This window comes from Streptomyces sp. NPDC006487, assembly GCF_042870555.1.
Lineage (GTDB): Bacteria > Actinomycetota > Actinomycetes > Streptomycetales > Streptomycetaceae > Streptomyces.
The window spans coordinates 167,309-265,427 of sequence record NZ_JBIAHN010000015.1; the positions used below are offsets into that span (position 1 = coordinate 167,309).

Consider the following 98,119-nt stretch of genomic DNA (forward strand, 5'->3'; position numbering starts at 1 on the left):
GGCGGATTCCGCGGCGCTGGCTGATCCGGGCGCGGACCTGGCCGGGGCCCTGGCCGTCCTGCTGGGAGGGTTCCTGGGGGCGGACCGCGCGCGGGCGGAGCTGGAGTACGAGCTCTACCTGGCCGCCCTGCGCCGCCCCGCGCTGCGCCCCGTGGCGGCGGAATGGTGCGAGGCCGTCTCCGAGGCGCTGTCGGTCCGGACGGATCCGGCGACGGCGCGGGCGCTGGTGGCGGTGATGGACGGGATCAGCCTCCAGGTCCTGCTGACGGGGGCGGAGTACGACGAGGCGTACGCCTGCGAGATCCTGCGGCGGGTGCTGCGGGCCTGACGACAGGCCCTAGGGCCTGTCGTCAAACTCCCGTCTGCCTCGCGACGCCTGGCACGCGCTCTCGCCGCACCGAACGGCAGCCAAGTACGTCCGGTACACGGGCTTCCGCCCGGCACGCCGAGAGCACGCACCAGACGCCGCGAGGCCGCCCTTCGGGCGACGACGGGAGTTTGACGACAGGCCCTAGGCGCCGCGGACCGCCGCGAGGGCGGCGGCCACGCTCGCCTCGATGTCCCGGACCGGGTAGAAGACCTCGCGGACGGTCCGGTCGCGGCCCACGACCAGCGTCAGGCGCTTCAGCCGGCTGATGCCGCCCGCCCGGAACGTCGGCAGCCGCAGCGCCGTCACGAGCCCGAGTTCCGCGTCGGAGAGCAGGGGGAAGCGGAGCCCCTCGGCCTCCGCGAACTCCCGCTGCTCGTCCGGCCGCTGGGTCGACACCCCGTGCACCGTCGCGCCCGCCTCCGTGAACTCCCCGAGCTGGTCCCGGTAGGTGCACGATTCGAGGGTGCACCCCCGCGCCCCGGGGATCCCGGCCCACCCCGGCGGGTAGGACTCGGACCGGGCGAACGCGCCCGGGAAGCAGTACAGGACGGTGAACGGGGTGTCCGCCACCGGGTCGCGGAGCTCGCCGAAACGGTCCGGCAGGGTCAGCTCCGGCAGCCGGGTGCCGCGCAGCGCGTGGACCCGTACCGCCTCGCGCGAGGTCTCGTGTGTCGTCGCCGTCATTTCGCCCTCTCCCAGAATCCAGGTGTCCCCCCAGTCCTGGAGGGCGACCAGCACCGGCAGCAGTCCGCGTCCGCGCGGGGTCAGCCGGTAGGCGTGGCGCACCGGGCGGTCCTGGTACGGCTCGCGGGTCAGTACGCCCGCTTCGACGAGCAGCTTCAGTCGTTCCGTCAGGACCTTGCGGGACATGCCCAGTTCGCGCTGGAACTCGTCGAAGCGGTGCACGCCGCGTGCGGCGTCTCGCACGATCAGCAGCGTCCACCAGTCGCCCACGACGTCGAGGGCCTGGGCGATGGAGCAGTCCGCGTCGTCGAGGTGCGTGCGCTGGGCCATGGGCACTCCTTTGTCCGTTGACCCGAGGCTGTCATGCTGACATGGTTAGTTCCCAAAGGGAACTCACTGGGGGGTCGGCTGGTGCTGCAAGGTTTCAAGGACGTCCCCAGGGCGGTGTGGCTGCTCTCCCCGGGCGTGTTCGTCAACGCCGTGTCCAGCTTCACCTTCGTCTTCGTCTTCGTGTACCTGACCGGAGAGCGCGGGCTCTCGGTCGCCGAGGCCGGCCTCATCACCGGAATCGGCGGCATCGGCCTGATCGCCGGCAACTTCACGGGCGGCGGATTCGGGGACCGTTACGGCCACCGCCGCGTCCTGCTCATCGCCTCCGCCCTCGCCGGCGGCGCCCTGGTCCTCCTGCCGGCGCTGCCCACCGCGGCGCTCTACGCCGCCCTGCCGCCGGCCCAGTACGCCATCGGGGCGATCCGCTCCGCCAACGCCGCCCTCGTCGCGGTGATCGTCCCCGAAGGGACGCGCCGCCAGTCCTTCGCCGTCGTCCGCTGCGTGTCCAACGGCGGCTTCACGCTCGGCGCGCCGCTCGGCGCGCTGATCGCGACGGGCCTCTCCTACGACTGGCTCTTCGTCGCCGACGGCATCGGCACGCTCGTCTTCGCCCTCTGGACCGCCCGGGTCGTTCCCGCGAGCGGCGCCGCGAACACCCCCGCCGCGGCCCCGGACGGGGGTCTGGGCCGCGGCGTGTGGGGGGAGCTCCGGGCCAGGCCCGCCGTCCTCGTCCTGCTGGCCGCGATCCTCGTCGTCGACGTGATCTACCGCCAGCAGTACTCGACCTTCCCGGTCTACCTCGCGGACCACGGCCTGGACACCGGCGTCTACGGGCTGATCATCGCCCTCAACGGAGCCGTGATCCTCCTCCTGGAACTCCCGGCCGCCGTCGCCCTGCGCGCCCGCCCGCCGCTGCGCGTCATCGGCGTCGGGCTGCTGCTCGTCGGCGCGGGGTACGGGGCGCTGCTGCTCGGGACCGGGATACCGGCCGCCGTGGCGATGATGCTGCTGCTGAGCCTCGGGGAGATCCTCTACAAGACTCCGGCCACCGCCTACGTCGCCGACCAGGCGCCCGCACACGCCATCGGGCTGTTCCAGAGCCTGTACGCCGGGGTCTCGGCCAGTGGCGTCGTACTCGGCGGACCGCTCGGCGGTGCCCTGTACTCCGCGGCGCCCGGGCTGCTGTGGCCGCTGTGCGCGGCGCTGGCGGCGGGGGCGGGCGGTGCGGTGCTGTGGATGGCGGTCCGGGTGGCGCGGGGTGCGGGGGATGCACGGGAGTCCGTGCCGGCTGCGCGGGAGCCGCGACCTGCGGGGGAGGGCGCCCGGGTGAGGGAGTCCGTGCCCGATGCCGCGCAGGACCCGGCGCGACACGACCCGCGCCCGGCACATGAGACCGGTTCGCGACCGCGGGCCGTCGCCGGTTAGGTTTCGGGCATGACTGCTACGCGTACCACCGGCGCCGTCGCCGCCGGACTTGCCACCATCACCGCCGACGGCACCGTCCTCGACACCTGGTTCCCCGCCCCCCAGCTGGTCGCCGAGCCCGGCCCGGCCGGCACCGAGCGCCTCACCGCCGAACAGGCCGTGGAACTGCTGGGCGCCACCGCGCCCAAGGCGATCCGCCAGGACGCGGTCCGCGGCGTCGAGGTCGTAGCCGTCCGCACCGTGATCGCCTCCCTGGAGGACAAGCCGCTGGACGCGCACGACGCGTACCTGCGCCTGCACCTGCTCAGCCACCGCCTGGTCAAGCCGCACGGCCAGAACCTGGACGGCGTCTTCGGCCTGCTGGCCAACGTCGCCTGGACCTCGCTGGGCCCGGTCGCGATCGACCAGGTCGAGACGGTCCGCCTGAACGCGCGCGCCGAGGGCCTGCACCTCCAGGTCACCTCGATCGACAAGTTCCCGCGGATGACGGACTACGTCGCCCCCAAGGGCGTGCGCATCGCCGACGCGGACCGGGTCCGCCTCGGCGCGCACCTCGCCGAGGGCACCACCGTCATGCACGAGGGCTTCGTCAACTTCAACGCCGGCACCCTGGGCACCTCCATGGTCGAGGGCCGGATCTCCGCGGGTGTCGTGGTCGGCGACGGCTCCGACATCGGCGGCGGCGCGTCCACCATGGGCACCCTGTCGGGCGGCGGCAAGCAGATCATCTCGATCGGCGAGCGCACCCTGATCGGCGCCGAGGCGGGCGTCGGCATCGCGCTGGGCGACGAGTGCGTCGTCGAGGCGGGCCTGTACGTGACCGCGGGCACCCGGGTCACCCTGCCGGACGGCCAGGTCGTCAAGGCCCTGGAGCTCTCGGGCGCCAACAACATCCTCTTCCGCCGCAACTCGGTCACCGGTGCCGTCGAGGCCCGCCCGTACAAGGCGGCCTGGGGCGGCCTGAACGAGGTCCTCCACAGCCACAACTGACCGACCCCGGTCCCGTCGCAACGCACGGCGCCCTCCCACCCGACGGGGTGGGAGGGCGCCGTGCGTGGTGAGCTCCCTCCCGCCCCGAGCGGGGGAGGGAGCTCTGCCGCGCGGATCCGCGCGGAGGGGTCAGCTCAGGGGGATGGTGCGGACCAGGCCGGCGAAGGCCTGCTGCTCCGCCTCGGTCAGTTCCACCGACTCCATCGGGTGGACGGAGGTGCCGCGCTGGGCCGGGATGACCGCGAGGCCTTCGAAGGCGCCTGGTTCCGGGTGGTGGAAACGGCTGTCCCACAGCATGTGGCCGAGGCCGATCAGCCAGACGGCGGCGGCCACGAGCAGGACGGCGATGCCGATTTCCTGAGCGAGGGAGATGGAGGGGAACACGCGGTCCTCCAAAGGAGTGCTGGAGTGCGGTACAAGATCGGGCGTGGGGACACTCAACACCAGAACCGCCCGAATGGGTAGGGATGTGCTGAGCGTCACGCCAGGGCCAAAGGTCCCTTCCTCGGCTCCCGACCGTCCGGTCCCGGCTCCGCCGCCCGTCCGGCCGCCCGGCCCCGCCGCCCGCCCCGGCTAGCGCAGCGGCAGCTTGAAGCCCTCGTGGCTCCGGGCGTAGCCCAGCCGCTCGTAGAAGCGGTGTGCGGCGGTCCGCCGCTTGTTGCTGGTGAGCTGCATCAGGCCGCAGCCGCGCTCGCGGGCCCGGTCCGCCGCCAGCTCCATCAGGCGGGCCCCGAGTCCCCCGCCCCGCCGGTCCGCGCGGATCCGTACGGCCTCCACGAGGGCCCGCTCCCGCCCGCCCTGGCCGAGACCCGGGACGTACGTCAGCTGCAGGCAGCCGACGAGGTCCCCGTCCTGCTCCAGGACCAGCATCTCGTTGCGCGGGTCCGCCTCGATCGCGGCGAAGGCCCGCTCGTGGGCCCCGGAGACCGGCTCGGGGGCCGGAGTCCCGGTGGTGGCCGCGGCCGCATCCGGGTTCTCGTCCTGGGCCAGCAGGGCAAGTACGGCGGGCAGGTCCTGACGGGTCGCGGTACGGAAGATCATGCCGGGATCATGCCAAAGGGGCCGGGCGGCGGTGCGGCCCGGCCCCTTCGGCGCCGCCGCTACGGGCGGAAGCGCACGACCTGCGGGTCGTGGTCGCTGTTCTGGTCCGAGAACTCGGCGTTGATGTGCACGCTGTCGTAGCTGAACTGCTTGATGCCCGGGCTCGTCAGGATCTGGTCCAGGACTTGTGCGTTGCCCTGGTAGACGTACGAGTAGCGCTCCGGCCTCGGCAGCGACTTGATCGCCGCGTACAGCGCCCCGCCGTCCTCCAGCGCCTTCGTGGTGTCCGAGAACTCGAAGTCGTTGATGTCGCCGACCACGAGGACCGCGGCCTTCTTCTCCACCGCCAGGATGTCCTTGACGAAGCCGTTCACGGCCTGCGCCTGGAGCAGACGCTTGGCCTCGGAGGAGCGCACCGGAGGCTGGGTCGAGGAGGTCAGGCCCTGGTCGCCGCCCTTCGAACCGAAGTGGTTGGCGATCACGAAGACCGTCTTGCCGCGGAAGACGAACTCTCCGGCCAGCGGCTTGCGGCTGTCCACCCACGCCGGGTTCGCGGGGTCGATCCGGCCCGGGGAGTGGGTCAGGGCGGCCTTGCCGTTCTCCTTGACCACACCGGTCGCCGTCACGGCGTCGCCCGGGGCGCGCTCGGTGAAGGAGACCCGCGCCGGGTTGAAGAGGAACACCTGGCGGATGTTGCCGCCGGGCTCGCCGCCGTCCTTCTTGTCCTCCGGGTTGACGGTCCGCCACTGGTAGGCCGGGCCGCCCGCGGCCGCGATGGCCGCGGTGAACTTGGTCAGCGTGGCCTCGGCCGAGACGGTGCCGTCGTTCTTGGCGCCGTTGTCGTCCTGGATCTCCTCCAGGGCGAGGACGTCGGGGGAGGCGAGGTTCTCGACGACGGCCTTCGCCAGGTTGTCGAACTTCTCCTGCGGGTCGGACGGGTCGAGGTTCTCCACGTTGTACGTGGCCACCGCGAGCTCGTTCGAGGCCTGCGCCTTGGTCTTCTCCGGGGCGAGGGTGCCCGCCTTGACCGTGCCGAGGGTGCGGGCCACCAGGGTGTAGCCGCCGAACTGGTTGAAGTCCAGCGGGCCTTCGGTGGGGCCGGTCAGCTTGTCGCCGACGTTGGCCACCGGGAAGGGCTGCTGCGCGAGGGGCGCGAGCTGCTGGACCTGGAGACGGCCGGTGTTCTGGGAGTCGTACGAACCGTAGACCGTGCCGCCGCGCTTGGCGGTGTTCTCCCAGCCCTTCACCGTGACCCACAGCTCGGCGTACGGGTCGGTGGCGCCGACCACGCGCGAGGTGCCGATGGCGATGTTCATGCCCTCGAGGGACTCGTAGTAGTCCAGGGCGTAGCGCGAGGGCTCCAGGGTCAGGCCGTTGATGCTGCCGGCGGCGGCCGGGTCGCCCTCCGGGGCGTACGCGCAGGGGACCGAGTACTCGTTGACGGCGGTGGCCGCGGGCAGCGCGTTGCCGGAGGAGACCACGGTCACGACGGGCTTGGAGATCTGGGTGACCGACTGGTTGCCGGAGGCGACGCCACCGGGGATGTACTCGCCGACCAGGCCGGAGACCGTGACGGCGTCGCCGACCGCGACGGTCGGGACCGAGCTGGTGAAGACGAACACGCCCTCGCTGGTGGCGTCGTCATCGTCCGTGTCCGGGTCCTGGATCCAGAAGCCGCGCGAACCGTACGTACGAACGCCCGTGACGACGCCCGCGACATCGGCGACCTGCTTGCCGGCCAGCGGGGATATCCGGGTGGTGCCCTGGATGTCGTGGATGCGTATCGGATCGGCGGACGCGGCGCCTTCGGCCGCGTCGGCGGTGCCCGCGAGCAGGCCGGTGGCCAGCGCGGTGGCGACGAGGGCCGCGACGGCGGCGGAACGGGGATGCGAGGAGCGCATGGGCGGGAACTCCGGTGTGTGGAGGAGGAAGCAGATATCTACGCGCGTCAATTTCCTTCGTGGCCGGCAAAGTTGTCAAGCCCTACAGGGAATACGGAGACTGACTGTGGGATGAACCAAAGGGGAGAGGCCGCCGGGAGCGCCCGAAATGCGTCTACTCTGGGGCGCCATAGACCCGTACCGAACGACCCGTACCCGAACGATCCGTGCCCGCGAGGAGAACCGCCCCATGTCCGCAGACTCGCACCCCACGCTGCCGCCGGTACGGCTGCTCCCCGACGCGGAACTGGCCCGCGACGCCCTGGCCGCCCCGCTGTTCGCCCGCGCCGTGCGCCTCGCCCGCTGGGCCGGACCGGACACCCGCGTGGACACCGGCGGCGAGCTCGTCCCCGGGCAACTGCCCGAGGCCGTGGCCCTGCTGGGCCTCGACCCCGCCGACGAGGACTCCGCCGCCCACGCGAGCCAGGCCTGGCGGGTGGCCGTCGACACCGGCCTGGTCGACGTCACCGAACCGGAGGAGGACGGCTCCGACTCCGGCGGAGCGGCCGAAGGGGAGCGGGAGTTCGGCACCGCCGAGCCCGGCGAGGACCTGGCGCTGGTGACCGGCGGAGCCCCCGGTGACGTGCTCGACCTGTGGCTGGCCGCCCTGGACACCGTCCTCGCGGACGCCGCGGTGCCTGCCCTGGACGACCTCGTCGACGCCCTCGACGCGGGTGGCGAGATCGACTTCGACCAGCTCGACTGGAACCCGCGCCGCGAGGCCGACTTCCTCGACGGGGTCCTCGCCAACCTCTACCTGCTCGCCGTCGCCGAAGGCGGCACGGCCGACGGCCCGGTCCCCCTTCCGGTGCTCGCCGCCTCGATGGTGGTGCCGGACGACATGGGCGAGCCCACCGACGCCGTACTGGAGCAGGTCTCGGACGCGATGATGCGCCTCGACGACCAGTTCCGGCAGCTGGAGCCGATCGGGCTGGTCGAGTTCCGCCCCGTCGACGAGGAGCTGATGGCGGAGGCCGAGGACGAGGAGTTCCTCGCGAGCGCGGGAGCGAGCGCGGGACCGGGCTCCGGCTCCGGCCCCGGCTCCGCTCCCGACGAGGAGGACGTCTCCCGGTACGGGCTGGTACGCCTGACCCCGCTCGGGCTGTACGGGATCCGGGCGCGCATGCTGGAGGCGGGCGTGGAGGCACCGGCCGTCGGCGAGCTGGCCGGCAAGGGCGCGGACGTACTGCTCGACGTGGTCTCCCACTACTCCGAGGCCGCCGCCCAGGCCGAGATCGAACAGTGGCTGGCCGCCCGCCCCGTACCCGAGGCCGCGGCGGAACTGCTCGCCGCGGCGCGCGGCTCCGACGCGGGCGGCCCGCTGCGCCGGCTGCGCTGCCAGCAGGCCCTCGCGCCGGCCGGAGCGGAGGCCGAACCGGCGGTCCGCGCGGTACTGGACGACGCGGAGCTCGGCGGGCTCGCCCGGGTCTGGCTGGCCGAGCGCGGGGTGGCCGACGTACCGGCGCCGGACGAGGAGATGGTGTTCTGGCTGACGGTCGACACGATCGCGGCGCAGCTCGCCACGGGCGGCGGGAGCGGCGGGGGAGCCGGGGGCGGGGAGGGTGCCGAGGCGGAGCTGCCGCTCCTGATCGAATCGCTGACCGCCCATCACGCCGGGTTCTTCGAGCAGGCCTGGCGGGTCGAGCACCCGGCGACGGCGCACGTGCTGGAGGCGATGGGGCGGCTGCACCCCGACAAGAAGGCCGCCAAAGAGGCCCGGAAGGCCGCGTTCAAGGCGCGTTCCCGGGGCGTGTGAGGCGTGGACAACCAGCCGTTCCCGAACGGGACTCGGCCAACGCGGACGCCGGACAAGGGGTCGATTCGTTTTCCCGGGTAGTTCAGTCGGCGTTCACGTGCGGGCGGGAGCGTGTGCGCCGACGACCGCACGACATGCGCACCACCTCCCCACCCCTGGAGACCCGATGCCGCTCAGCCGCAGAGATTTCACCACCCGCACCGCACTCGCGGGTGCGGGAGTCGCCCTCACCGGGACGGTCGGCGCACTGGCCACCGCCCCCGGGGCCCTCGCCGCGGACGACGGCGCACTGCAGGACGCCGACCGCGAGGGCCAGGGCGGCCACGGCCACGGCCACGGTCCCGGCTACGGCCCGCTCGTGCCCGACCCGGCCGGCATCCTGGCCCTCCCCGCCGGATTCACGTACCGCGTGATCACCCACAGCGGTGTCACGGCACTCGACTCGGGCGAGAGCACCCCGTCCAACCACGACGGCACGGCCGCCTTCGAGGGCCACCGGGGAGTCACCCTCCTCGTCAACAACCACGAGCTGAAGGGCCCGCGCACGAACTGGACGCACCCCGTCCCGCTCACCGAGGGGCTCGTCTACGACCCGGCCGCGGCCGGCGGCTGCACGGTCGTCGAGGTCCGGCGCGGCGGCGAGGTCGCCGAGTGGGTGGGCATCTCCGGCACGTCGACCAACTGTGCGGGCGGCTCCACCCCCTGGGACACCTGGCTGACCTGCGAGGAGAACTCGGACCTCGCCGGCAAGAACGGGATGACCAAGGACCACGGCTACGTCTTCGAGGTCGACCCGCACGACCGCCGCGCCAACCTCGACCCGAAGCCGGTCAAGGCGTTCGGGCGCTACGACCACGAGGCCGTGGTCATCGACCCGCGCCAGGGCCACGCCTACCTCACCGAGGACGCCTCCAACCCCAACGGGCTGCTCTTCCGCTGGACCCCGCCGGCAGGCTTCCGCCACGGGCGCGGCAAGCTCCGGCACCTCGCCGACGACGCCGGTGTGCTGGCGGCCGCCAAGTGCTTCGACAGCGCGGGGCGGTTCGTCGACGACCTCTCGCGGGCGACGAAGATCGGGACCACCTACGGGGTGGACTGGGTGCCGGTCCCGGACCGCGACGCGCGCACCGTGGCGGTGCGCAAGCAGTTCGGCGAGGCGGCCGTGACCCGCGCGCGCAAGCTGGAGGGCATGTGGTGGGCCGACGGCGGCGCGTACTTCGTCTCCTCCTACGCCCGTGAGGAGAGCCCGGGCGCGGCCCACGACGGCCAGGTGTGGTTCTACGACCCCAAGCGCCGCACGGTGCGGCTGCAGGTGCTGCTCGGGGTGAATGCCGACCCGTCGGTGGAAGGCGGGTACGACGGCCCGGACAACATCACGGTCTCCCCGTACGGCGGTCTGGTCATCGCGGAGGACGGCTCGGGGCTGCAGCACCTGTTCGGCGCGACCGACTCGGGGCGCACCTACCCGCTGGCCCGCAACGAGCTGAACATCGGGACGGCCGAGGAGCCGGAGTACTCGGAGTTCACGGGCGTCTGCTTCTCGCCGGACGGGCGGACGCTGTTCGCCAACATCCAGGACCCGGGCATCATGCTGGCCGTCACGGGACCGTGGCGGCGCGGACGCTGACCCGCCGGCCGCGGACATGAGAAGAGCCGCCGGGCCTTGGGGCCGGCGGCTCTTCTCGTTGCCTCATCTGTTCGTCTGTTCGTTTACTGAGCTTCGGCGCGGCTGGCCGCGGCCCACTCTTCGAGGAGGAACTCGTACGCCTCGGAGGGCCACTCGCCGTCCACCCGGCTCTCGACGAGCTGCCGGATCGCCTCGTTCGCCTCAGCGGCGGACGGGCGCGCGGGGCCCGCGGGCTGGAGTGTCTGGTGCATGCTTCCAAGGCTACGGGCGGGCACTGACAGCCACCTCCGTTTTAAAGGTGGAACAGATCACCCGGGGAGGGCGTCCGTCGCTCCATGTGCCCGCCCACCTGCTCAGAGTGCCTGTGCGGCCGGTTTGACCATGCCCCGCACTGTGCGCGACTTCACAAACTCGCCCATGGCCGTCATCTCCCATTCGCCGGAAAACTGCTTGATCAGCTTGGCCATCATCACGCCGGTCTGCGGCTCGGCGCTCGTGAGGTCGAAGCGGACCAGCTCCTCGTTGGTCGCGGCGTCGATGAGGCGGCAGTAGGCCTTGGCCACCTCGGTGAACTTCTGGCCGGAGAAGGAGTTGACCGTGAAGACGAGGCCCGTCGCATCCGCGGGCAGCCGGCCGAGGTCCACGACGATCACCTCGTCGTCGCCCGCGCCCTCGCCGGTGAGGTTGTCGCCCGAGTGCTTGATCGACCCGCCGAGGATGGAGAGCTTGCCGAAGTAGCAGCTGTCGATGTGGTTGCGCTGCGGGCCGTACGCGATGACCGAGGCGTCGAGGTCGATGTCCCGGCCGCGGAACGCGGGCTCCCAGCCGAGGCCCATCTTGACCTGGGAGAGCAGCGGGCGGCCGCCCTTGACCAGGGAAACGGTCTGGTTCTTCTGGAGGCTGACCCGGCCCTTGTCGAGGTTGATCTTCCCGGCGCCGGGTGCGGGGGCGGCGGCGACCGGCGCGGGTGCGACCGGCGCCGGGGCGACCGGGGCGGGTGCCGGGGTCGCCCCGGGCGCGCCGCTGGTGAGCCAGGGCGAGGCCGCGTAGGTGGGCGGCGCCGCCGGGGGGGCCGGGGGAGCGGGCGGTACGGGCGGGGCGACGGGGGCCGGGGCGGCTGCCACCGGAGCCGGCTCCTCGTCCACCGAGACGCCGAAGTCGGTCGCGATGCCGGCGAGGCCGTTCGCGTACCCCTGGCCGACCGCGCGCACCTTCCACACGCCGCCGCGCTGGTAGACCTCGACGACCACCAGGGCGGTCTCCGTGCCGAGCTGCGGCGGGGTGAAGGAGGAGATCACCGCGCTGGTGCCGGCGTCCCGGACGGTGGCGGTGGGCTCGATGCCCTGGAAGGACTGGCCCGCGGCGTCCGGGCTGGCGGTGATGACGATCCGCTCGATGCCGGGCGGGACCGCACCGGTGTCCACGGTGATCGAGTCCGGTGCCGTGCCGCCGCCCGAGCGGTAGGTGACGCCGGGGCCGGACGGCTGGTTGAAGAAGATGAAATCGGCGTCGGAACGCACCTTGCCGTCGGCGCCGAGGAGCAGCGCGGACACGTCGAGCCGCACCGGGGCAGCCACGTCGACCGTCACGCGGACGGCATTGAGCGGCAGGTTGGAACCAGGGGTCATAGCGGTCATGCCGGGAGAACGACCGAGGTGGCTTTGCCGTTCCCTTACTTTCACCCGGTTTCCCGGTTCTTCACTCCCGCCCCATGCCCGCCCCGCTCCCGCCCCACTCTGGTGCCCCCCGTGCCTCAGACGCGCCCCCGGTTTCGGGGGTGGTTCCTGGCGGTCCGCTCGTTGCCGAACTTGTAGGAGCCGGTCCAGCGCGCCATGACGAGCTGGGCGTCACCGGCTTCGACCTCGGCCAGGAAGGCGGCGGCCCGCCCGCCCCGGAGGGTGGCCGCGGACCGGCCCTGGTGGGTGATGACGACGCTCTGGTCGCCCCGCTGTTCGTACGAGAATCCGTGAGGTTTCGGCATGGGCCGAGGGTGCCCTCCCCGGCCGGTGGCCTGCAACGCAATTCCTCGACCCGGCTCACGGTGCGGTGTCAGCCCCGGCGCGTAAGACCCTTTTTTGCGGTGATTTCATGCGCTATCGAAGGGGTTTGTCATGCCTGGTCTCCGGCAGGATGCAGCGGGGCCGGGCCGAGCGCGGCGCGCAGCAGCAGGCGGCGGCGGACGCCGAGCAGCAGGCCCTCGTCAACCAGGCCGCGGCCCGGGCGGCCGCGCAGCAGCAGGCCTGGCAGCAGACTCGGCAGGCCCCGCCGCCGGCCGCCGCGGCTCCCGCGGCCGACCGGGTCGGCCAGCTCACCGCGCTGGCCGAACTGAAGGCCCAGGGCCTGCTCACCGACGAGGAGTTCGCGGCGGAGAAGGCCCGGGTCCTGGGCACCTGACCCCGCCGCGCCCCGCCGATGGTCCCTAGCCTCCCGTGACCCGTCGCGGGAGGTTCAGCGGGTTGGCCTCGCGGAGTTCCGCCGGGAGCAGGGCGTCCGGCACCGACTGGTAGGCCACCGGGCGCAGCCAGCGCTCGATCGCGGTGCCGCCGACCGAGGTGGAGTGGGAGGTCGCCGCCGGGTAGGGGCCGCCGTGGTGCTGGGCCGGGGCCACCGCCACACCGGTCGGCCAGCCGTTGACCACGACCCGGCCCGCCAGCGTCGTGACCTGGGAGATCAGCTCCGCCGCCGGACCCGGGCCGCCGTCCGCCTCGGCGGCCGACAGCTGGAGCGTCGCGGTGAGGTTCCCGGGGAGCCGCCCGAGCACGGCTGCGGCCTCGTCCTGGCCCGCGTATCGGGCCAGCACGGTGACGGGGCCGAAGCACTCCTCCAGGAGCACCTCGTAGGGACCGCCCTCGAGCAGGGTCCGTGCCGCCACGCTCAGGTAGCCCGCGCCGACGGTGTGCTCGCCGCCGGAGCCGGGGGTGACGGGCGCGTCGACCCCGGGCAGCGCCGCGCGCTCGCGGACCCCTGCGACGAAGTTCGCCCGCATCCGGTGGTCCAGGAGCACTCCGGGCTCGGTCTCCCCGATCGCCTTGGTCAGGGCGCCCGCGAGCCGGTCCCCGTCCGCACCCTCGGGTACGAGGACCAGGCCGGGCTTGACGCAGAACTGGCCGACGCCGAGCGTGACCGAGCCGGCCAGCCCGCCGCCGATCTCCTCGGCGCGCTCGGCGGCGGCCGCCGGGGTGACCACGACCGGGTTCAGGGAGCCCAGTTCCCCGTGGAAGGGGATCGGTACGGGCCGCGCCGCGGCGGCGTCGAACAGGGCCCGCCCGCCCCGGATGGACCCGGTGAACCCGGCGGCGCCGACCAGCGGGTGCCGGATCAGCTCCAGGCCCGCGTCGAACCCGTGGACCACGGCGACGACCTCGGCCGGCAGCCCGGCGGCGACGGCGGCCCGGCGCAGCAGCGAGGCGCACAGCTCGGAGGTGGCCGGGTGGTCGGGGTGCGCCTTGACCACGACCGGGCAGCCCGCCGCCAGCGCGCTGGCGGTGTCGCCGCCCGGCACGGAGAAGGCGAGGGGGAAGTTGGAGGCGGCGTACACCGCGACCACGCCCAGTGGCACCTTGTAGCGGCGCAGTTCGGGGCGGGGCGGGGTGGTGGTGGGATCGGCGTGGTCGATGCGGATGTCGAGGTGGGAGCCCTCGTCCACGGCGTCGGCGAAGGCCCGGAACTGGCCCGTGGTGCGGGCGAGCTCGCCGGTGAGCCGGCCGGGGCCGAGCGCCGTCTCGGCGTCGGCGGCCTCGATGACGTGAGGGCCCGCCTCGTCGAGCAGATCGGCGGCGGTCCGCAGGAAGGCGGCGCGCCTCCCGGCGTCGGCCAGCGAGCCGCGGGCGGCGTGGGCCGCGCGCACGGCTTCGTCCACCTCCCGGGGTGTGGCCTCCACCGCAACCTGCTCGCGGTGCTTCCCGGTGCGGGGGTCCACACTCCAGACTGGTGTTGCTGCCATGGCGAACTGCCTCCTGGATCTACGCTGCCCCGCGCGGATGCGTTCAGTATGGTGAACGCTGTTCCGTTGGATGAATGATCACATCCACCGTGGACTCTATTTCCGTGTCTTCCGGGTTGACAAGAGACAGCAAGAGACAGAGGGGCACGAAGGCGGATGACCACCACAGCTGAGTCGGGGGGCTCGGGAGCGCCGGCGGCCGTCAAGTCGGCGGTACGCACGGTCCAGTTGCTGGAACACTTCGCTTCCCGGCCGGGGCTGCACAGCCTGGCCGACATCCAGAGCGATCTCTCCCTTCCCAAATCCAGCCTGTACATGCTGCTGCGCACGCTGGTGAACCTGGGCTGGGTGGAGACGGACGCCACGGGCACGCGGTACGGCATCGGCGTGCGGGCGCTGCTCGTCGGCAGCTCGTACATCGACGGGGACGAGGTGGTCGCGGCGGCGCGGCCCACCCTGGACCGGCTCTCCGACGACACGACGGAGACGATCCACCTGGCCCGTCTGGACGGGACGAGCGTGGTCTACCTGGCGACCCGGCAGTCCCAGCACTACCTGCGGCCCTTCACCCGCGTCGGGCGGCGGCTGCCGGTGCACTCGACGGCGCTCGGCAAGGCGCTGCTGGCCACGCACACGGACGACGAGGTGCGCGCACTGCTGCCGCGGCGGCTCGAAGCCGTCACCGAGCACACCATCACCGACCGCGAGCGGCTCATCGAGGACCTGGCACTGGTACGGGAGCAGGGGTACGCGGTGGACCGGGAGGAGAACACGCTCGGACTGCGCTGCTTCGGGGTGGCGGTGCCGTACCGGACGCCGGCGCGGGACGCGGTGAGCTGTTCGGTGCCGGTGGCGCGGCTGACTCCGGGGCACGAACGGGGCATCAAGGCGGCGCTGTTCGCGGCCCGCGACCGGCTGTCGGTGGTGACGCGGCGGATGTAGCCGCGGGGGTGTGGCGGAGCGCGGGGCCTGGAGGGCGGGGTTCCTCCCCCGGGCGGGGGAGGTGGATCCCCTTCACGGGGGAGGTGGCGGGGGCGCGGACGCGGGACCGTTGATCCATGAGCACACGAGCCGTTCACACGTCGCGATCGACCAGCGGAGCCCGGCCGTCGTCCACCGGGCCGTCGTCCACCCGCCCGTCGTCCACCCGCCCGTCTTCCACCCGGCCGTCGGCCGGGCGCAGGTTCCTGCGGGCGGCGGCCATCGCCGCCACCGTTCCCTATCTGACGCTGAAGACCGCCTGGCTGGCCGGGAGCCACATCGGGATACCGGACGGCAGCGTGCTCCTGGAGCCGGGCAGCGCGTTCTTCACCGTGCTCAACGCCCTGTCGCTGGTCATGGACTCCAGCGTGGTCCTGCTCGTCCTGGTGCTCACCCGGCCCTGGGGGATGCGCGTGCCGTCCTGGCTGCTGATCTCCCCCGTCTTCATCGCCACCGGGCTCCTGACGCCGATCGTCCTCGGCTTCCCCGGTCAGCTCCTCCTGCGCGGCATGGGGCTGGGGCCGGACGAGGCCGCGAGAGCGGCCCAGCCGCCCTTCCTCGATCCATGGGTGTTCAACGTGGTCTACCCCGGCTTCATCATCCAAGCCATAGCCCTGGCAGGGCTGTTCGTGCCCTATGCGCGAGAGCGCTGGGGCGGGTGCTGGCAGGGCGTCCTCGGTCCGGTGGTCCCCCCGGACGGGGTCCGGGGCAGGTTCCCGTCACCCACGGGGGTGGTGGCGGGAGCCGCGGCGGCGGTGGCCTCGGTGGTGGCGACCGCGCACCTGTACTGGGCCTTCGGCGGCACGGCCGGGCACAACGCGGATCAGATCGCGCAGTACTCCTCCGATGCGGGCACGGTGTCCTTCATCCACGCGGTGTGTGCGCTGACGGCCGCGGCGGGGGCGGTGTTGCTGGCCAGGGGCGGGGACCGGCGGGCGTGGTGGCCGCTGGGCATGGCGTGGACCGGGTCGGCCGCGACCCTGTGCTGGGGCATGTGGATGATGACCGCGGTGGTGGGCGGGGACCCCGGCCCGGGCGAACGGACGACCACCGCGACCTATCTGATCTACGCTGGCCAGATGATCATCGGCCTCCTCGCGGCCGGTGTCACGGCGCGGTTCCTCGCCACGCGCCGAGCGGCCTGAAGGGGGCGGCGTGGAGAGGTGGTTGGGGAAGGGGGCCCGGCTGCGCTGGGTTCATCTGATCCTCGGCGGGGCCCTTCTGATGCCGTACTTCCTGCTCGCGGAGGTGGTGGTCGGTGTCCTCGCCGGCGGGACCAACGCACGCGACTCCCTGCCGCTCAGCCTCGCCGCCTACGCCACCGCCCTGCCGCTCGTCGCCGTGACCGGGCTGCTCCGACTGGTCCGGCCGATGTCGGTGGCCGCCGCGCGCGCCCTGTGCGGGGTTCCGGGGGAGCGGTTCGCCGGGGGGCCGGCCCGGAGCTGGGCGGCCCGGGGGCGGGCCTCGGCCTGGTGGACCCTGCACCTGGGGATCGGCGCACTGGTCAGCGGGATGAGCCTGGCGGTGCCGCCCATGGCGGTGGTGCTGCTCGCCCTGCCGTTCGTGAGCGCGCTGCGGGACTTCCCGGTCCGGCTCGGCTCGTTCGACGCACGGGCCGAGCCGTACGTGGCCCCCTTGCTCGGAATCGGGCTGCTGGCCGGGCTCGTGCTCTGCGCCGCCGCGGCGGGGGCGCTGCTGGCGCGGCTGGCGCCCGTACTGCTCGGGCCGACGGGGGCGGACCGGCTGGCGGCCGCCGAGGAGCGTGCCGCGGACCTGGCGGTCCGCAACCGGCTCGCGCGGGAGCTGCACGACGCCGTCGGGCACGCCCTGAGCGCGGTCACCCTCCAGGCGAGCGCCGCCCGGCGGGTGCTCGACAGCGACCCCGGCTTCGTCCGGGAGGCGCTCGCCGCGATCGAGGACACCACCCGGCGCACTGTGGGGGAGCTGGACGCCGTGCTCGGCCTGCTGCGCGAGGGCGAGGGCGAGGGCGGCGGAGCGGGCGCCGGCGGCACCGGGCTGCCCGCCGCTCCGACGCTCGCCGCCGACCTCGACGGGCTGCTGGCCCGCAGCCGGGCCTCCGGGACCCCGATCGCCGCCCGCCAGGACCCGGGACAGGCCGGTGACTGGGGGTGGCTTCCGGCGATCGCCTCCCGCGAGGCCTACCGGATCGTGCAGGAGGGGCTGAGCAACGCACTGCGGCACGGGACGGGCCCGGTCGACCTGCGGATCCGCGTACGGGTACGGGAGGGAGGGGGTGGACAGGGCGGACGGGGCGGACAGGGGGAGCGCGGTGGGCACGGGGAACCCGGTGGATACGGGGAACCCGGTCGATACGAGGAACTGGAGATCACCATGACGAACGATCCGGCGGCGGCGGCCGAGGCCGCTCCGCGGGCCCGGACCACCGGGGGCCGGGGGCTGCACGGCGCAGCCGAGCGTGCCGCGCTGCTCGGCGGGCAGGTCGAGGCCGGTCCGTACGAGGGCCGGTGGCGGCTGCTGGCCGTCCTTCCGCTGGGCGAGGCCGCCCGATGAGGCCGCCTTCGCCGTCCGAGGCCCCGCCCCCGGCTGCGTCGGCGCCCCCGGCCGCGGCCGCGGCCGCGAAGGTGGCCGCTCCCGCGACCCGGGAGACGACTCCGCCCGCGGCCCCGGTGGCATCCTTGCCGCCCCGCCCGCCGCTGCGCCTGGTCGTGGCCGACGACGAGCGGATGGTCCGTACCGCCCTGCGGGTCATCCTCGACGCCGAGCCCGACCTGGAGGTCGTCGGCGAGGCTGCCACCGGAGCCGAGGCCGTGGCCGTGGTCCGGGCGCTCGCCCCCGACGTGGTGCTGATGGACGTGCGGATGCCGGAGATCGACGGCATCCGGGCCACCGAGCGGATCCTCGCCACCATGACGGAGCCGCCCCGGATCGTGGTGGTCACCACCTTCGAGAACGACGCCTACGTGTACGAGGCGCTGCGCGCGGGAGCCGCCGGGTTCCTCCTCAAGCGGGCCGATCCCGATGAGCTGACCGCCGCGGTCCGGCTCGTGGCCCGAGGGGACTCGCTGCTCTTCCCGGCGGCCGTCCGCTCCCTGGCCGCCGCCCACACCGCGCCCGGGGCGGGACCGGCCGCCGCGCCCTGGGTCGCCCGGCTCACGGACCGGGAGGCCGACGTACTGCGGCTGATGGCCACCGGGCTCTCCAACCACGAGGTGAGCGAGCGGCTCGGGGTCGGCCCGCAGACGGTCAAGACGCACGTGGCCGCGGTCCTGGCCAAGACCGGGTCCCGGGACCGCACCCAGGCGGTCATCGCGGCGTACGAGGGGGGCTTCCTCATGAAGAAAGGCTGAGAACTCCGCCACAATCGGGGCAGAGCGGAACGGCTGGGGCGGGCGGGACGTCCTTCTGGGGGATGAACAAGACGATCAGGCGTGCGTCGGTCTTCTGTCTGCTTCTGGTGCTGGCCCTTTTGGTGCGGGTCACCTGGGTGCAGGCATATCAAGGCCAGGCCCTCGCAGACGACACCAACAACCGGCGCAACCTCATCGGGAAGTACGAGAACCCGTTGGGGAACATCATCGTGGGCGGTGAGGCGATCACCGGTTCCAAGGACACCGGCGGCAAGGACTTCCGGTACAAGCGGACCTATACGGACGGACCGCTGTACGCGCCGATCACCGGCTACAGCTCCCAGGCCTTCGGGTCGAGCATGCTGGAGGGCGTCTACAAGAACATCCTCAACGGCACCGACAACCGGCTCAAGACGATCATGGACACGCTCACCAACAAGCGGGCCGCCCCGGGCAACGTCCTCACCACGATCGACAAGGACGTCCAGAAGGCGGGCTACGACGCGCTCCAGGGCAAGCAGGGCTCGGCCGTGGCGATCGACCCGGCGACGGGCGAGATCCTGGCCGTCGTGAACAACCCGTCCTTCGACCCCGGCAGCATCTCCGGCGCCGGAGAGGCGGAGCAGAAGGCGTGGGCGGCGCTCAGTGCCGACCAGGGCAAGGCCATGGAGAACACCGCCCTGCGCAAGCCGCAGGCGCCGGGCTCCACCTTCAAGCTGGTCACCCTCGCCGCGGCCATCGAGAACGACCTGGTCACGAACATCGACACGCCGACCGGTATCCCCGGCGACTACACGATCCCCGGGACGCGGACCAAGCTGCGCAGCGAGGTGGACGACTCGCTCTGCAACAACGTCTCCCCCCGGACCGCGCTGAAGCTGTCCTGCAACAACGTCTTCGCGGAGTTCGCCCACAGGCTCGGCCAGGACAAGATGCGCGCCATGGCGGAGAAGCTCGGCTTCAACGTGGTGCAGAAGACCCCCGTCTGGACCAGCCCGTCCAGCAAGTACCCGACGAAGAAGATGTCGGTCGACCAGGTCGCGCAGACCGGTATCGGCCAGTTCGACGTCCAGGCCACCCCGCTGCAGATGGCGATGGTGACGGCCGCGATCGAGAACGGCGGCAAGCTGGTCTCCCCGCACGAGGTCTCCGAGGTCACCGACTCCGACGGCAACGTGCTCGAGAGCTTCAAGGACCCGAAGTCCGCGCAGGTGATGAGCGGGAAGACCGCCTCGATGCTCCAGGACGCCATGCGGACGGTCGCCACCGAAGGCGGCGGCAAGAACGTCCAGATCCCGGGCGTCGAGTCGGGAGCCAAGACCGGTACCGCTCAGCGCGGCGTGAACAACAGCCTGCCGCCGCTGGCCTGGTACACCACGTACGGAAAGATGAACGGCAAGCAGATCGCGATCACCGTCGTGATCGAGAACTCGGACACGGACCGCTCCGAGATCGGCGGCGGCAAGCTGGCCGCCCCGGTGGCGCAGAAGATGATGAAGGCCTGGCTGAAGAAGTAGCCCGTGGAGTGCGCCGGGAACCGGCAGGATTCCCGGCGCGTTCTCCTTCCCGTGATCAGGACCGCGCAGCCGGAAGACCTCGACGCCATCGCCGCCCTCCACACCCGGGCCCGGGCCACCTACTACCGGGGCCGGGTACCCGAGGAGACCTACGGCGGCACCGCCGAACTGGCGCGCACCCGTGAGGGCTGGTCCCGTGCGGTGGCCCGGTCCGCGGCCGACGGCGGGGTGCTCTGCGCCGAGAGCGGCGGCGAACTCACCGGGGTGGCGGCCTTCCGCACCGCCGACGGCGAGACCACCCTCACCCAGCTGCACGTGGACCCCGTCCACTGGCGCCGCGGCACCGGGGCGGCCCTGCACGCCGCCTGCCTCGACACCTGGCGCCGGGCGGGCGTCCGCAGGGTCCGCCTGGAGGTCTACGAGCACAACCTCCGCGCCCAGGCCTTCTACGCCACCCACGGCTGGCTCCCGGATCCCGTCGGCGCCCGGGCCGCGGGCTCCCACCGCATCCTGTGGCTCACGGTGGGGGACCCGTCCGGGGAATGAGACACGGGGGCAGATGGTTGAACACGGAACAGTTGATTCCGTGGAGGGAAGAAGGAACATGCGCGTCGAGATCTGGAGCGACATCGCCTGCCCGTGGTGCTACATCGGCAAGGCCCGGTTCGCCAAGGGGCTGGCCGGCTTCGCACACCGCGAGGAGGTCGAGGTGGTCTACCGCTCCTTCGAGCTCGACCCGAACGGCCCCAAGGGTCAGGTGGCGCCGGTCGTGGAGATGCTGGCCAAGAAGTACGGCCGCACCCTCGACGAGGCCCGCGGCATGGAGGAGCACGTCGCCGCGAGCGCCCGTGCCGAGGGGCTGACGTACCGCACCGAGGGCCGTGACCACGGCAACACCTTCGACATCCACCGCCTGCTGCACCTGGCCGCCGACCGCGGCCGCCAGGAGGAGCTGCTCGACCTCGCCTACCGCGCCAACTTCGGCGAGGAGCGCTCCGTCTTCGACCCCGAGGTGCTGGTCGCCCTCGCGGTGGAGGCCGGACTGGGCGAGGCCGAGGCCCGCTCGGTGCTGGCCGACGAGTCCGCGTACGCCGCCGAGGTGCGGGCCGACGAGCGCGAGGCGTCCGAGCTGGGCGCGAACGCCGTACCGTTCTTCGTGCTCGACCGCCGCTTCGGGATCTCCGGGGGTCAGCCCGCCGAGGTGTTCACGCAGGCGCTGGAGCAGGCCTGGGCCGGCCGCGAGGTCCTCGCGCCCGCCGCCCCCGAGGGCGAGGCGTGCGAGCCCGACGGCGCGTGCGCGGTACCGCGCCCGTAAGGGATCTTCATAAGTAATCCTTTGGTGTGGCACGCTGAACTCGTCAATAGACTTTGTGATGGTCCTGGCGCAGAGTGAAGGGCATGGATCTATCTGCGCCCGGGGCCGTCCGCGACGAGTTCGCGCACTCCGTCACCTACCTCAACACCGCCACCTGCGGGATCCTCCCGCGAGCCGCCGTCGCCGAGGTGCGGCGGCTCGCGGAGGCGGCAGGGGCCGGACTCCCGGAAGGCTTCGGTGACTTCGGCCGCGTCGAACGGGTCCGCGGGTCGTTCGCCCGCCTCGTCGGGGTCCGTGCGGACCGCGTGGCCGTCGGCTCGGCCGTCTCCACCCACGTCGGCCTGGTCTCCGCCTCCCTCCCGGCCGGATCCGAAGTCCTTTGCCCCGAGGGGGAGTTCGCCTCGGTCATCAACCCCTTCGTGGTCCGCGACGACCTCAAGGTCCGCTTCGCCCCGCTGGAGTCCCTCGCCGAAGCCGTCGGCCCGGACACCGCACTGGTGGCGCTGAGCGCCGTACAGTCCGCCGACGGGCGTACGGCGGACCTGGCGGCCGTCCGCGCGGCGACCGCCGGGCACGGGGCGCGGATGCTGGTCGACGCCTCCCAGGCGGCGGGCTGGCTGCCCTTCGACGCGAGCCCCTACGACTACACGGTCACCGCGGGGTACAAGTGGCTGCTCGCCTCGCGCGGTGTCTCCTACCTCACGGTCTCGGAGGAGGCCCAGGACTCCCTGACCCCGCTGCACGCCGGCTGGGTGGCGCTCGCCGACATGTGGGACGCCATCTACGGCCCGCTGCGGGAACTGGCGCACGGAGCCCGGCGCTTCGACGAGTCCCCGGCCTTCTTGGCCTACCACGCCGCCGAGCCCTCACTGGCCCTGCTGGAGCGGATCGGCATCGACGCCGTCCACGCCCACGACACCGCCCTGGCCGCCCGCTACCGCGACGGCCTCGCCCGCCTCGGCCACGAGCCCGTCCCGGGCCGGTCCCCGATCGTCTCGGTACCGGGCCTGGCCGGCCGTCAGAGCGCCCTGCTGGCCGCGGGCATCTCCACGTCCGCCCGCGCGGGAAGCCTGCGGGCCTCCTTCCACCTCTACAACACCGAGGCGGACGTGGACCGGCTGCTGAACCTCCTGGACGGCTGATCCCGGACGGCTGATCCCTGGCGGCTGATCCCGGGCGGACGGGCGGACGGGCGGTTGGGGGCGGACGGGCGGTTGGGCGGCGCGGCGGCGGGCCGGCCGTCCGGCTCAGGCCGAGGGCAGGGCCGCCGACCAGGCCGAGCCCGCCGCGGCGAGGGCCCCAGTCGGGTCCAGCGACAGTGCCGCGGCCAGGGCCGTCAGGCCGGCGCCGACGGCGTCCGGGGAGGCCGCCGTGCCGTAGTGGTTGACCCGGACCATTTCCCCGGCCAGCGCGCCGCCGCCCGCCGCGAGGGGGGCCGACGGATCCGCCGCCAGGGCCTTCGCCACCACCAGGGAGGCCTCCGGGACCCGCAGGGTGGTCGCCACCGGGGCTGCCGCCGCCTCGCGGCCGACGTACGGGGCGATGCCCAGCGCCACCGCGCCCGCGCGGGTCGCCGCGGCCGCGGCCGCGTGACGGGCCGTCACCGCCGGCAGGCCCTCGGCCGCGATGCGGTCCAGGCAGGCCTCCAGCGCCAGCATCTCCAGCTGCGCCGGCGCGTGCGGCAGGGCCTTGCGCCCGCCGTCGATCCAGCGCTCCTTCCAGTCCAGCAGGGAGAGGTAGGAGCGGCGCGGCGCCGAGGGGTTGTCCGCGAAGCGGGCCCAGGCACGGTCGGAGACCGAAACCGCGGAGACGCCCGCCGGTCCGCCCATCGCCTTCTGCGCGCCGATCACGCACAGGTCCACGCCCCACGCGTCCGGCAGCAGCGGCTCCGCGCCCACCGAGGCCACCGCGTCCAGCATGAACAGCGCCCCGTGGGCCCGTACGGCCTCGCCGATCTCCGCCACCGGGTTGGTGTTCCCGGTGGCCGCCTCCGCGTGGATCAGGGAGACGAAGTCGATCTCCGGGTGCTCCGACAGGGCCCGGTCCACCTGGGAGGCGGACACGGCCGTGTCGAAGGGGACCTCCAGGTCCACGACGCTCGCCCCGCAGTCGCGCAGCCAGTTGCCGAAGGTGGTCCCGTAAGGGCCGGTCACCACGTTCAGCGCGGTCGAACCGGGCCGGGCGCCCGACCGGATGCACCCCTCCAGCGGCAGCAGGGCCTCGCCCTGGGTGATCACCACGTCGGCCCGGGTCCCGAGCAGCTCCGCGACCCCCCGCTCGATCGACGCGAAGCGCGCGGCGGTCAGGGGCGGAAGGTCCAGGAGGGGGTGGTTCACGGCGCCGCTCTCTTCGTTCTCTCGGTCTGGGATCGTGCTCCCGGGCGGACCGCCCATGCGGTCCCGGGGCGTTCGTCCGGAAAAGTCCGGACCGACCTGGAGAGCCTACCGAGCCCGCGCATAGAGTGCCGCCATGAGCGACGAGGTCAAGGGTGACAGCGCGAGTTCGGGGCCGCTGCACGTCAAGGGGCGGGTGCTGGTCGGACCCGAGGAGGTCCGCGACGAGCTCTGGGTGGTGGGCGGCCGGATCTCCTACGAGCGTCCGCGCGGCGCCCGGGAGGTCACCGAGGTCACCGGGTGGGTGCTGCCCGGACTGGTCGACGCGCACTGCCACGTGGGGCTCGACGCCCACGGGCCGGTGGACGCGGACACCGCCGAACGGCAGGCCCTGACGGACCGGGACGCCGGCACCCTGCTCATCCGCGATGCCGGATCCCCGTCCGACACCCGCTGGATCGACGGCCGCGAGGACCTGCCGAAGATCATCAGAGCGGGCCGGCACATCGCCCGCACCCGCCGCTACATCCGCAACTTCGCCCACGAGATCGAGCCCGCCGATCTCGTCGAGTACGTCGGCCGCGAGGCCCGGCGCGGCGACGGCTGGGTCAAGCTGGTCGGCGACTGGATCGACCGCGAGGCCGGGGACCTGGCTGCCTGCTGGCCGCGCGCCGAGGTCGAGGCCGCCATCGCCGAGGCCCACCGGCTCGGGGCGCGGGTCACCGCGCACTGCTTCGCCGAGGACTCCCTGCGCGATCTCGTCGAGGCGGGCATCGACTGCATCGAGCACGCCACGGGGCTGACCGAGGACACCATCCCGCTGTTCGCGGAGCGCGGGGTGGCCATCGTCCCGACCCTCGTGAACATCGCGACCTTCCCGAAGATGGCCGCGGGCGGCGAGGCCAAGTTCCCGCGGTGGTCGGCGCACATGCGCAGGCTGCACGAGCGCCGCTACGACACCGTCCGCTCCGCCTACGACGCGGGCATCGGGGTCTACGTCGGCACGGACGCGGGGGGTTCCCTGCCGCACGGCCTGGTCGCGGCCGAGGTCGGCGAGCTCGTCAAGGCCGGGATCCCGCCGCTGGAGGCCCTCTCGGCGACGGCCTGGGGTGCGCGCGAGTGGCTCGGCAGGCCCGGCCTGACCGAGGGCGCGCCGGCCGACCTCGTGGTCTACGAGGCCGATCCGCGGGCCGACGTACGGGCGCTGGCGCAGCCGCTGCGGGTGGTGGTGAACGGCAGGGTGGTGGCCTGAGGGCTGTAGGCGTCCGGGAGTTGACGCGGCGTGACGTCGGTGGCCGCACGGTCGTTGTGTACGCCCGGTGCGGATCCCGGCGGCCGGGATCCCCGGGGCGGGAGGGAACTCCCGTTCCGGATGGGGCGTGTTTATTCGAACCTATGCCTGGAAACCACCCTTTGGGGTGAACTCACGCCGGGTTCACCCCCGTTCACTCTCAGTGCGTAAAGATTCCGGGGTCGAGGCCGTCGGCGCGCGCAATGTCCCCCATTGGCGGCGCGGCGGCTCCCATCTCCCTGGGGGTTCCACCACCTTGAACAGCAACACCTTCCGCATGCCCGCGGCCGCGCTCGTCGCCACGGGAGCGGTTGCCCTGCTCACCGCCCCGCCCGCCCTCGCCACCGGCTCCCACCCGGCCCAAGGCAAGGCGAGCGCCGTCGTCCTGCGCACGACGCTGGACGTGGGCCTGCTCAACAAGACCGTGCACGTCCCGCTGAAGGCGACCCTCAACGAGGTCAGCGCCCCGGCGGACGCCGAGAAGACGGCGCTGACCGTCACCCTCGACGGGGTCGAGGGCGGGAGGCCGGTGAGCATCCTGCGCGCCGACGTCGCCACCTCCAAGGCCACCGCCGACTCCGGCCGCGCCGTGGCGGAGGCCAACCTCGCCAAGGCCCGGGTCCACGTACCGGGCCTGCCCCTCCTGTCCCTGATCCAGGTCGAGAAGGTCAGCTCCAAGGCCGTCTGCGAGGCGGGCGAGAAGCCGGTCGCCACCTCCAACGTCCTGGGCACCGTGACCGTCCTGGGCAAGAAGGTCACCCTCTCGGCGGGCGGCCCCACCAAGGTCGAGGTCCCCAAGGTCGGTCTGGTGAGCCTGGAGCTCTCCGCCGCCGAGACCACCTCCACCACGGCCGCCGCGGCCGCGCTGCGGCTCAAGGTGTCGGTGAACCCGCTCGATCTGAACGTCGCCCAGGTCGAGGGCGAGATCGTGCTCGCCGAGGCCCGCTGCCAGTCCCCGGCCGCCCCCGCCCCCAGCGCCAGCGCTTCGAAGCTGCCCGACGTCAAGCCCCAGACGGGAACAGCGGGCGGCAGCCAGGCCGGCCTCGCCGAGACGGGAGGCGGCTCGCTCACCCCGTTCGTGACGGGCGGTGCGCTGCTCCTGCTCGGCTTCGGCGCCGCCGCGCTGGTCGTGACCCGGCGCGGCAGGGCCTCGTAGGCCGGGGCGGCCACTGCGGGTCCCTCGGGCCGGACCGGGCCCGCACCGCCCGCCGCCGCGGCCTACTCCGTCGCGCGCGTCAGCCCCTGCTCCCCGGCGCCGCGTGACATCACGGCCTTCGTCACCTCGCGGTCGGCGGCGGCGTACGTGCTGTCGGCAGGAGAGGCGGCCCCCTCGCAGGAGGTGCAGACGACCCGGAACGGCGGCCGCATGTCCGAGAACTGAGTGAGGTACTCGGCCTTCACCACCTCCCAGCGGCCCGGATGCGCGGCCGCCGGGGCGAAGGTGAAGCGGGGGATCGAGGACATGTTGCCGCGGGCCTTCTCGGCCTCGTAGAAGCTGGCCACCTGGTCGCCCATGCCGTACACCACCCAGGTGCCGTTGACCTTCTCGTACGGCTGCGGCACGTGGTTGTGGGTGCCGAGGATCAGGTCGATGTCGGGGAGGCCGTCCGCCCCGCGCGAGGCGGTCAGCGCCCGGGCCAGGTCCAGTTGCTGCTTGTCCGGGGCCGTCTGCCACTCGGAGCCCCAGTGGACGCTGAGGACGACGACGTTCGCGCCGGCCGCGCGCGCGGCGCGGGCGTCGGCGACGATCCGGGCCGGGTCGATCAGGTTCACGGCCCAGGGCTTGCCGTCGGGGAGCGGGATGCCGTTCGTCCCATACGTGTAGTCCAGTTGCGCGACCTTGGCCCCGCCGGCCTCGAGCAGGGCCGGAGCCTTGGCCTCCTCGGCGCCGCGGGCCGAGCCGACGTGGCGGATGCCGACGCGGTCGAGGTGGTCGAGGACGCGGACGAGGCCGTCGTACCCGTCGTCCAGGGTGTGGTTCGAGGCGGTCGAGCAGCTGTCGTAGCCGGTGTCCTTGAGGGCGTCGGCCAGTTGGTGCGGTGCCTTGAAGAGGGGGTATCCGGTGTAGGGGCCGCCGGGCCGGCCGTACGGTATCTCGTGGTGGCATATCGCCAGGTCGGCGGCGGAGACGATGGGCTTGACCCCGGCGAGTATCTTCCGGAAGTCGTAGCCGCCCTTCTCCGCGGCGTCGTCGGCGGCCCTCTGGATGATCGACGGGTACGGGATGATGTCGCCGGTGCCGACGAGGGTGAACGGCTTCCCTCCGGGCACGGCCGATGCCGGCGCCGTCGCTCCGGCCGCGGCCTCGCGGCTCGGACTCGCCGCCCCCGGCTTCGCCCCCAGCCGCTGTCCGGCCGACGCGCCGCCGTCCCGGCCGGTCAGGTGCGTCACGCCGTAGGCGGCGCCCCCCACCACGGCCAGCCCGGCCACGGCCGCACCTATCTTGCCGGCTGTCTTCATCCCCGTACCCCCCGGTGTCGCATGGTTGCGCCTGCGGAAATGGTCGCGCACCGCTGGGGGCGCCGCCATGCGCGACCCGCCGAAACGCGCCGTCGGGGTGACGTGTCCGGCGCATGGCCGGGTGCGCGGCCGGGTGGGTGGTCGGCGCGAGCTCAGTGCGAGCTCAGGGTGCCGGCGAGTGCCAGGTCGAGGGCCTGGAGGAGACGGCCCGTCGTCGCGCGGTCGCGGACCGCCAGCCGCAGCCAGGAGCGGTCCAGCCCCGGGAAGGTGTCGCCGCGGCGCACGGCGAAGCCCAGCGCGCGCAGGCGGGTGCGGATCTCCGCCGCGCCCTCCACCCGGATCAGCACGAACGGTCCCGCCGCCGTCCCCGCCACCGAGATCTCCTCGAACTCCGCGAGCCCCGCGAGCAGGTGCTCCCGGTCCACCGCGATCTGCCGGGCCGCGGCCTCCGCCTCGGCCAGCGCCGCGGGGGAGACGCACGCCTCGGCCGCCACCAGGGCCGGCGTGGACACCGGCCACAGCGGCTGCGCCGCCGCCAGCTTCGCGATCACCCCGGGCTCGGCCAGTACGTAACCGATGCGCAGCCCGGCCAGGCCCCAGGTCTTGGTCAGGCTCCGCAGCACCACCAGGCCCGGTACGTCCGTCCGTCCGGCCAGCGCCTCGCGTTCGCCGGGGACCGCGTCTATGAAGGCCTCGTCGACCACCAGGATCCGCCCGGGCCGGGCCAGCGCGGCGAGGGTTGCCGCGGGGTGCAGCACCGAGGTCGGGTTGGTCGGGTTCCCGACCACCACGAGGTCGGCCTCCTCGGGTACCGCCGCCGGGTCCAGCCGGAAGCCGTCCGCGGCCCGCAGCACCACCCGCTCCACCCGGTGCCCCGCGTCGCGCAGGGCCGCCTCCGGCTCGGTGAACTGCGGATGCACCACCACGGGCCGTACGGCGCCCAGCGCCCGCGCGATCAGTACGAACGCCTCCGCGGCGCCCGCGGTCAGCAGCACCCGCTCGACCGGCAGCCCGTGGCGAAGGGCCACGGCCGCGCGGGCGGCGCGGCCGTCGGGGTACGCGGACAGGACGTCGAGCGAAGCCGCGATCCGGTCCTTCAGCCACTGCGGCGGGGTGTGGGACCGCACGTTCACCGCGAGGTCGACCAGCCCCGCACCCCCGTCCGAGACCTCCGCGTCCCCGTGGTGGCGCAGGTCGTGCGTGTGGGCCGTGGCGACGGCGCAGGTGGCCGCCACCGACCGCCGCTTGGGCACGAGGAGTTCCCCGCCCCCGGCGAGCGCGGCGGCCTCCGCCACCGACGCGGTGCCGGCGGCCTCGCGGGCGGCGTCCGAGGGGTGCGGTACCGGGATCGCCGCCAGCCGCTCGGCGGGGTAGCTCAGCAGGGGCACGCCGAAACGTTCCGCCGCACCCGCGATCCCCGCCTCCAGGACCTTGCCCTCCACGGTGGCCAGGGCCGTCACCGACTCCGACGCCAGCCCGGCGCCGCGCAAGGTCTCCTCCACCAGCGCGCACACCTCCGCCACGGACACGCCCGCGCGGCCACCGACCCCGACGACCAGTTGCGTCGCGTACTCGCCCAACAGGTTCACCCGTTCTCCGTCGTCGTGCTCGTCGTGCTCGTCGTGCGGATCGCGCACTCGTTCGCGCTCGTGTTCGCGCTCGTTTTCATGTGCCTGTTCGTGCATGGTGCCGTACGCGTGCGCGAATCCCCCGCGCGCGGGGACTTCGGGTGCGGCCCGCCCGTCAACCACCCGTGCTCCGCCACCCGGGCGCGGAAGTGCGCGGGCGGCGCGGAGTCGGTATGCAGGGGCACATGGCCGTGATCGTGGCGTTGGGCGCGTTCCTGATGACCCTGGCAGGCGGATGGACGGCGCAGCGCGTCACCGACCGCCGCCACCTCGTGCTGGGCCTGGCCGGCGGGCTGATGCTCGGCGTCGTGGGCCTCGACCTGCTCCCGGAGGCCATGCACGCGGCCGGCGACGAACTGTTCGGAGTCCCGCTCGCCCTGCTGCTCTTCGTCGGCGGGTTCCTCGCCGCGCACTGCGTGGAACGGCTCCTGGCCGTCCGCCAGGCTTCCCACGGGGCCACGAACGGCGACGGGCAGCCGGACCCCGGGAAACGGGTCCCCCAGGTCGGCCTGACGGCGGCGGCCGCCATGGTCGGCCACAGCCTCGCCGACGGGGTGGCACTCGGCGCCGCGTTCCAGGTGGGCGGGGGGATGGGCGTGGCCGTGGCGCTGGCCGTCATCACCCATGACTTCGCCGACGGGTTCAACACGTACACCCTCACCCGGCTGTACGGGAACGCCCGCCGCAAGGCCCTGCTCATGCTCTTCGCGGACGCGGCGGCCCCCGTCGTGGGCGCCGCGTCCACCTTGCTGTTCACCCTTCCGGAGGAACCGCTCGGGGCCTACCTCGGCTTCTTCGGCGGGGTCCTGCTGTACCTGGCCGCCGCCGAGATCCTGCCCGAGGCCCACCACAAGCACCCCGCCCTGTCCACCCTGATGTGCACCGTGGGCGGGGTGGCGGGGATCTGGCTGGTCGTGGGCCTGGCGGAGTGACCGGACAGGCCCCGGGCGTCTCCGGTTCACCGATGCGCTGCCGCGGCCTCGGCGAAGCGCAGGGCCACGGAGGGCTCCGCCGCCCAGTGCGTGTGCAGGTAGCTGGCGTGCACCCCGTCCGCCACGAAGCCCTCGACCCGGCGTTCCGGATGCGTGAAGCCCCATGCCGGTGAGCTGCCGGCGCCCGGCTCGATCACCGTCCGGTGGAACTCGTGCCCGCGCAGCCGCGTCCCGGCCGCCGCGAGGACGCTGTCGGAGACGGCCACCGCCTCGCGGTAGCCGAGCGTGAGCCGCTCCGACATCCGCGCATCGGCGTCGAGCACCCCGCACATGGGCTTGCCGTCCAGCGACCGGGCCAGGTACAGCAGCCCCGCGCACTCCGCCGCCACCGGGCCGCCGGCCGCGGCGAAGGCCGCGACCGCCTTGCGGAGCGGCTCGTTCGCGGACAGCTCCGGGGCGTACACCTCGGGGAACCCGCCGCCTATCACCAGGCCGGTGGTGTGGGCGGGGAGCTTTTCGTCCCGGAGGGGGTCGAAGGTGACGACCTCCGCTCCGGCAGCGGTGAGCAGCTCCGCGTGTTCGGCGTACGAGAACGTGAAGGCGGCCCCTCCGGCAACGGCGATGACGGGTGCGGCGCCGCCGCCGGGGCTCCGCCCCGGACCCCGCGCCTCAAACGCCGGCGAGGCTGGATTTGCCTGATGCCGCCCGCCGGGCTGGAGGTTGCCCCGCGGAGGGATTTCCAGCCCGTCCGGCGTTCGAGGACCCGGTCCGGGCAGAGCCCGGCTTCGGGAAGGGGCGGGGTGGGGGAGCAAAGCCTCGTCCGGAGCCCAGGCCTCGCAAGCCAAGGGCGGGGCCGTCCTGGCCAGGGCCATCAAGGCTTCCAGGTCGCAGCCCTGGCGGACCTGTTCGGCCAGGGCCGTCACGGAGTCGAGGGCATCCCGCCGCCGCTCGGCCACCGGCACCAGTCCCAGGTGCCGCGAGGGCGCGGCCACCTGCGGAGCCCGCCGCAGGACACCGAGCACCGGCATCCCCGCTTCCTCCAGCGCCTCCCGCAGCATCACCTCGTGCCGGTCGGAGCCGACCTTGTTGAGGATCACGCCGCCGAGGCGGACCTGCGGGTCGAAGGAGGCGAAGCCGTGCACCAGCGCCGCCACCGACCGCGACTGCGAGGACGCGTCGACGACCAGCACCACCGGCGCCCGGAGCAGCTTCGCGACCTGCGCCGTCGACGCCAGTTCGCCCCGCCCCGCGGCACCGTCGTAGAGGCCCATCACGCCTTCGATGACGGCCAGATCGCATCCGGCGGCCCCGTGCGCGAACAGCGGGGCCACCAGACCCGGCCCGCACATGAAGGCGTCCAGGTTGCGTCCCGGCCGGCCCGTGGCCAGCGCGTGATAGCCCGGGTCGATGTAGTCGGGCCCGGCCTTGTGCGGGGACACGGCGAGGCCGCGCTCCGAGAAGGCCGCCATCAGGCCCGTCGCGACGGTGGTCTTGCCGCTGCCGGAGGAGGGCGCGGCGATGACCAGTCTCGGTACGTTGAACGAGGTCACCACTCGATGCCCTTCTGGCCCTTCTGGCCGGCGTCCATCGGGTGCTTGACCTTGGTCATCTCGGTGACGAGGTCCGCGAACTCCACCAGCTTCTCCGGTGCGTTGCGCCCGGTGATCACCACGTGCTGGGTGCCGGGGCGGTTGCGCAGCACCTCGACGACCTCGTCGACGTCGATCCAGCCCCAGTGCATCGGGTACGCGAACTCGTCCAGCACGTACAGCTTGTGCGTCTCGGCGGCCAGATCGCGCTTGACCTGCTCCCAGCCCTCCTTGGCCGCCTGCTCGTTGTCGAGCTGCGCGTCGCGCTGGACCCAGGACCAGCCCTCGCCCATCTTGTGCCAGACGACGGAGCCGCCCTCGCCGGAGGCGCCGAGCACCTTCAGCGCGTTCTCCTCGCCGACCTTCCACTTCGCCGACTTGACGAACTGGAACACCCCGATGGACCAGCCCTGGTTCCAGGCGCGCAGCGCCAGACCGAAGGCGGCCGTCGACTTGCCCTTGCCCGGTCCGGTGTGGACGAAGACGAGCGGGCGGTTGCGGCGCTGACGCGTCGTGAGTCCGTCGTCCGGAACGACGGACGGCTGTCCCTGCGGCATTACGCGGCCCTCCTGAGGGTCGGGGATGGGGTACGTACGTTCTTGACGAGCCCGGCGAGCGAATCGGCCCGCAGCCCGTCGAGGGTGACGGCCAGGCCGCCCAGATCGGCGGCCAGCACTCCGGCCAGCCCGAGCCGGACCGGCCCCGACTCGCAGTCCACGACCACGGAGGCGACCCCGCCGGCCGCGAGCAGCCGGGCACTGCGCGCCGAGAGGGCGCGGGGATCGCCGCCCACGGAGCCGGCCGAGGTGGCCCGCCCGTCGGTGACGACCACGAGCAGCGGGCGCCGGCTCGGGTCCCGCAGCCGCTCGATCCGCAGGACTTCGTGGGCCTTGAGCAGCCCGGCGCCGAGCGGGGTGCGGCCGCCGGTCGGCAGGTTCTCCAGCCGGGCCGCGGCGGCGTCGACGGAGGAGGTGGGCGGCAGGGCCAGTTCGGCCGAGGCGCCCCGGAAGGTGATCAGGCCGACCTTGTCCCGGCGCTGGTAGGCGTCGAGCAGCAGGGACAGCACCGCCCCCTTGACCGCGCTCATGCGCTGCCGGGCGGCCATGGAGCCGGAGGCGTCGACGAGGAACAGGACGAGGTTGCCCTCGCGGCCCTCGCGGGTCGCCTGCCGCAGATCGTCCTTGCGGACGACCAGCCCGCGCCCGGAGCGCCCGCGGGCCTTCTGGTGCGGGGCGGCGGCGTGGACGGTGGCCGACAGGTGCAGTTTGGTCAACTGGCCGCGGGGGCGCTGGGCTCCGGTGGTGCGGCCGTGCGCGGTGCGGGCGCGCGAACGCCTGCCGGACGCGCCCTCGCCGAGGCCCGGCACGCTGAGCATCTTGGTGCGGAACGGCTCGGCGGCCCGTACGGGTGCCTGCTCGGCCGGACCGGCCGCCTCGGTCTTCTCCTGGGCGGAGGGCTGCGCCTCGGGCCGCTGCTCGGGCGCGTCCGGGGCCTCCGGCTCGGCCTCGGGGGCCTCCGGTCCGGAGCCCTGCGGGGGTACGCCGCCCCCGCCGTCGGGGCCGCCGCCGTCGGGGCCGCCGTCCTCCGGTCCCTCGCCCGGACCCTCCGGCTCCGGCTCCGGGTCCGGCTCCTCGTCGGGGAACCCGTCCAGGATCCGGTCCAGCTTCTCCTCGTCGAGACCGGGCGCGTCGAAGGGGTTGCGGCGGCGCCGGTGGGGGAGCGCCAGCAGGGCGGCCTGCCGCACGTCCTCCTTGCGCACCTCGGTCCGCCCGGCCCAGGCCGCGAGAGCGGTCGCGGTACGGGCCATCACGATGTCTGCGCGCATGCCGTCGACCTCGAAACCGGCGCAGGTCGCGGCGATCTGCAGCAGCGAGGTGTCGCCGAGCCGCACCTTCGGGAGCAGGGCCCGCGCGGCCACCACCCGGGAGCGGACCTCGTCCTCGTCCCCGGACCAGCGGCCCGCGAAGCCCGCGGGGTCGTCCTCGTAGGCGAGCCGGCGACGCACCACCTCGACCCGCTGGAGGGGCTCCCGGGAGGCGGCGACCTCGACGGTCAGCCCGAACCGGTCGAGCAACTGCGGGCGGAGCTCGCCCTCCTCGGGGTTCATCGTGCCGACGAGGAGGAAGCGGGCGGCGTGCCGTACGGAGACGCCCTCGCGCTCGACGTAGGAGGCGCCCATCGCGGCGGCGTCGAGGAGCAGGTCGATGAGGTGGTCGTGGAGCAGGTTGACCTCGTCGACGTACAGGATCCCGCGGTGCGCGTCGGCCAGCAGGCCGGGCTCGAAGGCCTTCACGCCTTCGGAGAGGGCGCGTTCGATGTCGAGGGCGCCGACGAGGCGGTCCTCGGAGGCGCCGACGGGCAGCTCCACCATCCGGGCGGGCCGCGCGGCGGCCGGTCCCGGCTCGTGGGGGCCGTCGGGGCAGGCGGGGTCCGGGGCGGTGGGCGCGCAGCTGAACCGGCAGCCGGTGACCACGTCGACCTGCGGCAGCAGGGTCGACAGGGCGCGGACGGCGGTGGACTTGGCGGTTCCCTTCTCGCCGCGCACGAGGACACCGCCGACCGCTGGGCTCACGGCGTTGAGCAGCAGTGCGAGGCGCAGGTCGCTCTGGCCGACCAGTGCGGTGAACGGGTAGGGCGTGCTCATGCGGTGGCCCCTTCTCGGGCGTGTGTACGGATACGCGTGCGCGGGCGGGCATGGACGGCGGGGCCGGGCTGCGGGTGCGCCGCTGCGCGGGGCGGAGCTCCCCTACCCGCCCTTCCACCGTTCCCCGGGCTCCGCCCGGACCCGGTCCTCAAACGCCGGACGGGCTGGAATTGGCCGGCGTCGGCCCGCACGTGACCGCGGGGGGTCGGAAAATCCAGCCCCTCCGGCGTTTGAGGAGCGGGGGTCCGGGGGCTGGCCCCCGAGGGGTCCGGGGCGGAGCCCCGGGGAACGGTGGAAGGGCGGGTAGGGGACAGCCCCCGCAGGGACGGGGACGTCATGGCGCGCCCGGCGGGAGGAAGGGGAGGCCCGAGGGGGCGCCGCCCTCGATCAGGCTCAGCAGCGCCGCGGTGTCCGCGTGTTCCTCGATCAGGTCGCCGAGCAGGTCCAGCTGCTCCTCCCGCAGGGAGGCGAAGGAGGTGTCCGGGGACGGGACGAAGCGGCGGCCGGCCGCGGAGGCGACCTCGCGGAGGAAGGCCCGGCGGAAGCCGTCCGACTCCAGTGAGCCGTGCCAGTGCGTGCCCCACACTTCCCCGACCCGGCAACCGTCCAGGAAGGGGGTTCCGCCGAGGACTTCGGCCACCCCGTGGTGGATCTCGTAGCCCTCGACGGGCTCGCCCAGCGCCGAACCGACGGGCCGGGCCAGGGTCTTCTCCCGCTCGAAGCGGACCCGTACGGGAAGCAGCCCGAGCCCCGGCACGGAGCCGGCCTTCGACTCGACCTCGTCCTCGATGTGTTCGCCCAGGACCTGGAACCCGCCGCAGATGCCCAGGACCGGCCGGCCCTCGGCGGCCCGCCGGACCAGTGCGTCCGCCAGGCCCCGTTCGCGCAGCCAGGCCAGGGCCTTGACCGTGCCACGGGTGCCGGGGACGACGACCAGGTCCGCGTAGGCCAGCTCCTCGGCCCGGTCCACGAACCGCACCACCACACCCGGCTCCGCCGCCAGCGCGTCGACGTCCGTGAAGTTGGACATCAGCGGCACCGCGCAGACCGCGACCCGCAGCACGTCCTCGCCCACGGGCGGGGCGACCACGGATTCCCGTACCGCGCCCCGCAGGGAGACCCGCAGCCCGTCCTCCTCGTCGATGCCCAGCCCGTGCTGGAAGGGAAGCACGCCGTACGTGGCCCGCCCGGTCAGGCCGCGCAGCATCTCCATGCCCGGTTCCAGCAGGGTGACGTCGCCGCGGAACTTGTTGACCAGGTAGCCCGCGATCAGCGACTGGTCCTCGGGGGAGAGCAGGGCCGTCGTACCGAAGAAGGACGCGAAGACCCCGCCCCGGTCGATGTCGCCGACGACGACCACCGGGAACCGCGCGGCCCGCGCGATGCCCATGTTCACGATGTCGGTCCGGCGCAGGTTGATCTCGGCCGGGCTGCCCGCCCCCTCGCAGATCACGGCGTCATACGTGCCCCGCAACTGCTCCAGGCAGTCCGTGACGATGCCGAGGAGCTGTTCCTGCCGCCCCCCGTGGTAGCCGCGTGCGCTCATCTCACCCACCGGCTTGCCCAGCAGCACCACCTGGCTGCTGCGGTCACTGCCGGGCTTGAGCAGCACCGGGTTCATCAGCGCGGTCGGTTCCACGCGGGCCGCCTGGGCCTGCATGGCCTGTGCGCGGCCGATCTCGGCGCCCTCCCTCGTCACGAAGGAGTTCAGCGACATGTTCTGCGCCTTGAACGGGGCCACCTTCACGCCCTGCCGGGCCAGCCACCGGCAGATGCCCGCCGTGACCACGCTCTTGCCCGCGTCCGAGGTCGTACCGGCGACGAGGAGACCCCCACCGCGCTTCGCGCCGCCGCTCATGCGCGCCGCCCCTTCTTCGTAGTTCGGACGACCGGAGTGCGGGCGGCCAGAGTGCGGGAAACCAGCGTCCGGGCGGCCACACAGGCCCCCAGCGCCACCCACGTCACCTGGCGCGACAGCCGCACCGCGCGTTCGATGTCGGCGACATCCACGGGCCGCCCGGCCGCTCCGTTGAGCACGGCCCGGTGTTCGACCCGGCCCGCGTACGCCAGGGTGCCGCCCAGCCGTACGCCGAGCGCCCCGGCGAAGGAGGACTCCACGGGCCCCGCGTTGGGGCTCGGGTGCTTGGCGGCGTCCGCGCGCCAGGCCCGTACGGCGCCCCGCCGGTCGGGCCCGGCCAGTACGGCGGCCAGGGCCGTCAGCCGGGCGCCCGGCCAGCCGGCCACGTCGTCGAGCCGGGCCGAGGCCCAGCCGTAGCGCAGGTGGCGGGGGGACTTGTGGCCGACCATCGCGTCCAGGGTGTTCACGGCGCGGAAGGCCAGCAGCCCGGGGACGCCCGCGACGGCGCCCCACACGAGGGCGCCGACCACGGCGTCGGAGGTGTTCTCGGCGACCGATTCGACGACCGCGCGGGCCATCTGCTGCTCGTCCAGTGCCTGCGGGTCGCGCCCGCAGAGGTGGGGCAGCCGCTCGCGGGCCACCTCGGCGTCCCCGGCGGCGAGTGCTCCGCCGATGGCGCGGGCCTCCCGGCCCAGCGAGGTGCCGCCCACGACGGCCCAGGTGGCGGCGGCGGTGAGGGCGATGCGGGCGGCCGCGGGCCGGGAGCGCACGGCGCGGGCGCCCAGTGCGCCGACGGCGGCCGCGCCTCCGGCGCACAGCAGGGTGTGCAGGACGCCGCGGGCGCGGTCGTCGCGCCACAGGGCGCGTTCGACGGCGGCGGCGGCTCGTCCGAAGGCGGCCACGGGGTGCCCTCGGCGCGGATCCCCGAGGATCCGGTCGCCGATCAGGCCCGCCGTGACGCCGTACGCGAAGACGCGATCGGCACGCATGGTGGCAGGTATGTCCTCACTCAGGGTCCGCGCCCTGGTTCGACGTGTCCGGCGGCGAGAGTTCCTGGCTCCCGGCCGCACACGGCCAGAGGTCCGCGTGCGCCGGTGACAGTGGCGGGACCGCGCCGGATTCGCACCGGACTTCCTCTCCATGCCGCCGTAATGGCTCGCGCAGTCCACCACGCAGCGCGAAGGCCCGTCAACTCGCCGTTGACCTGCGGCGGGGTGGCGGGAGAGGGGGCGGGGTCAGGCCCGCGCCAGGGGGCCGGGGCGAGTCCGGGGCGGGTCCGGGGCATGCGAAAGCTCCCTCCGGTACGAACCCGGAGGGAGCCTTCGGAGGTGCCGTCCCGCGCCTCAGGCGACGATCAGGTAGATCCCGTAGGCCACGGCCGCCGCGCAGAGCGCGAAGCAGGCGTACGCACCGCTGCGGGCCAGGGTGGCGGCGCCGCCCTGTTCGGTGGCGGCCTCGTGCTTGGAGAGCCCCATCAGACCCAGGGTGAACAGGGTCACCAGGACGACGGTGGCGGAGAGGCTGACCCCGAAGACGGAGCCGAGTGCTTCCCAGTCGATCTTCATACCGCTGAATCCTCTGTCGTTCTCGGGTCAGACCGCTGCGGCCGGAGCCGCGGGGGTCGTCGTCGCGGAGGCCGGGATGGTGGCCTTGAGCTCCTCGTCCGTCACCGCGGCGGTGCTGCCGGCGAAGGCCGCGGCCGGCGGGACGCTGACGGCCGCGATGGCCGTGGTGACGACACCCGGTGCCTCGGCGCCGGCCGGCTCGACCTCGTTGACGTTGGTGTGGTCGACGACCTGGCGGCGGGAGATCAGCCAGATGGCGACGCAGGAGCCGATCAGGAAGACCGTGACGCCGGCGACGCCGATGTCCCCGGTGCGCATGACCAGCTCGGCACCGGCGGCGACCAGGGCCGCGGCCGGGAGGGTCAGGCCCCAGGCGATGAACATGCGGGAGGCGGTGGACCAGCGGACCACGCCGCCCTTGCGTCCCAGACCCGAACCCATGACGGCGCCGGAGCACGCGTGGGTGGTGGAGAGGGAGAAGCCGAGGGAGGAGGAGGCCAGGATGACGCTGGCGGCCGAGGTCTGGGCGGCGAAGCCCTGCTGCGGCTGCAGGTCGGTCAGGCCACTGCCCATGGTGCGGATGATGCGCCAGCCACCCAGGTAGGTGCCCATCGCGATGGCCATGCCGGCGGAGACGATGACCCAGACCGGCGGGTTGGAGCCGGGAGCGAGGGCGCCACCGGCAACGAGCGCCAGGGTGATGATGCCCATCGTCTTCTGCGCGTCGTTGGTGCCGTGCGCGAGGGAGACGAGACCGGCCGAAGCGATCTGACCGGCGCGGTAGCCCTTGGCCGAGGTCTTCTCGCCCATGCCCTTGCCGACCTTGTACGTGACCTTCGTGGCCAGGTACGCGGCGAAGCCGGCGACCAGCGGGGCGGCGATCGCGGGGATCAGCACCTTGGTGACGACGACGCTGCCGTTGACGGCGCCCATGCCGGCGGAGGCCACGGCCGCACCGATCAGGCCGCCCATCAGGGCGTGCGAGGAGCTGGAGGGCAGTCCGACCAGCCAGGTGACGAGGTTCCAGAGGATCGCGCCGACCAAGGCGGCGAAGATGACCTCCGGCTGGATGCCTTCCTCGTTGACCAGGCCCTTGGAGATCGTCTTGGCGACCTCCACGGACATGAAAGCGCCGACGAGGTTGAGCACGGCGGACATCGCCACCGCGGTCTTGGGCTTGAGGGCGCCGGTCGAGATGGTGGTGGCCATCGCGTTGGCCGTGTCGTGAAAACCGTTCGTGAAATCGAACACGAGAGCGGTGATGATCACGATCCCGAGGAGAAGCGTTATGTGCTCCATTTACCCAGGCTTCTGTTTGACGTCAGTGGTTCGTGGACCGTAGGCAACCTGGATGAACGGAAGGTGAACTGACAGGGGTCATGTGGTGTATCGATACGGCACCCCATCGGGACCTTCGTCCCGGGAAGGGTGTTGATATGTCGATTGATGCACGTCACGGCGGGGTGTCCGGACGTTTCGGGGAGGGACTTCCGGTAGGGCCTTCCGTTCACACGGGACCCCCGAAGAGACCTAGATCACCCTCCCTGTCACCCTGCCGGGGTGCCGGTCGGAACGATTCCCTCCGGTGGCCCGCCGGCCCGTCCGCCTCGACACTGGAGCGGTGCGTACCGCTACAGCGACGGCAGCGGCCGTCACCACGACCCTGCTCGGCGCCGGCGCGGCCGCCGCGGCGGCCGTCGCCGCCGCCGCGCTCGCCGGCCGGTACGCCGCCGACGCGGCCCTGCGGGCCGAGCCCGGCCGCCCGCTCCCCGGCAGCCCCCGGCTCAGCGTCCACTCCACCGCGGCCGGCCGGGTCGAGCTGACCCGCTCGCTCGCCTCCCTGCGCCCCGGCACCTACGGGCTCACGGCGCCCGGGGTGCACGCCGTGGTCGGCCCCGTCCTCCCGGACGCCCCGCACGGCCCCGACACCGTGGTGCGCCGGCTCGTCGCCGTCACCCACGGCAGCCTCGACCCCGGAACCCGCGTCACCCTCACGCCCCAGGTCCACCTCGGCAACCCGGGCACCGCCCTCGGGCTGGAGCACGCCGACGTGGACGTCCCCGGGGAGCTCGGCGCGCTGCCCGCCTGGTTCGTGCCCGCGGCCCGCGACACCTGGGTGATCACCGTCCACGGGCTCGGCGCCACCCGCGAGCACCCGATGGTGGTCATGCCCTTCCTCCACCGCAACAAGCTCCCCGTCCTGGACCTGGGCTACCGGGGCGACCTCGGCGCCCCCGAGTCACCGGACGGCCTCGGCCACCTCGGCGAGTCCGAATGGCGCGATCTCGACGCCGCCATCCGCTACGCCCTGCGCTACGGGGCCCGCCGCGTGGTCCTGCACGGCTGGTCGACCGGCGCCACGATGGCCCTGCACGCCGCCGAACGCTCGGCGCTGGCCGACCGGATCTCCGGACTGGTCCTCGACTCGCCCGTACTGGACTGGCACGCCACCCTGCGGGCCCTCGCCGCAGCGCGCCGCACCCCGGCCCCCCTGCTCCCGTTCGCGGTGAAGGCCGCCGAGGGCCGCGCGGGCCTGCGCGCCGACCGGCGGCCCCCGGGGTCGGATCCGGCCGCGCTGAAGGTGCCCATCCTGATCTTCCACGGCCCCGACGACGCGCTCGCCCCCTGGGAGCCCTCCCGCCGGCTCGCCGCGGCCCGCCCCGACCTCGTCACGCTGCACTCCGTTTCCGGGGCCGCCCACGGAGCGATGTGGAACGCCGACCCGGCCGCGTACGAAGAGGCGCTGCGACGCTTCCTGACCCCTCTCATGTGAAGGGCCGGTTGACGGACCGTCGGACGAGTTGTCCGAAGACGGCGGGGCGGACGGGTCAGGGAGGGAGGGTTGTCCCGTTCTGTCCCCTCGGGGCCTTGTGGCAATGGCTGGTTCCGTTTGGGCTTTCGGCCAGTGACGGGCGAGACTGCTCACGTGACGTCCCGAAAGCCTGATGAGCAGTTGGCTCGCGACTCCAGACTCCGACTCGTCGCCCCGCGGTCCGTGGCCACGGCCCGCAAGGCGGTGACCGACCGGCGCACCCGGACCGCCCCGCGGCCTCCGGCGGGCACGCCCGCCACGGCCGACCTGGCGAACAGGGCCCGCGCCTCCCTCGCCGACGCGGTACGGCTCGCCCGCTGGGCCGAGCTCCACCTCGGCGTGGCGGACGGCGCCGGGCCCGCCCCGGCGGGCGCCCTGCCCGCCGCCGAAGCCGAACGCGCCGCCGCCCAGCTGAGCCTGACGTCGGGCCAGATCCGGGTCGGCTGGGACCGGGCCCGGCTCGCAGGCCTGATCGAGATGCACGGGGGACACGCCCGCCCGGGCTGGCGCCTGCGCGCATGGAACCGGGACGACACCGCCGTCCTGCGCGGCTGGGTCGCCCTCTTCGACGCCTGGTCGCTGGTCCACCCGGCCCCCGCCGACATCGCCCCCGCGGCCGTTGCCGAGGTGGTCGAGGCCATGCCCCAGCTGCTCTCCCTGCTCCAGCTCTCCGCCGGTCCCGTCACCGTCCCCGATCTGCTGGACCTGCTCGGGCAGCGCGTGGCCGAACTGCGCGACGAGCGGTGCGAGGTCCCCTACGAGTCCACGGCGCAGGCCGCCGGGACCCCGCAGGCCGGTCCCGCGCCGGCCGCGCCGCCCGTCCCGCTCGCCCGGCTGCTGCGCTGGGCGCTCGGCGGGCTCGCCGCCGTGGACGCCGTCACCCTCGGCCCCGCCCGGGCCACCCTCACCCCGCTCGGGAGCTGGGCCGTCTGGGTCAAGCTGGAGCAGATCTGCGTCGCGGCGCAGAGCCCCGCCGGGAACATCGAACAGTCCGCCGCCGCCATGCTCCACGGCTGCGCGCGGCTCACCCCCGGCCCGGCCCGCGCCGAGTACCAGGCCTGGCTCGCCGCCCGGCCCGTCGGCCACGCGGTCTCCGAGCTGCTGCACGCCGCCCGCGGCGAGGACGCCCTGCTGCGCGGGCTCGCCTTCGAAGCCCTGCGCGTGGTCGGAGCCCCCGCCGAACCGGAGGTGCGCAAGGCCTCCAGGGAGGCCGCGCTGCGCCCCTACGCCCTGCTCTGGCTCGCCGAGCACGACGGGGTCGACCCCGACGAGGCGCAGGACGTGCTCACCGCCGAGGAGCAGACCTGGCTCTGGGTGGACACCGCGGCCGCCATCGCCGACCACGGCGAGGCCGAGCTGCTGGCCCGCCACCTGGACTCGGCGGTGCGGACCACGGTCCCGCGGCTGCTCGACGAGGTCCGCGCGGTCGGGCACCCCCGCACGGTGCAGGTGCTCGTCGCGCTGGCCGCCGCCCATCCGGACCCGGCCCTGGCCAAGGCGGTGCGCCGGGCCGCGTTCCAGGTGCACACCGGCGGCGTGTAGCGCCGCCCGCGACGGGAGCGCGTGCGCGCCGCGGGTCTCAGACCTGCGGCGCGTACGTCCCGAAGCTCCACACGTTGCCCTCGGCGTCGCGGGCCATGTAGTCCCGCGAGCCGTAGTCCTGGTCGGTCGGCTCCATCAGGATCTCCACACCGTGCTCGACGGCCCGGCGGTGGTGGGCGTCCACGTCGTCGACGCGCACGTAGACCCCGGTCGGGCCGGCCGTCGCCATCGCCTTGTCGAAGGCGCTGCCGGTGCCCTTGCTGCCGAGCATCACCATGCCGTTCCCGTAGGACAGCTCGGCGTGCACCACCGCGCCGTCCTCGCCCTCGTACGCCGCGACCTGGGTGAAGCCGAAGGCTTCCGTGAGCAGGTGGATGGCGGCCTTGGCATCGGTGTACAGCAGGGTCGGGCAGATGGACGGAACGCCTGCCATGACGACCACTCCCTCTCGTACCGCGGATGGACGGTGAGCCACGTCACAGCATGGCAGGCGCCGGGAGAAGTCAGCGGAAGGTGTTGCACTGGGCCATGTCGCCCGTGCGGTAGCCCTGGTAGAACCACTGCTGGCGCTGCTCGGCCGAACCGTGCGTCCAGGACTCCGGGGTCACCCGGCCCTGGAACTTCTCCTGGATCCGGTCGTCGCCGACCGCGGCCGCCGCGTCCAGGCCGTCCTTGATGTCCTCGTCGGTGAGGCTGGTGATCAGGGGCTTGCCCGTGGACTCGTCCGGGGTCTTCGTCGCGTTGTGGGCCCAGACCCCGGCGTAGCAGTCGGCCTGCAGCTCGACCCGTACCGCGTTGCTGGTCGCGCCCTGCCGGCCGTCCTGGGCCTTCTGCAGGGTGCCGGTCAGGTTCTGGATGTGGTGGCCGTACTCGTGGGCCACCACGTACGCCTGGGCGAAGGGGCCGCCGCTCGCGCCGAACTTGGTCCGGAGCTCGTTGAAGAAGCCCAGGTCCAGATAGACCTGCCGGTCGCCGGGGCAGTAGAACGGGCCGACCGCCGAGGTGGCCGCCCCGCAGGCGGTGCCCACCTTGCCGGTGAAGAACACCGTCTGCGCCGGGGTGTACTGGGCGCCGCGCCTGGCGAACTCCTGCTTCCAGAAGTCCTGGGTGCTGTTGATCACCGCCACCAGCCGGCAGTCCTCCTTGGCGTTCGCGTCCGCGCCCGTCTTGCAGCTCTGCTGCACCTGGGCGGCGGAGGAGGAGGTCGACGCGGGCTCGGGGCTTCCGTCGGACAGGCCCAGCTGCTCCGGACCCACCCCGAACAGCAGGCCCATGATCAGCGCGATGAAACCGATGATGCCGCCACCGATCGTGGCCTTCCCGCCCGGGATGCGGCTGCCGCGTACGTCCTTGACCTCGGAAGTGTCCAGATTGGCGTTGTCGTCGAACTGCATCCCGCACCGCCCTCCATTCCTACCAAGGGGGGTACGAGTACGCCCCTGCGGCGAGTATCAACCCGTTCATCCTCATACGCCCCCGGGCCGGGAGGCGTGTTCCCTGGGCCGAACGGGGGACGCGCGGGTGAGGGCGGGGCCGGTCCCCGGAGGGGCGGGCGGGCCCGAAAGTAGTTGCGCACCCCCGGTAGAATGACTCCCATGGCAAATCTCCTCGCGGATTAGCGGCGTAGAAGCTTCGCGTCCTGCCCCCCTTCCGCCGTCCCGACCCGCCCTGGAGTATTTCCGTGATCACCGCCACCGGCATCGAGCTGCGCGCCGGCGCCCGCATCCTCATCGAGAACGCCTCCTTCCGCGTCGCCAAGGGCGACCGCATCGGCCTCGTCGGCCGCAACGGAGCCGGCAAGACCACCCTCACCAAGTGCCTCGCGGGCGAGGGGACCCCGGCCGGCGGCAGCATCGCCCGCTCGGGCGAGGTCGGCTACCTCCCGCAGGACCCGCGCACCGGCGACCTCGACGTGCTGGCCAGCGACCGGATCCTGTCCGCGCGCGGACTCGACGTGCTGCTCAAGAAGATGCGGATGAACGAGGAGCGCATCTCCTCCGGCTCCGGCGCCACCCGCGAGAAGGCGATGCGCCAGTACGAGCGCCAGGAGACCGAGTTCCTCACCAAGGGCGGTTACGCGGCCGAGTCCGAGGCCGCGACCATCTCCGCCGCCCTCGGCCTGCCCGACCGGGTGCTCGGCCAGCCGCTGCACACCCTCTCCGGTGGCCAGCGCCGCCGCGTCGAACTCGCCCGGATCCTCTTCTCGGACGCCGACACCCTCCTGCTCGACGAGCCGACCAACCACCTCGACGCCGACTCGATCGTCTGGCTGCGCGACTACCTGAAGACCTACCGCGGCGGCTTCATCGTCATCTCCCACGACGTGGACCTGGTCGAGACGGTCGTCAACAAGGTGTTCTACCTGGACGCCAACCGCTCCCAGATCGACGTCTACAACATGGGCTGGAAGCTCTACCAGCAGCAGCGCGAGGCCGACGAGAAGCGCCGCAAGCGCGAGCGCCAGAACGCCGAGAAGAAGGCCGCGGCGCTGAACTCGCAGGCCGACAAGATGCGCGCCAAGGCCACCAAGACCGTCGCCGCCCAGAACATGGCCAAGCGCGCCGACCGCCTGCTGGCGGGCCTCGACGCCGTCCGCGTCTCCGACAAGGTCGCCAAGCTGCGCTTCCCGGACCCGGCGCCCTGCGGCAAGACCCCGCTGACCGCCGAGGGCCTGTCGAAGTCCTACGGCTCGCTGGAGATCTTCACCGACGTCGACCTGGCCATCGACAAGGGCTCCCGCGTGGTCATCCTCGGCCTCAACGGCGCCGGCAAGACCACGCTCCTGCGCCTGCTGTCGGGCACCGAGAAGCCCGACACCGGCACGGTCATCCCCGGCCACGGCCTCAAGCTCGGCTACTACGCCCAGGAGCACGAGACCCTGGACCCCGAGCGCTCGGTCCTGGAGAACATGCGCTCCTCGGCGCCGGACCTGGACCTGGTCTCCGTACGCAAGACGCTCGGCTCGTTCCTCTTCTCCGGCGACGACGTCGACAAGCCCGCGGGCGTCCTGTCCGGCGGCGAGAAGACCCGCCTGGCCCTGGCGACGCTGGTCGTCTCCTCGGCCAACGTGCTGCTGCTCGACGAGCCCACCAACAACCTCGACCCGGCCAGCCGCGAGGAGATCCTGGGAGCCCTGCGCACCTACAAGGGCGCCGTCATCCTCGTCACCCACGACGAGGGCGCGGTCGAGGCGCTGGAGCCGGAGCGGATCATCCTGCTCCCGGACGGCGTCGAGGACCTGTGGGGTCCGGACTACCGGGACCTGGTGGCGCTCGCCTGAGGCGCTTCCGCTTCCGTGATCCTTTGCTTATGGATCATTCGGCTCAGACGTGATCCATCATCTGAGTGAGACGGTCTCATACCGTTCCGTGCTCGACGAAGGCCCCGGCTGCGCATCCCCACCGATGCGGCCGGGGCCTTCCGTTTTCCCGTTCCGGCCCCTGACCTGGTGATTCATACCGGGCGGGCGGAAATGTGACGGAGGTCATGCAGCGGAAGAGAAGATTCCGTTCTGCTCGGGTGTCCACGGCTGAAGAAATGCCGTCCCACCGACCTTGCTGAATGGGTGGCCAGGAAGCCGGGGAGGGGTGATCATGAGAAGTCCAGAGCGCACTTCCCATGAGGAGGCACGGGTGGCCGAAACTCTGAAGAAGGGCAGCCGGGTAACCGGCGCCGCGCGCGACAAGCTCGCGGCAGACCTGAAGAAGCAGTACGACTCCGGTGCGAGTATCCGGGCGCTGGCCGAATCGACTGGCCGGTCCTACGGATTCGTCCATCGGATGCTCAGCGAGTCCGGAGTCACGCTGCGTGGTCGCGGAGGCGCGACGCGCGGCAAGAAGGCGGCTACGGCCTGACCACTTGGTTCCCCTTGGTTCCAACGGTTCTTCCGTATTCAGCTTCACGGTTCCAGTTCCAGTTCCACCGTCCTTCGGTGACCCCCCGGTCGGCTCCATGGCCGGCTGGGTGGTTACTGTGCAGTCACTTAGGCCGAGATCGCGGCCGAACGACGGCACAACCACCGGAGGCACACAGATGGCTCTGCTCGACAAGGACGGCGTACGGCTCACCGTCGACGACACGGTCGCCACGGTGACACTGACCAATCCTGCCAAACGAAACGCTCAATCCCCCGCGCTCTGGCGGGCGTTGACGGAGGCTGGAAGGTCGTTGCCGGGCACCGTCCGGGTCGTCGTGCTGCGCGGCGAAGGGCAGTCCTTCTCCGCAGGGCTCGACCGGCAGGCGTTCACCCCCGAAGGCTTCGAGGGCGAGCCGTCCTTCCTTGACCTGGCGCGCGGTTCGGAGGAACTGCTCGACTCCACCATCGCCGAGTACCAGGAGGCGTTCACCTGGTGGCGGCGCAACGACATCATCTCCGTCGCCGCCGTTCAGGGGCACGCGATCGGTGCCGGTTTCCAGCTTGCCCTCGCGTGCGATCTGCGCGTCGTCGCGGACGACGTGCAGTTCGCCATGCGCGAGACCGGGCTGGGCCTGGTGCCCGACCTCGGCGGCACCCAGCCGCTGACCTCGGCGGTCGGCTATGCCCGCGCGCTCGAAATCTGCGCGACGGGCCGCTTCGTCCAAGCCGAGGAGGCGGAACGGATCGGCCTCGCGAACCTGGTCGTCCCCGCGGGCGAGCTCGACGCGGCCGTCCAGGACCTCACCACCGCGCTGCTGGCTCCGCCGCGCGATGCGGTGATCGAGACGAAGGCGCTGCTTCGCGGTGCGACGACCCGGGCGTACGACGACCAGCGCGTCGCCGAGCGCGCCGCCCAGGCCCGCCGCCTGCGGGACCTGGCGGGCCTCTCGGACTAGCAGCGCCGCCGCTGCACGGGGGCCGGCCCCCGGACCCCCGCTCCCCAAACGCCGGATTTTGGCCGGCCCCGGCCTGCGATTCCAGCCCCTCCGGCGTTTGAGGAGCGGGGGTCCGGGGCGGGTCCGGGCGGAGCCCGGGGAACGGGCGAAGGGCGGGTAGGGGACTTCGCCCCGCAGGGCCGGCCGCCCGCAGCCGCGTCGGGACGGGCAGCGGAACCGGTCCCGACTTACCGTGGTCGGGAGCCCACCGTGCGAAGGGACCCGCCATGACCGAATCCGCCCCGGGCGGCGGCAGCACCGCCAAGCCCCCCGCCGACCGCGGAAGGACGAGCATCGCGGACGGGGTCGTCGAGAAGATCGCCGGCCTGGCCGCCCGCGAGGTGGTCGGCGTCCACGCCATGGGCAGCGGCAGCGGCCTCTCCCGTACCTTCGGCGCCGTCCGCGACCGCGTCCCCGGCGGGGCCAAGTCCACCGTCAGCCGGGGCGTGAAGGCGGAGGTCGGCGAGGTGCAGACCGCCCTCGACCTGGAGATCGTCGTGGATTACGGCGTGTCGATCAGGGACGTGGCCCGGGCCGTCCGTGAGAACGTCGTCTCGGCGGTGGAGCGGATGACCGGCCTCGAGGTCGTGGAGGTCAACATCGCGGTCAGCGACGTCAAGCTGCCGGACGAGGACGACGAGGAGCCGGAGTCCCGACTGCAGTAGAGGAGTCCGCATGAGCATGGCGGTCGTCGGCCTGGTGGCCGGCATGGCACTGGGGTTCGCCGGGTACTTCGGCGGCTTCGGGGCCTTCCTGCTGGTGGCCGCCCTCGGCGCCATCGGCTTCGTCGTGGGGCGGTTCTTCGACGGGGACCTGGAACCGGGGGACTTCTTCCGCCCCCGGGGCCGCCCCGGGGACCGGGATCGCGACCGGGACCGGGACCGCGACCGGGACCGGGACCGGGACCGATGAGCTCCCCCCGCCCCGCCCCGCCCCGGGTGCCCGCCGCCGAGCGGGGAGCCACCCGGATCGCCGACCGGGTCGTGGCGAAGATCGCCGCCCAGGCCGCCCGGGAGGCGCTGACCCGGCCCGCTCCGGACGCGGCCCCGCCGCACGCCACCGTGACCGTGCACCACGACATCGCCCGCGTGCGGGTGGTCCTGGAGCTGGGCTACCCCTCCGACCTCGCCGCCCAGTGTGCGGCCGTACGCCGCCAGGTCGCCCAGCGCGTCGAGGAGTACGCGGAGATGGCCGTACCCGAGGTGGACGTGGACATCGAGCACCTGCGCCCCGCGCGGCCCGCCGCGGGGCGGGACCGGCGGGTCCGGTGAGCGCCCGCTTCCGGTCGCCCCGGCGGTTCCCGGCCGCGGTGGGGGCGTTCGCCGTGCTCGGGGTCGTGGGGCTGTTCCTGTACGACCTGGCGGCGGTACGGGCCCACCGCCCGGGCATGCGCTGGCGCGACGAGCTCTCCCGGGCCCTGGAGCGGCACACCCCGGCCGACCCCGGTGTGCTGATCGGCGGCGGAGTGCTGGCCGCGGCCGGGGCCGCGCTGCTCCTGTACGCACTCGCCCCGGGCCTGCGCGGGATCCTCCCGATGGACTCGCGGCACCCGGAGGTCCGGGGCGGACTGGAACGCAAGGCCGCCGCGCAGGTGCTGCGCGACCGGGTCATGGAGGTGGCCGGGGTGCGGTCGGTGCGGGTCAGCGTGGGCCGGGCCCGGATCGGGGTCCGGGCCGTGTCCCACTTCCGCGAACTGGACGACGTACGGGCCGATCTGGACGCGGTGCTGGCCGTCGGCGTCGACGAGCTGGGGCTGGCCCACGAGGTACGGCCGAGAGTACGGGTGAACCGCCGGTGACGCTGGGGACGGTGAACCGGGTCCTGCTCGCGCTGCTCGGAACGGTCCTGCTGGCGGCGGGGGCTTCGGTGCTGACCGCGTCGGGGCCCTTCGAGGGCCGCCACGACCCCCTGCTGGCCCCGCACGGGCCGGGCTGGCCGGCGCCCTGGTGGGCGGTGCTCGCCGTCCTCGGGGTCTGCGTACTGCTGGCGCTGTGGTGGCTGCTCTCCCAACTGCGGCGGGACCGGCTCGCGGAGGTGCTCGTGGACACCGGGGACGGGGCGTTCGCGGTGCTGCGCGGGCGGGCGCTGGAGGAGGCCGTCGCGTCCGATGTCCAGGAGGCCGTGGAGGGCGTCGCCCGGTGCCGGGTCACGCTGCGGGGCCGGCGCGGGGCCCCGGCCCTGCGGGTCGCGCTGGAGCTGGAGCCGCACGCGGTTCCGGCCGACGTCCTGGCGGCCCTCGCCGGCCCGGTGCTGGGCCGGGCCCGCACCTCGGCGGCGCTCCCGGCCCTCCCGACGGAGGCCCGCCTGTACGTCACCCCCCGCCGGGCGCGGCGGGTGACGTGAGGCGGAGCCGTGGCGGACGGCTCAGAAGCCGTGCCGGGAGCCGCCGTCCACCGGGAGCATGAGCCCGGTCAGGTAGGAGGCCGCCGGGGACAGCAGGAACGCCGCCGAGCGGCCGAACTCCTCCGGGGTGCCGTACCGCCGCAGCGGGATCCCCGCCTCGTTGCGGGCGCGGGCGAGCTCCGCGTCCCCGGACAGGGCGTCGAGCTCGCGGACCCGGTCGGTGTCGATGCGGGCGGGCAGCAGGCCGACCACCCGGATGCCGCGCGGGCCCAGCTCCACGGAGAGGGACTTCGCGAAGCCGGCCAGGCCGGGGCGCAGGCCGTTGGAGATGGTGAGTCCCGGGATCGGCTCGTGCACGGAGCCCGACAGGACGAAGCCGATGACCCCGCCGTCGGAGAGCTCGGCGGCCGCCGCCCGCGCGAGGCGGACCGCGCCGAGGAAGACCGAATCGAAGGCCGCCGTCCACTGCTCGTCGGTGTTGTCCGCCGCCGAACCGGGCGCCGGGCCGCCGACGCTGATGAGGATGCCGTCGAGGCGGCCGAAGTGCTCCCGGGCCGCGGCGACGAGCCGGGAGGCGGCCTCGGGGTCGGAGTTGTCGGCGGCCACGCCGACCGCGTTGGGCCCCAGCGCCTTGGCGGCGGCCTCGGCGCGCCCCGCGTCCCGGCCGGTCAGCACGACCTTGGCGCCGTCGGCGGTCAGTTCGCGGGCGGAGGCGTAGCCGAGGCCCCTGGTGGCGCCGGTGACGACGTAGACACGGTCCTTCAGTCCAAGATCCATGCCCGACACGCTACGCGGTCGCCACGGGCTCCCGCTCGGCAGCGGCGGTCCCGGCGGCGGCCGCCGCCTCGCGGTCGCGCTTCTCGCGCCGTACGAGCACGATCCAGCCCACCGGCACCGCGAAGGTGAACAGCCACCACTGGATGGCGTACGCCATGTGCGGGCCGATCGAGTCGTGATCGGGCTCGGCGACCACCTCGGGCTTGCCGTCGGCCGGGACCGGGGCGGTGAGTTCCAGGTAGCCGCCGAGGACGGGCTTGCCCAGGTTCTTCGCCTGCTGGGCGCTGTTGATCAGCATCACCTGGCGGTCCGGCAGGCCCTTGCGGTCCTTGATGCCGCTGCCGCCGCTGGTCTCGTCGGCCTTCAGCCGCCCGGTGACCGTGACCTCGCCGGTGGGCGGGGCCGGCACCGGCGGGTAGGCGCGCGGGTCGTCGCCGCCCGCGACCCAGCCGCGGTTGACGAGCACGACCCGGCCGTCGGCCAGGACCAGCGGGGTGAGGACGTGGAAGCCCACCTTGTCGTCGTTGTCGGTGCGCATGCGCACGACGACCTCGTGCGCGGAGTCGTACGTACCGGTGGCGGTCACGGCCCGCCAGTAGTCGGCGCGCGGGACCACGTGGCCGGGGGATGTGACCTCGGTCATGGGGACCGGCTTCGCCCGCAGGTTCGCGTCGATCAGCTGGTTCTGCGCGACACGGTGCTCATGACGGTGGAACTGCCAGAACCCCAGCTTGATCATCGCTGGGATCAGGGCGAGGCCGATGAGGGTGAGGCACACCCACTGCCGGGTCAGCACAAAGCGGTACACGCCCACGACGGTACCCCCAGCGGCGAGGACCCCGGCGGCCGGGTGGCCGTCCGGGGTCGTGGCGGAGGGGGAGTGGGGGGAAGCCGGGGAGGACGGGACGGGAGTCAGACGCGGTCGGTGATGCCCACCTTCCCCTCCGCGCGGGCGCAGTGCCCTCCGCAGAACCACTGTCCCTCGACCTCGACGCCCTGCCCGATGATCTGGACGCGGCAGTGCTCGCAGATGGGCGCCATGCGGTGAATGGCGCAGGAGAAGCAGTCGAAGACGTGCACAGCACCCTGTGCGTGGACTTCGAAGGACATGCCGTAATCGTTCCCGCAGACTTCGCAACGTGCCATGCGCGGCATGCTGCGCAGGGCGGCCCGCCGGAACAAGATCCACCGGGGTGAGTCGCCGAGCGTGCACCCGGCCGGCCCAACGGGCGGCCCCCGAACGTCCCCGCGGTCAGTCCCCCGCCGGAGCCACGTCCCGCAGCAGCTGGGTGAAGGCCGCCTCGTCGACGACTGGGGTCCCGTAGGACTTCGCCTTCACCGTCTTGGAGGTCGAGGAGTCCGGGTCGTTCGTCACGAGCAGGCTCGTGAGCCGGGACAGGCTCGTCGCGACGTGCAGGCCCGCCTCCACCGCGCGGTCCTCCAGCAGCTCCCGGTCCACCGAGGTGTCACCGGAGAACGCGATCCGCATGCCCTGCTTCAGCGGGGTGCCGTCCGCCCACCGCCCCGGGTTCGGGTACGGGCACGGCGGCCGCTTGCGCGAGGCCCGCCAACCGGACCCGGCATTCCCGCCCGCCCCGTACGAGGCCTGGTACCCGACGCGCGGCGTGGCGGGGGTGTCCGACCACTCCGTCAGCGGCCGGCATTCCAGCAGGGGTAGCCGTACGTTGTCCCGCGCGGCCGCGTGCAGGGACGGGCGGAACGCCTCCGCCAGGACCCGGGCGTCGTCGAGCGCGTGGTGGGCGCGCTGCTGGACCACGCCGAAGTGCGCGGCGAGCGACTCCAGCTTGTGGTTGGGCAGCGGGAGGTTCAGTTCCTTCGACAGGGCGATGGTGCACAGCCGCTGGCGCACCGGGGCGGTGGCCTCGGCCCGCGCGTACTCACGGGCGATCATCTGCCAGTCGAAGATCGCGTTGTGCGCCACCAGCACCCGGTCGGCGAGCCGGCCCGCGAACTCCTCGGCGATGTCCTTGAAGAGCGGCGCGTCCTGGAGCATGTCGCTGGTCAGACCGTGGATCCACACGGGCCCGGGGTCCCGGAGCGGGTTGACCAGCGTGTACCAGTGGTCCTCGACGTTGCCCTGAGCGTCGAGCCGGTAGACGGCGGCGGAGATTATCCGGTCGTCGCGAGCGAGCCCGGTGGTCTCCACGTCGACGACCGCGTACCCCTGTGGGTACGCGGTCGGCCACATCGTCTCTGCGGTCGTACGGTCGGCGAGCATGGTCACAGAGGATATCGGCCCGCGCCGACACTCGAAGCCCTACGGCCTGTCAGCCCAGCTCCGCCACGAGGTCCCCGGCCGTCACCCGGGCGAAGGACCCGGGCACTTCGGCCGGCCCGGGGAAGAGCCGGTAGGCCGTCCCCGAACCGCCTTCCGGTGCCACGCTCGCGCAGGTCAGCGCCAGGAACGCACGCTTCCCGGCGGCCAGTTCGGCGGCCTCCGCGTCCGCGTCCGCGCCGGGACGGCGCTCCTCGGGCGGCTCCAGGGCGGCGATCCGCGCGGCGAATCCGGCCGGTTCCTCACCGGCCGCGGCCCGATACAGCCACACCTCGCCGGTGGCCGAACTCTCGGTGGCCCGCCGGATCACGGCCACCTCCCGGGTGCGGGCCGCGGCCCGCCACACCGCGAGGTCCCACAGGGTCGTACGGGACCCGGAGGCGAAGTGCGCCCACACGTCCGAGGCCACGGCCGCGAGCCGGTCGCCGTGCGAGGCGACGCTCTGGAAGCCGCCCGACGGGGGCAGGTGGACGTCCGCCCACAGCGCCCGCCGTGCCGCCAGGTCCACGACCATCGGCATGCAGGCCCGCGAGGCGCCGCTCAGGTCGAATCGCTGGCGGACCGTGCGCGGATCGTACGAGGAGTCGCGCGGGCCGTCCGCCGGCAGGGTCATGAACCCGGCGAAGGCGTCCTCCAGCTCCTCGAACGGCACGTTGTTGAAGCTGAACACCAGTGGGACCGCGTACGCGTCCCCCTGATGGGCGAGCTGCGCCAGGTCCAGGTCCACGTACTCGGTGGCCCCCTCAGGAGCCGGCGCCGAGGTGAGGTCGCCCGAGTGCACGGCGGCCCGGCCCGCCCCGTACACCAGACGGGTGTAGTCGCACAGGCCCGTGAACTTCCAGCCGGCGTCGAAGAAGGCCACCGACAGGTCCAGGTCGGTCACCTGGTCGGAGGGCTCGGTCCAGTGCAGGAACAGCCGCAGCACCTCGCCTCCGGGCAGCGCCATGACGCTGCCCCGGGGGACCGAGACCAGCGACTTCGCGGAGGAGCGCTCCCCGAAGGGCACGGGCAGCTCCGCGAGCCCGGAGTCCAGGACGGCCAGCTCGTACGGGTCCCCCTCGGCCCGGGCGAAGCGGCGCTGCACCTCCGCCTCCAGCATGGCCACGGCCGCCCGGGCGAGCGGTGCGGGCAGCGGCGGGCGGTCCTCCGTCACGGACTGGGCCCGGGTGACCCGGCCCTTCGGGAAGAACACGCGCCGGGAGCCGGTCCGGTCCGTGGAGCGCACCCGCAGGGCTCCGAGCGCCGACAGCAGCGGGCCCGCGCCGACGGCGGGAAGCCCGTGTGCCAGCGCCTTCGCCAGCTCCGGCACCAGGACGTCGCCGGCGTGCAGGCGCAGCAGGTGGTCGAGGCGGCGCACGAGTTCACCCGGGCGCTCGGCGGCGGTCGCGGCGGCGGCCGCCGGGTCCCCCTCGGCCAGGGCCCGTTCCATGCGCCCGGCCCAGGTCACGGGCAGGATCCGGTCGCCGTCCACGCGTACGGCGTCCGGATGCGCGGCGGCGGTCTCCCGCAGGGCCGAGCCCAGGGCGCCGGACAGGACGGTGCCCCGCAGCGCGGCGAAGGCCAGGGCGGCCCGCGGGTGGCGGGCGTGCCCCTCGAAGGGGTGCAGGGTCTCGGCCGCCCGCTTCCAGGCGGTCGGATGCCGCAGCAGGTCCTCGACGAGGTACGCCGTGGGCAACGCGTCGAGCACGCCGAGCAGTTCGCGGCGCAGTGGCCGGGACAGGGACCGCAAGCGCGACGCCGGCGGCAGCTCCGCGTCCCCGCCGGACAGCGCGCCGAGGAGCCGCAGCACGTCGGTGGCGGTGGTCAGCCGCCCGGCGAGCCGTGGCCGTACGGCCTCGTGCGTGGCGGGGCCGCTGAGCAGGGCGGCCAGGACCAGCGCCTTGGTCTCCCGTACGGGGATCTCCCCGGGGAGCCAATCGAGTCCGGCCGGGGCCAGCCGGACCAGCAGGTGCAGGTCTTCGCGGTCCTCCGGGGAGAGGGGGGTCGGCCGGGCGAGCAGCGAGGCCAGCAGCCGGGCCGAGTCCGCCGCCGGGTCGGTGCCGAGCCGGAGCAGCCGCAGCGGCCCGGGCGGGTTCCCGGCCTTGGCCTTGCCGGCCTTCCCGGGCGCGTGGTCCTCCGTGCGCAGGAAGGGGTCGGCCGGGTCGACGCGGCGGTGGCAGACCGGGCAGCCGGTGTAGTCGGCGCCGTCCCAGCAGGAGCGGCAGACCAGATGGGCGCACGGCGAGACCGGGTGCACGGAGCCGGTCTCGGCACAGAGCACGCACGGCTGGCCGGGCTCCTGGAGCAGCAGCGAGAAGACGCGGTCGACGTACCAGCGCTCGGTGTCGCGGGGGATGGAGAAGGGGAAGCGGCGGAAGAGCGGCCTGTGCACCCGGTCGGAGCCCATGAGCTCGTCCACGAGTGCCAGCAGGCGCGAGCGTTCGACGGCGAGATCGGTCGGCGCGAGCACGGCCAGGGCGGCGTACAGCTCCCGGCTCATGGCGTGGCCGCGTTCCAGCAGCTCGCCCTCCAGGGGGCGGACCCCTTCGGTGCCGGGCGAGGCGGCGGCCGGCGGCTGGTCGACGTAGACGGTCCGGAGCCGGCGCAGCATGAGCGAGTCGACGGGGCGGATGGCAGGCACGGTCGGCACGGTTGTGGGGTTCCCTCCGCAAATGAAAACGGGGGCGGAGAGTGGGCGCGCGGGTTCTTTGCAAAAGGAGGAGAAGGATGCACGCCGGGGAGCCGCCCCCGTACGCCCGATCCCATCACGGAGGGCCGTGAGGCGGCAAACCGATTACCTGCCGGGCGTGAGCAGGGCCTGTACCAGCGCCCGTACGGACACCAGGAACAGCCGTTCCGGATCCACCGGCCGGGCCAGCGCGCGGGCCAGCGGCGGGTCGTGCGGGGCGTCGGCCGGATCCCAGAGCTCGCTCTCGGCGGGGGACTGGGCGGGGGAGCGTTCGCGATTGCGCTCGACCAGGACGAAGCCGATGATCTGGAACTGGATCGCGCGCACCGCATCCGCGGCCCGGCTCCCGCGCAGGCCGGCCGCGTGCACCTCGTGGACCAGGGCCTGCTGGGCGGGCAGGAACATCCGGTCGGTGAGGCCGCGCTCGTGGACCATCGCGATCAGGTGCGGGCGCTCGCGCAGCTCGCGGCGCAGGGTCCGGGCGACCGAGGCGATGCGGTCGCCGGGGTTGCGGCCGACCGGCCGGATGGCTCCCACTTCCTCCACGGTCCGCTCCACGAGGGCGTCGAGCAGTGATTCGCGGTTGCCGACGTGCCAGTAGATGGAGGTCACCGCGGTGCCCAGCTCGGCGGCGAGCTTGCGCATGGTGAGGGCGGCCGGGCCGTGCTGTTTGACCAGGGACGCGGCGGCGTCCAGTACCTCCGCGCGGGTCAGCGTGGTTCTGGCCATCGTGTCCGTCCAACTTTCTGTCGATCCGTCAGATCGGTTACGTGCAAGGGTCTTTACCCTTCATCGGTCCCGGTGTAACTGTGTTACAGAACCAGCTGCGTCAGAACCGACTGCGTCCCAGACGAAGGATGGTGCGATAGATGGCACGCGTACGGTACGGAGCGCGCACCGAGGCCGAGATCGCCGCTTCGCGCGAGAAGAGTTCCAAGCTCCCCGACATCTGGTCCACCGGTGTGGTGGCCGTCTGGGAGACCGACCCGGACGTGGTGGCGGCGGTCCTCCCGCCGCCGCTGAAGCCCACTGAGCGGCCCCTGGTGCGGGCCAACATCAGCAAGGTGGACCTGCCCGGCTACCCGCTCGGCGCCGGCTCGGTGGCCGTCGCCGCCCAGCACGACGGGGTCGAGGGCTGGTACCCGCTGGTCATGCCGATGAGCATGGAGCGCGCCCTGATCGGGGGCCGCGAGGTCTTCGGCGAGCCGAAGAAGCTCGGCGAGATCACCGTCGAGCGCGAGGGCCTGGTCGTCCGGGCCTCCCTCGCCCGGCACGGGATCGCCTTCGTGGAGGTGCGCGGGGCGGTGGACCGCGTGCTGCCGCTGCCGGAGCCCACCGTGAAGACCGACTTCTACTTCAAGTTCCTCCCCGCGGTGGACGGTTCGGGATTCGACGCCGATCCGGTACTGGTGCACTGCACCCGCAACGAGAAGGTCCGCAAGCTGGAGCACGTCACCGGCGACGTGGTGCTCCGCGAGTCGATGTTCGACCCGGTGGCCGACCTTCCCGTACGCCGCCTCGTCGAGCTCACCATCGGCGAGAAGACCACCGACCAGCGGGGCAGGGTCGTCGAGCGGGTCAGCGCCCAGGCCCTGCTCCCGTACATCCACCAGCGCTACGACGACCCGATGCAGATCCTCGACGGACCGCCCGAGGGGAGCGTCTGATGCGACTCGAACCGGGACAGGTGGCCGTGGTCACCGGGGCCGCGAGCGGCATCGGCCTCGCCATGGCCCGCCGCTTCGCCGCCGAGGGGCTGAAGGTGGTCCTCGCCGACGTGGAGGAGGGCGCCCTGCGCAAGGCCGCCGACGAGCTCGCCGCCGACGGCGCCGAGGTCCTCGCCAAGATCGTCGACGTCAGCGACCGGGACTCCGTGATCTCCCTCGCGGACGCCGCGTACGAGACCTTCGGCGCCGTGCACGTGCTCTGCAACAACGCGGGCGTCGGCTCCGGAGCCGAGGGCCGCATGTGGGAGCACGAGCCCAACGACTGGAAATGGGCCTTCTCCGTCAACGTCTGGGGTGTCTTCCACGGCATCCAGGCCTTCGTCCCCCGCATGATCGCGGCCGGCGGCCCTGGCCACATCGTCAACACCTCCTCCGGAGACGGCGGCATCGCCCCGCTGCCCACCGCCTCCGTCTACGCGGTCACCAAGGCGGCCGTGGTCACCATGACCGAGTCGCTCTACGCCCACCTCAAGGCGGAGGGGGCGGCCATCGGCGCCTCCGTGCTCTTCCCCGGACCGCACATGCTGCGCACCGGCCTGTGGGAGTCGCACCGCAACCGGCCCGACCGGTACGCCAAGGAGCGCCCGCGCAAGTCCCCGTACCGCAGTCTCGACCAGTACGAGGCCGCCATGAAGCAGGCCGGCCACGAGGTGAACTTCACCCCGGTCGAAGACGTCGCGGACCACGTCGTGGACGGCATCCGCGCCGACCGCTTCTGGATGCTGCCCGACAGCGAGCACAGCGACCGGCAGATCCGCGCCCGGTCGCAGTCGATGCTCGACCGCGCCAACCCCGCCTACCTGGAAAGTTTCATCCTCGACTGAGGAGCCTCAATCGTGAGTGCGTACGAAGACCCGTACCTGATCATCTCCTCCGACTGCCACGCCGGGCTGCCCACCGAGCAGTACCGCCCTTACCTGGACCGTGCCTTCCACCCGCAGTTCGACGAGTTCCTCGGCGAGCGCGACGCCCGCCGCGCCGAGGCCACCAAGCTGGGCGTGCGCAACGAGGCCTTCGCCGAGAAGTGGTTCCACGACCACGAGGAGGGCCTCAAGGGCGGCTGGGACGTCACGCAGCGGCTGAAGGAACTCGACGGCGACGGCGTGGCCGCCGAAGTCGTCTTCCCGGACGCCGACGCGGTGGACAGCCAGACCGCCGCCCCCTTCGGGGTGGGCCTCGGCCTCTCCGGCGACCAGGACCCCGAGCTCGGCATGGCCGGCGCCCAGGCGCACAACCGGTGGCTGGCCGAGTTCGTGTCGGAGAACCCCGAACGGCACTGCGGGGTCGCCCTGCTGCCCATCACCGGCGAACCGGACAAGGTCGTCGCCGAGGTATACCGGGCCAAGGCATCCGGGCTCGGCGCCCTGATGATCCCGGCGATGTGGGTGGACAAGGCCCCGTACCACGACCGCCGTTACGACCCGGTGTGGGCGGCGGCGGCCGAGACGCAGATGCCGATCGTCACCCACTCGGGATCCTCACCGCGCCACGAGTACGGGGACCACCTGGGCATCTTCGTCTCCGAGGTCACCTGGTGGCCGGCCCGCCCGCTGTGGTTCCTGCTCTGGTCCGGGGTCTTCGAGCGGCACCCGGGGTTGAAGTTCGGCGTCGCCGAGTCGGGCTGCTGGTGGCTGCCGAACCAGCTCTGGTTCATGGACCGGCTCTACCTCGGCGCGCACGGCGGCAAGAAGCTGTCGCCGTTCGAGGAGCTGAAACGGCCGCCGAGCGAGTACCTGGACCGGCAGGTGTTCATCTGCGCCACCAACACCAAACGGCGCGAGCTGGCCCAGCGCTACGAGATCGGCGTGGACAACATCCTGTGGGGCTCGGACTTCCCGCACCCCGAGGGGACCTGGCCCAACACCCGGAACTGGCTGAAGAACACCTTCCACGACATCCCCGTCGAGGAGACCCGCCGGATGCTGGGCCTGGCCGCGGCCGACGTCTTCGGCTTCGACACCGAGAAGCTGGCGCCGATCGCCCGCCGCATCGGCCCCACCCCCGCCGAGCTCGGCCAGAGCGCGGACCAGGCGGCCGTCGAAGCGTCCTGGTCGCGCTCGCGCGACGTGGGCCGGCACTGGCTGACCGACAACGACTTCCCGGTCCTGGGGGTGAACTCGTGAGCTCCGAGACACCGGCCACCGGGGAGGACCGCTACACGGTCATCTCGGCCGACTGCCACGCGGGCGCCGACCTGCTGGACTACAAGCCGTACCTGGAGAAGCGCCACCACGAGGAGTTCGACGCCTGGGCCTCGACCTACGTCAACCCGTACGAGGACCTCCTCGCGGACACGGCCGACCGCAACTGGAACTCGGCCCGGCGCCTGGCCGAGCTCGAAGCCGACGGGATCGTCGCGGAGGTGCTCTTCCCGAACACCATCCCGCCGTTCTTCCCCAAGGCCTCGCTGATGGCCCAGCCCCCGACGGCGGCCGAGTACGAGATGCGCTGGGCCGGACTCCAGGCCCACAACCGGTGGCTGGCGGACTTCTGCGCGGACGCGCCGGGGCGCCGGGCGGGCGTGGTCCAGATCCTGCTGAACGACGTGGACGCGGCGGTCGCCGAGATCCGCCGCACCCGCAGCGCGGGCCTGACCGGCGGCATCCTGCTGCCCGGAGTCCCGCCCGGCTCCACCGTCCCCGAGCTCTACTCGCAGGTCTACGACCCGATCTGGGCCGTCTGCGACGAGCTGGACGTCCCGGTCAACCACCACGGGGGCTCCGCCTCGCCGCCGCTGGGCGACGAGCCTGCGGCGCGGGCCGTCTTCATGGTGGAGACCACCTGGTTCTCCCACCGGGCCCTGTGGCACCTCATCTTCGGCGGGGCCTTCCGCCGCAACCCCGGGCTGAAACTGGTCCTGACGGAGCAGGGCTCCGGCTGGATCCCGGGCGTGATCGAGATGCTGGACTACTACCACGGCCGCCTGGTCGCGGCCTCGGCCACCGCCGAGGCCAAGTTCGGGGCCGGTCTGGCGGAGTCCATGGGCAAGGGGCCCAGCGAGGTCTGGCGGGAGAACTGCTTCGTCGGAGCGAGCTTCATGCGCCCCCACGAGGTCCCGCTGCGGGACCGGATCGGCCTGGACAAGATCATGTGGGGCAGCGACTACCCCCACGACGAGGGCACCACGCCCTACTCCCGGGAGGGCCTGCGCATCGCCTACGCGGGCCTGCCCCGTGAGGAGGTCGCCGCCATGGTCGGCGGCAACGCCGCCCGGGTGTACGGCTTCGACCTCGCCCTCCTCGACGCGGTGGCCGCCAAGCACGGCCCCCTCGTCTCGGAGATCGCACAGCCCCTGACGGAGGTCCCGGCGGGCGCCACCAGCCCGGCCTTCGCCCGCGGGGGCTCGGTCAGGGTCTGGTGACGGGGAGCGCACGAACGCCCCGTAGCGCCTCCGCGGCCGCCTGACCCGGCGATCCCGGCGGCCCCGGCACCCCACCCCGCCGGAGCGGTTCAGTCCCTGCGGACGAGCCGCTCCGGCGGGATCAGCTCCGCCCCGGTGACGTGCGTGCCCCGGCGCAGCTCGATCACGAGCTCCTCCAAGGGGGCGAGCGGCGACAGGTCCACGGTCCCCAGGCATTCGCTCAGCACCAGCCGGCGCAGCGCCGGGACATCGCGCAGCGCCTCCAGGGTGCCCTCCAGCGCGCACCGGATCAGCACGAGGCGGCCGAGGCGTTCGTACGGCAGGAGCGCCCCCGCCGAAATGGGCGCGGCGTGCCGGATCTGCAGGGCGGTCAGGCCCCTGAGCGGCAGCGAGCGCACCAGCTGCCGGTACTGGCTGCTCCCGGCGACCGTCAGCTTCTCCACCCGCGGCCAGCGCTCGATCCCGTCGAGGGTCATCCGGCGGGCGCCCTGCCACAGGTGCAGCGCGGTCAGCGAGTCCGCGGCCGGGACGTCCCCGATCCGCCGCTGCTCCGGTTCGAAACCGATGACCAGCGAGCGCAGGCCGGCCGCCCCCGCCAGCGGTGCGAGCGAGAGGTCGTCGCGCAGGTAGCCGAAGGCGAGGCTGTCGGCCCGCAGTTCGGACACCACCTCGATCCCGGTGACCTTCGGGCAGTCCAGGACGCCCAGGTGTCGCAGCTCCGTCCGCCCGGCCAGCGGCGACAGGTCGGCGAGGCGCGCGTTGCGGTGCAGGATCAGCGACTCCAGGTCCCGCCGCCCGGTGATCTCCCTCGGCACCGGCCCGTCCCACGTGACGTGCAGCCGGCGGACGTGCGGGAGCCGGTCCAGGGCCCGCAGCTGTCCGGCGGTGCGCACGTGCAGGTGGGCCGCGCGCATGGGGGCGTCGGCGAGCACCGTGTCCACGTAGGCGTCCACGGGGAACCGCCCCCAGGCGTCGGACAGTTCGCGCCCCACCTCGTAGCGGTCGTCGGTCCGGAAACCCGCGATGACCTGGAGGGCCCGGTCGCCGCCGACCAGGGCCGCGGTACGGATCGTCGCGGCGGCCTCCTCCTCGGTGAGCCCGGCCGGCTCCGGCAGCAGCTCCAGGACCAGCTCGCCCGCCTTGGCCAGCTCCCCGGCCTGGCTCGGGGAGCGCGGCGGCAGCAGCCGGGCCGTACGGGCCTCCACCTCGCGCCAGACCTCCGGGTCCAGCTCCGGCGCGTGCTCCAGACAGGCGGCCGCGAGCAGTACCAGGCGGCTGCGGTCGGCTTCGACCTGGTCGGCGCGGTGCAGCAACTGCCGCAGCAGTGCGGCGCGTTCGTCGGGGCGGGCGTGGCCCACGGCCATCCGGACCACGTTGTCCCAGGTGTCCTCGTGGGCATTGCGCACCAGGACGCCGAAGTCCCGTGCCTCCACGGCCGCCTTGGCGCCGAGGTAGTCCTGGAAGGTGCGGTGGACGAACAGCACCGAGCCCGGCACCGGCTCCCGGAGCAGCCCGCTGCGGATCAGCAGGTGCCGGAACACGGTCTGCGCGCTGCCCTGCGCCTTGACCTGCGGCATGGCGTCGAGCGATTCGGCGATCATCCTGATCGCCTCCTCGGCGGAGGCCTCCACCTGCCCGTTGCGGATCAGCCAGTACGCGAGCCGCTGGAGCAGCAGGGTCTGTTCGTCCCGGCTGAGGTAGACGCCCTCGACACCGGAGATGTCCCGCTCGCTGTCGCGGCGGATCAGGAGCATGTCCAGCGCCGCGTCGTAGAGCTCCTTGCGGGCCCGGGGCAGGTGCATCCTGCGGTCCCGGTTCAGGGCGCAGAGCAGGGCGCACATCAGCGGGTTCGTCGCGAGCCGGCCCAGGTCCCGGCGGGTGGCGACGGCCTGCAGGAGTGCCTTCTCGTACCGGTCGAGCAGCTCGCGCTCCCGCTCCATGCCGGAGCCCTCGCCGTCGGCTTCGGCGCGGGCGGAGTCGTGCCAGTGCGTGATGAAGGCGCCGACGTCGTCGCGTTCCATCGGCAGCAGGGCGAGCGAGGAGAAGCCCTGGGCGGTGAGCCAGTCCTCCGGCACGGCCGAGGGGCGGGTGGTGACCACGAAACGGGCCGCCGGATACGCGGTGAGCAGCTCCCGGAGCCAGGACTCGGTCCGGCTGCGCAACCGCGGCGGCACCTCGTCGACCCCGTCGACCAGGACCAGCGCCCGACCGGCGGAGAGGAGCCGCTCGACCCAGCCCTCCGGGGCCGTCAGCGGGACCCCGGTCGCGGTCAGCCAGTCCCCGGGCCGCGGGAGCCCGGCGGGGGAGTTGAAGGAGCGCAGCGGCAGGACGAAGGGGACCAGGGTGTTCCAGTCGCGCAGCTGGGGCCCGAAACTGCTGCGGGCGGCGTTCAGGGCCAGCCACTGGACGAGGGTGCTCTTGCCCGAGCCGGCCGGGCCGCGCAGCAGGACCCGCTCCGCGGAGTTCAGGGCCACCTCGGCCTTGACCGGGGTCTGCGGGCCGGGTTCCTCCAGGAGCTGCGCGCCGCTGACGGCGAGGCTGATGTAGGCGAGGTCCAGGGGCCAGTCGCGGCGGTCCTGGCTGAAGGTCAGCCCGAACAGCTGGACCCGCGCCTGGGCCCGGGCCACGTGGTGCGCGTACTCCTCCTCGAACCGTGCCGCCCGGTCGTCGGCGCTCCCGTTTCCCGCACCCCCGTTTCCCGCACCCCCGCTTCCCGAGTTCCCGTTTCCCGTGGTCCCGCTCCTGCCCGCCGGGTCCTGCGGGCCGCTCCTGCCCGCCGCGCGGCACAGGGCGAACAGCTCCCGGTAGGCGGCCGCCGCCGCACGGCTCAGGGAGGCGTCGCCCGGGGGGTCGTCCGCGGGCCCCGGGCCGGGGTCCGCCGCGAAGAGGGCCCGGGCCTCCCTCGGGCCCAGGGCGGCGAACACCTCGCCGACGGCGGTCACCGCCGCCAGCCGGTCGGGCTCCGACAGTTCCGTGCGTTCCGCGACCGCCCCGGCCAGCCGGCCCGCCAGCTCGTGCGCGAGGCGCCGTACCGCGGGATCGCCCGCCTTCGCCGGCCTGAGCCGGCGCGCCGGCCCCGGCCGGGACTTCGCCAGGGCCAGCGCCACCGCCTCGGCCGCCCTTAAGGCCGCGGCCCCGAAACCCGCACCTGAGTCCGTCATCCCCATGTCCTCCCCCTGCCCGGACACCCTCACCCGGAAGCATCTCGTGAACCGTCGGTAACACCGATGGATACCGATCGGTAACAACCACTAGCCGAGCCCCCGAACCCGCCTCTATGGTGCGGACATGCCGAACCTGCCCGATGTCGTGCTGTGGTCCATACCCGCCTTCGTCCTGCTCACCGTGATAGAGCTCGTGAGCTACCGCATCCATCCCGACGAGGACGCCGCCGGGTACGAGACCAAGGACGCCGTCACCAGCCTCGGCATGGGGATCGGCAGCCTCGGCTTCGACTTCCTCTGGAAGATCCCGATCGTCGCGATCTACACCGCGGTCTACGAGCTCACCCCGCTGCGCGTGCCCGTCCTGTGGTGGACCATCCCGCTGATGCTGCTCGCCCAGGACTTCCTCTACTACTGGCAGCACCGCGGCCACCACGTCATCCGCATCCTGTGGGCCTGCCACGTCGTCCATCACAGCAGCCGCAAGTTCAACCTCACCACCGCCCTGCGCCAGCCCTGGACCAGCGCCACCTCCTGGCCGTTCTACCTCCCGATGATCGCCCTGGGCGTGCACCCGGCCGCCATCGCCTTCTGCTACTCGGTCAACCTCGTCTACCAGTTCTGGATCCACACCGAGCGCATCGACAAACTGCCCCGGCCGATCGAGTACGTCTTCAACTCCCCGTCCCACCACCGCGTCCACCACGCCTCCCAGGGCGGCTACCTGGACCGCAACTTCGGCGGCATCCTGATCGTCTGGGACCGGATGTTCGGCTCCTGGGTCGGTGAGACCGACAAGCCCGTCTTCGGTCTCACCAAGAACATCGGCACCTTCAACCCGCTGCGCGTCGCCACCCACGAGTACGCGTCCATCGCCCGGGACGTGCGCGGGGCCACCACCTGGCGCGAGCGCGCCGGACGCGTGTTCCGCGGCCCCGGCTGGCAGCCCGCACAGGCACAGGCATCGGCAGCGCAGGCAGCGCAGGCCGCCCCCGCCGAGGCGCCCGCCCCCGCCCCGGAGCACGCCGCGTGAGCGCCACCGGATCCACCGAACGGGCGGGGTCCCGTACGCCCGCCTGGGCGCGCCCCGCCCTCCCCCCGGGCGCCGGCTTCGCCACCAGGGCGCTGCTCGTCGCCTTCGCCGCCGCCACCGCCCTGGACCTGGGGTCGCTGCTGGCGGGCTGGCACACCGGGCACCTCATCGCCAAGCCGCTGCTGATGCCGCTGCTCGTCGCCTACGTCATCACCCTGCGCGCGCCCCGGCTGCTGATCGCGGCCCTGCTCTTCGGCTGGGGCGGGGACCTGGCCCTGCTCTTCGACGCCGACGCCGCGTTCCTGATCGGGATGGGCTCCTTCGCCGCCGGGCACGTCTGCTACCTCGTGCTCTTCGGCCACCGCCGGACGGGCCCCCTGCTCGGGGCCGCGTACGCCGCCGCGCTGCTGTCCACCGTCACCCTGCTCTGGGGCGACCTGCCCGCGGAGCTGCGGATCCCGGTCGCCGGGTACAGCCTGCTGCTCACCGCCATGGCCTACCGCTCCAGCGCCCTGGGGCCGCGGGCCGGGCTCGGCGGGGCGCTGTTCCTGCTCTCCGACACGCTCATCGCCACCGGGGTCGCCGAGTGGCCCCAGCTGCCCCGCGCGGACTTCTGGGTGATGGCCACCTACGTGGCGGCCCAGTACCTGCTGGCCACGGGAGCACTCGCGCCGCGGCGGGCGTACGGTAGGGAGGCCCTACAGGGCTCCACCACTTCCTAACCGGAGGACTGCACCACCATGCGCGCCACCGTCATCCACGCCCCGCACGACATCCGCGTGGAGGAGGTGCCCGACGCTGCGATCCAGCGCCCCGAGGACGCCGTCGTCCGCGTCCTGCGTGCCTGCATCTGCGGCAGCGACCTGTGGGCCTACCGCGGCGAAGCCAAGCGCCAGCCGGGCCAGCGGATCGGGCACGAGTTCCTCGGCATCGTCGAGGAGACCGGCTCCGCCGTCTCGGACCTGCGCGCCGGAGACCTCGTCGTCGCCCCCTTCATGTGGTCCGACGGCACCTGCGCCTACTGCTCCGAGGGCCTCTACACCTCCTGCGAGCACGGCGGCTTCTGGGGCTCGGTCGGCCACGACGGCGGCCAGGGCGAGGCCGTCCGGGTCCCGCACGCCGACGGCACGCTGGTGAAGCTGCCCGCCGACGCCGCCTCCGACGACCACCTGCTGACCGCGCTGCTCGCGCTGTCCGACGTCATGGGCACCGGCCACCACGCCGCACTCGGCGCGGGGGTCCGCAAGGGCTCGACGGTCGCCGTCGTCGGCGACGGCGCGGTCGGCCTGTGCGGGGTCCTCGCGGCCAAGCGCCTGGGCGCCGACCGGATCATCGCACTGGGCCGGCACGCGGTCCGTACGGACATCGCCAAGCTCTTCGGGGCCACCGACGTGGTCGCCGAGCGCGGCGAGGCCGCCGAGGCGGCCGTGCGCGAGCTCACCGGCGGCCAGGGCGCCCACTCGGTCATCGAGGCGGTCGGCACCGAGCAGTCCATGCGCACCGCGGTGAACATCGCCCGCGACGGCGGAGCCATCGGCTACGTCGGCGTGCCGCACGGCAGCGGCACCGGCCTCGACCTCGGTGTCATGTTCGACCGCAACCTCACCCTGCGGGGCGGGGTCGCGCCGGTCCGCGCGTACATCCCCGAGCTCCTCGCGGACGTGCTCAGCGGTGCGATCGACCCGTCGCCGGTCTTCGACCGGGCCGTCACCCTGGACGAGGTCCCGGAGGGCTACCGGGCGATGGACGACCGCAGCGCGCTGAAGGTCATGATCAAGCCCTGACGGCAGGGCTGAGCGCGGAGGAACGCGGCAACGCAAGGAAGGGCCGTGCGGGATGTTCCCCGCCCGGCCCTTCCTCATGTCAGCGTGTCAGCGGATCCAGCCGCTTACTTGACGGCCTTCAGAGCGTCGACCACGCCGTAGCCGTCGTAGCTGTTCTGGCCCCACTTGCTGTTGCAGGTGGCGGCGTCGACCAGCACGCCCGTGGCGTCGTAGACCTTCTCGGGGCAGGCCGTCTTCGTGGCCTGGGCCTTGAGGAGCAGCTGGAGCTGCGCCGGGCTCGCCCACGGGTGCGCGCTCTTGAGCAGGGCGGCGACACCGGCGACGTGCGGGCCGGCCATCGAAGTGCCCTGCTTGTAGCCGTAACCGCCGCCCGGGAGGGTGGACAGCACGCGGCCGTTGGCGTCCGGGGTGGCGGGTATCTGCCACTTGTCGCCGCCGGGGGCCGCGACGTCGACGACGCCCAGGCCGTAGCTGGAGTAGTACGACTTGAATCCCTGGTCACCGGTCGCGCTCACCGTGACCACGCCCGGGAGCTGGGTGGGGATGTCCAGGCAGACGTGGGGGTCGATGGTGCGGGGCACCGGGGTGGTGTCGTTCGGGCTGGTGTCGTCCATGATGGCGTTGGACGCCAGGTCGTGGTTCGAGTTGCCCGCCGAGGCCACGCTGAGCACGCCCTTGCGCTCGGAGTACTTCGTCGCCCGGCCGAGGGCCTCCACCAGCGCCTTCTGGTCGTCGTCCGACTTGCAGTTGTAGAGCCAGGGGTCGACGTAGTAGCTGTTGTTGGTCACCTCGATCCCCTTCTCGGCGGCGAACATGAACGCGCAGACGACGGCCTCGGTGTAGAAGAGGCTGGTCGAGGGCTCGCTCACCTTGATGGCGGCCACCTGGACGCCGGGCGCCACGCCGCTGATGCCGACTCCGTTGCGCGGGGCCGCGATGGTGCCCGCCACGTGGGTGCCGTGGTCGCTGCCGTCGGCGTACGGGCGCCAGGAGCCCTCGGTGGTGTCGGCGACGCCGCCGACGCAGTTGGCGGACTGGCCCTTGGAGAAGTTCGGGGCGAGATCCGGGTGAGTGTCGTCGACACCCGTGTCGATGACGCCCACCGTCACGTTCCGGCTGCCATCGTTGATCTTGTGAGCCTGATCGGCCTTGATCGCGCGCAGGTCCCACTGGTTGGACTCCAGGGGCTCCTGTCCGGGCTCGGCCTGCGCCGCCGCCTTCGCGGCGTCCGCGTCGCTCAGCCGCTGCGTCGATCCCTCCTCATCGGTCTGCACGACCGACAGGGGAGCCGTACGGGTGGCGCCGACCGACGCGAACAGGCTCCGCTGACCGCGGAGCTGCTTGGCGAAGTCCGGGTTCTGCGAGTGGGCTACGACCACTCCGATTTGCTCATATGCGATCACCACGGTGCCACCGGCACGCTCGATCGACTTCTTCGCCTGCTTCACGCTTCCGTACGAGGTCAAGTTCGCCACGTAGGACAGCTTGGGGCCGGAGGTGTCGGGCGTGGCGGTGACCGAGGCGTCCGCAGTCAGGCCGAGCGGAGCGGCGGAGGCCGCGACCGAGGGCAGGAAAGCGAGCGAGGCGGTGAGCGCCAGGCCGACCGGAACGGCGAGAGCGCGCCGCCGGTTACCGGTTCCCAGATGAGCCATGGGTTCTCCACATCATCGTGAAAAAGCCGTCCGGGCGCGGTCGCGACGGACGGGTTCATGACAGGCGAACTTAGCGTTTCCGTTCCCTCCTGCGCCATGAGTTCGAGGAATCAGTTCCCAAAGAAACAAGCAGGTGTTGAACCACCCCGACGCGCCGGACGTGCCGTTGACAGGGGGGATCGGCACCACCGTCCCCCCACGGAGGTTGTTTTGTCCGTCATCCCCACCGCACCCGCGTCACAAGGAGAGTCCCCCGTGACAGCCGAAACAGCGCCGCCCCCGGGCAGCACGGGAACGCCGCCGGCGAGCCCCGGGCCCCAGGAGTTCGTACGCGTCCAGCAGAGCGAGGAGTTCGCCGAACTGCGCCGCGCCCACCGCTCCTTCGCCTTCCCGCTCACCGTGGCGTTCATCGCCTGGTACCTGCTCTACGTCCTGCTCTCCAACTACGCGGGCGACTTCATGGGGACGAAGCTCTTCGGCAACATCAACGTGGCCCTGGTCCTGGGCCTCGGCCAGTTCGCGACGACCTTCCTCATCGCCTGGCTGTACTCGCGCCACGCGGCGTCCCAGCTCGACCCCAAGGCCTCGGCCATCAAGGCAAGGATGGAGGCGGGCGAATGAGCGCCCCGCTGTACGTGGCGGTCGCCGGGGCGGCCACGGCGGGTACGACCACCGCCGCCGGTGCCTCCGAGCACCGCCCGCTGATCATCACCCTGTTCGGGCTGTTCGTCGTCGCCACCCTGGCCATCACGATCTGGGCCGGGCGCCAGACCAAGGACGCCGCCGACTTCTACGCGGGCGGCCGCCAGTTCACCGGATTCCAGAACGGTCTGGCCATCTCCGGCGACTACATGTCCGCCGCGTCCTTCCTCGGCATCGCCGGAGCCATCGCGCTCTTCGGCTACGACGGCTTCCTCTACTCGATCGGCTTCCTCGTCGCCTGGCTGGTGGCCCTGCTCCTGGTCGCCGAGCCGCTGCGCAACTCCGGCCGCTACACGATGGGCGACGTGCTCGCGTACCGGATGCGCCAGCGCCCCGTACGGACCGCCGCAGGCACCTCCACCATCGTGGTCTCGATCTTCTACCTGCTCGCCCAGATGGCCGGCGCGGGCGTGCTCGTCTCGCTGCTCCTCGGCATCACCAGCGACTTCGGCAAGGTCGTGATCGTCTCGCTGGTCGGCGTCCTGATGATCCTCTACGTCACCATCGGCGGGATGAAGGGCACCACCTGGGTGCAGATGATCAAGGCCGTGCTGCTGATCGCGGGCACGCTGCTGATCACCTTCCTGGTGCTGCTCAAGTTCAACTTCAACGTCTCGGACCTGCTGGGCCAGGCCGCCGACAACAGCGGTCAGGGAGTGAAGTTCCTGGAGCCGGGCCTGAAGTACGGCAAGGACTCGCTCTCGAAGCTGGACTTCCTCTCGCTGGGCCTCGCCCTGGTGCTGGGCACCGCCGGCCTGCCCCACATCCTGATCCGCTTCTACACGGTCCCGACGGCCAAGGCCGCCCGCAAGTCCGTGAACTGGGCCATCGGCATCATCGGCGCCTTCTACCTGATGACGATCGTCCTCGGCTTCGGCGCCGCGGCCCTGCTCAAGCGGGCCGACATCATCGCCTCCAACAAGGCGGGCACCACCGCGGCCCCGCTGCTCGCCCAGGAGATCGGCGGCGGTCCGGGCTCCACCGGCGGTGCGGTCCTGCTCGCCGTGATCTCGGCGGTGGCCTTCGCCACGATCCTCGCGGTCGTCGCGGGCCTGACCCTGGCCTCCTCCTCGTCCTTCGCGCACGACATCTACGTGAACGTGATCCGCAAGGGCAAGGCCACCGAGAAGGAAGAGGTACGGGCGGCGCGCTGGTCCACCGTGGTCATCGGAGCCGTCGCCATCGGCCTCGGCGCCCTCGCCCGCGACCTCAACGTCGCCGGACTCGTCGCCCTGGCCTTCGCGGTGGCCGCCTCCGCCAACCTGCCGACGATCCTCTACAGCCTCTTCTGGAAGCGCTTCACCACCCAGGGCGCCCTGTGGTCCATCTACGGCGGCCTGGTCTCCTCGGTCGTCCTGGTGCTCTTCTCCCCGGTCGTCTCGGGCAAGCCCACCTCGATGTTCAAGGGCGCCGACTTCTACTGGTTCCCGCTGGAGAACCCCGGCATCATCTCCATCCCGCTCGGCTTCCTGCTGGGGTGGCTGGGAACCGTCCTCTCCAAGGAGAAGGCCGACCCGCAGAAGTTCGCCGAGCTCGAGGTCCGGTCGCTCACCGGAACCGGCGCGCACTGACACGCTGCGCCTCAGCGAGATGCTCCGAACACCGAGCGTGGCCGTGTCGTATGTCCCTACGACACGGCCACGCCTCGTCTCGTTCATTCGGGCACCCCTACATGTCACGCGTGTCGCGTAGGCTCGTTGATAGCGCTCGTACTCTCATCCATCACGGCGCAAACCTCTATAAACCGGACAGGGGAGGGGGCTTACAGTGCTTCTCGACACCTACGGCCGCGTAGCCACTGACCTGCGCGTCTCGCTCACCGACCGGTGCAACCTGCGCTGTACCTACTGCATGCCCGAAGAGGGCCTGCAGTGGCTCGGCAAATCGGATCTGCTCAGCGACGACGAGATCGTCCGCCTGATCCGCATCGCGGTCACCCAGCTCGGGATCAAGGAAGTCCGCTTCACCGGCGGCGAGCCGCTGCTGCGCCCCGGCCTCGTCGGGATCGTCGAGCAGTGCGCGGCCCTGGAGCCCCGCCCCAAGATGTCGCTGACCACCAACGGCATCGGCCTCAAGCGCACCGCACAGGCGCTCAAGGCCGCCGGCCTGGACCGGGTGAACGTTTCCCTGGACACGCTGCGGCCCGAGGTCTTCAAGACCCTGACCCGGCGCGACCGCCACAAGGACGTCATCGAGGGCATGGCCGCCGCCCGCGACGCCGGCCTCACCCCCGTCAAGGTCAACGCGGTGCTGATGCCCGGACTCAACGACGACGAGGCCCCCGACCTGCTGGCCTGGGCCGTGGAGAACGAGTACGAACTCCGCTTCATCGAGCAGATGCCGCTCGACGCCCAGCACGGCTGGAAGCGCGACGGCATGATCACCGCCGGTGACATCCTGGAATCCCTGCGCACCCGCTTCACGCTCACCGAAGAAGGGTCCGAGGAGCGCGGCTCCGCCCCGGCCGAGCGATGGGTCGTCGACGGCGGCCCCGCCACCGTCGGCGTCATCGCCTCGGTCACCCGCCCGTTCTGCGGCGCCTGCGACCGTACGCGCCTCACGGCCGACGGCCAGATCCGTACGTGCCTCTTCGCCACCGAGGAGTCCGACCTGCGCGCCGCCCTGCGCTCGGGCGCCCCGGACGAGGAGATCGCCCGACTGTGGAAGGTGGCGATGTGGGGCAAGAAGGCCGGGTCCGGCCTCGACGACCCGACCTTCCTGCAGCCCGACCGCCCGATGTCGGCGATCGGCGGCTGACCTCCACCGTCACCCCCGCCGTCACCGGCGGATCCGAGCGACCCCGAGGGCTCGCAGTGGCTACGGCCGCTGCGAGCCCTCGGGCGCTTCCCACTCGTCGAGCTTCACGACGTCCTTGAGGAAACCGCGGACCCCCAGGAACTGGGACAGGTGCTCGCGGTGCTCCTCGCACGCCAGCCAGGTCTTGCGGCGCTCGGGGGTGTGCAGCTTCGGGTTGTTCCACGCCAGGACCCAGACGGCCGTCTCGCGGCATGCCTTGGCGGAACAGGTGGGTACCTCGGTGGCGGAAGCTTCGTTCACAAATGCGTCAAGGGGAGTCACGGCTCAACCCTAAGACGGAATGGCGACGCCGAGCAGCCACGGGGGGAGCTGCCCGGCGTCGGTCCGTCGCTCCGACGGGGGATGCGGAGCGCGTAGGCAGTATGTCACGCAGGACCCGGTGCGGTGCACTGGAACTTCATGATTGATCTGAGCTTTTCTTGAGGTTCCCGTCACCCAGAACGGGGCGTACGGGCGCCGGCACGAAGTGCGACGGCAGGGAGGGCGTCGATTCGCGTCCCGCGTTCGCGATGACCACCGCGATGTACGGCAGCAGCGCCCCCGCGACGAGCGTCACGATGGCCACGGGCCGCTGCACGTTCCACAGGACGATCGTCGCGATGACCGACAGGGTGCGGACCAGCATCGAGATCACGTACCGGCGCTGGCGTCCCCGTACGTCCTCGGCGAGGCTCATCCGCGCCCCCGTGATCCGGAAGACCTCGGACCCGTTCCGCTTCGTCCGCTCCACAACCCACCACCCGATCGATCGCCGGACACTCCCCGGCCCGGACGCCTCCACCGTACGCCGCCCGCCTCGAGCCGGGCAGAGGGGGTGTCCCCCGAATGGAGCCGCCCGAAATGCGCGCTGGGCCGGACGGGTCGAGACTGGGCCCACATGCGCACAACGCGCCAGGAGGAGGCTCGACATGGGTTGGTTGTGGGCGATCATCGTCGGCTTTGTACTGGGACTGATAGCCCGGGCGATCCTGCCGGGCAAGCAGCACCAGCCCCTTTGGCTGACCACCGTCTTCGGCATCATCGGCGCGGTCCTCGGCAACGCCGTGGCCACCTGGATCGGCGTCAACGAAACGCGCGGCATCGACTGGATCCGGCACTTGCTGCAGCTTGCCGGAGCCGTCGTGGTGGTCGGCCTCGGTGACCTGATCTACAGCTCGCTGCGCGGCGGCAAGAAGCAGATGACCTGAGGGCTCGGGCCCGCCGCGCGGCGCGGCGGCGGAGCACGACGGAGGGGCCGGTCCGGACAGTGCGTCCGGACCGGCCCCTCCGTCGTGCCGCGGCGGCGACTAGCCGGTGACCTCGACCGCCGCCAGGTTCTTCTTGCCGCGGCGCAGCACCAGCCAGCGCCCGTGCAGCAGGTCCTCCTTGGCGGGGACCGCGTCCTCGGAGGCGACCTTCACGTTGTTCACGTAGGCGCCGCCCTCCTTGACGGTCCGGCGCGCGGCCGACTTGCTCGCGACCAGCCCGGTCTCCGCCAGCAGATCGACGACCGGACCCGGCTCCGCCACCTTCGCGTGCGGCAGTTCGGACAGGGCCGCCGCCAGGGTGGCCTCGTCCAGGTCCGCCAGCTCGCCCTGGCCGAACAGCGCCTTGGACGCCGCGATCACGGCGGCGCACTGGTCCGCGCCGTGCACCAGCGTGGTCAGCTCCTCCGCCAGCGCGCGCTGCGCGGCACGCGCCTGCGGCCGCTCGGCGGTCTGCGCCTCCAGCGCTTCCAGCTCCTCACGGGTCTGGAAGGACAGGATGCGCATGTAGGTGGAGACGTCCCGGTCGTCCACGTTCAGCCAGAACTGGTAGAACGCGTACGGGGTGGTCATCTCCGGGTCGAGCCAGACGGCGCCGCTCTCGGACTTGCCGAACTTGGTGCCGTCCGCCTTGACCATCAGCGGGGTCGCGATGGCGTGGACGTGCGCGTCCGGCTCCACCCGGTGGATCAGGTCGAGACCGGCCGTCAGGTTGCCCCACTGGTCGGACCCGCCCTGCTGGAGCACGCAGCCGTGCCGGCGGTACAGCTCCAGGAAGTCCATGCCCTGGAGCAGCTGGTAGCTGAACTCCGTGTAGCTGATGCCCTGGTCGGAGTCCAGCCGCTTGGCGACCGAGTCCTTCGTCAGCATCTTGTTCACGCGGAAGTGCTTGCCGATGTCCCGGAGGAACTCGATGGCGGACATGCCCGCCGTCCAGTCCAGGTTGTTGACCATGACCGCCGCGTTCTCGCCCTCGAAGGACAGGAACGGCTCGATCTGGGTGCGCAGGCGCGTCACCCAGTTCGCGACGGTCTCCGGGTCGTTCAGGGTGCGCTCGGCGGTCGGACGCGGGTCGCCGATCTGCCCCGTGGCCCCGCCGACCAGCGCCAGCGGACGGTTGCCCGCCTGCTGCAGCCGGCGCACGGTGAGGACCTGCACCAGGTGACCCACGTGCAGCGAGGCCGCCGTCGGGTCGAAGCCGCAATAGAACGTGACGGGACCGTCCGCGAACGCCTTGCGCAGCGCTTCTTCGTCGGTGGACTGGGCGAAGAGCCCGCGCCACTTCAGTTCGTCGACGATGTCCGTCACGGTTCTGGGTCTCCTTGAACGAGGTGGAACAGAAAGCTGGGGGATTCCCCGCCAGTCTAGGCGGGGAAGCCCCGCACCTCTCACGCTTTGTTGATCCATCCCGTTGGGCGGACGCCGTTGATCAGACGCCCTTGCTGACCGAGCTCATGTTGAAGTCCGGGATGCGCAGCGCCGGCATCGCGGTCCTGGTGAACCAGTCGTTCCATTCGCGCGGCAGGGTCTTCTCGGTCCGGCCGGCCTCGGAGGCCCGCGACAGCAGGTCCACGGGGGACTCGTTGAACCGGAAGTTGTTGACCTCGCCGACGACCTGGCCGTCCTCCACCAGGTAGACGCCGTCCCGGGTCAGCCCGGTGAGCAGCAGAGTGGCCGGGTCCACCTCGCGGATGTACCAGAGGCAGGTCAGCAGCAGCCCGCGACTGGTGGAGGCCACCATCTCCTCCAGGGACTTCTCCCCGCCGGCCTCCAGGATCAGGTTCCCGAAGGAGGGGGAGACCGGCAGCCCGGTCAGTTCCGCGGTGTGCCGGGTCGTGGTCAGCCGGGACAGCTCTCCGTCCTTGATCCACTCGGTCGCCGGCACCGGCAGGCCGTTGTCGAAGACGGAGGCGCTGTCGCCGGAGCTGTGCGCGATCACGAACGGCGCGGACTCCAGGCCCGGCGCGTTCGGATCGCTGCGCAGGTTCAGCGGCAGCGGGGAGAGCCGCTCGCCGAGCCGGGTGCCGCCGCCGGGCTTGGAGAAGACCGTCCGGCCCTCCACCGCGTCCCGGGCCGACGCCGACCACATCTGGTAGATCAGCAGGTCGGCCACGGCCGTGGCGGGCAGCAGCGTCTCGTACCGCCCGGCCGGAAGGTCGATCTTCCGCTCCGCCCAGCCGAGGCGCACGGCCAGCTCCGCGTCCAGCGCGGTCGGGTCCACGTCCTTGAAGTCCCGGGTCGCGCGGCCGGCCCAGGCCGAGCGCTGGCGGTCCGGGGACTTGGCGTTGAGCTCCAGGGTGCCGTTGGGCTGGTCGTGGCGCAGGCGCAGCCCCGTGGAGGTGCCCACGTACGTGGACACCAGCTCGTGGTTGGCGAAGCCGTACAACTCGCGGCCGCCCGCGCGGGCCCGGGCGAAGGCCTCGCCCAGGGCCGGGGCGAAGTCCGCGAACACCGCCGAGGAGGTCTCGGCAGGGGCGTCCGCGAAGTCCGGCGAGGACGGGGTGCCGGTGACCAGCGCCCGCGCGTCCTCCGCCGGGCCGGCACCGCGGGCGGCCGCCTCGGCGGCCCGGACCAGCGGCTCCAGCTCCGCGGCCGTGACGGCGGAGCGCGAGACGACCCCCGAGGCCGTGCCCTCCTTGCCGTCGACGGTGGCGATGACCGTGAGGGTCCGGCCGCGGGTGACCCCGTTGGTGGTCAGGGCGTTGCCCGCCCAGCGCAGGTTCGCGCTCGACTCCTCGTCGGCGATGACGACGCAGCCGTCCGCGGTGGACAGCTCCAGTGCCCGCTCGACGATCTCGTGGGGCTTGGTGGTGCGACTCGACGAGGTCATCGTCCGGCCTCCTGCGTGGTGTTCAAGATGTTCACGTCACGGAACAGCGCGGACGGGCAGCCGTGCGAGACCGCCGCGACCTGGCCCGGCTGGGCCTTGCCGCAGTTGAAGGCGCCGCCCAGGACGTAGGTCTGCGGACCGCCGACCTTCTCCATCGAGCCCCAGAACTCGGTGGTCGTGGCCTGGTAGGCCACGTCGCGGAGCTGCCCGGCGAGCTTTCCGTTCTCGATGCGGAAGAAGCGCTGCCCGGTGAACTGGAAGTTGTAGCGCTGCATGTCGATGGACCAGGAGCGGTCGCCGACCACGTAGATCCCGCGCTCCACCCCGCCGATCAGGTCCTCGGTGGAGAGCCCGCCCGGATCCGGCTGGAGCGAGACGTTCGCCATGCGCTGGACGGGCACGTGCCCGGGGGAGTCGGCGTAGGCGCAGCCGTTGGAGCGGCCGAGGCCGGTCAGCTTCGCGATCCGCCGGTCCGTCTGGTAGCCGGCCAGGGTGCCGTCCTTGACCAGGTCCCAGCTCTGCGCCTCGACGCCCTCGTCGTCGTAGCCGATGGTGGCCAGCCCGTGCTCGGCCGTCCGGTCGCCCGTCACGTTCATGACGGGGGAGCCGTAGGCGAGCTTGCCCAGCTGGTCGAAGGTGGCGAAGGAGGTCCCGGCGTACGCGGCCTCGTAGCCCAGCGCCCGGTCCAGCTCGGTGGCGTGGCCGATGGACTCGTGGATGGTGAGCCACAGGTTCGAGGGGTCCACGACCAGGTCGTAGCGCCCGGCCTCGACGCTCGGCGCCCGCATCTTCTCGGCGAGCAGGCCGGGGATCGCCTCCAGTTCGGCGTGCCAGTCCCAGCCGGTGCCGGTCAGGTACTCCCAGCCGCGCCCGGCCGGCGGGGCGATGGTGCGCATCGAGTCGAACTCGCCGGTTGCGGCGTTGACGGCGACGGCGGTGAGCTCCGGGTGGATGCGCACCCGCTGCTGGGTGGTGGAGGTGCCCGCGGTGTCGGCGTAGAACTTGTTCTCGTGGACCGCGAGCAGTGAGGCGTCCACGTGGGCCACCCCGTCGGCCGCCAGGAGGCGCGCGCTGAAGTCGGCGAGCAGCGCGGCCTTCTCCGTGTCCGGCACCTCGAAGGGGTTCACGTCGTAGGCGGAGATCCAGGTCTTGTCGGCGTGCACGGGCTCGTCGGCGAGCTCGACCCGCTCGTCCGATCCGGCCGCCTTGATGATCTTGGCGGACAGCTTCGCCATGGCCACGGCCTGCGAGGCGACCTTGGCGGCGGCGTCCATGGTCAGGTCCACACCGGAGGCGAAGCCCCAGCTGCCGCCGTGCACCACGCGGACCGCGTAGCCGAGGTCGGTGGTGTCGGAACCGCCCGAGGGCTTGGTGTCGCGCAGCCGCCAAGAGGCGCTGCGGATCCGTTCCAGACGGAAATCGGCATGATCGGCGCCCAGCGCGCGGGCCCGCGCGAGCGCCGCGTCGGCCAGCGCCCGCAAGGGCAGCGCGGTGAAGGCCGCGTCGATGGAATGGGGCACGGAGGTCCTCCCGGGGGTCTGGGCAGCAGACCCGATCATGTCGCGTCGGCGCTTGCCGTGCCTACATCTTTCTGTAGGGACTCGACAGAGCGCGTACCGAGGCCCTGTCGGAGCCGGATTCTCCGGAAGGGGTACTTGACCTATAGGTTTTTGGTATTCAGACCGCTAGTCGAAAGGGTGATCCGTTGAGCCGCTCGGTTCTCGTCACCGGAGGTAACCGGGGCATCGGCCTCGCCATCGCCCGAGCTTTCGCGGAAGCGGGGGACAAGGTCGCGATCACGTACCGGTCGGGCGAGCCCCCGGCCGAGCTCACGGCCCTGGGCGTGCTGGCGGTCCGCTGCGACATCACCGACTCCGACCAGGTCGACCTGGCGTACAAGCAGGTCGAGGACGCGCACGGCGCGGTCGAGGTCCTCGTGGCCAATGCCGGCATCACCAAGGACACGCTGCTGATGCGCATGTCCGAGGACGATTTCGCCTCGGTCGTCGACACCAACCTCACCGGCACCTTCCGCGTGGTCAAGCGCGCGAACCGCGGCATGCTCCGCGCCAAGAAGGGCCGCGTCGTCCTGATCTCCTCGGTCGTCGGCCTGCTCGGCTCGGCCGGCCAGGCCAACTACGCCGCCTCCAAGGCGGCGCTGGTCGGCTTCGCCCGCTCCCTCGCCCGTGAGCTGGGCTCCCGCAACATCACCTTCAACGTCGTCGCCCCGGGCTTCGTGGACACCGACATGACGAAGGTGCTCACGGACGAGCAGCGGGCCGGCATCGTCGGCCAGGTGCCCCTGGGCCGCTACGCGCAGCCCGAGGAGATCGCGGCCGCGGTCAGCTTCCTGGCGTCCGACAACGCCGCGTACATCACTGGTGCCGTCATTCCCGTTGACGGCGGATTGGGCATGGGTCACTGATCACCATGAGCGGAATTCTCGACGGCAAGCGCATCCTCGTCTCCGGGGTGCTGATGGAGTCGTCCATCGCCTTCCACGTCGCCAAGCTGGCCCAGGAGCAGGGCGCCGAGGTCATCCTCACCGCGTTCCCGCGTCCGACGCTGACCGAGCGCATCGCCAAGAAGCTGCCCAAGCCGGTCAAGGTGATCGAGCTCGACGTCACCAACGACGAGCACCTGGCCCGCCTGGAGGGCCTCGTCCGCGCGGAGCTCGGCGGCCTCGACGGCGTCGTCCACTCCATCGGCTTCGCGCCGCAGGACGCGCTCGGCGGCAACTTCCTGAACACCCCGTTCGAGTCGGTCGCCACCGCCATGCACGTCTCGGCGTTCTCGCTGAAGTCGCTGACCATGGCCTGCAAGCCGCTCTTCCCGGAGAACGAGGGCGGCTCGGTCGTCGGCCTGACCTTCGACGCGCAGTTCGCCTGGCCGCAGTACGACTGGATGGGTCCGGCCAAGGCGGCGCTGGAGGCCACCAGCCGCTACCTCGCCCGTGACCTGGGCAAGGAGAAGGTCCGCTGCAACCTGATCTCGGCCGGTCCGCTCGGCTCGATGGCCGCGAAGTCCATCCCCGGCTTCTCCGAGCTGGCGGACGTCTGGAACCACCGCTCCCCGATGGAGTGGGACATGTCGGACCCGGAGCCGGCGGGCAAGGGCGTCGTCGCCCTGCTGTCGGACTGGTTCCCCAAGACCACCGGCGAGATCATCCACGTCGACGGCGGTCTGCACGCGATGGGTGCCTGACCTCCCCGGTCGGGACCCCGTTCCATCCGTACGGCGGCGGCCGCGTCTTCCCTTCCGGGAGGCGCGGCCGCTGCCGTTTCGGCGGGCGGGGCCGGGACCGTACGGGGTGACTCGATCAGATGTCCGCCCCCGGGTCTGATCTTCCCGAGTCGAGAATCCGGACATTTCCCTGCAAACTGGGCCCGTCGGGATCTTCCCGGCTCCTGCGGGGAGGAGGTACGGGAGTGCGCGCGAGGCGGAGCCGAGCGGTATCCCTGCTGATCACCTCGGTGGTCCTGACCGGGTTCCTGCTCCCCGGAGCCGTCGCGCAGGACGAGGTGTCCGCCCCGGCCTCCGGTACGGACGTCCAGGCCCCGGCCGTGGTCGACCTGGCCCAGATCCCCGCCGAACCCCCCGTACAGCCCGCGCGGCCCCCCGCCCGGGAGCTCTTCGGAGCCGACTGCGACACCGAGATCAACGGCTCGCAGGTGGTGGCGTTCTGCCACAACGGCTATCCGCAGACCGACCTGGTCCGCCTGCACGTGGAGTGCGACCGCTGGTGGGACGTGGACGGGGACGGCGCCGCCGTGGCCGTCGGCCCGGCCGGCCGCGTGGAGCTCTCCGGCCGCTGCTGGAAGGAAGTCCGCTCCGCCTGGGTCAGCCACCAGCGGCAGTGAACCCCGCGGCGCGCCCCTCCTCGGCCAGGCAGACGAACGGATAGCCGGCCGCCTCCGAAGCCGCCGCGTCCCCGTCCCCGCGCCGGATCGCCTCGATCAGCCGCGCGTGGTCCAGGTGGGAGGCGGGATCGAGCTCCGTGCCCACGTCGGTGCGCAGCCAGTCGGCCACCAGATCGCCGAGGTCCGCGTACAGCTCGATGAGCACGTCGTTGTGGGAGGCCGCCACCACCGCCATGTGCAGGGCCACGTCCGCCGCGATGAACGGCTCCGCGTCCCCGCCCGACCAGGCCTCCTCGCGCCGCGCCAGCAGCGCGTCCAGCTGTACGAGGTCCCGCGCGGTCCGCCGCTCCGCCGCGAGGCGGGCCGCCGAGGACTCCAGCGTCGAGCGCAGCTCCGCGATGTGCCGGGGGTCGGCGCCGGCGAAGCGGCGGTGCATGACCCCGGCCAGCTCGCTGGTGGCGATCACGTAGGTCCCCGAGCCCTGGCGGATGTCGAGGAGGCCGTTGTGCGCGAGGGCCCGCACGGCCTCCCGCACGGTGTTGCGGGCGACGCCCATCAGCTCCACGAGCTCCGGCTCGGTGGGGATGCGGGATCCCACGGGCCATTCGCCGGTGGTGATCTGGTTCCGGAGCTGGGCGATCACCTGGTCGACGAGTGCGGATCGCCGGGGCGAGGTCAGCGGCATGCGGTCGGGGTTCCTCTCGGGGCGGGCGCGGTCGGGCAGACGGGAACGGTCCGTGGGGCGGGAACGGGTCCGTGGGGCGGGAACGGTCGGGTGACGGGAACGATACGGCTGCGGGGTGGACAACCAATCATCCCATGATTCTATGATGGTCGAATGTCCGACGAAGAAGTCCAGATCCTGAACCGGCCCCAGGCCGCTCACACGGCCGCGCCGCAGCCCCTCCCCACGCCCGCCGCCACCCCGCAGCCGGCGTGGCTCGGCCCCGTGCTCCTCGTCGGCATCGTGCTGGCCGCCCTCAACCTGCGGCCCGCCATCACCAGCCTCGGCGCCCTGTTCGAGGAGACCCGCGAGGGCCTCGGCATGAGCGGCACCGTCGCCGGACTCATCACCTCCGTACCCGCCCTGTGCTTCGCCGTCTTCGGCGTCACCGCGCCCCGGCTCTCCCGCCGCTTCGGGCCGGCCGCCGTCGTCTGCGCCGGTATGGTCGCGGTCGCCGCGGGCCTGCTGATCCGGCCGTTCGCCTCCAACGCCGCCGGGTTCCTCGCGGCCAGCGCCCTGACCCTGGCGGGCATAGCCCTGACCAACGTGCTCCTGCCGGTGATCGTCAAGCGCTGGTTCCCCGACCGGGTCGGCACCATGACGGGGCTCTACTCCATGGCCCTGGCCGCCGGTACCTCGCTCGCCGCGGCGGCGACCGTCCCGATGACCCAGGCCCTCGGCGGCAGCTGGCGCACCGGCCTGCTGATCTGGGCCGTCCTCGCCGCGGCGGCCGTCCTGCCCTGGCTGGCCATCGCCGCGGCGGCCCGCAAGGAGAAGGCCGCGGCGGCGGGCGTACCCGCCGCCCGCCCCGACGCCGGGCCGAGCGTGGTGCGCAGCCGTACCGCGTGGGCCCTCGCCTGCTACTTCGGACTCCAGGCCACGGGCGCGTACATCACGATGGGCTGGCTCCCGCAGATCTTCCGCGACGCGGGGGTCTCCGCCTCCACGGCGGGCATCCTGCTCGCCGTCACCATGGTCATGGGCGTCCCGCTCGCCTTCGTCATCCCGGGCCTGGCCGGCCGGATGAGGAACCAGGGCCCCATCGCCGTCGTACTCGGCCTCTTCGGCCTCGTCGGCTACCTCGGCCTCTCCTTCGCCCCCGCCGCCGGCGCGTGGGCCTGGGCCATCCTTCTCGGCGTCTCCAACTGCGCCTTCCCGCTCGTCATCACCATGATCGGACTGCGGGCCAAGTCCCCCGCCGGCGTCGTCAAACTGTCGGCCTTCGCCCAGAGCACCGGCTACCTCATCTCCATCCCCGGGCCGCTCCTCATCGGCACCCTCTACCAGCACACCGGCGGCTGGGACCTGCCCCTCGCCCTGATGGCCGGTCTGCTCGTCCCGCAGATCGCGCTCGGCATCCTGGCGGGCCGGGACCGCACGATCGAGGACGAATGCGGCATGCGAGACTGATCGGCATGTCGCCCGTACTTGAACCGAACCCCCAGAACGGCCACCGGAAGCTCGGCCTCGTGCTGGGCGCGATGCTGCTGGTGACCGTCGTCATCGCCGTCGTCGCCACCCTCGCCTCGCCGTAGGGGGTGGGGTTAACCCCCCAACCCCTAGGGGGTCAGGCTCAGGGGCATCTGGGGTGCGTCCCGGATGGGAACCGCCTGCTCGAATCCTTAGATTCGAAGAGCAAGAGCGAGCCCGTCCGACCACCCCACGGAGGCGGCCATGTCGGCCCCCACGCACCTGGCCCCAGGCCGCCCGTCCGCTCCCCGCACCGCCGGGGCCGACGCCCGGCTGCCCTGGTGGGCGCTCGCCCTGCCCGCCCTCGCCTTCGGCCTCCTGCTCATACTCCTGGCCGGATCCGGCCAGGCACACGCCGCCTCCGGCGACGGCTCCACCCTCGTCCAGGTCACCGAACGGCTGCTGAGCGCCGTCGGCTGACGGGGCGCCAGCCACCGGGAGCCCACCCGCGCCGCCGTGCGCCGGGGCGCTCCCCACGCCCCACACCTGGGGGTGATGACCCCCTCAACGCCCTGCGCCCCGTGGCTCGATTCATGCGAAGCTGGGAGTCATGAGCGCCGACACACCCCGCAGGATCGTCCTCCTCCGGCACGCCAAGGCCGAATGGTCGGACGGCACGGACCACGACCGCCCCCTGGCGGACCGCGGCCGTCACGACGCCCCGGCCGCGGGCCAGAAACTGGCCCAGACCGGCATCACCTTCGACCTGGCCCTCTGCTCCAGCGCGGCCCGGACCAGGGAGACCTGGAAGCTGGCCGTCCAGGAGCTGCCGCACCGGCCGAGGACCACGTACGAGGAACGGCTCTACGAGGCTTCGCTGGGCGAGCTCATCGCCCTGGTCAACGAGACCTCCGACGAGGTGAAGAACCTCCTGGTCATCGGCCACAACCCCGGCATGCACGCGCTGGCCGACGCCCTCTCCGGGAGCGCGCAGGGCGACGTGCTCGCCCGGATGAACCGCAGCGGCTTCCCGACCTCCGGAATCGCCGTCGTCTCCTTCACCGGCTCGTGGAAGTCCGTGGAACACGGAGTGGGCACCCTGCTGGACTTCTGGACCCCGCACAGCTGACGCGCACGCACGCACGCCTCGACGACTACGACGACCGAGCGGGCCCCCGCACTTGCACAGTGCCGGGGCCCGCTCCGTCGTCGTGGTCGTGGCGTGGGGGTTCCGCCGTGTCCGTCACGCCAGGTCGGCGGCCTCGACCTCTTCGCGGGTGATTCCGAGCAGGTACAGCACGGCGTCCAGGAAGGGCACGTTCACCGCGGTGTGCGCGGCTTGGCGGACCACCGGCTTGGCGCAGAAGGCGACGCCCAGCCCGGCCGCGTTCAGCATGTCCAGGTCGTTGGCACCATCGCCGATGGCCACCGTCTGGGCCAGCGGTACACCGGCCTCCGCGGCGAAGCGGCGCAGCAGCCGGGCCTTGCCGGCCCGGTCCACGATCTCGCCGGTGACCTTGCCCGTCAGCTTGCCGTCGACGATCTCCAGGGTGTTGGCGGAGGCGAAGTCCAGCCCGAGCCGCTCCCGCAGATCATCCGTCACCTGCGTGAACCCGCCGGAGACGACGCCCACCTGGTAGCCGAGCCGCTTGAGGGTGCGGATCAGCGTCCGGGCGCCCGGGGTGAGGCGCACTTCGGAGCGGACCTTGTCCACCACGGAGGCGTCCAGCCCGGCCAGCAGCGCGACCCGGGCGTGCAACGACTGCTCGAAGTCCAGCTCCCCGCGCATGGCACGCTCGGTCACCTCGGCGACCTCGGCCTCGCAGCCGGCGTGCGCGGCGAAGAGCTCGATGACCTCGTCCTGGATCAGGGTCGAGTCCACGTCCATGACGACGAGGCGCTGGGCCCGCCGGTGCAGCCCGGCCGAGACCACGGCCACGTCGACGCCGATCTGGGCGGCGGCGGTGGCCAGCGCGGTGCGCAGCGGCTCGGTCGCGGTGCCGGAGACGGCGAATTCCACGGCCGTCACCGGATACTTCGCGAGCCGGAAGATGCGGTCGATGTTGCCGCCGGTCGCGGTGATCCGCGCGGCGATGGCGGCCGTGGACTCGGCGGTGAGCGGGTGCCCGAGCACGGTGACGTGCGAACGGCCACTGCCGCGCGGCCGGTTGTCACCGGTGCCGGAGAGGATCTCGGCCTGCAGCTTGAGGGACTCGGCCCAGCTGTGGACGGTCGCCCGCAGCTCGCCCTCGGTGCCGGCGGTCGGGTGGGTGACGAGGGCGCACAGGACGATGCGGCCCCGGGTGACGACCTGCTCGATGTCGACGACGTCGACGGAGTAGGCGGCGAGGGTGTCGAACAGCCCGGCGGTGATCCCGGGACGGTCCTTGCCGAAGATCTTGACGAGGAGGGTGGGGACGTCGGAGGTCTGCGAAGCGCTCATGGTGCCTTCACCGTATCTCCCCGGCCTGCGCGCACGGAGCCCCGTCCCACCTGGCGGAACCGTTTCGCTCCGTACGGACGTGCGGGGGCCACTCCGTGGACGTGTGGAGGTCGTGCGGCGGCCATGGGCGGGCCCTGGAGCGGGCGCGTGGAGATCCGGCGACGGGGGGCGCCGGACGGCCGGAGGTCAGGCACGGCAGGGGAGGGCGAGGGCCGGGAAGGAGCCCGCCCGACGGGCCGATGCGTCCCCCGGCCCGGCCGGGGGGACGCCGGAGCGTCCCGAAACGCACCTTCCGGGGCGCTTTCGACCCCCTCGGCGGGCCTCCCGGGGCGCTGCCACGTGGCCCGGATTCCCCTTGTGGCCCTGCGCCTGAAATAGTTCCCCCGGATGTTCGCCATCCCTAGACTCCCTGACGTCATGGGGGATTCTCGGGGGACTTAAGTGGGGCTGGAGTGCCGGAACTCGTACTGGAATTGAATGGAAGGACCTGGACGCTCGATCCGTCCAGGTCGTACTCGCTGGGGCGCGACCCCCAGGGAGACGTGGTGATCGATGACGCCCGGGTGTCGTGGCGGCACGCCACCATCGCCTGGAACGGGCGAGGTTGGGGAATCGAGGACCACGGCAGCACCAACGGCACGTACGTGCACGGGGCGAGGGTCCAGCAGGCCGAGCTCGTACCGGGTACGCCGGTGCACCTGGGCAACGCCACCGACGGGCCGCGACTGAATCCCGTCGCGGGCGCGGCCGCGGCCGCCCCGGCGCCGCAGCCGGCCGTGGCGCAGCAGGCACCGGCCCAGGCCTACGCGCAGCAGCCGCAGGCACAGCAGCCCTGGGAGCAGCAGGTCCAGCAGGCCCCGCCGTTCCCGCAGCAGCAGGCCCAGCAGCCGCACCAGGCACAGCCCTTCCCGCAGCAGCACCAGCAGCAGCCGGGCGGCGGCGGTACCCCGGGCTACGGCGACCACCGCAGCCCGACGACGTTCCACCAGCTCGCGCTGGGCCACGTCATGCGCATCGGCCGTGCGCTGGAGAACGAGCTGGTGGTCTCCGACCTCCAGGTCTCCCGCCACCACGCGGAGTTCCACTCGATGCCGGGCGGCCGCTTCGAGATCCGCGACCTCGGCAGCCACAACGGCACCTACGTCAACGGTCAGCCGCTGGCGAAGTCGGGCACGGCGCTGCTCGGCCCGAACGACATCGTCGGCGTCGGCCACTCGACCTTCCGGATCGTCGGCGACCGCCTCGAGGAGTTCGTCGACACCGGTGACGTCTCCTTCTCGGCCCGCCACCTCACGGTCACGGTCGACGGCGGCAAGCAGATCCTCAAGGACGTCACCTTCGGCGTCCCGGAGAAGTCGCTGATCGGCGTCATCGGCCCCTCCGGCTCCGGCAAGTCGACGCTCCTCAAGGCGCTGACCGGTTACCGCCCGGCCAACGAGGGCGACGTCCTCTACGACAACCGCAACCTGTACAAGCAGTTCGCGGAGCTCCGCCAGCGCATCGGCCTGGTCCCGCAGGACGACATCCTGCACAAGGAGCTGAAGGTCAGCACCGCCCTCAAGTACGCGGCCAAGCTCCGCTTCCCGGGCGACACCGCCGAGTCCGAGCGCGCCGCCCGCATCAACGAGGTGCTGCGCGAGCTCAAGCTCGACATCCACAAGGACAAGAAGATCACCTCGCTCTCAGGCGGCCAGCGCAAGCGCGTGTCCGTGGCCCTGGAGCTGCTGACCAAGCCCTCGCTGATCTTCCTGGACGAGCCCACCTCGGGCCTCGACCCGGGCATGGACCGCGACGTCATGCAGCTGCTGCGCGGCCTCGCCGACGACGGCCGCACGGTCCTCGTCGTCACGCACTCGGTCGCCGAGCTGGCCATCTGCGACAAGCTGCTGGTCATGGCCCCGGGCGGCTCGGTCGCGTACTTCGGCCCGCCGGACGAGGCGCTGAACTTCTTCGGCTACACCACCTGGGCCGACGTGTTCTCCGCCTTCGAGAGCTACCGCGACTACGACTGGGCCGGCCGCTGGAAGGGCTCGCAGCACTACCAGCTCTACGCCGCCGACATCGACGCGGTCGCCCCGCAGTCGGTGCAGCCCGCCGTGCAGCAGACCCGGCCGCCGAAGCCGCAGGGCTGGGGTTCCCAGCTCTGGACCCTGATGCGCCGCTACATGTCGGTCATCGCGTCCGACAGGGGATTCATCGCACTGATGCTGATCCTCCCGGCGGTCCTCGGCGTGGTCTCCGTCGTCATCCCCGCGAAGTTCGGACTCGCGCCGCCCGTGGCGCCGTCCCGCTTCAACGGCGACGCCGGCACGATCATGCTGATCCTCGCGGTCGGCATGTGCTTCTCCGGCGCGGCGAACTCGGTCCGCGAACTGATCAAGGAACGCGTGATCTACGAGCGCGAGCGCGCGACCGGCCTGTCCCGGTCGGCGTACCTCGTGTCGAAGGTGATCGTCCTCGGGGTCATCACGGCCATCCAGGGCGTGATCATCTGCGGGATCGGCTTCTACCCGCGCGACCTGCCCGCCGAGGGTCTGCTGATGCCGCCGGCCGTGGAGATCTGCCTGTCGGTCATCGCGCTCGGCTTCACCTCCATGATGTTCGGCCTGGTGATCTCCTCGCTGGTCAAGACCGCCGAGAAGACCATGCCGCTCCTGGTCATGTTCGCGATCGTCCAGGTCGTCTTCACCGGCATCCTCTTCCAGGTCTACGATTCTCCGGGCCTGGAGCAGTTCGCCTGGCTCATGCCCTCCCGCTGGGCGATCGCCGCCGCCGGCACCACGCTGAACCTCGGCGTGCTCATGCCGCCGTGGGACGCCGAGAACCCGACCAACACCGACCCGCTCTGGGACGCCACGGTCGGCCAGTGGAGCCTGAACATCACGGTCCTGCTGCTCCTCGGCGTCGCGTGCGGCTTCGCCGTGCAGCGCCTGCTGCGCCGCCACGAGCCCGAGGTCATGCGCGCGGGCAAGTAAGCGCCGCGCCCGTGTACGCACGCGGGCACGCACGAACGCCTCAGGGCGGCTCCGGAACACCGGGGCCGCCCTGAGGCGCATGGGGGGCTGGGGAGGACGCCAGGGGCCTAGTAGGCGCTGTTGACGTTGTCCATGGAGCCGTAGCGGTCGGCCGCGTAGTTGCAGGCCGCGACGATGTTGGCGACCGGGTCGTACTGGTCGAACTTGGTGCCCTTGACGTGGTACGCCTTGAACGTCGGGGCGATGACCTGGAGCAGACCCTTGCTGGGGATGCCGTTCTGGGCGTTGATGTCCCAGTTGTTGATCGCCATCGGGTTGCCGCTGGACTCGCGCATGATGTTCTTGTGGATCCCGGCGTAGGTGCCCGGAATGCCCTCCTTCTTCATGATGAAGAGGGCTTCCTTGATCCAGCCGTCCAGGTTGTTGGCGAAGACCGGCGCGCGGTTGGCGGAACGGCTGGCGGCCGCCTTCTGCTCGCGGTCCTTCTTCGCGTCCGCCTCGGCCTTGGCCTTGGCGGCGGCGGCCTTGGCCGCCTTGGCGTCCTTCGCGACCTTGGCCTGCTGGTCCGCGACGACCTGCTGAACGGTGAGGTGCTGCTGCACGGCCTGCGTCTGCGCGCCGTCGACGACCTTCGACCAGGCGACGGGAGCAGCGGCGACGGCCGTCTGCGTCTCGGTGGCGTTGGCCGGTACGAGGGAGAAGGCGAGGGCGGCGGCGCCCAGGGTGGCTACACCGGCGATGGAAAGCTTGTGCGCCTTCGTCATCGTCAGACGACGACTGTGGCCGGGAGTGCTGGTCTCGGTCATGCGTAGCAACCTCTTCGAATAGCGGGGGCCGCAGGAAAGCGCCTGCCGGATCCGAGATCCGCGGCGCTGTGCGGCGAGAGCAATTCTTAGCGGTGGCAAAATCCTGTGGCAAAGGTGTGACGTACGATCCCGCTTAGTGGATCAGGGCCCGGAGCCGAGCCCCGAATTCGGCGCCTGAAGCGCGTGAGCCAGCGCTCACAGCGTCTTTATTCGTCCACTAGGGAGCTTCGTAAGTGATGTGCGTCCTATGTGCGGGCTCACATCGGCTACGTACCAATCTCACCAACCGTTGCGTCAGCAATCCACTCAGTGACCGTTCTCATCCCTGAGTAGGAGAAGGGTGTCCCGGAACTCCTGCCAAAGGCACAGCTTCGCTACGGCTGAGCGGTACCCGCGGGGTACGCCGCCGTGTGCGACGGCGCCGGCCGGCCTCCCGCCCGGCGAGGGGCCGGGCCGCAAGGCCCGGCGGAATGTCCCTTATATACAGTCCCTTCTCCCGTACTCCCCGAGCGCCCGCCCGCTCCGCCCAGCCGAGCGGCGCCCCCCGTACCGGCCGCCCGGGAGCCGTCCGAGGCCCGGGACCTACGCCGGGACCTACGCCGCCACCGGCGCGAGGCCTACGCCTCCGGCCCGATCCGCCCGCCCGGCCGCCGCGAGTACCGTGAGGCCATGCACTCCGGACCCCGAGGCCCCCGCGGCGGCGGCCTGGCCGCCGTGAGTACCGCGCTGCTCGCCATGAGCCGGCGGCTGGAGGTCCGCGACGTGCTGCGCACGATCGTCGCCTCGGCCCGCGAACTGCTCGACGCCGATTACGCGGCCCTGGGCGTCCCGGACGACCACGGCGGCTTCGCCCAGTTCGTCGTGGACGGCATCAGCGAGGAGCAGTGGCGGGCCATCGGCCCGCTGCCCCGCCAGCACGGGATCCTCGCCGCGATGCTCCACCAGGACGGCCCCGAACGGCTGGCCGACGTACGCCGGGACCCCCGTTTCGAGGGCTGGCCGGCCGCCCACCCCGACATGTCCGACTTCCTCGGGCTGCCCATCCGGGACGGGGAGGAGACCCTCGGTGCCCTCTTCCTCGCGAACCATCGGAGCGTCCCGGGCGGCAGGCGGGGCTTCACCGACGAGGACGAGGAGCTCCTCTCCCTCCTCGCCCAGCACGCGGCGATCGCCCTCACCAACGCACGCCTCTACGAGCGCAGCCGCGAGCTGACCATCGCGGAGGAGCGCTCCCGCCTGGCCCACGAGCTGCACGACGCGGTCAGCCAGAAGCTCTTCTCGCTCCGCCTGACCGCACAGGCCGCAGCCGCCCTGGTGGACCGCGACCCTGCCCGGGCCAAGGACGAGCTCCAGCAGGTCGCCACCCTGGCGGCCGAGGCCGCCGACGAACTGCGCGCGGCGGTCACCGAGCTCCGCCCCGCCGCCCTGGACGAGGACGGCCTCGTCGCCACCCTCCGCAACCAGGTCCGCGTCCTGGACCGGGCCCACACCGCGCAGGTCACCTTCACCTGCGACGGCGTACGGGCCCTGCCCGCGGCCCAGGAGGAGGCGGTCCTGCGCGTGGCCCAGGAAGCCCTGCACAACGCCCTGCGGCACTCCGCCGGCGACCGGATCGACGTCACCCTCACCCGCCGGGAGACCGGCGGAGCCCTGCTCCGGGTGACCGACGACGGAACCGGCTTCTCCCCTCCCACCGTCCGCCGGGCGGGCCGGCACCTCGGCCTGGTCTCCATGCGGGACCGGGCCGCGGGCGTCGGCGGCCGGCTCACCGTGCGGTCCGAGCCCGGCACCGGCACCACGATCGAACTGGAGGTACCCGGTGGCTGACACGCCGGGCCGTAGCGGCCGCGTCAGGGTCTTGCTCGTGGACGACCACCAGGTCGTCCGACGGGGCCTGCGCACCTTCCTGGAGGTCCAGGACGACATCGAGGTGGTCGGCGAAGCCGCCGACGGCGAGGAGGGCATCGACCGCGCGGAGGAGCTGCGCCCCGACGTCATCCTGATGGACATCAAGATGCCGGGCACCGACGGCATCGAGGCACTGCGCAGGCTGCGCACACTGGCGAACCCCGCGCGCGTGCTGATCGTCACCAGCTTCACCGAGCAGCGCACGGTGGTCCCCGCCCTGCGCGCGGGCGCGGCCGGCTACGTGTACAAGGACATCGACCCCGACGCCCTGGCCGCAGCCATCCGCTCCGTGCACGCGGGCCACGTCCTCCTCCAGCCGGAGGTCGCCGGGGCCCTGCTGGCCGAAGAGGGCCCCGGGCCGTCATCCGGCCGCGGCGGCAACCTGACGGACCGCGAGCGCGAGGTGCTCCACCACATAGCGGACGGACGTTCGAACCGGGAGATCGCCCGTGCGCTCGTCCTGTCGGAGAAGACGGTGAAGACGCACGTCTCGAACATCCTGATGAAGCTGGACGTCGCGGACCGTACGCAGGCGGCGCTGTGGGCGGTCAGGCACGGCATCGCGCAGTGACTCGTAGGGGCAGTGATTCATACGGTCGGGTGTATGTAGCCCACATGGCGCATCCCGTTCGTCGGATGAGCGTTCTTCATGACGTGCCGCGGCGGCTGGCCGCGGCAGACGCACTGGAGGACGAGAACGTGAAGAACTTCAAGAAGGCCACCGCCGTCACCATGATCGCGGGCGGCCTCCTCGCCGCCGGCGCGGGTGTCTCGTCGGCGCACGGCGGTGCGTCGGCGGAGGGCGAGGCCCTGAACTCGCCCGGCGTGGCCGCGGGGAACCAGCTCCAGCTCCCCGTGCACATCCCCGCGAACGTCGTGGGCAACTCGGTCAACGTGATCGGCCTGCTCAACGGCGCCTGGGGCAACACGGGCGTCAACAACTGACCCCCTTCTCAACGCGGTGCTCGCACTGCCCGCCTTCTTGACGGCGGCGCTCGCACTGCTCCGCAGGCTTCGCCCCGCCGCGCCGGCCTCCGGCCGACGGGGCGGTCGGTCCCGCCCAGCGGGGCCACACACCTCGGCCCCGCTTCCCCCCTCTCCCTGGGAAGCGGGGCCGAAGCCTTTCCACCACGGCCGGACCGCTCCGCCCCCGCCGGGAGACCGCACGCCTTGCCGGTCCGGCGCAGCCGGGCGACATCAGCCTCGCCGGCGTTTGAGGCGCGGGGTCCGGGGCCGCGCCCCGGAAGACCCGGCGCAACCGGGGAGGCTCGCGCAACGGCGCCGCACTCGATCCCCGCACCCCGCACTCCGCGGCTAGCGGAGCCGCTCCTCAACGGCCGAGTTGTACGCAGCGACCAGCGCCCGCCGAGCGACCCGCTCCACCGGCCGCAAGGCCTCCGCCCGCGCGGCCATCTCCGACGCGGCCACCGCCGCCCCGTGTCCCCGCTCGGTCGCCAGCGACACCATCAGGTCCACCCGCTGCGCCAGCGACAGGACCCGTACCGCCCGCGCCGGATACCCCGGCGCCAGCGCGTCCCGCCCGGCCTCCGTCCGCGCCCGGTACGCGGACAGCGCCGCCTCCGCGACCGGCCCGGATCCCGCCACGTCCAGCCGGGTCAGCACCACCGTGGCCTCGCGCAGCGCCTCCGCCAGTTCCCGTTCCGCCTCGCCGAGCGACGGTACGTCCGCCGGCGGGGCCTCCCGTACCGGCAGGCAGTGCCAGGTCACCGACACGTGCACGTCACCCGCGGGCCCTGCCTCCCGGACCTCCGGCACCAGCCCGACCGCCGCACCCACCGCGACGACCGCCTCCTCCGCGTCCAGCGCCCTCGCGTTGAACTCCGGCGGCCCGCTCAGCCCCAGCGGATGCCCCGGCGCCGGGAGCGCGATCCGCAGCCCGGTCACCCCCAGCACCCGCAGCCGGCCCAGCGCCAGGGTGAGCCCCACCGGCCCGGATTCCCCCGGCAGCCCCTCCACCCGGTGCACGGAGTCCTCGCCCACGATCGACAACACGGCCTCGTCGGGCGAGACGAGACCGGCCAGCAGAGCGTTCCCCCAGGCGGCCAGCCGCCCGGAACGCGGTTCGAAAAGCATCCCCCTACTTTACGGACGGCCTTCTGGACCCGGGCCCGCGCCCGGACCCCTCCCCGAGTGGCGTAGGTTTTCCCCTGGGGCCGCGCCCACGGACGGGCGGCGCACAGACGAACCAAGACTGCAAGGGGAGACAACACGCTCATGAGCGATGTTCTGGAGCTGGTGGACGTATCCGTGGTCCGCGAGGGCCGGGCTCTGGTGGACCAGGTCTCCTGGTCGGTCAAGGAGGGGGAGCGCTGGGTGATCCTCGGCCCCAACGGCGCCGGCAAGACCACGCTGCTGAACCTCGCCTCCAGCTACCTCTTCCCCACCAAGGGCTCCGCCACCATCCTCGGCAGCACCCTCGGCAAGGTGGACGTCTTCGAGCTGCGCCCCCGCATCGGCATGGCCGGCATCGCGATGGCCGACAAGCTGCCCAGGCGCCAGACCGTCTTGGAGACCGTCCTCACCGCCGCGTACGGGATGACGGCCACCTGGCAGGAGGAGTACGAGGAGATCGACGAGCAGCGCGCCCGCGCCTTCCTCGACCGCCTCGGCATGACGCCCTACCTCGACCGGAAGTTCGGCACGCTCTCCGAGGGCGAGCGCAAGCGCACCCTGATCGCCCGCGCGCTGATGACCGACCCCGAGCTGCTGCTGCTCGACGAGCCCGCCGCCGGTCTCGACCTCGGCGGCCGCGAGGACCTCGTACGGCGCCTCGGCCGGCTCGCCCGCGATCCGCTCGCCCCGTCGATGATCATGGTCACGCACCACGTCGAGGAGATCGCCCCCGGCTTCACCCACGTGCTGATGATCCGTCAGGGCAAGGTGGTCGCGGCCGGCCCCATCGACCTCGAACTGACCTCCCGCAACCTTTCGCTCTGCTTCGGCCTGCCGCTCGTCGTCGAGCGCAGCGACGGCGACCGCTGGACCGCCCAGGGCCTGCCCCTGCGGTAGTCCGCGCACCAGCCGGGCCTCCCGCACCCTGTCCGGACCGCGCCCACCCGACCTACCATGACCATGTGGACATCGACGCGTGGGTGTGGTGGCTCATCGGCGCGGTCGGACTGGGCATTCCCCTGGTCCTGACCGCGATGCCCGAGTTCGGCATGTTCGCCGCCGGAGCGGTGGCGGCCGCCGTGACGGCGGCCCTCGGCGGGGGAGTGGTCGCCCAAGTCCTGGTCTTCGTGGTCGTGTCGGTCGCGCTCATCGCGGTCGTCCGCCCGATCGCCAACCGGCACCGCAATCAGAAGCCCCAACACCGCAGCGGAATCGATGCGTTGAGGGGTCGCAGTGCCGTCGTCCTGGAACGCGTGGACGCGGGCGGCGGCGGCCGGATCAAACTCGCCGGGGAGATCTGGTCGGCGCGCTCCCTGGACGCGGACATCACCTTCGAACCGGGCCAGTCCGTCGACGTGGTGGAGATCGACGGGGCGACCGCCGTCGTCATGTGACGAACCGGCACTATGTGACGGACCAGCACATGAGCAACTCGCCTGTGTGCGAGCACATGTGAGCAAGCAGCCGACCCGCGGCCCCGGGGTCTGCGAGACTCCGCTGAACGGGGCAGCACAGACAGCCGGAAGGGCACGGGGAACCGCATGCAACCGATCATCATCGTTCTGATCATTCTGGTGGTTCTGGTCTTCATCGCACTGGTCAAGACGATCCAGGTGATCCCGCAGGCCAGCGCCGCCATCGTCGAGCGATTCGGCCGCTACACCCGCACCCTCAACGCGGGCCTCAACATCGTCGTCCCGTTCATCGACTCGATCCGCAACCGGATCGACCTCCGCGAGCAGGTCGTCCCGTTCCCGCCGCAGCCCGTCATCACCCAGGACAACCTCGTCGTCAACATCGACACGGTCATCTACTACCAGGTGACCGACGCCCGCGCCGCGACGTACGAGGTGGCCAGCTACATCCAGGCCATCGAGCAGCTCACCGTCACCACGCTGCGCAACATCATCGGCGGCATGGACCTGGAGCGGACCCTGACCTCCCGCGAGGAGATCAACGCGGCCCTGCGCGGAGTCCTCGACGAAGCCACCGGCAAGTGGGGCATCCGCGTCAACCGTGTCGAGCTGAAGGCCATCGAGCCGCCGACCTCCATTCAGGACTCGATGGAGAAGCAGATGCGCGCCGACCGCGACAAGCGCGCCGCGATCCTCCAGGCCGAAGGTGTCCGACAGTCCGAGATCCTGCGCGCCGAGGGCGAGAAGCAGTCCTCCATCCTGCGCGCCGAAGGTGACGCCAAGGCCGCCGCCCTGCGCGCCGAGGGCGAGGCGCAGGCCATCCGTACGGTCTTCGAGTCCATCCACGCAGGCGACGCCGACCAGAAGCTGCTCGCCTACCAGTACCTCCAGATGCTGCCGAAGCTCGCCGAAGGCGACGCCAACAAGCTCTGGATCGTCCCGAGCGAGATCGGCGACGCCCTCAAGGGCCTCTCCGGAGCCATGGGCAACTTCGGCCCGATGGGCGCCGCCTCCGGCTTCAACCCGCAGCCCGCGGGCAGGGACGGCGCCAAGGACGGCGGCGGCATCCCGGCCGCCCGCGACAAGGACGCCGCGGAGCGCCGCGAGCAGCCCCCCATCGACTGAACGGGCCGTCCCCTCCGGCATGATCAGTGAGGCCCCCCGACCTTCACGGCGGGGAGGCGACTCACTCATGCAAAGGGGACGACCCCGCCCATGTCCATCTGGGAATCACTCGCGGTCTTCGCGGCCGGCATCGGCGCCGGCACCATCAACACCATCGTCGGTTCCGGAACCCTCCTCACCTTCCCGGTGCTGCTGGCCACCGGCCTGCCGCCGGTCACGGCCAACGTCTCCAACACCCTGGGCCTCGTGCCCGGTGCCATCAGCGGAGCCATCGGCTACCGCAAGGAGCTCCAGGGCCAGCGCGCCCGCATCATCAGGCTCGGCGCCGTCTCCCTCGTCGGCGGACTCGCCGGCGCGATCCTGCTCCTCATCCTGCCGTCGGACTCCTTCGACACGATCGTGCCGGTCCTGATCGGCCTGGCCCTCGTCCTCGTCGTCTTCCAACCCAGGCTCGCCGCCGCACTGCGCAAGCGCCAGGAGGCCGCGGGAGGCGACACCGGCCACCCCGACGGCGGCCCCCTGCTGCTGTCGGGCATGCTGCTCTCCAGCGCGTACGGGGGGTACTTCGGCGCCGCCCAAGGCGTGCTCTACCTCGGCCTGATGGGCCTGTTGCTCCACGAGGACCTTCAGCGGATCAACGCGGTGAAGAACGTCCTCGCGGCGATGGTGAACGGCATCGCGGCGGTCTTCTTCCTCTTCGTCGCCGAGTTCGACTGGACGGCCGTCCTGCTCATCGCCGTCGGCTCCACCATCGGCGGCCAGCTGGGCGCCAAGGTCGGGCGCCGCCTGCCGCCCACCGTGCTGCGCGCCGTGATCGTGACCGTCGGGATCATCGCGATCGTCCAGCTGCTGCTCCGCTGAGCGACGTAGAAAACGTACGTCGCCCAGCGCAGCCGTCTATCCGGCGGGACGATCCCGCCCTACGAGATCACCGGCAGCCCTACGCGGAACGCTCCAGCCACTCCGGCAGGGCCTCCCGCCCGCCCACCCCCAGCGCGAGCAGCATGGCGTCGGCCGGCGAGGGAACGAAGGGCTTCCGGAGGAGCGGCATCCCCGCCTCCTCCGGAGTCCGGGCCGCCTTGCGGTGGTTGTCCTCGGAGCAGGAGGCCACCGTGTTCAACCAGGTGTCCCCACCGCCCTGAGCCCGCGGAAGCACGTGGTCCACGGTCGTCGCGCGCTTCCCGCAGTACGCGCACCGGTGTTGGTCCCGGATCAACACCCCCCTCCGTGACCAGGGAGCATGTCTCCGGAAAGGCACCCGTACGTACCTGCAGAGTCTGATCACCCGCGGCAGCGGAAGATCCATCGTGGCCGCGCGCACACGGAACTCGGGATGCGCCTGTTCGACCACGGCCTTGTCCTGGAGCACCAGGACCACCGCCCGGTTCAGCGTCACCGTCGACAGCGGCTCGAAGCTCGCGTTCAGCACCAGCGTGTCCCGCATCTCGCCCACCTCCCGTGTGCAGGCCCGCGACCACCCTGGCGGCAAGGCCCACGACCACTCTGGTCGCGCGCGCCACGCGGGACAACGCAATAAAAATGCCCGGTCCTGGTCGTCTTTAGACCAGGACCGGGCTAACGCTCGGAGAACGAAGGGCGGAACGATCAGCCCGCGGGAGCCTCGTACTCACCGATGAGCTGCGCACGCCCCAGCGTGTGGAACCGCAGATTGAACCCGACCACGGCCGGCGACACGTCCGCGCCGGGACCGAGCTTCTCCTCGTCCACCGCGTACACGGTGAACACGTAGCGGTGCCGCTCCCCGGCCGGGGGAGCCGCCCCGCCGAAGTCCTGCGTGCCGTAGTCGTTGCGCACGTGCACGGCCCCGGCGGGCAGCCCCGCGAACTTTCCGGAGCCCGCCCCGGCCGGCAGCTCGGTGACCGAGACCGGCAGGTCGAAGAGCACCCAGTGCCAGAACCCGCTCCCCGTCGGCGCGTCCGGGTCGAAGCAGGTCACGGCGAAGGACTTCGTCGCCTCCGGGTACCCCTCCCACCGCAGGTGCGGCGATACGTTCCCACCGGCCAGCACCTGCGCGGATCCCAGATCGGCCCCGGGCTCCAGGTCCGCACTGCTCACGGTGAAAGCGTGCACCGCCGGATGGAAATCGTGGGGGAGCGGCGCCCTGCTCTGCTCGGCCACTGCGGAACCTCCTACTGGATCGAGTCGACGCTGACCGGTACCTGTACAGGCACCGAGCCTAGATCCGCTCAGAGCCAGTTGCGCTGCGAACCCACCGACGAGATCCACTGGTTCAGGTAGGCCGCCCAGTCGGTGCCCTGGTAGGACTGCAGCCCCACTTGGAAGCAGCGGAAGGTGTCGCTGCCCTCGCTGAACAGACCCGGCTTCTTGTCCATCTCCAGGACGACGTCCATCTCGCGCCCGTCGGAGACGAAGGTCAGCTCGACCTGGTTCAGCCCCCGGTACTGGGACGGAGGCAGGAACTCGATCTCCTGGTAGAACGGCAGCGTCTGCCGCGTTCCCCGGATGTGCCCGCGCTCCATGTCCGCACTGCGGAAGGAGAAGCCCAGCTGCGTGAACGCGTCGAGGATCGCCTGCTGCGCCGGCACCGGGTGCACGTTGATCGCGTCGAGGTCGCCGGCGTCCACCGCGCGCGCGATCTCCAGCTCGGTGCTGACCCCGATGTTCATCCCGGGCAGCTGACGCCCCCCGAAGTGGGTGATCGGCGTCTCCCAGGGGATCTCCAGGCCGAACGGCACCACGTGCAGGGCGCCCGGCTGCACCTGGAAGGCACCGCCGAGACGCTGCTTGGTGAAGACCACGTCCTGCTTGTACTCCTGGTCGTTGCCCTCCACCTCCACCCGCGCCTGGAGCCCGACGGACAGCCCCTCGATCTGCTGCTCCACGGATCCGCCCTGGATCCGGACCTCGCCCTGGACGATCCCGCCCGGCACGACGTTCGGCTCGGTGATGACCGTGTCGACCGAAGCACCACCGGCACCCAGGCTCGCGAACAGCTTCCTGAACCCCATGCTCTGACTCCCCTATACGACGTGCTCGAAAAAAGTCCTGCTCGAAAGCCCCGCGCGACCAGGCGCGGCACTACCTCTACAAACGCGGAACCTTAGGCCCCGGTTGCAGGAGTACGCAGTCCACTACGCTCGACTGGATGAGCGCGCGCCCCGACCGTACGCCCCTGCCCCGGTCCTTCTTCGACCGCCCGGTCCTCACCGTGGCCCCGGACCTCCTCGGCCGCACCCTGGTCCGCCGTACCCCGGACGGTCCGCTGGAACTGCGCATCACGGAGGTGGAGGCGTACGAGGGGGAAGCCGACCCGGGCTCCCACGCGTACCGCGGCCGGACGGCGCGCAACGCGTCGATGTTCGGTCCACCCGGACACGCGTACGTCTACTTCATCTACGGCATGTGGTTCAGCCTCAACCTGGTCTGCGGCCCCCCGGGCCACGCGAGCGGTGTCCTGCTGCGGGCGGGGGAGGTAACCGTGGGCGCCGAGCTGGCCCGTAAACGTCGCGTTTCAGCCAGAACCGACCGAGAACTGGCCAAAGGTCCGGCCCGCCTGGCCACCGCCCTGGCCGTGGACCGATCCCTCGACGGCACGGACCTCTGCACCGGCCCGGATTCCCCCTTGTCCCTGCTGACGGGCACGCCCGCCCCGCCCGACCTGGTGAGCAAGGGCCCCCGCACCGGGGTGGGCGGCGCCGGCGCCACCCACCCGTACCGCTACTGGATCACCCACGACCCGACGGTGAGCCCGTACCGGGCCCACGCGCCACGCCGCCGCTCAACTTGACTCGGCCTCGGCGGACGCCTAACGTAGCCCGAGCCGCTTGAACGGGGCACTGCTATCAGCAGACCCCCAGAGCGGCCAACCCACTACCTACGACTTACCCCTGGCGGGGTCTTATTCGGCATGTCCGAATTCGATTCCGAACGGCCGATTATGAGCCGCACGGGATAAGCGCTAATGTGGTGGAGCGCCGAAAGGCACAGACCCCCAACGGTCACCGAATTCAAATCCAAACCGGAAACGGCGCGGAAATGATCTGGTAGAGTTGGAAACGAAGGAAGCGCCCGGAGGGCCTGGAAACAGGAACGAAGGAAGCGTCCGTTCCTTGAGAACTCAACAGCGTGCCAAAAATCAACGCCAAAAAGTTGATACCCCGTCCATTTCGGTGGATGAGGTTCCTTTG

95 protein-coding genes and 1 riboswitch (1 of these 96 only partly in view) are annotated in these 98,119 nt (G+C 72.4%); of the genes, 54 read left to right on the top strand and 41 right to left on the bottom strand.

Features of this window, described 5'->3' with window-relative positions:
• A protein-coding gene (locus ACFYM0_RS26685) for a TetR/AcrR family transcriptional regulator (RefSeq protein WP_388505709.1) crosses the window boundary here: on the top strand, positions 1-328 show its 3' portion. 221 nt of this gene lie to the left of the window's left edge; 328 of the gene's 549 nt are visible here — the last part of the coding sequence; the start codon falls outside the window, past its left edge; it ends in the stop codon at positions 326-328.
• A 183-nt stretch (positions 329-511) separates the two neighbouring features.
• Here the strand turns inward: ACFYM0_RS26685 and ACFYM0_RS26690 are convergent, their stop codons facing one another.
• Positions 512-1,384, bottom strand: a complete 873-nt coding sequence (locus tag ACFYM0_RS26690) for a winged helix-turn-helix transcriptional regulator (RefSeq protein WP_388505711.1) — start codon at positions 1,382-1,384, stop codon at positions 512-514.
• An 84-nt stretch (positions 1,385-1,468) separates the two neighbouring features.
• Between ACFYM0_RS26690 and ACFYM0_RS26695 the strand changes: the two genes are divergently transcribed.
• The gene (locus ACFYM0_RS26695) at positions 1,469-2,809 is read left to right on the top strand and encodes an MFS transporter (protein WP_388505856.1); all 1,341 of its coding nucleotides are present in this window, start codon (positions 1,469-1,471) and stop codon (positions 2,807-2,809) included.
• Positions 2,810-2,818: 9 nt separating this feature from the next.
• On the top strand, positions 2,819-3,799 hold the full coding sequence (gene dapD / locus ACFYM0_RS26700) for a 2,3,4,5-tetrahydropyridine-2,6-dicarboxylate N-succinyltransferase (protein WP_388505713.1): 981 nt from the start codon (positions 2,819-2,821) through the stop codon (positions 3,797-3,799).
• A 129-nt stretch (positions 3,800-3,928) separates the two neighbouring features.
• Here dapD and ACFYM0_RS26705 read toward each other — a convergent pair whose 3' ends face one another.
• The 3 genes from ACFYM0_RS26705 to ACFYM0_RS26715 all read right to left on the bottom strand — a co-directional run bounded on the left by ACFYM0_RS26705 (position 3,929) and on the right by ACFYM0_RS26715 (position 6,741).
• A complete protein-coding gene (locus ACFYM0_RS26705; RefSeq protein ID WP_388505714.1) occupies positions 3,929-4,183 on the bottom strand; it encodes a hypothetical protein in 255 nt (84 codons plus the stop codon).
• 189 nt (positions 4,184-4,372) lie between these two features.
• Entirely contained in the window at positions 4,373-4,840 is a 468-nt protein-coding gene (locus tag ACFYM0_RS26710) for a GNAT family N-acetyltransferase (RefSeq protein ID WP_388505716.1), read from the bottom strand.
• Positions 4,841-4,899: 59 nt separating this feature from the next.
• On the bottom strand, positions 4,900-6,741 hold the full coding sequence (locus ACFYM0_RS26715) for an endonuclease/exonuclease/phosphatase family protein (protein WP_388505858.1): 1,842 nt from the start codon (positions 6,739-6,741) through the stop codon (positions 4,900-4,902).
• A 229-nt stretch (positions 6,742-6,970) separates the two neighbouring features.
• Here ACFYM0_RS26715 and ACFYM0_RS26720 point away from each other — a divergent pair, with 229 nt between their 5' ends.
• Both ACFYM0_RS26720 and ACFYM0_RS26725 read left to right on the top strand, forming a co-directional pair.
• Positions 6,971-8,536, top strand: coding sequence for a hypothetical protein (locus tag ACFYM0_RS26720; RefSeq protein ID WP_388505718.1), 1,566 nt, complete (start codon positions 6,971-6,973; stop codon positions 8,534-8,536).
• A gap of 166 nt (positions 8,537-8,702) precedes the next feature.
• Entirely contained in the window at positions 8,703-10,163 is a 1,461-nt protein-coding gene (locus tag ACFYM0_RS26725; protein ID WP_388505720.1) for an alkaline phosphatase PhoX, read from the top strand.
• 83 nt (positions 10,164-10,246) lie between these two features.
• Here the strand turns inward: ACFYM0_RS26725 and ACFYM0_RS26730 are convergent, their stop codons facing one another.
• From ACFYM0_RS26730 to ACFYM0_RS26740, 3 genes are all read right to left on the bottom strand, one after another.
• Positions 10,247-10,414 carry a hypothetical protein gene (locus tag ACFYM0_RS26730; protein WP_243338429.1) on the bottom strand — a complete coding sequence of 56 codons (168 nt, stop codon included), beginning with the start codon at positions 10,412-10,414 and terminating at the stop codon, positions 10,247-10,249.
• Positions 10,415-10,516: 102 nt separating this feature from the next.
• On the bottom strand, positions 10,517-11,791 hold the full coding sequence (locus ACFYM0_RS26735; RefSeq protein WP_388505860.1) for a TerD family protein: 1,275 nt from the start codon (positions 11,789-11,791) through the stop codon (positions 10,517-10,519).
• A 125-nt stretch (positions 11,792-11,916) separates the two neighbouring features.
• Positions 11,917-12,144 (bottom strand): hypothetical protein, encoded by a 228-nt coding sequence (locus ACFYM0_RS26740; protein ID WP_383942642.1) that lies wholly within the window; start codon positions 12,142-12,144, stop codon positions 11,917-11,919.
• 107 nt (positions 12,145-12,251) lie between these two features.
• Between ACFYM0_RS26740 and ACFYM0_RS26745 the strand changes: the two genes are divergently transcribed.
• Positions 12,252-12,557, top strand: coding sequence for an SHOCT domain-containing protein (locus ACFYM0_RS26745; protein WP_388505722.1), 306 nt, complete (start codon positions 12,252-12,254; stop codon positions 12,555-12,557).
• A gap of 25 nt (positions 12,558-12,582) precedes the next feature.
• Here ACFYM0_RS26745 and ACFYM0_RS26750 read toward each other — a convergent pair whose 3' ends face one another.
• Positions 12,583-14,106, bottom strand: a complete 1,524-nt coding sequence (locus tag ACFYM0_RS26750) for an aldehyde dehydrogenase (NADP(+)) (RefSeq protein WP_388505724.1) — start codon at positions 14,104-14,106, stop codon at positions 12,583-12,585.
• Between the two features lie 156 nt (positions 14,107-14,262).
• Between ACFYM0_RS26750 and ACFYM0_RS26755 the strand changes: the two genes are divergently transcribed.
• From ACFYM0_RS26755 to ACFYM0_RS26790, 8 genes are all read left to right on the top strand, one after another.
• Entirely contained in the window at positions 14,263-15,048 is a 786-nt protein-coding gene (locus ACFYM0_RS26755) for an IclR family transcriptional regulator (RefSeq protein WP_388505726.1), read from the top strand.
• A 116-nt stretch (positions 15,049-15,164) separates the two neighbouring features.
• The gene (locus ACFYM0_RS26760) at positions 15,165-16,232 is read left to right on the top strand and encodes a hypothetical protein (RefSeq protein ID WP_388505728.1); all 1,068 of its coding nucleotides are present in this window, start codon (positions 15,165-15,167) and stop codon (positions 16,230-16,232) included.
• Positions 16,233-16,242: 10 nt separating this feature from the next.
• Positions 16,243-17,619, top strand: coding sequence for a sensor histidine kinase (locus ACFYM0_RS26765; RefSeq protein ID WP_388505730.1), 1,377 nt, complete (start codon positions 16,243-16,245; stop codon positions 17,617-17,619).
• A gap of 125 nt (positions 17,620-17,744) precedes the next feature.
• Positions 17,745-18,416 (top strand): response regulator, encoded by a 672-nt coding sequence (locus ACFYM0_RS26770; RefSeq protein WP_388505732.1) that lies wholly within the window; start codon positions 17,745-17,747, stop codon positions 18,414-18,416.
• 62 nt (positions 18,417-18,478) lie between these two features.
• Entirely contained in the window at positions 18,479-19,933 is a 1,455-nt protein-coding gene (locus tag ACFYM0_RS26775; RefSeq protein ID WP_388505734.1) for a penicillin-binding transpeptidase domain-containing protein, read from the top strand.
• Positions 19,934-19,984: 51 nt separating this feature from the next.
• Positions 19,985-20,479 (top strand): GNAT family N-acetyltransferase, encoded by a 495-nt coding sequence (locus ACFYM0_RS26780; RefSeq protein WP_388505736.1) that lies wholly within the window; start codon positions 19,985-19,987, stop codon positions 20,477-20,479.
• A 58-nt stretch (positions 20,480-20,537) separates the two neighbouring features.
• Positions 20,538-21,248 (top strand): DsbA family oxidoreductase, encoded by a 711-nt coding sequence (locus ACFYM0_RS26785; RefSeq protein WP_388505738.1) that lies wholly within the window; start codon positions 20,538-20,540, stop codon positions 21,246-21,248.
• 83 nt (positions 21,249-21,331) lie between these two features.
• A complete protein-coding gene (locus tag ACFYM0_RS26790; RefSeq protein WP_388505739.1) occupies positions 21,332-22,390 on the top strand; it encodes an aminotransferase class V-fold PLP-dependent enzyme in 1,059 nt (352 codons plus the stop codon).
• A 105-nt stretch (positions 22,391-22,495) separates the two neighbouring features.
• On the opposite strand, the gene ACFYM0_RS26795 is transcribed toward ACFYM0_RS26790, so the two are convergent.
• The gene (locus ACFYM0_RS26795; protein ID WP_388505741.1) at positions 22,496-23,584 is read right to left on the bottom strand and encodes a pyridoxal-phosphate-dependent aminotransferase family protein; all 1,089 of its coding nucleotides are present in this window, start codon (positions 23,582-23,584) and stop codon (positions 22,496-22,498) included.
• A gap of 133 nt (positions 23,585-23,717) precedes the next feature.
• On the opposite strand from ACFYM0_RS26795, the gene ACFYM0_RS26800 reads away from it, so the two are divergent.
• Positions 23,718-24,833 carry an amidohydrolase family protein gene (locus ACFYM0_RS26800; RefSeq protein WP_388505743.1) on the top strand — a complete coding sequence of 372 codons (1,116 nt, stop codon included), beginning with the start codon at positions 23,718-23,720 and terminating at the stop codon, positions 24,831-24,833.
• Between the two features lie 295 nt (positions 24,834-25,128).
• Positions 25,129-26,028 carry an SCO1860 family LAETG-anchored protein gene (locus ACFYM0_RS26805; protein WP_388505744.1) on the top strand — a complete coding sequence of 300 codons (900 nt, stop codon included), beginning with the start codon at positions 25,129-25,131 and terminating at the stop codon, positions 26,026-26,028.
• Positions 26,029-26,090: 62 nt separating this feature from the next.
• Here the strand turns inward: ACFYM0_RS26805 and ACFYM0_RS26810 are convergent, their stop codons facing one another.
• Positions 26,091-27,332 (bottom strand): CapA family protein, encoded by a 1,242-nt coding sequence (locus ACFYM0_RS26810; protein ID WP_388505746.1) that lies wholly within the window; start codon positions 27,330-27,332, stop codon positions 26,091-26,093.
• Between the two features lie 152 nt (positions 27,333-27,484).
• On the bottom strand, positions 27,485-29,083 hold the full coding sequence (cobC, locus tag ACFYM0_RS26815; protein WP_388505748.1) for an Rv2231c family pyridoxal phosphate-dependent protein CobC: 1,599 nt from the start codon (positions 29,081-29,083) through the stop codon (positions 27,485-27,487).
• Between the two features lie 62 nt (positions 29,084-29,145).
• Between cobC and ACFYM0_RS26820 the strand changes: the two genes are divergently transcribed.
• Complete coding sequence (locus ACFYM0_RS26820) at positions 29,146-29,892, top strand: ZIP family metal transporter (RefSeq protein ID WP_388505749.1); 747 nt, start codon at positions 29,146-29,148, stop codon at positions 29,890-29,892.
• Between the two features lie 26 nt (positions 29,893-29,918).
• Here ACFYM0_RS26820 and ACFYM0_RS26825 read toward each other — a convergent pair whose 3' ends face one another.
• The 7 genes from ACFYM0_RS26825 to ACFYM0_RS26855 form a co-directional block, all read right to left on the bottom strand.
• Positions 29,919-31,445, bottom strand: coding sequence for a cobyrinate a,c-diamide synthase (locus ACFYM0_RS26825; protein WP_388505750.1), 1,527 nt, complete (start codon positions 31,443-31,445; stop codon positions 29,919-29,921).
• Positions 31,439-32,038, bottom strand: coding sequence for a cob(I)yrinic acid a,c-diamide adenosyltransferase (cobO, locus tag ACFYM0_RS26830; RefSeq protein ID WP_388505752.1), 600 nt, complete (start codon positions 32,036-32,038; stop codon positions 31,439-31,441). The genes ACFYM0_RS26825 and cobO overlap by 7 nt, the downstream gene beginning before the upstream one ends.
• The gene (locus ACFYM0_RS26835) at positions 32,038-34,125 is read right to left on the bottom strand and encodes a putative cobaltochelatase (protein ID WP_388505754.1); all 2,088 of its coding nucleotides are present in this window, start codon (positions 34,123-34,125) and stop codon (positions 32,038-32,040) included. Before ACFYM0_RS26835 ends, cobO begins: the two co-directional genes overlap by 1 nt.
• Positions 34,126-34,459: 334 nt before the next feature.
• The gene (locus ACFYM0_RS26840) at positions 34,460-35,983 is read right to left on the bottom strand and encodes a cobyric acid synthase (protein WP_388505756.1); all 1,524 of its coding nucleotides are present in this window, start codon (positions 35,981-35,983) and stop codon (positions 34,460-34,462) included.
• Complete coding sequence (locus ACFYM0_RS26845) at positions 35,980-36,972, bottom strand: cobalamin biosynthesis protein (RefSeq protein ID WP_388505757.1); 993 nt, start codon at positions 36,970-36,972, stop codon at positions 35,980-35,982. Before ACFYM0_RS26845 ends, ACFYM0_RS26840 begins: the two co-directional genes overlap by 4 nt.
• Positions 36,973-37,009: 37 nt before the next feature.
• A riboswitch (cobalamin riboswitch) is annotated at positions 37,010-37,160 on the bottom strand.
• A 166-nt stretch (positions 37,161-37,326) separates the two neighbouring features.
• On the bottom strand, positions 37,327-37,548 hold the full coding sequence (locus tag ACFYM0_RS26850; RefSeq protein WP_243338472.1) for a hypothetical protein: 222 nt from the start codon (positions 37,546-37,548) through the stop codon (positions 37,327-37,329).
• Positions 37,549-37,575: 27 nt separating this feature from the next.
• Positions 37,576-38,847 (bottom strand): anion permease, encoded by a 1,272-nt coding sequence (locus tag ACFYM0_RS26855; protein ID WP_388505760.1) that lies wholly within the window; start codon positions 38,845-38,847, stop codon positions 37,576-37,578.
• A gap of 322 nt (positions 38,848-39,169) precedes the next feature.
• Here ACFYM0_RS26855 and ACFYM0_RS26860 point away from each other — a divergent pair, with 322 nt between their 5' ends.
• Complete coding sequence (locus ACFYM0_RS26860; RefSeq protein WP_388505762.1) at positions 39,170-40,321, top strand: alpha/beta hydrolase family protein; 1,152 nt, start codon at positions 39,170-39,172, stop codon at positions 40,319-40,321.
• A 153-nt stretch (positions 40,322-40,474) separates the two neighbouring features.
• Positions 40,475-41,902: a hypothetical protein gene (locus ACFYM0_RS26865; protein ID WP_388505764.1), complete on the top strand. Its 1,428-nt coding sequence runs from the start codon at positions 40,475-40,477 to the stop codon at positions 41,900-41,902.
• Positions 41,903-41,939: 37 nt separating this feature from the next.
• Here the strand turns inward: ACFYM0_RS26865 and ACFYM0_RS26870 are convergent, their stop codons facing one another.
• Positions 41,940-42,335 (bottom strand): VOC family protein, encoded by a 396-nt coding sequence (locus ACFYM0_RS26870; protein WP_388505766.1) that lies wholly within the window; start codon positions 42,333-42,335, stop codon positions 41,940-41,942.
• Between the two features lie 70 nt (positions 42,336-42,405).
• A complete protein-coding gene (locus tag ACFYM0_RS26875; protein ID WP_388505768.1) occupies positions 42,406-43,296 on the bottom strand; it encodes a neutral zinc metallopeptidase in 891 nt (296 codons plus the stop codon).
• A 287-nt stretch (positions 43,297-43,583) separates the two neighbouring features.
• Here ACFYM0_RS26875 and ACFYM0_RS26880 point away from each other — a divergent pair, with 287 nt between their 5' ends.
• From ACFYM0_RS26880 to ACFYM0_RS26915, 8 genes are all read left to right on the top strand, one after another.
• Entirely contained in the window at positions 43,584-45,182 is a 1,599-nt protein-coding gene (locus tag ACFYM0_RS26880) for an ABC-F family ATP-binding cassette domain-containing protein (protein WP_266909769.1), read from the top strand.
• A 352-nt stretch (positions 45,183-45,534) separates the two neighbouring features.
• Complete coding sequence (locus ACFYM0_RS26885; protein WP_204357858.1) at positions 45,535-45,756, top strand: helix-turn-helix domain-containing protein; 222 nt, start codon at positions 45,535-45,537, stop codon at positions 45,754-45,756.
• A gap of 178 nt (positions 45,757-45,934) precedes the next feature.
• Positions 45,935-46,714: an enoyl-CoA hydratase/isomerase family protein gene (locus ACFYM0_RS26890; protein ID WP_388505771.1), complete on the top strand. Its 780-nt coding sequence runs from the start codon at positions 45,935-45,937 to the stop codon at positions 46,712-46,714.
• Between the two features lie 266 nt (positions 46,715-46,980).
• The gene (locus ACFYM0_RS26895; protein ID WP_388505773.1) at positions 46,981-47,418 is read left to right on the top strand and encodes an Asp23/Gls24 family envelope stress response protein; all 438 of its coding nucleotides are present in this window, start codon (positions 46,981-46,983) and stop codon (positions 47,416-47,418) included.
• Positions 47,419-47,428: 10 nt separating this feature from the next.
• Positions 47,429-47,665: a hypothetical protein gene (locus tag ACFYM0_RS26900; protein WP_388505774.1), complete on the top strand. Its 237-nt coding sequence runs from the start codon at positions 47,429-47,431 to the stop codon at positions 47,663-47,665.
• The gene (locus ACFYM0_RS26905; RefSeq protein WP_388505776.1) at positions 47,662-48,024 is read left to right on the top strand and encodes a hypothetical protein; all 363 of its coding nucleotides are present in this window, start codon (positions 47,662-47,664) and stop codon (positions 48,022-48,024) included. Before ACFYM0_RS26900 ends, ACFYM0_RS26905 begins: the two co-directional genes overlap by 4 nt.
• Positions 48,021-48,551 (top strand): DUF6286 domain-containing protein, encoded by a 531-nt coding sequence (locus ACFYM0_RS26910; RefSeq protein ID WP_388505778.1) that lies wholly within the window; start codon positions 48,021-48,023, stop codon positions 48,549-48,551. Before ACFYM0_RS26905 ends, ACFYM0_RS26910 begins: the two co-directional genes overlap by 4 nt.
• Complete coding sequence (locus ACFYM0_RS26915; RefSeq protein ID WP_388505780.1) at positions 48,548-49,096, top strand: alkaline shock response membrane anchor protein AmaP; 549 nt, start codon at positions 48,548-48,550, stop codon at positions 49,094-49,096. The genes ACFYM0_RS26910 and ACFYM0_RS26915 overlap by 4 nt, the downstream gene beginning before the upstream one ends.
• A 21-nt stretch (positions 49,097-49,117) precedes the next feature.
• Here the strand turns inward: ACFYM0_RS26915 and ACFYM0_RS26920 are convergent, their stop codons facing one another.
• From ACFYM0_RS26920 to ACFYM0_RS26945, 6 genes are all read right to left on the bottom strand, one after another.
• Positions 49,118-49,873 carry an SDR family oxidoreductase gene (locus tag ACFYM0_RS26920; protein ID WP_388505781.1) on the bottom strand — a complete coding sequence of 252 codons (756 nt, stop codon included), beginning with the start codon at positions 49,871-49,873 and terminating at the stop codon, positions 49,118-49,120.
• 10 nt (positions 49,874-49,883) lie between these two features.
• Positions 49,884-50,681: an SURF1 family protein gene (locus tag ACFYM0_RS26925; RefSeq protein WP_388505783.1), complete on the bottom strand. Its 798-nt coding sequence runs from the start codon at positions 50,679-50,681 to the stop codon at positions 49,884-49,886.
• A gap of 104 nt (positions 50,682-50,785) precedes the next feature.
• Positions 50,786-51,019 (bottom strand): hypothetical protein, encoded by a 234-nt coding sequence (locus ACFYM0_RS26930; RefSeq protein ID WP_112453882.1) that lies wholly within the window; start codon positions 51,017-51,019, stop codon positions 50,786-50,788.
• Positions 51,020-51,125: 106 nt separating this feature from the next.
• The gene (locus tag ACFYM0_RS26935; RefSeq protein WP_388505785.1) at positions 51,126-52,112 is read right to left on the bottom strand and encodes a DEDDh family exonuclease; all 987 of its coding nucleotides are present in this window, start codon (positions 52,110-52,112) and stop codon (positions 51,126-51,128) included.
• Positions 52,113-52,161: 49 nt separating this feature from the next.
• Positions 52,162-54,759 (bottom strand): MXAN_6230/SCO0854 family RING domain-containing protein, encoded by a 2,598-nt coding sequence (locus ACFYM0_RS26940; RefSeq protein WP_388505862.1) that lies wholly within the window; start codon positions 54,757-54,759, stop codon positions 52,162-52,164.
• Positions 54,760-54,942: 183 nt separating this feature from the next.
• A complete protein-coding gene (locus ACFYM0_RS26945; RefSeq protein WP_388505787.1) occupies positions 54,943-55,566 on the bottom strand; it encodes a TetR/AcrR family transcriptional regulator in 624 nt (207 codons plus the stop codon).
• A 140-nt stretch (positions 55,567-55,706) separates the two neighbouring features.
• Here ACFYM0_RS26945 and ACFYM0_RS26950 point away from each other — a divergent pair, with 140 nt between their 5' ends.
• The 4 genes from ACFYM0_RS26950 to ACFYM0_RS26965 are packed head-to-tail and all read left to right on the top strand — an operon-like array spanning position 55,707 to position 59,925.
• Positions 55,707-56,504 carry an acetoacetate decarboxylase family protein gene (locus tag ACFYM0_RS26950; protein ID WP_327252068.1) on the top strand — a complete coding sequence of 266 codons (798 nt, stop codon included), beginning with the start codon at positions 55,707-55,709 and terminating at the stop codon, positions 56,502-56,504.
• Entirely contained in the window at positions 56,504-57,388 is an 885-nt protein-coding gene (locus ACFYM0_RS26955) for an SDR family NAD(P)-dependent oxidoreductase (protein WP_274552546.1), read from the top strand. The genes ACFYM0_RS26950 and ACFYM0_RS26955 overlap by 1 nt, the downstream gene beginning before the upstream one ends.
• A 12-nt stretch (positions 57,389-57,400) precedes the next feature.
• Entirely contained in the window at positions 57,401-58,687 is a 1,287-nt protein-coding gene (locus ACFYM0_RS26960) for an amidohydrolase family protein (RefSeq protein ID WP_388505789.1), read from the top strand.
• A complete protein-coding gene (locus ACFYM0_RS26965; protein WP_388505791.1) occupies positions 58,684-59,925 on the top strand; it encodes an amidohydrolase family protein in 1,242 nt (413 codons plus the stop codon). The genes ACFYM0_RS26960 and ACFYM0_RS26965 overlap by 4 nt, the downstream gene beginning before the upstream one ends.
• Before the next feature lie 89 nt (positions 59,926-60,014).
• Here the strand turns inward: ACFYM0_RS26965 and ACFYM0_RS26970 are convergent, their stop codons facing one another.
• A complete protein-coding gene (locus tag ACFYM0_RS26970) occupies positions 60,015-63,086 on the bottom strand; it encodes an NACHT domain-containing protein (RefSeq protein WP_388505792.1) in 3,072 nt (1,023 codons plus the stop codon).
• Positions 63,087-63,213: 127 nt separating this feature from the next.
• On the opposite strand from ACFYM0_RS26970, the gene ACFYM0_RS26975 reads away from it, so the two are divergent.
• From ACFYM0_RS26975 to ACFYM0_RS26985, 3 genes are read left to right on the top strand one after another with little or no spacing between them, the layout of a single operon-like run.
• Entirely contained in the window at positions 63,214-64,122 is a 909-nt protein-coding gene (locus tag ACFYM0_RS26975) for a sterol desaturase family protein (RefSeq protein ID WP_388505794.1), read from the top strand.
• On the top strand, positions 64,119-64,844 hold the full coding sequence (locus tag ACFYM0_RS26980) for a lysoplasmalogenase (RefSeq protein WP_388505796.1): 726 nt from the start codon (positions 64,119-64,121) through the stop codon (positions 64,842-64,844). The genes ACFYM0_RS26975 and ACFYM0_RS26980 overlap by 4 nt, the downstream gene beginning before the upstream one ends.
• A gap of 18 nt (positions 64,845-64,862) precedes the next feature.
• Complete coding sequence (locus tag ACFYM0_RS26985) at positions 64,863-65,906, top strand: zinc-dependent alcohol dehydrogenase family protein (protein ID WP_388505797.1); 1,044 nt, start codon at positions 64,863-64,865, stop codon at positions 65,904-65,906.
• A 104-nt stretch (positions 65,907-66,010) separates the two neighbouring features.
• Here the strand turns inward: ACFYM0_RS26985 and ACFYM0_RS26990 are convergent, their stop codons facing one another.
• The gene (locus ACFYM0_RS26990) at positions 66,011-67,558 is read right to left on the bottom strand and encodes a S8 family serine peptidase (protein WP_388505799.1); all 1,548 of its coding nucleotides are present in this window, start codon (positions 67,556-67,558) and stop codon (positions 66,011-66,013) included.
• A gap of 255 nt (positions 67,559-67,813) precedes the next feature.
• On the opposite strand from ACFYM0_RS26990, the gene ACFYM0_RS26995 reads away from it, so the two are divergent.
• From ACFYM0_RS26995 to moaA, 3 genes are all read left to right on the top strand, one after another.
• On the top strand, positions 67,814-68,179 hold the full coding sequence (locus tag ACFYM0_RS26995; RefSeq protein ID WP_388505800.1) for a DUF485 domain-containing protein: 366 nt from the start codon (positions 67,814-67,816) through the stop codon (positions 68,177-68,179).
• Entirely contained in the window at positions 68,176-69,831 is a 1,656-nt protein-coding gene (locus tag ACFYM0_RS27000; RefSeq protein WP_388505802.1) for a cation acetate symporter, read from the top strand. Before ACFYM0_RS26995 ends, ACFYM0_RS27000 begins: the two co-directional genes overlap by 4 nt.
• A gap of 196 nt (positions 69,832-70,027) precedes the next feature.
• The gene (moaA, locus tag ACFYM0_RS27005) at positions 70,028-71,017 is read left to right on the top strand and encodes a GTP 3',8-cyclase MoaA (RefSeq protein ID WP_250742236.1); all 990 of its coding nucleotides are present in this window, start codon (positions 70,028-70,030) and stop codon (positions 71,015-71,017) included.
• A 60-nt stretch (positions 71,018-71,077) separates the two neighbouring features.
• Here moaA and ACFYM0_RS27010 read toward each other — a convergent pair whose 3' ends face one another.
• Together ACFYM0_RS27010 and ACFYM0_RS27015 are read right to left on the bottom strand one after the other, a co-directional pair.
• Positions 71,078-71,338: a hypothetical protein gene (locus ACFYM0_RS27010; RefSeq protein ID WP_388505803.1), complete on the bottom strand. Its 261-nt coding sequence runs from the start codon at positions 71,336-71,338 to the stop codon at positions 71,078-71,080.
• Positions 71,339-71,474: 136 nt separating this feature from the next.
• Entirely contained in the window at positions 71,475-71,807 is a 333-nt protein-coding gene (locus ACFYM0_RS27015; RefSeq protein WP_388505805.1) for a DUF3099 domain-containing protein, read from the bottom strand.
• A gap of 178 nt (positions 71,808-71,985) precedes the next feature.
• Here ACFYM0_RS27015 and ACFYM0_RS27020 point away from each other — a divergent pair, with 178 nt between their 5' ends.
• Complete coding sequence (locus tag ACFYM0_RS27020) at positions 71,986-72,264, top strand: GlsB/YeaQ/YmgE family stress response membrane protein (protein WP_327252057.1); 279 nt, start codon at positions 71,986-71,988, stop codon at positions 72,262-72,264.
• A 99-nt stretch (positions 72,265-72,363) separates the two neighbouring features.
• Here ACFYM0_RS27020 and tyrS read toward each other — a convergent pair whose 3' ends face one another.
• The 3 genes from tyrS to ACFYM0_RS27035 form a co-directional block, all read right to left on the bottom strand.
• Entirely contained in the window at positions 72,364-73,629 is a 1,266-nt protein-coding gene (tyrS, locus tag ACFYM0_RS27025; protein WP_388505806.1) for a tyrosine--tRNA ligase, read from the bottom strand.
• A gap of 121 nt (positions 73,630-73,750) precedes the next feature.
• Positions 73,751-75,151 carry a metallopeptidase TldD-related protein gene (locus ACFYM0_RS27030; RefSeq protein ID WP_388505807.1) on the bottom strand — a complete coding sequence of 467 codons (1,401 nt, stop codon included), beginning with the start codon at positions 75,149-75,151 and terminating at the stop codon, positions 73,751-73,753.
• Positions 75,148-76,671, bottom strand: coding sequence for a TldD/PmbA family protein (locus ACFYM0_RS27035; RefSeq protein ID WP_388505809.1), 1,524 nt, complete (start codon positions 76,669-76,671; stop codon positions 75,148-75,150). The genes ACFYM0_RS27030 and ACFYM0_RS27035 overlap by 4 nt, the downstream gene beginning before the upstream one ends.
• A 185-nt stretch (positions 76,672-76,856) precedes the next feature.
• Here ACFYM0_RS27035 and fabG point away from each other — a divergent pair, with 185 nt between their 5' ends.
• The 3 genes from fabG (at position 76,857) to ACFYM0_RS27050 (ending at position 79,011) form a co-directional block, all read left to right on the top strand.
• Positions 76,857-77,576 carry a 3-oxoacyl-[acyl-carrier-protein] reductase gene (fabG, locus tag ACFYM0_RS27040; RefSeq protein ID WP_327252053.1) on the top strand — a complete coding sequence of 240 codons (720 nt, stop codon included), beginning with the start codon at positions 76,857-76,859 and terminating at the stop codon, positions 77,574-77,576.
• 5 nt (positions 77,577-77,581) lie between these two features.
• Positions 77,582-78,355, top strand: a complete 774-nt coding sequence (fabI, locus tag ACFYM0_RS27045) for an enoyl-ACP reductase FabI (protein WP_327252052.1) — start codon at positions 77,582-77,584, stop codon at positions 78,353-78,355.
• A 224-nt stretch (positions 78,356-78,579) separates the two neighbouring features.
• Positions 78,580-79,011 (top strand): hypothetical protein, encoded by a 432-nt coding sequence (locus ACFYM0_RS27050; RefSeq protein ID WP_388505810.1) that lies wholly within the window; start codon positions 78,580-78,582, stop codon positions 79,009-79,011.
• On the opposite strand, the gene ACFYM0_RS27055 is transcribed toward ACFYM0_RS27050, so the two are convergent.
• The gene (locus ACFYM0_RS27055; protein ID WP_388505812.1) at positions 78,992-79,696 is read right to left on the bottom strand and encodes a FadR/GntR family transcriptional regulator; all 705 of its coding nucleotides are present in this window, start codon (positions 79,694-79,696) and stop codon (positions 78,992-78,994) included. The genes ACFYM0_RS27050 and ACFYM0_RS27055 overlap by 20 nt on opposite strands.
• A gap of 153 nt (positions 79,697-79,849) precedes the next feature.
• Between ACFYM0_RS27055 and ACFYM0_RS27060 the strand changes: the two genes are divergently transcribed.
• From ACFYM0_RS27060 to ACFYM0_RS27075, 4 genes are all read left to right on the top strand, one after another.
• Positions 79,850-81,145 (top strand): CynX/NimT family MFS transporter, encoded by a 1,296-nt coding sequence (locus tag ACFYM0_RS27060; RefSeq protein WP_388505814.1) that lies wholly within the window; start codon positions 79,850-79,852, stop codon positions 81,143-81,145.
• Positions 81,146-81,150: 5 nt separating this feature from the next.
• Positions 81,151-81,270 carry an SGM_5486 family transporter-associated protein gene (locus ACFYM0_RS27065; protein WP_266876817.1) on the top strand — a complete coding sequence of 40 codons (120 nt, stop codon included), beginning with the start codon at positions 81,151-81,153 and terminating at the stop codon, positions 81,268-81,270.
• 139 nt (positions 81,271-81,409) lie between these two features.
• Positions 81,410-81,625, top strand: coding sequence for a hypothetical protein (locus ACFYM0_RS27070; protein ID WP_388505816.1), 216 nt, complete (start codon positions 81,410-81,412; stop codon positions 81,623-81,625).
• A gap of 130 nt (positions 81,626-81,755) precedes the next feature.
• Positions 81,756-82,274 (top strand): SixA phosphatase family protein, encoded by a 519-nt coding sequence (locus tag ACFYM0_RS27075; protein ID WP_388505818.1) that lies wholly within the window; start codon positions 81,756-81,758, stop codon positions 82,272-82,274.
• Between the two features lie 114 nt (positions 82,275-82,388).
• On the opposite strand, the gene serB is transcribed toward ACFYM0_RS27075, so the two are convergent.
• Positions 82,389-83,588, bottom strand: coding sequence for a phosphoserine phosphatase SerB (serB, locus tag ACFYM0_RS27080; protein WP_254387950.1), 1,200 nt, complete (start codon positions 83,586-83,588; stop codon positions 82,389-82,391).
• Positions 83,589-84,061: 473 nt separating this feature from the next.
• Between serB and ACFYM0_RS27085 the strand changes: the two genes are divergently transcribed.
• On the top strand, positions 84,062-86,563 hold the full coding sequence (locus ACFYM0_RS27085) for an FHA domain-containing protein (protein ID WP_388505864.1): 2,502 nt from the start codon (positions 84,062-84,064) through the stop codon (positions 86,561-86,563).
• Positions 86,564-86,670: 107 nt separating this feature from the next.
• Here the strand turns inward: ACFYM0_RS27085 and ACFYM0_RS27090 are convergent, their stop codons facing one another.
• Positions 86,671-87,369, bottom strand: a complete 699-nt coding sequence (locus ACFYM0_RS27090; protein ID WP_388505820.1) for a transglycosylase SLT domain-containing protein — start codon at positions 87,367-87,369, stop codon at positions 86,671-86,673.
• A 669-nt stretch (positions 87,370-88,038) separates the two neighbouring features.
• Between ACFYM0_RS27090 and ACFYM0_RS27095 the strand changes: the two genes are divergently transcribed.
• The 3 genes from ACFYM0_RS27095 (at position 88,039) to ACFYM0_RS27105 (ending at position 90,222) form a co-directional block, all read left to right on the top strand.
• The gene (locus ACFYM0_RS27095) at positions 88,039-89,196 is read left to right on the top strand and encodes a GAF domain-containing sensor histidine kinase (RefSeq protein WP_388505821.1); all 1,158 of its coding nucleotides are present in this window, start codon (positions 88,039-88,041) and stop codon (positions 89,194-89,196) included.
• On the top strand, positions 89,189-89,848 hold the full coding sequence (locus tag ACFYM0_RS27100) for a response regulator (RefSeq protein WP_388505822.1): 660 nt from the start codon (positions 89,189-89,191) through the stop codon (positions 89,846-89,848). The genes ACFYM0_RS27095 and ACFYM0_RS27100 overlap by 8 nt, the downstream gene beginning before the upstream one ends.
• Positions 89,849-89,976: 128 nt before the next feature.
• On the top strand, positions 89,977-90,222 hold the full coding sequence (locus ACFYM0_RS27105) for a chaplin (RefSeq protein ID WP_243338617.1): 246 nt from the start codon (positions 89,977-89,979) through the stop codon (positions 90,220-90,222).
• A gap of 369 nt (positions 90,223-90,591) precedes the next feature.
• Here the strand turns inward: ACFYM0_RS27105 and ACFYM0_RS27110 are convergent, their stop codons facing one another.
• Positions 90,592-91,371: a hypothetical protein gene (locus tag ACFYM0_RS27110; protein ID WP_388505824.1), complete on the bottom strand. Its 780-nt coding sequence runs from the start codon at positions 91,369-91,371 to the stop codon at positions 90,592-90,594.
• 141 nt (positions 91,372-91,512) lie between these two features.
• Here ACFYM0_RS27110 and ACFYM0_RS27115 point away from each other — a divergent pair, with 141 nt between their 5' ends.
• From ACFYM0_RS27115 to ACFYM0_RS27130, 4 genes are all read left to right on the top strand, one after another.
• Positions 91,513-92,307, top strand: a complete 795-nt coding sequence (locus ACFYM0_RS27115; protein ID WP_388505826.1) for an ABC transporter ATP-binding protein — start codon at positions 91,513-91,515, stop codon at positions 92,305-92,307.
• A gap of 65 nt (positions 92,308-92,372) precedes the next feature.
• Positions 92,373-92,804, top strand: a complete 432-nt coding sequence (locus ACFYM0_RS27120) for an NfeD family protein (protein ID WP_243338570.1) — start codon at positions 92,373-92,375, stop codon at positions 92,802-92,804.
• Between the two features lie 147 nt (positions 92,805-92,951).
• The gene (locus ACFYM0_RS27125) at positions 92,952-93,950 is read left to right on the top strand and encodes an SPFH domain-containing protein (RefSeq protein ID WP_388505828.1); all 999 of its coding nucleotides are present in this window, start codon (positions 92,952-92,954) and stop codon (positions 93,948-93,950) included.
• A 90-nt stretch (positions 93,951-94,040) separates the two neighbouring features.
• Positions 94,041-94,811 carry a sulfite exporter TauE/SafE family protein gene (locus ACFYM0_RS27130; RefSeq protein ID WP_388505830.1) on the top strand — a complete coding sequence of 257 codons (771 nt, stop codon included), beginning with the start codon at positions 94,041-94,043 and terminating at the stop codon, positions 94,809-94,811.
• Positions 94,812-94,890: 79 nt separating this feature from the next.
• On the opposite strand, the gene ACFYM0_RS27135 is transcribed toward ACFYM0_RS27130, so the two are convergent.
• The 3 genes from ACFYM0_RS27135 to ACFYM0_RS27145 form a co-directional block, all read right to left on the bottom strand.
• Positions 94,891-95,394: an HNH endonuclease gene (locus ACFYM0_RS27135; RefSeq protein WP_327252039.1), complete on the bottom strand. Its 504-nt coding sequence runs from the start codon at positions 95,392-95,394 to the stop codon at positions 94,891-94,893.
• A 161-nt stretch (positions 95,395-95,555) separates the two neighbouring features.
• Positions 95,556-96,089 (bottom strand): YbhB/YbcL family Raf kinase inhibitor-like protein, encoded by a 534-nt coding sequence (locus tag ACFYM0_RS27140; protein WP_388505832.1) that lies wholly within the window; start codon positions 96,087-96,089, stop codon positions 95,556-95,558.
• Positions 96,090-96,157: 68 nt separating this feature from the next.
• Positions 96,158-96,940 (bottom strand): sporulation protein, encoded by a 783-nt coding sequence (locus ACFYM0_RS27145; RefSeq protein ID WP_388505834.1) that lies wholly within the window; start codon positions 96,938-96,940, stop codon positions 96,158-96,160.
• Positions 96,941-97,077: 137 nt separating this feature from the next.
• Here ACFYM0_RS27145 and ACFYM0_RS27150 point away from each other — a divergent pair, with 137 nt between their 5' ends.
• Positions 97,078-97,719, top strand: a complete 642-nt coding sequence (locus ACFYM0_RS27150; protein ID WP_388505836.1) for a DNA-3-methyladenine glycosylase — start codon at positions 97,078-97,080, stop codon at positions 97,717-97,719.
• A 220-nt stretch (positions 97,720-97,939) separates the two neighbouring features.
• On the opposite strand, the gene ACFYM0_RS27155 is transcribed toward ACFYM0_RS27150, so the two are convergent.
• Positions 97,940-98,119, bottom strand: a 180-nt coding sequence (locus tag ACFYM0_RS27155; RefSeq protein WP_388505838.1) for a hypothetical protein, incomplete at its 5' end; no start/stop codon positions are given.

Coding starts and splice junctions, on each gene's coding strand:
- ACFYM0_RS26690 (WP_388505711.1), bottom strand. CDS start 1,384: ATGGCCCAGCGCACGCACCTCGACGACGCGGACTGCTCCATCGCCCAG.
- dapD (WP_388505713.1), top strand. CDS start 2,819: ATGACTGCTACGCGTACCACCGGCGCCGTCGCCGCCGGACTTGCCACC.
- ACFYM0_RS26710 (WP_388505716.1), bottom strand. CDS start 4,840: ATGATCTTCCGTACCGCGACCCGTCAGGACCTGCCCGCCGTACTTGCC.
- ACFYM0_RS26715 (WP_388505858.1), bottom strand. CDS start 6,741: ATGCGCTCCTCGCATCCCCGTTCCGCCGCCGTCGCGGCCCTCGTCGCC.
- ACFYM0_RS26720 (WP_388505718.1), top strand. CDS start 6,971: ATGTCCGCAGACTCGCACCCCACGCTGCCGCCGGTACGGCTGCTCCCC.
- ACFYM0_RS26725 (WP_388505720.1), top strand. CDS start 8,703: ATGCCGCTCAGCCGCAGAGATTTCACCACCCGCACCGCACTCGCGGGT.
- ACFYM0_RS26730 (WP_243338429.1), bottom strand. CDS start 10,414: ATGCACCAGACACTCCAGCCCGCGGGCCCCGCGCGCCCGTCCGCCGCT.
- ACFYM0_RS26735 (WP_388505860.1), bottom strand. CDS start 11,791: ATGACCCCTGGTTCCAACCTGCCGCTCAATGCCGTCCGCGTGACGGTC.
- ACFYM0_RS26740 (WP_383942642.1), bottom strand. CDS start 12,144: ATGCCGAAACCTCACGGATTCTCGTACGAACAGCGGGGCGACCAGAGC.
- ACFYM0_RS26745 (WP_388505722.1), top strand. CDS start 12,252: ATGCGCTATCGAAGGGGTTTGTCATGCCTGGTCTCCGGCAGGATGCAG.
- ACFYM0_RS26750 (WP_388505724.1), bottom strand. CDS start 14,106: ATGGCAGCAACACCAGTCTGGAGTGTGGACCCCCGCACCGGGAAGCAC.
- ACFYM0_RS26755 (WP_388505726.1), top strand. CDS start 14,263: ATGACCACCACAGCTGAGTCGGGGGGCTCGGGAGCGCCGGCGGCCGTC.
- ACFYM0_RS26760 (WP_388505728.1), top strand. CDS start 15,165: ATGAGCACACGAGCCGTTCACACGTCGCGATCGACCAGCGGAGCCCGG.
- ACFYM0_RS26775 (WP_388505734.1), top strand. CDS start 18,479: ATGAACAAGACGATCAGGCGTGCGTCGGTCTTCTGTCTGCTTCTGGTG.
- ACFYM0_RS26785 (WP_388505738.1), top strand. CDS start 20,538: ATGCGCGTCGAGATCTGGAGCGACATCGCCTGCCCGTGGTGCTACATC.
- ACFYM0_RS26790 (WP_388505739.1), top strand. CDS start 21,332: ATGGATCTATCTGCGCCCGGGGCCGTCCGCGACGAGTTCGCGCACTCC.
- ACFYM0_RS26800 (WP_388505743.1), top strand. CDS start 23,718: ATGAGCGACGAGGTCAAGGGTGACAGCGCGAGTTCGGGGCCGCTGCAC.
- ACFYM0_RS26810 (WP_388505746.1), bottom strand. CDS start 27,332: ATGAAGACAGCCGGCAAGATAGGTGCGGCCGTGGCCGGGCTGGCCGTG.
- ACFYM0_RS26820 (WP_388505749.1), top strand. CDS start 29,146: ATGGCCGTGATCGTGGCGTTGGGCGCGTTCCTGATGACCCTGGCAGGC.
- cobO (WP_388505752.1), bottom strand. CDS start 32,038: ATGCCGCAGGGACAGCCGTCCGTCGTTCCGGACGACGGACTCACGACG.
- ACFYM0_RS26835 (WP_388505754.1), bottom strand. CDS start 34,125: ATGAGCACGCCCTACCCGTTCACCGCACTGGTCGGCCAGAGCGACCTG.
- ACFYM0_RS26840 (WP_388505756.1), bottom strand. CDS start 35,983: ATGAGCGGCGGCGCGAAGCGCGGTGGGGGTCTCCTCGTCGCCGGTACG.
- ACFYM0_RS26845 (WP_388505757.1), bottom strand. CDS start 36,972: ATGCGTGCCGATCGCGTCTTCGCGTACGGCGTCACGGCGGGCCTGATC.
- ACFYM0_RS26850 (WP_243338472.1), bottom strand. CDS start 37,548: ATGAAGATCGACTGGGAAGCACTCGGCTCCGTCTTCGGGGTCAGCCTC.
- ACFYM0_RS26855 (WP_388505760.1), bottom strand. CDS start 38,847: ATGGAGCACATAACGCTTCTCCTCGGGATCGTGATCATCACCGCTCTC.
- ACFYM0_RS26870 (WP_388505766.1), bottom strand. CDS start 42,335: ATGGCAGGCGTTCCGTCCATCTGCCCGACCCTGCTGTACACCGATGCC.
- ACFYM0_RS26875 (WP_388505768.1), bottom strand. CDS start 43,296: ATGCAGTTCGACGACAACGCCAATCTGGACACTTCCGAGGTCAAGGAC.
- ACFYM0_RS26890 (WP_388505771.1), top strand. CDS start 45,935: ATGGCTCTGCTCGACAAGGACGGCGTACGGCTCACCGTCGACGACACG.
- ACFYM0_RS26895 (WP_388505773.1), top strand. CDS start 46,981: ATGACCGAATCCGCCCCGGGCGGCGGCAGCACCGCCAAGCCCCCCGCC.
- ACFYM0_RS26900 (WP_388505774.1), top strand. CDS start 47,429: ATGAGCATGGCGGTCGTCGGCCTGGTGGCCGGCATGGCACTGGGGTTC.
- ACFYM0_RS26905 (WP_388505776.1), top strand. CDS start 47,662: ATGAGCTCCCCCCGCCCCGCCCCGCCCCGGGTGCCCGCCGCCGAGCGG.
- ACFYM0_RS26920 (WP_388505781.1), bottom strand. CDS start 49,873: ATGGATCTTGGACTGAAGGACCGTGTCTACGTCGTCACCGGCGCCACC.
- ACFYM0_RS26930 (WP_112453882.1), bottom strand. CDS start 51,019: ATGGCACGTTGCGAAGTCTGCGGGAACGATTACGGCATGTCCTTCGAA.
- ACFYM0_RS26935 (WP_388505785.1), bottom strand. CDS start 52,112: ATGCTCGCCGACCGTACGACCGCAGAGACGATGTGGCCGACCGCGTAC.
- ACFYM0_RS26940 (WP_388505862.1), bottom strand. CDS start 54,759: ATGCTGCGCCGGCTCCGGACCGTCTACGTCGACCAGCCGCCGGCCGCC.
- ACFYM0_RS26945 (WP_388505787.1), bottom strand. CDS start 55,566: ATGGCCAGAACCACGCTGACCCGCGCGGAGGTACTGGACGCCGCCGCG.
- ACFYM0_RS26950 (WP_327252068.1), top strand. CDS start 55,707: ATGGCACGCGTACGGTACGGAGCGCGCACCGAGGCCGAGATCGCCGCT.
- ACFYM0_RS26955 (WP_274552546.1), top strand. CDS start 56,504: ATGCGACTCGAACCGGGACAGGTGGCCGTGGTCACCGGGGCCGCGAGC.
- ACFYM0_RS26970 (WP_388505792.1), bottom strand. CDS start 63,086: ATGACGGACTCAGGTGCGGGTTTCGGGGCCGCGGCCTTAAGGGCGGCC.
- ACFYM0_RS26975 (WP_388505794.1), top strand. CDS start 63,214: ATGCCGAACCTGCCCGATGTCGTGCTGTGGTCCATACCCGCCTTCGTC.
- ACFYM0_RS26985 (WP_388505797.1), top strand. CDS start 64,863: ATGCGCGCCACCGTCATCCACGCCCCGCACGACATCCGCGTGGAGGAG.
- ACFYM0_RS26990 (WP_388505799.1), bottom strand. CDS start 67,558: ATGGCTCATCTGGGAACCGGTAACCGGCGGCGCGCTCTCGCCGTTCCG.
- ACFYM0_RS27000 (WP_388505802.1), top strand. CDS start 68,176: ATGAGCGCCCCGCTGTACGTGGCGGTCGCCGGGGCGGCCACGGCGGGT.
- ACFYM0_RS27020 (WP_327252057.1), top strand. CDS start 71,986: ATGGGTTGGTTGTGGGCGATCATCGTCGGCTTTGTACTGGGACTGATA.
- ACFYM0_RS27030 (WP_388505807.1), bottom strand. CDS start 75,151: ATGACCTCGTCGAGTCGCACCACCAAGCCCCACGAGATCGTCGAGCGG.
- fabI (WP_327252052.1), top strand. CDS start 77,582: ATGAGCGGAATTCTCGACGGCAAGCGCATCCTCGTCTCCGGGGTGCTG.
- ACFYM0_RS27055 (WP_388505812.1), bottom strand. CDS start 79,696: ATGCCGCTGACCTCGCCCCGGCGATCCGCACTCGTCGACCAGGTGATC.
- ACFYM0_RS27060 (WP_388505814.1), top strand. CDS start 79,850: ATGTCCGACGAAGAAGTCCAGATCCTGAACCGGCCCCAGGCCGCTCAC.
- ACFYM0_RS27065 (WP_266876817.1), top strand. CDS start 81,151: ATGTCGCCCGTACTTGAACCGAACCCCCAGAACGGCCACCGGAAGCTC.
- ACFYM0_RS27070 (WP_388505816.1), top strand. CDS start 81,410: ATGTCGGCCCCCACGCACCTGGCCCCAGGCCGCCCGTCCGCTCCCCGC.
- ACFYM0_RS27075 (WP_388505818.1), top strand. CDS start 81,756: ATGAGCGCCGACACACCCCGCAGGATCGTCCTCCTCCGGCACGCCAAG.
- serB (WP_254387950.1), bottom strand. CDS start 83,588: ATGAGCGCTTCGCAGACCTCCGACGTCCCCACCCTCCTCGTCAAGATC.
- ACFYM0_RS27090 (WP_388505820.1), bottom strand. CDS start 87,369: ATGACCGAGACCAGCACTCCCGGCCACAGTCGTCGTCTGACGATGACG.
- ACFYM0_RS27095 (WP_388505821.1), top strand. CDS start 88,039: ATGCACTCCGGACCCCGAGGCCCCCGCGGCGGCGGCCTGGCCGCCGTG.
- ACFYM0_RS27110 (WP_388505824.1), bottom strand. CDS start 91,371: ATGCTTTTCGAACCGCGTTCCGGGCGGCTGGCCGCCTGGGGGAACGCT.
- ACFYM0_RS27115 (WP_388505826.1), top strand. CDS start 91,513: ATGAGCGATGTTCTGGAGCTGGTGGACGTATCCGTGGTCCGCGAGGGC.
- ACFYM0_RS27125 (WP_388505828.1), top strand. CDS start 92,952: ATGCAACCGATCATCATCGTTCTGATCATTCTGGTGGTTCTGGTCTTC.
- ACFYM0_RS27130 (WP_388505830.1), top strand. CDS start 94,041: ATGTCCATCTGGGAATCACTCGCGGTCTTCGCGGCCGGCATCGGCGCC.
- ACFYM0_RS27135 (WP_327252039.1), bottom strand. CDS start 95,394: ATGCGGGACACGCTGGTGCTGAACGCGAGCTTCGAGCCGCTGTCGACG.
- ACFYM0_RS27145 (WP_388505834.1), bottom strand. CDS start 96,940: ATGGGGTTCAGGAAGCTGTTCGCGAGCCTGGGTGCCGGTGGTGCTTCG.
- ACFYM0_RS27150 (WP_388505836.1), top strand. CDS start 97,078: ATGAGCGCGCGCCCCGACCGTACGCCCCTGCCCCGGTCCTTCTTCGAC.